This window comes from Methylobacterium sp. BI1, assembly GCF_056680125.1.
The window spans coordinates 4,819,090-4,929,420 of record NZ_CM155267.1 but is presented as its reverse complement, the minus strand read 5'-3'; the positions used below and the strand labels follow the sequence as shown (position 1 = coordinate 4,929,420).

109 protein-coding genes, 2 tRNA genes and 7 pseudogenes (2 of these 118 cut by a window edge) are annotated in these 110,331 nt (G+C 65.8%); 71 read left to right on the top strand and 47 right to left on the bottom strand.

Annotation, left to right across the window (positions count from 1 at the left end; all coding sequences use genetic code 11):
• Both AC1MGR_RS23355 and AC1MGR_RS23350 read right to left on the bottom strand, forming a co-directional pair.
• Positions 1-1,059, bottom strand: a protein-coding gene (locus AC1MGR_RS23355) for an IS3 family transposase (protein ID WP_463775996.1) whose coding sequence is annotated in 2 segments (ribosomal slippage) — positions 1-798 and positions 798-1,059 — 1,104 coding nt in all; it reaches 44 nt to the left of the window's first position. Because the reading frame shifts where the segments join, the coding sequence is not laid out codon by codon here.
• Positions 1,060-1,136: 77 nt separating this feature from the next.
• A pseudogene (locus AC1MGR_RS23350) lies at positions 1,137-2,029 on the bottom strand (IS3 family transposase); the annotation flags it as partial.
• A gap of 60 nt (positions 2,030-2,089) precedes the next feature.
• On the opposite strand from AC1MGR_RS23350, the gene AC1MGR_RS23345 reads away from it, so the two are divergent.
• Positions 2,090-3,133 (top strand): IS110 family RNA-guided transposase, encoded by a 1,044-nt coding sequence (locus AC1MGR_RS23345; protein WP_480233119.1) that lies wholly within the window; start codon positions 2,090-2,092, stop codon positions 3,131-3,133.
• 262 nt (positions 3,134-3,395) lie between these two features.
• Here AC1MGR_RS23345 and AC1MGR_RS23340 read toward each other — a convergent pair.
• The 3 genes and pseudogenes from AC1MGR_RS23340 to AC1MGR_RS23330 all read right to left on the bottom strand — a co-directional run.
• Positions 3,396-3,677: pseudogene (locus tag AC1MGR_RS23340) on the bottom strand (transposase); the annotation flags it as partial.
• 68 nt (positions 3,678-3,745) lie between these two features.
• Positions 3,746-4,751, bottom strand: a pseudogene (locus tag AC1MGR_RS23335) (IS481 family transposase).
• A gap of 73 nt (positions 4,752-4,824) precedes the next feature.
• Positions 4,825-5,064, bottom strand: coding sequence for a hypothetical protein (locus tag AC1MGR_RS23330; protein WP_480233118.1), 240 nt, complete (start codon positions 5,062-5,064; stop codon positions 4,825-4,827).
• A gap of 490 nt (positions 5,065-5,554) precedes the next feature.
• Here AC1MGR_RS23330 and AC1MGR_RS23325 point away from each other — a divergent pair, with 490 nt between their 5' ends.
• The 5 genes from AC1MGR_RS23325 to AC1MGR_RS23305 all read left to right on the top strand — a co-directional run bounded on the left by AC1MGR_RS23325 (position 5,555) and on the right by AC1MGR_RS23305 (position 12,249).
• Positions 5,555-6,724, top strand: coding sequence for an alpha/beta hydrolase (locus AC1MGR_RS23325; protein ID WP_480233117.1), 1,170 nt, complete (start codon positions 5,555-5,557; stop codon positions 6,722-6,724).
• A gap of 194 nt (positions 6,725-6,918) precedes the next feature.
• Positions 6,919-7,563: a class I SAM-dependent methyltransferase gene (locus AC1MGR_RS23320; protein ID WP_480233116.1), complete on the top strand. Its 645-nt coding sequence runs from the start codon at positions 6,919-6,921 to the stop codon at positions 7,561-7,563.
• 391 nt (positions 7,564-7,954) lie between these two features.
• The gene (locus tag AC1MGR_RS23315; protein ID WP_480233115.1) at positions 7,955-9,472 is read left to right on the top strand and encodes an FAD-dependent monooxygenase; all 1,518 of its coding nucleotides are present in this window, start codon (positions 7,955-7,957) and stop codon (positions 9,470-9,472) included.
• Between the two features lie 313 nt (positions 9,473-9,785).
• Positions 9,786-11,057, top strand: coding sequence for a hydantoinase/carbamoylase family amidase (locus AC1MGR_RS23310; protein ID WP_480233114.1), 1,272 nt, complete (start codon positions 9,786-9,788; stop codon positions 11,055-11,057).
• 226 nt (positions 11,058-11,283) lie between these two features.
• The gene (locus AC1MGR_RS23305) at positions 11,284-12,249 is read left to right on the top strand and encodes a molybdopterin-dependent oxidoreductase (protein ID WP_480233113.1); all 966 of its coding nucleotides are present in this window, start codon (positions 11,284-11,286) and stop codon (positions 12,247-12,249) included.
• Here AC1MGR_RS23305 and AC1MGR_RS23300 read toward each other — a convergent pair.
• Positions 12,239-13,008 (bottom strand): IS5 family transposase gene (locus AC1MGR_RS23300; protein ID WP_480233112.1). Its coding sequence is split into 2 segments (ribosomal slippage): positions 12,239-12,693 and positions 12,693-13,008, totalling 771 coding nucleotides; the frame shifts between segments, so codons are not numbered across the junction. The genes AC1MGR_RS23305 and AC1MGR_RS23300 overlap by 11 nt on opposite strands.
• Here AC1MGR_RS23300 and AC1MGR_RS23295 point away from each other — a divergent pair.
• The 8 genes from AC1MGR_RS23295 to AC1MGR_RS23260 all read left to right on the top strand — a co-directional run bounded on the left by AC1MGR_RS23295 (position 12,933) and on the right by AC1MGR_RS23260 (position 18,394).
• A complete protein-coding gene (locus tag AC1MGR_RS23295; protein ID WP_480233111.1) occupies positions 12,933-13,211 on the top strand; it encodes a hypothetical protein in 279 nt (92 codons plus the stop codon). The two genes, AC1MGR_RS23300 and AC1MGR_RS23295, sit on opposite strands and share 76 nt — an antisense overlap.
• 264 nt (positions 13,212-13,475) lie before the next feature.
• Positions 13,476-14,084: a recombinase family protein gene (locus tag AC1MGR_RS23290; protein ID WP_480233110.1), complete on the top strand. Its 609-nt coding sequence runs from the start codon at positions 13,476-13,478 to the stop codon at positions 14,082-14,084.
• On the top strand, positions 14,084-14,509 hold the full coding sequence (locus AC1MGR_RS23285; protein WP_480233109.1) for a hypothetical protein: 426 nt from the start codon (positions 14,084-14,086) through the stop codon (positions 14,507-14,509). The genes AC1MGR_RS23290 and AC1MGR_RS23285 overlap by 1 nt, the downstream gene beginning before the upstream one ends.
• Before the next feature lie 140 nt (positions 14,510-14,649).
• Positions 14,650-15,216 (top strand): PilZ domain-containing protein, encoded by a 567-nt coding sequence (locus AC1MGR_RS23280; RefSeq protein WP_480233108.1) that lies wholly within the window; start codon positions 14,650-14,652, stop codon positions 15,214-15,216.
• A 330-nt stretch (positions 15,217-15,546) separates the two neighbouring features.
• Complete coding sequence (locus AC1MGR_RS23275) at positions 15,547-16,821, top strand: alpha/beta hydrolase (protein WP_480233107.1); 1,275 nt, start codon at positions 15,547-15,549, stop codon at positions 16,819-16,821.
• A 114-nt stretch (positions 16,822-16,935) separates the two neighbouring features.
• Positions 16,936-17,649, top strand: a complete 714-nt coding sequence (locus AC1MGR_RS23270; RefSeq protein WP_480233106.1) for a glutathione S-transferase family protein — start codon at positions 16,936-16,938, stop codon at positions 17,647-17,649.
• A 158-nt stretch (positions 17,650-17,807) separates the two neighbouring features.
• The gene (locus AC1MGR_RS23265; protein ID WP_480233105.1) at positions 17,808-18,026 is read left to right on the top strand and encodes a hypothetical protein; all 219 of its coding nucleotides are present in this window, start codon (positions 17,808-17,810) and stop codon (positions 18,024-18,026) included.
• 149 nt (positions 18,027-18,175) lie between these two features.
• A complete protein-coding gene (locus tag AC1MGR_RS23260; RefSeq protein ID WP_480233104.1) occupies positions 18,176-18,394 on the top strand; it encodes a hypothetical protein in 219 nt (72 codons plus the stop codon).
• A gap of 16 nt (positions 18,395-18,410) precedes the next feature.
• Here AC1MGR_RS23260 and AC1MGR_RS23255 read toward each other — a convergent pair whose 3' ends face one another.
• Positions 18,411-18,602, bottom strand: a complete 192-nt coding sequence (locus tag AC1MGR_RS23255; RefSeq protein ID WP_108040837.1) for a hypothetical protein — start codon at positions 18,600-18,602, stop codon at positions 18,411-18,413.
• A gap of 340 nt (positions 18,603-18,942) precedes the next feature.
• Between AC1MGR_RS23255 and AC1MGR_RS23250 the strand changes: the two genes are divergently transcribed.
• The 9 genes from AC1MGR_RS23250 (at position 18,943) to AC1MGR_RS23210 (ending at position 23,944) form a co-directional block, all read left to right on the top strand.
• Positions 18,943-19,203 carry a hypothetical protein gene (locus AC1MGR_RS23250; protein ID WP_480233103.1) on the top strand — a complete coding sequence of 87 codons (261 nt, stop codon included), beginning with the start codon at positions 18,943-18,945 and terminating at the stop codon, positions 19,201-19,203.
• A 963-nt stretch (positions 19,204-20,166) separates the two neighbouring features.
• Entirely contained in the window at positions 20,167-20,451 is a 285-nt protein-coding gene (locus AC1MGR_RS23245) for a hypothetical protein (protein ID WP_480233102.1), read from the top strand.
• Positions 20,452-20,722: 271 nt separating this feature from the next.
• Positions 20,723-20,932: a hypothetical protein gene (locus tag AC1MGR_RS23240; protein WP_480233101.1), complete on the top strand. Its 210-nt coding sequence runs from the start codon at positions 20,723-20,725 to the stop codon at positions 20,930-20,932.
• A gap of 1 nt (position 20,933) precedes the next feature.
• On the top strand, positions 20,934-21,200 hold the full coding sequence (locus AC1MGR_RS23235; RefSeq protein WP_480233100.1) for a hypothetical protein: 267 nt from the start codon (positions 20,934-20,936) through the stop codon (positions 21,198-21,200).
• A 3-nt stretch (positions 21,201-21,203) separates the two neighbouring features.
• Complete coding sequence (locus AC1MGR_RS23230; RefSeq protein ID WP_480233099.1) at positions 21,204-21,860, top strand: SOS response-associated peptidase; 657 nt, start codon at positions 21,204-21,206, stop codon at positions 21,858-21,860.
• 167 nt (positions 21,861-22,027) lie between these two features.
• On the top strand, positions 22,028-22,480 hold the full coding sequence (locus tag AC1MGR_RS23225) for a BLUF domain-containing protein (RefSeq protein ID WP_108040845.1): 453 nt from the start codon (positions 22,028-22,030) through the stop codon (positions 22,478-22,480).
• A 369-nt stretch (positions 22,481-22,849) separates the two neighbouring features.
• A complete protein-coding gene (locus AC1MGR_RS23220; RefSeq protein ID WP_108040858.1) occupies positions 22,850-23,110 on the top strand; it encodes a hypothetical protein in 261 nt (86 codons plus the stop codon).
• Positions 23,111-23,161: 51 nt separating this feature from the next.
• Positions 23,162-23,722: a DUF2059 domain-containing protein gene (locus AC1MGR_RS23215; RefSeq protein ID WP_480233098.1), complete on the top strand. Its 561-nt coding sequence runs from the start codon at positions 23,162-23,164 to the stop codon at positions 23,720-23,722.
• A gap of 36 nt (positions 23,723-23,758) precedes the next feature.
• On the top strand, positions 23,759-23,944 hold the full coding sequence (locus AC1MGR_RS23210; protein WP_463773871.1) for a hypothetical protein: 186 nt from the start codon (positions 23,759-23,761) through the stop codon (positions 23,942-23,944).
• A gap of 59 nt (positions 23,945-24,003) precedes the next feature.
• Here the strand turns inward: AC1MGR_RS23210 and AC1MGR_RS23205 are convergent, their stop codons facing one another.
• Complete coding sequence (locus tag AC1MGR_RS23205) at positions 24,004-24,213, bottom strand: hypothetical protein (RefSeq protein ID WP_480233097.1); 210 nt, start codon at positions 24,211-24,213, stop codon at positions 24,004-24,006.
• A 194-nt stretch (positions 24,214-24,407) separates the two neighbouring features.
• The gene (locus AC1MGR_RS23200) at positions 24,408-25,280 is read right to left on the bottom strand and encodes an outer membrane protein (RefSeq protein ID WP_480233096.1); all 873 of its coding nucleotides are present in this window, start codon (positions 25,278-25,280) and stop codon (positions 24,408-24,410) included.
• A gap of 444 nt (positions 25,281-25,724) precedes the next feature.
• Here AC1MGR_RS23200 and AC1MGR_RS23195 point away from each other — a divergent pair, with 444 nt between their 5' ends.
• Positions 25,725-26,054, top strand: coding sequence for a GCG_CRPN prefix-to-repeats domain-containing protein (locus AC1MGR_RS23195; RefSeq protein WP_480233095.1), 330 nt, complete (start codon positions 25,725-25,727; stop codon positions 26,052-26,054).
• A 2-nt stretch (positions 26,055-26,056) separates the two neighbouring features.
• On the opposite strand, the gene AC1MGR_RS23190 is transcribed toward AC1MGR_RS23195, so the two are convergent.
• Positions 26,057-26,386, bottom strand: coding sequence for a hypothetical protein (locus AC1MGR_RS23190; protein ID WP_480233094.1), 330 nt, complete (start codon positions 26,384-26,386; stop codon positions 26,057-26,059).
• Positions 26,387-26,560: 174 nt separating this feature from the next.
• Between AC1MGR_RS23190 and AC1MGR_RS23185 the strand changes: the two genes are divergently transcribed.
• The 5 genes from AC1MGR_RS23185 to AC1MGR_RS23165 all read left to right on the top strand — a co-directional run bounded on the left by AC1MGR_RS23185 (position 26,561) and on the right by AC1MGR_RS23165 (position 29,826).
• Positions 26,561-26,830, top strand: a complete 270-nt coding sequence (locus AC1MGR_RS23185) for a hypothetical protein (protein ID WP_108040813.1) — start codon at positions 26,561-26,563, stop codon at positions 26,828-26,830.
• Between the two features lie 272 nt (positions 26,831-27,102).
• The gene (locus tag AC1MGR_RS23180; protein WP_480233093.1) at positions 27,103-27,570 is read left to right on the top strand and encodes a Ros/MucR family transcriptional regulator; all 468 of its coding nucleotides are present in this window, start codon (positions 27,103-27,105) and stop codon (positions 27,568-27,570) included.
• Positions 27,571-28,014: 444 nt separating this feature from the next.
• Complete coding sequence (gene ctrA, locus AC1MGR_RS23175) at positions 28,015-28,716, top strand: response regulator transcription factor CtrA (protein ID WP_480233092.1); 702 nt, start codon at positions 28,015-28,017, stop codon at positions 28,714-28,716.
• A gap of 415 nt (positions 28,717-29,131) precedes the next feature.
• Positions 29,132-29,365 carry a hypothetical protein gene (locus AC1MGR_RS23170; protein ID WP_480233091.1) on the top strand — a complete coding sequence of 78 codons (234 nt, stop codon included), beginning with the start codon at positions 29,132-29,134 and terminating at the stop codon, positions 29,363-29,365.
• Between the two features lie 110 nt (positions 29,366-29,475).
• Positions 29,476-29,826, top strand: coding sequence for a heme utilization protein (locus tag AC1MGR_RS23165; protein WP_480233090.1), 351 nt, complete (start codon positions 29,476-29,478; stop codon positions 29,824-29,826).
• 164 nt (positions 29,827-29,990) lie between these two features.
• Here AC1MGR_RS23165 and AC1MGR_RS23160 read toward each other — a convergent pair.
• Positions 29,991-30,086: pseudogene (locus AC1MGR_RS23160) on the bottom strand (IS6 family transposase); the annotation flags it as partial.
• Here AC1MGR_RS23160 and AC1MGR_RS23155 point away from each other — a divergent pair.
• A pseudogene (locus AC1MGR_RS23155) lies at positions 30,086-30,497 on the top strand (recombinase family protein); the annotation flags it as partial. The pseudogenes AC1MGR_RS23160 and AC1MGR_RS23155 sit on opposite strands and share 1 nt — an antisense overlap.
• Before the next feature lie 102 nt (positions 30,498-30,599).
• Here the strand turns inward: AC1MGR_RS23155 and AC1MGR_RS23150 are convergent.
• On the bottom strand, positions 30,600-31,382 hold the full coding sequence (locus tag AC1MGR_RS23150) for a trypsin-like peptidase domain-containing protein (RefSeq protein ID WP_480234879.1): 783 nt from the start codon (positions 31,380-31,382) through the stop codon (positions 30,600-30,602).
• A gap of 91 nt (positions 31,383-31,473) precedes the next feature.
• Positions 31,474-31,770 (bottom strand): hypothetical protein, encoded by a 297-nt coding sequence (locus AC1MGR_RS23145; protein ID WP_471770716.1) that lies wholly within the window; start codon positions 31,768-31,770, stop codon positions 31,474-31,476.
• Positions 31,771-32,156: 386 nt separating this feature from the next.
• Between AC1MGR_RS23145 and AC1MGR_RS23140 the strand changes: the two genes are divergently transcribed.
• The 14 genes from AC1MGR_RS23140 to AC1MGR_RS23075 all read left to right on the top strand — a co-directional run bounded on the left by AC1MGR_RS23140 (position 32,157) and on the right by AC1MGR_RS23075 (position 44,502).
• Positions 32,157-34,040: a methanol/ethanol family PQQ-dependent dehydrogenase gene (locus AC1MGR_RS23140; RefSeq protein WP_055954725.1), complete on the top strand. Its 1,884-nt coding sequence runs from the start codon at positions 32,157-32,159 to the stop codon at positions 34,038-34,040.
• Positions 34,041-34,258: 218 nt separating this feature from the next.
• Positions 34,259-35,107, top strand: a complete 849-nt coding sequence (moxJ, locus tag AC1MGR_RS23135) for a methanol oxidation system protein MoxJ (RefSeq protein ID WP_055954728.1) — start codon at positions 34,259-34,261, stop codon at positions 35,105-35,107.
• Between the two features lie 113 nt (positions 35,108-35,220).
• Positions 35,221-35,814, top strand: a complete 594-nt coding sequence (gene moxG / locus AC1MGR_RS23130) for a cytochrome c(L), periplasmic (RefSeq protein WP_108039691.1) — start codon at positions 35,221-35,223, stop codon at positions 35,812-35,814.
• A 94-nt stretch (positions 35,815-35,908) separates the two neighbouring features.
• Positions 35,909-36,199: a methanol dehydrogenase [cytochrome c] subunit gene (locus AC1MGR_RS23125; protein ID WP_108039693.1), complete on the top strand. Its 291-nt coding sequence runs from the start codon at positions 35,909-35,911 to the stop codon at positions 36,197-36,199.
• A gap of 157 nt (positions 36,200-36,356) precedes the next feature.
• Positions 36,357-37,388: an AAA family ATPase gene (locus AC1MGR_RS23120; protein ID WP_108039724.1), complete on the top strand. Its 1,032-nt coding sequence runs from the start codon at positions 36,357-36,359 to the stop codon at positions 37,386-37,388.
• Positions 37,385-38,239 carry a DUF58 domain-containing protein gene (locus AC1MGR_RS23115; protein ID WP_471770710.1) on the top strand — a complete coding sequence of 285 codons (855 nt, stop codon included), beginning with the start codon at positions 37,385-37,387 and terminating at the stop codon, positions 38,237-38,239. Before AC1MGR_RS23120 ends, AC1MGR_RS23115 begins: the two co-directional genes overlap by 4 nt.
• A gap of 8 nt (positions 38,240-38,247) precedes the next feature.
• Positions 38,248-39,171, top strand: coding sequence for a nonribosomal peptide synthetase MxaA (locus AC1MGR_RS23110; protein WP_480233089.1), 924 nt, complete (start codon positions 38,248-38,250; stop codon positions 39,169-39,171).
• Positions 39,168-40,223, top strand: a complete 1,056-nt coding sequence (locus AC1MGR_RS23105; protein WP_480233088.1) for a vWA domain-containing protein — start codon at positions 39,168-39,170, stop codon at positions 40,221-40,223. Before AC1MGR_RS23110 ends, AC1MGR_RS23105 begins: the two co-directional genes overlap by 4 nt.
• Complete coding sequence (locus AC1MGR_RS23100; RefSeq protein WP_480233087.1) at positions 40,220-40,864, top strand: MxaK protein; 645 nt, start codon at positions 40,220-40,222, stop codon at positions 40,862-40,864. Before AC1MGR_RS23105 ends, AC1MGR_RS23100 begins: the two co-directional genes overlap by 4 nt.
• A complete protein-coding gene (locus AC1MGR_RS23095; protein WP_480233086.1) occupies positions 40,861-41,850 on the top strand; it encodes a VWA domain-containing protein in 990 nt (329 codons plus the stop codon). Before AC1MGR_RS23100 ends, AC1MGR_RS23095 begins: the two co-directional genes overlap by 4 nt.
• A 3-nt stretch (positions 41,851-41,853) precedes the next feature.
• Entirely contained in the window at positions 41,854-42,387 is a 534-nt protein-coding gene (locus AC1MGR_RS23090; protein ID WP_480233085.1) for an SRPBCC family protein, read from the top strand.
• Positions 42,384-43,340 carry a YncE family protein gene (locus AC1MGR_RS23085; RefSeq protein WP_480233084.1) on the top strand — a complete coding sequence of 319 codons (957 nt, stop codon included), beginning with the start codon at positions 42,384-42,386 and terminating at the stop codon, positions 43,338-43,340. Before AC1MGR_RS23090 ends, AC1MGR_RS23085 begins: the two co-directional genes overlap by 4 nt.
• Positions 43,337-43,867: a hypothetical protein gene (locus AC1MGR_RS23080; protein ID WP_480233083.1), complete on the top strand. Its 531-nt coding sequence runs from the start codon at positions 43,337-43,339 to the stop codon at positions 43,865-43,867. Before AC1MGR_RS23085 ends, AC1MGR_RS23080 begins: the two co-directional genes overlap by 4 nt.
• The gene (locus tag AC1MGR_RS23075; RefSeq protein ID WP_480233082.1) at positions 43,864-44,502 is read left to right on the top strand and encodes a response regulator transcription factor; all 639 of its coding nucleotides are present in this window, start codon (positions 43,864-43,866) and stop codon (positions 44,500-44,502) included. The genes AC1MGR_RS23080 and AC1MGR_RS23075 overlap by 4 nt, the downstream gene beginning before the upstream one ends.
• 297 nt (positions 44,503-44,799) lie before the next feature.
• Here the strand turns inward: AC1MGR_RS23075 and AC1MGR_RS23070 are convergent.
• The 6 genes and pseudogenes from AC1MGR_RS23070 to AC1MGR_RS23045 all read right to left on the bottom strand — a co-directional run.
• Positions 44,800-45,027 (bottom strand): annotated as a pseudogene (locus AC1MGR_RS23070) (LLM class flavin-dependent oxidoreductase); the annotation flags it as partial.
• A gap of 467 nt (positions 45,028-45,494) precedes the next feature.
• Positions 45,495-46,523, bottom strand: coding sequence for an IS110 family RNA-guided transposase (locus AC1MGR_RS23065; protein WP_480233081.1), 1,029 nt, complete (start codon positions 46,521-46,523; stop codon positions 45,495-45,497).
• 825 nt (positions 46,524-47,348) lie between these two features.
• On the bottom strand, positions 47,349-48,053 hold the full coding sequence (locus AC1MGR_RS23060) for a GntR family transcriptional regulator (RefSeq protein ID WP_480234878.1): 705 nt from the start codon (positions 48,051-48,053) through the stop codon (positions 47,349-47,351).
• A gap of 225 nt (positions 48,054-48,278) precedes the next feature.
• A pseudogene (locus AC1MGR_RS23055) lies at positions 48,279-49,447 on the bottom strand (IS3 family transposase).
• Positions 49,448-49,663: 216 nt separating this feature from the next.
• Positions 49,664-49,831 carry a hypothetical protein gene (locus tag AC1MGR_RS23050; RefSeq protein ID WP_480233080.1) on the bottom strand — a complete coding sequence of 56 codons (168 nt, stop codon included), beginning with the start codon at positions 49,829-49,831 and terminating at the stop codon, positions 49,664-49,666.
• 187 nt (positions 49,832-50,018) lie between these two features.
• Positions 50,019-50,093: transfer RNA gene (locus AC1MGR_RS23045), tRNA-Gly, on the bottom strand.
• Positions 50,094-50,347: 254 nt separating this feature from the next.
• On the opposite strand from AC1MGR_RS23045, the gene AC1MGR_RS23040 reads away from it, so the two are divergent.
• The 6 genes from AC1MGR_RS23040 (at position 50,348) to AC1MGR_RS23015 (ending at position 54,064) form a co-directional block, all read left to right on the top strand.
• On the top strand, positions 50,348-50,998 hold the full coding sequence (locus AC1MGR_RS23040) for a Maf-like protein (RefSeq protein ID WP_181259610.1): 651 nt from the start codon (positions 50,348-50,350) through the stop codon (positions 50,996-50,998).
• A complete protein-coding gene (locus tag AC1MGR_RS23035) occupies positions 50,995-51,219 on the top strand; it encodes a DNA gyrase inhibitor YacG (RefSeq protein WP_480233079.1) in 225 nt (74 codons plus the stop codon). The genes AC1MGR_RS23040 and AC1MGR_RS23035 overlap by 4 nt, the downstream gene beginning before the upstream one ends.
• 120 nt (positions 51,220-51,339) lie before the next feature.
• Positions 51,340-51,415, top strand: a tRNA-Phe gene (locus tag AC1MGR_RS23030).
• Between the two features lie 283 nt (positions 51,416-51,698).
• The gene (locus tag AC1MGR_RS23025) at positions 51,699-52,067 is read left to right on the top strand and encodes a DUF4440 domain-containing protein (protein ID WP_480233078.1); all 369 of its coding nucleotides are present in this window, start codon (positions 51,699-51,701) and stop codon (positions 52,065-52,067) included.
• Between the two features lie 80 nt (positions 52,068-52,147).
• Entirely contained in the window at positions 52,148-52,312 is a 165-nt protein-coding gene (locus AC1MGR_RS23020; protein WP_480233077.1) for a hypothetical protein, read from the top strand.
• A 747-nt stretch (positions 52,313-53,059) separates the two neighbouring features.
• The gene (locus AC1MGR_RS23015) at positions 53,060-54,064 is read left to right on the top strand and encodes an SDR family oxidoreductase (protein WP_480233076.1); all 1,005 of its coding nucleotides are present in this window, start codon (positions 53,060-53,062) and stop codon (positions 54,062-54,064) included.
• Positions 54,065-54,085: 21 nt separating this feature from the next.
• Here the strand turns inward: AC1MGR_RS23015 and AC1MGR_RS23010 are convergent, their stop codons facing one another.
• From AC1MGR_RS23010 to AC1MGR_RS22975, 8 genes are all read right to left on the bottom strand, one after another.
• The gene (locus AC1MGR_RS23010) at positions 54,086-54,982 is read right to left on the bottom strand and encodes a 3'-5' exonuclease (RefSeq protein ID WP_480233075.1); all 897 of its coding nucleotides are present in this window, start codon (positions 54,980-54,982) and stop codon (positions 54,086-54,088) included.
• 183 nt (positions 54,983-55,165) lie between these two features.
• Positions 55,166-55,429: a hypothetical protein gene (locus tag AC1MGR_RS23005; RefSeq protein WP_480233074.1), complete on the bottom strand. Its 264-nt coding sequence runs from the start codon at positions 55,427-55,429 to the stop codon at positions 55,166-55,168.
• A gap of 149 nt (positions 55,430-55,578) precedes the next feature.
• Entirely contained in the window at positions 55,579-56,838 is a 1,260-nt protein-coding gene (locus AC1MGR_RS23000) for an MFS transporter (RefSeq protein ID WP_108035245.1), read from the bottom strand.
• Positions 56,839-56,977: 139 nt separating this feature from the next.
• A complete protein-coding gene (locus AC1MGR_RS22995; protein ID WP_480233073.1) occupies positions 56,978-58,135 on the bottom strand; it encodes a Gfo/Idh/MocA family protein in 1,158 nt (385 codons plus the stop codon).
• A 345-nt stretch (positions 58,136-58,480) separates the two neighbouring features.
• Positions 58,481-61,171: an MHYT domain-containing protein gene (locus AC1MGR_RS22990; protein WP_480233072.1), complete on the bottom strand. Its 2,691-nt coding sequence runs from the start codon at positions 61,169-61,171 to the stop codon at positions 58,481-58,483.
• Positions 61,172-61,412: 241 nt separating this feature from the next.
• On the bottom strand, positions 61,413-62,207 hold the full coding sequence (gene pcaD, locus AC1MGR_RS22985) for a 3-oxoadipate enol-lactonase (RefSeq protein WP_480233071.1): 795 nt from the start codon (positions 62,205-62,207) through the stop codon (positions 61,413-61,415).
• Positions 62,208-62,408: 201 nt separating this feature from the next.
• The gene (locus AC1MGR_RS22980) at positions 62,409-63,053 is read right to left on the bottom strand and encodes an NAD(P)-binding domain-containing protein (protein ID WP_108035249.1); all 645 of its coding nucleotides are present in this window, start codon (positions 63,051-63,053) and stop codon (positions 62,409-62,411) included.
• 139 nt (positions 63,054-63,192) lie between these two features.
• On the bottom strand, positions 63,193-63,639 hold the full coding sequence (locus tag AC1MGR_RS22975) for an Rrf2 family transcriptional regulator (protein ID WP_108035250.1): 447 nt from the start codon (positions 63,637-63,639) through the stop codon (positions 63,193-63,195).
• Between the two features lie 1,222 nt (positions 63,640-64,861).
• On the opposite strand from AC1MGR_RS22975, the gene AC1MGR_RS22970 reads away from it, so the two are divergent.
• Positions 64,862-65,524, top strand: coding sequence for a response regulator (locus AC1MGR_RS22970; protein WP_480233070.1), 663 nt, complete (start codon positions 64,862-64,864; stop codon positions 65,522-65,524).
• Positions 65,437-65,994, top strand: a complete 558-nt coding sequence (locus AC1MGR_RS22965) for an HD-GYP domain-containing protein (RefSeq protein WP_480233069.1) — start codon at positions 65,437-65,439, stop codon at positions 65,992-65,994. The genes AC1MGR_RS22970 and AC1MGR_RS22965 overlap by 88 nt, the downstream gene beginning before the upstream one ends.
• A 366-nt stretch (positions 65,995-66,360) precedes the next feature.
• Here AC1MGR_RS22965 and AC1MGR_RS22960 read toward each other — a convergent pair whose 3' ends face one another.
• Positions 66,361-67,053 carry a cupredoxin domain-containing protein gene (locus AC1MGR_RS22960; RefSeq protein ID WP_480233068.1) on the bottom strand — a complete coding sequence of 231 codons (693 nt, stop codon included), beginning with the start codon at positions 67,051-67,053 and terminating at the stop codon, positions 66,361-66,363.
• Here AC1MGR_RS22960 and AC1MGR_RS22955 point away from each other — a divergent pair.
• Positions 67,037-67,594, top strand: a complete 558-nt coding sequence (locus AC1MGR_RS22955) for a metallophosphoesterase family protein (RefSeq protein WP_108035353.1) — start codon at positions 67,037-67,039, stop codon at positions 67,592-67,594. The two genes, AC1MGR_RS22960 and AC1MGR_RS22955, sit on opposite strands and share 17 nt — an antisense overlap.
• A 373-nt stretch (positions 67,595-67,967) precedes the next feature.
• On the opposite strand, the gene AC1MGR_RS22950 is transcribed toward AC1MGR_RS22955, so the two are convergent.
• The 5 genes from AC1MGR_RS22950 to AC1MGR_RS22930 all read right to left on the bottom strand — a co-directional run bounded on the left by AC1MGR_RS22950 (position 67,968) and on the right by AC1MGR_RS22930 (position 72,617).
• Positions 67,968-68,510, bottom strand: a complete 543-nt coding sequence (locus tag AC1MGR_RS22950) for a hypothetical protein (protein WP_108035252.1) — start codon at positions 68,508-68,510, stop codon at positions 67,968-67,970.
• Between the two features lie 224 nt (positions 68,511-68,734).
• Positions 68,735-68,992, bottom strand: coding sequence for a PilZ domain-containing protein (locus tag AC1MGR_RS22945; protein WP_480234877.1), 258 nt, complete (start codon positions 68,990-68,992; stop codon positions 68,735-68,737).
• 734 nt (positions 68,993-69,726) lie between these two features.
• Positions 69,727-71,571, bottom strand: a complete 1,845-nt coding sequence (locus AC1MGR_RS22940; RefSeq protein ID WP_480233067.1) for a hypothetical protein — start codon at positions 71,569-71,571, stop codon at positions 69,727-69,729.
• 74 nt (positions 71,572-71,645) lie between these two features.
• Complete coding sequence (locus tag AC1MGR_RS22935) at positions 71,646-71,927, bottom strand: hypothetical protein (RefSeq protein WP_108035354.1); 282 nt, start codon at positions 71,925-71,927, stop codon at positions 71,646-71,648.
• Positions 71,928-72,209: 282 nt separating this feature from the next.
• Positions 72,210-72,617 (bottom strand): CBS domain-containing protein, encoded by a 408-nt coding sequence (locus tag AC1MGR_RS22930; RefSeq protein ID WP_480233066.1) that lies wholly within the window; start codon positions 72,615-72,617, stop codon positions 72,210-72,212.
• A gap of 730 nt (positions 72,618-73,347) precedes the next feature.
• Between AC1MGR_RS22930 and oxlT the strand changes: the two genes are divergently transcribed.
• From oxlT to AC1MGR_RS22915, 3 genes are all read left to right on the top strand, one after another.
• Positions 73,348-74,664 (top strand): oxalate/formate MFS antiporter, encoded by a 1,317-nt coding sequence (oxlT, locus tag AC1MGR_RS22925; protein ID WP_108035260.1) that lies wholly within the window; start codon positions 73,348-73,350, stop codon positions 74,662-74,664.
• Positions 74,665-74,771: 107 nt separating this feature from the next.
• A complete protein-coding gene (locus AC1MGR_RS22920; protein ID WP_480233065.1) occupies positions 74,772-75,077 on the top strand; it encodes a hypothetical protein in 306 nt (101 codons plus the stop codon).
• 108 nt (positions 75,078-75,185) lie between these two features.
• Entirely contained in the window at positions 75,186-75,530 is a 345-nt protein-coding gene (locus AC1MGR_RS22915; protein WP_480233064.1) for a hypothetical protein, read from the top strand.
• A gap of 325 nt (positions 75,531-75,855) precedes the next feature.
• Here the strand turns inward: AC1MGR_RS22915 and frc (AC1MGR_RS22910) are convergent, their stop codons facing one another.
• Together frc (AC1MGR_RS22910) and AC1MGR_RS22905 are read right to left on the bottom strand one after the other, a co-directional pair.
• Positions 75,856-77,106 (bottom strand): formyl-CoA transferase, encoded by a 1,251-nt coding sequence (frc, locus tag AC1MGR_RS22910; protein WP_056217950.1) that lies wholly within the window; start codon positions 77,104-77,106, stop codon positions 75,856-75,858.
• Between the two features lie 122 nt (positions 77,107-77,228).
• The gene (locus AC1MGR_RS22905; RefSeq protein WP_480233063.1) at positions 77,229-77,657 is read right to left on the bottom strand and encodes a PAS domain-containing protein; all 429 of its coding nucleotides are present in this window, start codon (positions 77,655-77,657) and stop codon (positions 77,229-77,231) included.
• A 334-nt stretch (positions 77,658-77,991) separates the two neighbouring features.
• Between AC1MGR_RS22905 and AC1MGR_RS22900 the strand changes: the two genes are divergently transcribed.
• From AC1MGR_RS22900 to AC1MGR_RS22885, 4 genes are all read left to right on the top strand, one after another.
• Positions 77,992-78,435: an OsmC family protein gene (locus AC1MGR_RS22900; RefSeq protein WP_480233062.1), complete on the top strand. Its 444-nt coding sequence runs from the start codon at positions 77,992-77,994 to the stop codon at positions 78,433-78,435.
• A gap of 31 nt (positions 78,436-78,466) precedes the next feature.
• The gene (locus AC1MGR_RS22895) at positions 78,467-78,862 is read left to right on the top strand and encodes a YybH family protein (RefSeq protein WP_480233061.1); all 396 of its coding nucleotides are present in this window, start codon (positions 78,467-78,469) and stop codon (positions 78,860-78,862) included.
• Between the two features lie 44 nt (positions 78,863-78,906).
• On the top strand, positions 78,907-79,590 hold the full coding sequence (locus AC1MGR_RS22890) for an alpha/beta hydrolase (protein WP_480233060.1): 684 nt from the start codon (positions 78,907-78,909) through the stop codon (positions 79,588-79,590).
• 395 nt (positions 79,591-79,985) lie between these two features.
• A complete protein-coding gene (locus AC1MGR_RS22885) occupies positions 79,986-80,354 on the top strand; it encodes a hypothetical protein (protein WP_480233059.1) in 369 nt (122 codons plus the stop codon).
• Between the two features lie 28 nt (positions 80,355-80,382).
• Here the strand turns inward: AC1MGR_RS22885 and AC1MGR_RS22880 are convergent.
• From AC1MGR_RS22880 to oxc, 3 genes are all read right to left on the bottom strand, one after another.
• A protein-coding gene (locus AC1MGR_RS22880) for an IS5 family transposase (RefSeq protein ID WP_480234876.1) occupies positions 80,383-81,196 on the bottom strand; the annotation gives its coding sequence in 2 pieces (ribosomal slippage) (positions 80,383-80,862 and positions 80,864-81,196; 813 coding nt in all).
• A gap of 91 nt (positions 81,197-81,287) precedes the next feature.
• Positions 81,288-82,562 carry a formyl-CoA transferase gene (gene frc, locus AC1MGR_RS22875; protein WP_480233058.1) on the bottom strand — a complete coding sequence of 425 codons (1,275 nt, stop codon included), beginning with the start codon at positions 82,560-82,562 and terminating at the stop codon, positions 81,288-81,290.
• Between the two features lie 194 nt (positions 82,563-82,756).
• The gene (gene oxc, locus AC1MGR_RS22870; RefSeq protein WP_480233057.1) at positions 82,757-84,538 is read right to left on the bottom strand and encodes an oxalyl-CoA decarboxylase; all 1,782 of its coding nucleotides are present in this window, start codon (positions 84,536-84,538) and stop codon (positions 82,757-82,759) included.
• Between the two features lie 633 nt (positions 84,539-85,171).
• Here oxc and AC1MGR_RS22865 point away from each other — a divergent pair.
• Entirely contained in the window at positions 85,172-85,864 is a 693-nt protein-coding gene (locus tag AC1MGR_RS22865) for a GntR family transcriptional regulator (RefSeq protein ID WP_108035240.1), read from the top strand.
• A gap of 35 nt (positions 85,865-85,899) precedes the next feature.
• Here the strand turns inward: AC1MGR_RS22865 and AC1MGR_RS22860 are convergent, their stop codons facing one another.
• Both AC1MGR_RS22860 and AC1MGR_RS22855 read right to left on the bottom strand, forming a co-directional pair.
• Positions 85,900-86,940, bottom strand: coding sequence for a sensor histidine kinase (locus AC1MGR_RS22860; RefSeq protein ID WP_480233056.1), 1,041 nt, complete (start codon positions 86,938-86,940; stop codon positions 85,900-85,902).
• Positions 86,927-88,474 (bottom strand): ATPase domain-containing protein, encoded by a 1,548-nt coding sequence (locus AC1MGR_RS22855; protein WP_480233055.1) that lies wholly within the window; start codon positions 88,472-88,474, stop codon positions 86,927-86,929. The genes AC1MGR_RS22860 and AC1MGR_RS22855 overlap by 14 nt, the downstream gene beginning before the upstream one ends.
• A 271-nt stretch (positions 88,475-88,745) precedes the next feature.
• Between AC1MGR_RS22855 and AC1MGR_RS22850 the strand changes: the two genes are divergently transcribed.
• The 5 genes from AC1MGR_RS22850 (at position 88,746) to AC1MGR_RS22830 (ending at position 93,851) form a co-directional block, all read left to right on the top strand.
• Complete coding sequence (locus tag AC1MGR_RS22850; protein ID WP_480233054.1) at positions 88,746-89,840, top strand: OpgC family protein; 1,095 nt, start codon at positions 88,746-88,748, stop codon at positions 89,838-89,840.
• Positions 89,804-90,763: an SGNH/GDSL hydrolase family protein gene (locus AC1MGR_RS22845; protein ID WP_480233053.1), complete on the top strand. Its 960-nt coding sequence runs from the start codon at positions 89,804-89,806 to the stop codon at positions 90,761-90,763. The genes AC1MGR_RS22850 and AC1MGR_RS22845 overlap by 37 nt, the downstream gene beginning before the upstream one ends.
• An 87-nt stretch (positions 90,764-90,850) precedes the next feature.
• Positions 90,851-92,203: a lipopolysaccharide biosynthesis protein gene (locus tag AC1MGR_RS22840; RefSeq protein ID WP_480234875.1), complete on the top strand. Its 1,353-nt coding sequence runs from the start codon at positions 90,851-90,853 to the stop codon at positions 92,201-92,203.
• Entirely contained in the window at positions 92,200-93,351 is a 1,152-nt protein-coding gene (locus AC1MGR_RS22835) for a GNAT family N-acetyltransferase (protein ID WP_480233052.1), read from the top strand. Before AC1MGR_RS22840 ends, AC1MGR_RS22835 begins: the two co-directional genes overlap by 4 nt.
• An 80-nt stretch (positions 93,352-93,431) precedes the next feature.
• Positions 93,432-93,851: an FKBP-type peptidyl-prolyl cis-trans isomerase gene (locus AC1MGR_RS22830; protein WP_480233051.1), complete on the top strand. Its 420-nt coding sequence runs from the start codon at positions 93,432-93,434 to the stop codon at positions 93,849-93,851.
• 51 nt (positions 93,852-93,902) lie between these two features.
• Here AC1MGR_RS22830 and AC1MGR_RS22825 read toward each other — a convergent pair whose 3' ends face one another.
• Positions 93,903-94,979, bottom strand: coding sequence for a PAS domain-containing protein (locus tag AC1MGR_RS22825; protein ID WP_181259609.1), 1,077 nt, complete (start codon positions 94,977-94,979; stop codon positions 93,903-93,905).
• A 1,120-nt stretch (positions 94,980-96,099) separates the two neighbouring features.
• On the opposite strand from AC1MGR_RS22825, the gene AC1MGR_RS22820 reads away from it, so the two are divergent.
• A complete protein-coding gene (locus AC1MGR_RS22820) occupies positions 96,100-100,965 on the top strand; it encodes an NAD-glutamate dehydrogenase (RefSeq protein ID WP_480233050.1) in 4,866 nt (1,621 codons plus the stop codon).
• Positions 100,966-100,988: 23 nt separating this feature from the next.
• On the opposite strand, the gene AC1MGR_RS22815 is transcribed toward AC1MGR_RS22820, so the two are convergent.
• On the bottom strand, positions 100,989-102,470 hold the full coding sequence (locus AC1MGR_RS22815) for a methyl-accepting chemotaxis protein (protein ID WP_480233049.1): 1,482 nt from the start codon (positions 102,468-102,470) through the stop codon (positions 100,989-100,991).
• Positions 102,471-103,037: 567 nt separating this feature from the next.
• Between AC1MGR_RS22815 and rpsU the strand changes: the two genes are divergently transcribed.
• Positions 103,038-103,352, top strand: a complete 315-nt coding sequence (gene rpsU, locus AC1MGR_RS22810; RefSeq protein WP_055957071.1) for a 30S ribosomal protein S21 — start codon at positions 103,038-103,040, stop codon at positions 103,350-103,352.
• A 122-nt stretch (positions 103,353-103,474) separates the two neighbouring features.
• Here the strand turns inward: rpsU and AC1MGR_RS22805 are convergent, their stop codons facing one another.
• The gene (locus AC1MGR_RS22805; protein ID WP_480233048.1) at positions 103,475-103,867 is read right to left on the bottom strand and encodes a response regulator; all 393 of its coding nucleotides are present in this window, start codon (positions 103,865-103,867) and stop codon (positions 103,475-103,477) included.
• A 471-nt stretch (positions 103,868-104,338) separates the two neighbouring features.
• Here AC1MGR_RS22805 and AC1MGR_RS22800 point away from each other — a divergent pair, with 471 nt between their 5' ends.
• Both AC1MGR_RS22800 and AC1MGR_RS22795 read left to right on the top strand, forming a co-directional pair.
• Positions 104,339-105,130, top strand: coding sequence for a class II glutamine amidotransferase (locus tag AC1MGR_RS22800; RefSeq protein ID WP_108035229.1), 792 nt, complete (start codon positions 104,339-104,341; stop codon positions 105,128-105,130).
• 196 nt (positions 105,131-105,326) lie between these two features.
• Positions 105,327-106,769, top strand: coding sequence for an NAD-dependent succinate-semialdehyde dehydrogenase (locus AC1MGR_RS22795; RefSeq protein WP_480233047.1), 1,443 nt, complete (start codon positions 105,327-105,329; stop codon positions 106,767-106,769).
• Positions 106,770-106,945: 176 nt separating this feature from the next.
• Here AC1MGR_RS22795 and AC1MGR_RS22790 read toward each other — a convergent pair whose 3' ends face one another.
• From AC1MGR_RS22790 to AC1MGR_RS22775, 4 genes are read right to left on the bottom strand one after another with little or no spacing between them, the layout of a single operon-like run.
• Positions 106,946-107,155 (bottom strand): SlyX family protein, encoded by a 210-nt coding sequence (locus tag AC1MGR_RS22790; RefSeq protein WP_108035228.1) that lies wholly within the window; start codon positions 107,153-107,155, stop codon positions 106,946-106,948.
• Positions 107,152-107,919, bottom strand: a complete 768-nt coding sequence (gene trhO / locus AC1MGR_RS22785) for an oxygen-dependent tRNA uridine(34) hydroxylase TrhO (RefSeq protein ID WP_480233046.1) — start codon at positions 107,917-107,919, stop codon at positions 107,152-107,154. The genes AC1MGR_RS22790 and trhO overlap by 4 nt, the downstream gene beginning before the upstream one ends.
• Positions 107,920-107,957: 38 nt before the next feature.
• Entirely contained in the window at positions 107,958-108,869 is a 912-nt protein-coding gene (locus AC1MGR_RS22780) for an AprI/Inh family metalloprotease inhibitor (protein ID WP_480233045.1), read from the bottom strand.
• The gene (locus AC1MGR_RS22775; RefSeq protein ID WP_480233044.1) at positions 108,866-109,831 is read right to left on the bottom strand and encodes a 2-hydroxyacid dehydrogenase; all 966 of its coding nucleotides are present in this window, start codon (positions 109,829-109,831) and stop codon (positions 108,866-108,868) included. The genes AC1MGR_RS22780 and AC1MGR_RS22775 overlap by 4 nt, the downstream gene beginning before the upstream one ends.
• Before the next feature lie 239 nt (positions 109,832-110,070).
• Between AC1MGR_RS22775 and leuC the strand changes: the two genes are divergently transcribed.
• Positions 110,071-110,331: the 5' end (the start) of a 3-isopropylmalate dehydratase large subunit gene (gene leuC / locus AC1MGR_RS22770; RefSeq protein WP_480233043.1), read on the top strand. Its footprint extends 1,155 nt past the window's final position; 261 of the gene's 1,416 nt are visible here — the first part of the coding sequence; it begins with the start codon at positions 110,071-110,073; its stop codon lies off the right edge, out of view.

Here is a 110,331-nt window from a genome sequence, read left to right as displayed (position 1 = left end):
GAGGCGTCAAGCCGCCCAGAGCCATATGGGGTCGATCTTCGTTGTAGTGGCACCTCCAGTCCTCGATGCGCTCACGGGCATCGGCCAGCGACAGGAACCACGAGGCGTTCAGGCATTCCGCTCGTAGACGGCCGTTGAACGACTCGATGTAAGCGTTGTCGGTCGGCTTGCCCGGTCGGGAGAAGTCGATCTCGACCCCGTTCAGGTAAGCCCACTGGTCGAGCATGCGCCCAGCGAACTCCGGTCCATTATCCACCCGCAGGCTCTTGGGCCGTCCCCTCAGATTGACCAAGGCGTCGAGCGCCTCGGTCACTTGGTAGGCGCGGAAGTTGGCTCTCGGCGTGAGCGAGAGCGCCTCTCGCGTGTGGCAATCGACGACCGTCAGGATCCGGAACGGACGCCCGTCGAAGATGCGGTCGGATACGAAGTCCATCGCCCAGACCTCGTTAGGTCCGCCGATCGCCGGTCGCCCCTGACGGTAGCGCCACGCCCGCTTGCGCTTGGGCAGCTTGGACCGGATCGACAGGCCCTCGTCGCGGTAGATCCGGTAAGTGCGCTTGTGGTTCACATTCCAGCCCTCCCGTCGCAACAGGATGTGCAGCCGCCGGTAGCCGTAGCGGACCCGTGCGGCAGCCAACTCCTTCAACCGCATCCGCAGCGCGACCTGCGGATCAGAGCGTTTGGTATAGCGCTGGGACGAACGGCCGAAGCCGGTGGCCTGGCAGGCCCGACGCTCACTGATGTCGTAAGCCACCTGCAAATGACCGGCGACCTCACGGCGAACGGCGGGCCTCACCACTTTCGTTTGAGCACGTCCTGCAGCATCGAGCGGTCCAGCGTCAGGTCAGCGACCAGCCGCTTGAGCTTACCATTCTCGTCCTCCAGCTGCTTGAGCCGTCGGATCTCCGGCACGCCCATGCCGACGAACTGCTTCTTCCAGCGATAAAAGGTCGGCTCGGACACGCCCATCTTCCGGCAAACTTCGTCCACCGAGGCGCCGTTCTCCGCCTGCCGCAGGGCGAAGGCGATCTGTTCATTCGTGAAGCGTTTGCGAGGCATGGCATCCACCCTCCTTCAGGGTTCAGGATGCCCGAAAAACTTGCGCTCAGCGCGGACCAGTTTGCTGGGTCAGGGTCAGGTCGCGTGACGATGGCGGGGTGAGCGAGCGGCCCTGAGCCGCTCGGTTCGGATGGCCAGATGACGACCTCGGGCGCAGGCGGCTGATAGCCGAGCGACGAGTGCGGCCGGATGCTGTTGTCGTGCCTCCGCCATTGCTCGATCACGACGCTGGCCTCCTTGAGGGTGTAGAACACCTCGCCGTTGAGGAGTTCATCGCGCAGCTTCGCGTTGAAGCTCTCGCAATAGCCGTTCTCCCACGGACTGCCCGGCTCGATGTAGCGGTTGTCGATCCCACCGCCGCGATCCAGTCCTGAACGGCCTTGGCGATGAACTCCGGCCCGTTGTCCGAGCGGATATGCCCCGGCACCCCGCGCAAACTGAACAGATCCGAGAGCACGTCGATCACGTCCAGCGCCTTCAGCTTACGGGCGACCCGGATCGCCAGGCACTCGCGGGTGAACTCATCGATGACGTTCAGCATCCGGTACTTGCGTCCGTTGTGCGTGCGGTGCTCGACGAAGTCGTAGGACCAGACGTGGTCAGGCCGCTCGGGCCGTAGTCGCAGGCAGGCGCCGTCATTGAGCCAGAGGCGTGCCCGTTTCGGCTGACGAGCGGGAACTTTGAGCCCCTCGCGCCGCCAGATCCGTTCGACGCGCTTCACGTTCCCCGTCCAGCCGTCACGCCGGAGCAAGGCCGTGATCCGACGGTAGCCGTAGCGCCCATACTGGACGGCCAATGCGATGATCGCGGCCGTCAGAGCAGCTTCGTCCTCGACCACCACGGCGGCCTTGCGTTGGGTCGAACGATGCTGGCCCAGGACACGGCAGGCGAAGCGTTCCGATACGCCATGCTCGGCAACGACGAAGTCGACACAGGCCCGGCGGCGAGCCGGGCTCAGATGGGGTATTCGGGGTGCGTCGCGCGGTGGAAGCGGCATGATGGTGCTCCGAACCAACCTCGGAGCCCTGCCATGGACCAGCAGCACCACGTCGGCCTCGATGTCTCCGTGAAGGAGACCGCGATCTGCATCGTCGATCCCCACGGCAAGGTCGTGCACCGCGCCACGGTCGAGAGCCATCCCGAGGTTATCAGCCGGCATCTCAGCGACCTCGGGCACAGCTACGGGCGTGTCGGCCTGGAGGCAGGGCCGCTCTCGCCTTGGCTCTACGCCGGCCTAGTCGAGGCAGGGCTCCCGGCGATCTGCGTTGAGACCCGTCACATGCACGCCGCCCTCTCGGCGCGCATCAACAAGACCGACCGCAACGACGCCATGGGCATTGCCCAGATGATGCGGGTCGGCCTGTTCAAGCCGGTTCACGTCAAGACGCCGGCCAGCCAGCAACGCCGCCTGCTCCTGACCTCGCGCAAGCTCCTGCAGCGCAAGGCCTACGACATCGAGAGCGACCTACGCGGCCAGTTGCGCAACTTCGGCCTCAAGGTCGGCGTCGTGGGGGCTGCCGGGTTCGAGCAGCGCGTGCGCAACCTCGTGCTTGATCTGCCGTTCGTCGCGGCCGTGGTCCTGCCGCTGCTGGAGGCACGCTCCGCGCTGCGGACCCAGCTCGCCAAGCTGCACAAGATGCTGCTGGACCAGGTCCGTACCGATCCGATCTGCCGGCGGCTGATGACCGCGCCCGGTGTCGGGCCGATCGTGGCGTTGACCTACCGCACCTGCGTCGACAATCCGGCTCGGTTCGGGCGCTCGCACTGCGTTGGGGCACATTACGGTCTGACGCCGCGGCTCTACCAGTCTGGCGAGACGATGCGGATCGGACGGATCTCGAAGTGCGGGGACACGATGATGCGTGCCGCGCTGTATGAGGCCGCGCTCGTGCTGCTGACCAGCCCGCGCGGCCGGTGGTCCTCGCTGAAGGTCTGGGGACTGGCGGTGGCCAAGCGGCGGGGCATGCAGAAGGCGCTCGTGGCCGTCGCCCGCAAGCTGGCGATTGTGCTGCACCGCATGTGGCGCGACGAGACGGACTTCCGCTGGTCGGTCGCGACCGCTACGGCGGCCTGAGGCCCGCACACCAGCATCACGCAACACCGAGCTCCTCCGGCGTGGAGGAGGTCCCTGTGGGGACGACGGGAGCGGGTGAGACCGAGGAAACTCAAGCGTCGGTTCTGCCGAGCGCGCGGCTTGAGAATCGCTCCACCCACTCCCTCTGATCCCATCATGAGGCGGCCCACGCCGACCTCGGAGAGAAGCAAGAGCTCCACAGGACCGTTCACGCGCCGAACTAGGATGCGCACGAAAGGGAGTTGACCGATGAACCCCGAATAGAGAATAAGTTTCCCGAGGCTGCCTCCTTCAGGATGAGCTTCTCCAGGGTCAGATCGGAGATTGCTCGACGAAGGCGCTGGTTCTCGGTCTCCAGGGACTTCAGCCGCTTGACCTGGTCACCCTTCAGACCGCCGTACTCGGAACGCCAGCGGTAGTACGTGACCTCGGTCACCTCGATGGACCGGATTGCTTCAGCAACTTTGCGGCCCTGCGGGACCAAGACATCAACTTGGCGCAACTTGGCGACGATCTCCTCACCCGTATGCTTCTTCCGTCCCAGGAACATCCGCCACATGGCGCGAAGCCATACCTCAGAAAGGACCACTCTCCAGGAGACAGGCCATGGCGCTAGATGTTTGGTCCCGGCATGTGGTGTGACGGATCGAGCCTGAAGCATTCTGGCTCTTTCGTCCAAGTGTGGCAGATGAATTCGTAGGGCGTGAGGCCGCGCAGGGTCTTGAGCCGACGACCGTAGTTGTAGGCATCTACGAAAAGCTGCAGGTGCTGCCGGAGCTCGTCATGGCTGGCGTAATGGTAGCGCTTGACCGTGGCGTCCTTGATGGTTCGGTTCATCCGCTCGACTTGACCATTCGTCCACGGGCAGCGCGGCTTGGTCAGGCGATGCTCGATCTTGGTCTGCACGCTGAGCCCAATCGAACGAGTGCCAGCGGTAGATGCGCGGCCGATCCTGGATCGCCCAGTAGGCGGCCGCCTTAGCTTCAGCCTCCTCGTCCACCGGATGATTGTCGGTGAACTGGATGCCATTGTCCGTCAGCACCGTGTGGATCGTGTACGGCACGGCGGCGACTAGATCGTGTAGAAAGGCTGCCGCAATGCGTTGCGTCGCCTTCTCGTGCAGTTGGACGAAGGCAAATTTACTCGTGCGGTCGATGGCCACGAACAGGTGCAGCTTGCCCTGTTCGGTGCTGACTTGTGCGATGTCGATGTGAAAGTAGCCGATCGGGTAGGCTTTGAAGCGCGAGCGCTTAGGTTTGTCGCCGTCGATATCCGGCAGGCGGCTGATGCCGTGACGCTGTAGGCAGCGATGCAGGGACGAGCGGGTCAGATGCGGCAGGCTCGACTGCAGCGCGTAGAGGCAGTCATCGAGCGGCAGCAGGGTATGCCGCCGGAAGGCCACGATCACCGCCTCGTCCTCCAAGCTAAGTACGCTGGATCGGGGCTCCTTCGGTCCCATCCGAGCATCGGTGCTGGTTTGGCGTGAGCGCCACTTCTGCACCGTCGTGGCGCTGATGCCGTAGCGCTTGGCAGCGGCCCTTACGCTCTCTTGACGAGCTTGGATTGCGCGACGGACCGTCTCAGTCGTCGTGGCGCTGCCGTGAAGAACCTGTCCCATAGCGCGTCCCTCCATGCGGCATCAGTCGTACCACCACACAGTGGGACCGAACATCTAGCTGGAATGTCCGTAGTCATTCGCCTCCACCATGATTCCGAATTGCACGTGGCTGGATCGCTGCGTGGATCAGATCACGAAGTAGATCTGGCGCCAACTCCGGGTCATCTTGCGGAAGCTCGGCCTCCCGCGAGGCGGCCTTCAGACACTTGGCACTCTCTGCGATGCGTGTTTCGATGTCGCCAACGTCGGTCGAAGCACTCTGAACGTTTGCGCTGATCCAGTCGCGAACGAAGTCGGAAGGATTCTCGACCATGGCGCTCCCTGTGTCAGGGGTAAACACCTCCCCGTCGAACTAAGTTCGAAAGGGCGACGAAAGCGACACGACAATTCCTGGCCTACTGCCCGCCGCTGTTCATAATGATTCGTAATTGTTCGTCCGTTGATATACTACAATCTTATCGATTTGTTCGGTGATTATTGTTATGATCTAAGTGTGATTGTTCAGCTGCGTGGCTACTAAAGTGCTTGGGCGACATAGGCGTAGAGGGCGAGGGGGCTCCTTCATTAAGGGCGACGTGGCCAGCTCAATGACAATCGCTCCGTCTCCGTGGCCCTCGCCGCTTAGGCGAGCAAGAGACGGTCAAGCTGCCGCTACTGGGAGAGGTAAGGACAAATTTCGTTGGTGGGTGGGGGCTCGAAACTGCGAGCGTGGTCGAGCTTCACGAGCCCCACGGATGGACATAAGGCACAGTCGCCATTGATACTCCTCAAAGGGCGCGCCAGACGTCCACGGGAGGACGTCGATGCCGAGGTTAGCGCTACTTGGGGCTTGCATCCTGTTCGGGCTCACTGTGACGGTCCAATCCGAGCCCGCTCCAGTGCCCCCCAATGTACCGGCAACCTTCAAGCCGGCCCAGCGTGAGGGCTACTTCTTCGTCGGCGGTCGCTACGAGACCGTTGCCGGAAAGGACCTCGCTACCGGGCAGATGTTCGTCCAGTTCCATGCCCCATCCGAGGTGACGCAGCCTTTCCCGGTTGTGATGGTACACGGCACCGCACAGACCGGGGTGAACTTCCTGGCCACACCTGATGGCCGGCGTGGGTGGGTAGATCACTTCGTCGACCGTGGTTTTGCCGTCTATGTCGTCGATCAGGTCGGCCGAGGTCGGTCAGGCGACAACCCGGAGGTCTACGGTCCCTACGCTCGCCTCGCACCCGGGGACCTGGAAAGCATCTTCACGGGTCAGGAAAGGTTCGACCTCTTCCCGCAGGCCAAGCTTCACACTCAATGGCCCGGCGGTCCCGGCGTGAAAGGCAATGCGGCCTTCGACCAATTTTATCTCTCGCAGGTGCCGTATATCGCCAGCGCGCTGAAGAGCGAGGAGCTAGTCAATCCGGCGCTTATCGCCCTTCTTGAGAAGATCGGCCCTTCGGTGGTCTTGACTCATTCGCAGGCTGGGGTGTTCGGCTGGGCCGTCTCCGATCAGCGGCCCGATCTCGTCAAAGCGCACGTTGCCGTCGAGCCGAACGGGCCGACCTTCTATGACATCAAGTTCAAGGGTGGAGAGGAATGGTACGAGCGCGTCGGTGAGGCTCGCGCCCGGCCCTACGGCATCACCCGTGTGCCGCTCCGCTTCGAGCCCCCTGTGAGCTCCCCGGCCGACTTGAAGGTGGTACAAGCCGGCCAGCCAACCCGACCGGGTCAGATTCGCTGCTGGCTCCAGGCTGAACCAGCTCGGCAGCTCCCGAACCTTGCCAAGGTACCGGCCGTCATCGTCACCGGCGAAGCCTCGTTCCGGGCAACGATGGATGACTGCACGAGTGCTTTCCTGGCTCAAGCAGGCGCAAAACCGGATCGTCTCGCCCTCGCCGAGCACGGCGTCCATGGCAACGGGCATATGATGATGCTGGAGATGAACAACGGCGCAATTGCCGATGCCATTATCGATTGGATCGCAATTAAGGCCCGTTGAGACCGCCAGGCACACTAGCCTCGTTCCTTGTCTTTCATCGTTCGCGCTTCCCCGACGACAGAGCGCGACGATCACCCCCAAGGGCAAAGCCGAGAATCGGGGCCAAATATTCAGGGGCGAGGAGCCCGATTGTGTTTCACCGTCGAACGATCTGTTTGTCGGTCGGACAGTGAGGCTGGCAAACAGGAATGGCGATGACCACCCTCCCCAAATTACCCCCTGAGGCATTTGCCAAGCAGGACCAGTCGCCGGATGCCTTGTTCTACGCGCAGCCGCGCTTCGTGACGCATATCGACGATCCGGCCATCGAAGCTGTCACCGACCTCTACCGCATGCTGCTGCCACCCGGCGGACGCATCCTCGATCTGATGTCCAGTTGGGTCAGCCATCTACCTGCGGAAGTCGCCTATTCCGCGGTAATCGGGCATGGTTTGAACATCTCGGAGCTTGTCGCCAACCCACGCCTGACAGAGCATTTCCTGAAAGATCTCAATACCGATCCGATGCTGCCGCTCGAGACGGCCAGCATCGACGCTGCCCTCATCTGCGTCGGAGTGCAGTACCTGCAGGATCCCGTAGCCGTGCTGCGCGAGGTTGCGCGTGTGCTGAGGCCCGGCGCACCTTTGATCATAACCTATTCGAACCGCTGCTTTCCAACCAAAGCTGTCGCCATTTGGCGCGCTGTCAGCGGAGCCGATCACGCTCGCCTCATCGACCTCTACCTGCGACATGCAGGATTCTCCGCTATCGAAGCCCGCGCTGTGCTGCCGGAAGACGGCTCGAGTGACCCGCTCTATGCCGTGGTCGGCCGTACATCACCGCCGGAGAGGGGCGCATGAGTCAGCCTGAAACCTGAGCGGGCTTCGGCCCACCGCGCGGCAGCGGACATTCAGTTTTAGCTAGGAGATCGCCCGGTATCGCACAAAATGCGGACGGAGAGGGATCGCGATGCGGCACCCGGAAGCAGTCTCTGCCAAGATCTCGATGCTTCAACCGCAGCAGCTTGACCGTTGTCTCTCGTTCACGGGTACGCTATCGTTTCTGTGTCGGAAAAGGCAGACTTGGTCTGGTAAGCCCAAGTCCTTCCGGTAACGGAAGCTCTGGTCTTTGGCCCAGTGCCTTTGATCCCCGCGGCGAACTGAAGGACGCGCCTGCGCGTCCGACCGTTCGTCCGCGCGGGTCTCGGTGTCGGGAAACGCTCCGGTCGAACAGCGACCCTGGAGCTCTGCTATGTCCGCTTCCACCCCGCTCTACGACACGATCATCGGCGGCGCAGGTCCCGTAGGCCTGCTCCTCGCCTGCGAGCTGTCGCTGGCTGGCTGCTCAGTACTCATCCTCGAACGGAGCGAGGATCCCTCCTCGCCGCTGAAGCGCGCGCCGTTCGGGCTACGCGGACTGTCCGTCCCAACGATCGAGAGCCTCGACCGCCGTGGCTTACTGGACGAGGTCGAGGCTTGCGCGGCCACCCGGACCACGCCGGGAACGGCGCATTTCCTGATGCAGGGCCGCCGACCGGGCGGGCACTTCGCCGGCATCCAGTTCTTCCATGATCGGATCGACACCGCACGCTGGCCATATCGCTTGTCCGGTGCTGTCGGCAGCATCGCCGCCGAGATGGCGAGCATCGAAGCCGTCCTGACCGCGCGTGCCGGGGCATCGGACGTCAGGATCATGCGGGGCATGGGCATCGAGGGCTTCACCCAGACCAATGAGTGCATCGTTGTCCAGGCGGGCGGCCAATCGTTCCGGGGGCGATGGCTCATAGGCTGCGACGGCGCCCGCAGCACGGTGCGCAAGGGGGCCGGTATCGCATTCACCGGCACCGAGCCGGAGTTCACCGGCTACTCCGTCCAGGCCGAACTCGCCGGTGCGGATGCGCTCAAGCCCGGCCGCCACTACACGACGGAGGGCATGTACCTGTTTATGCCGCCCGACACGCTTGCGATGGCCGATTTCGATGGCGGCGCCTTCCATCGCTCCGCACCGGTTACCCGCGAGCACGTAGAGGCGGTACTGCGGAGAATCTCGGGCACCGATGTCGCGGTGACGACACTCCACCTCACGACCACCTGGACCGACCGTGCCCATCAGGCGAGCGCGTATCGCGACGGCCGCGTGCTGCTGGCCGGGGACGCGGCGCACATCCATTCGCCGCTGGGTGGCCAGGGCCTCAACCTCGGGCTCGGCGATGCGATGAACCTCGGCTGGAAGCTTGCGGCCACGATCCGGAGAGATGCGCCGGCCGACCTCCTCGACAGCTACGAGCGCGAGCGGCATCCGGTCGGGGCCCGTGTCCTGGACTGGTCGCGGGCCCAGGTCGCGCTGATGCGGCCGAGCCCGAGTTCGCGCGCGCTCGAAGCCATCGTGCGCGACCTGATCGAGACGCCGGATGGTGCGGCCTACTTCGCCGAGCGCGTTTGGGGCATCTCGCTCCGCCACGATCTCGGCGACGGCCATCCGCTGGTCGGATGCAGCGTTCCCGATTTCAGCCTAGGAGACGGGAGGAAGGTCGCGGCCGTGATGCGCGACGGTAGGGGCCTGCTCCTCGACTTCGATCCTCGCGCGCCGCTGAGGCCCCTCGCGGACCGCCATGCCGCGAGGATCGGCTACGTCGCGGGTTCCGCGCACGACGGCCTGGGCCTGCAGGCCGCGCTCGTGCGGCCCGACGGGGTCGTCGCCTTCGCCAGCGACACGCCTCCCGACGAGTCGGCCCTCGGTTCGGCGATGACGCGATGGTTCGGTCGATGACGGGGCACGGAGGCTGCAAACCACCCGGGCGGCCAGTCGACAACCGGTTCGGCTTAGCGCCATCCCCACCGCACTCTCGCTCCTGACGGCGCCGAAGAGGGGCCGGGAGGCGCGATTGTTACAATCGGACAACATTTCGCATGAGCGTCGCAAAATTGGTCGCGTCAGATTCCCCCGCACTGGGTTTTGAGGCCGCCATTTCCTGCGACGGATGGGTCGCAGGCGGGCGTGGTCGGCCCGGGTCACGTCACGTCATGATCTGGAGGGCCGACATGCGAACCGAACTCGTCACCGTCGCAATCGGCGCATCGTCGTGAGCACGGCCGATACGGTCAACGACCGCATCGAACGCCTTGGCCAGGTCAGCGCCTATCCGTGGAATCTGACGCGGCGCGTCTTCAGTCCCCAGCAGGCGGAAGCCGAGGGGCTCGTCCTCGGTTGGATGGAGGAGGCTGGCCTGTCGGCCCGGCGCGATCCCGCCGGCAACCTCATCGGCCGACTCGAGGGGTCGATACCCGGAGGCCCGGCCGTCGTCATCGGGGGGCACGTCGACACCGCTTCGGACGCCAGCCGCTACGTCGGAACGCTCGGCGTGCTCATGGGCATCGCGGCCGTCGAACGTGTCGTCCAGCGTGGCTCTCCGCTGCGACATGCAATCGAGGTCGTCGCTTTCGTCGAGGACGCGGCAGGCCGGTTCGGCATACCCAGGCTCGGCAGCAAAGCCGTTGCGGGCCGGTTCGATCCGCATATGCTGGACATCGATGACGACTACGGCGTTACTCTGCGGCAAGCCATGGAGGCGCACGGCCTGAACCTCGAGGGGGCCACGTCCGCGCGGCGCATCATGGACGACGTCCTCGCCTATCTCGAAGTCGCGGCCGAGGCTGGTCCGGTGCTTGAGCAGTCAGGATCACCGGTCGGAGTCGTTCCGGCCTTGTCGGGGTCGATGATCCTGCGGGTCACGCTGAAGGGACACGCCGTCAGCGCTGCAACGGTCCCGACGAGGGACCGGCGCGATGCCCTGGCCGGGACGGCGGATTGCATCCTCGGAGCGGAGCGCATCGGATTGGCGCGGGAGGATGTTGCGGTCACCATCGTGCGCCTCGACGTCGAGCCTGTGCCGACGTCCGTGATCACAGGTTCGGTGACGTTCGGGGTCCTGGTCGAATCATCCGACGATGCCGGGCGACGCGCGGCCGCAGTGGAACTCGTCGCGGCGTTCAAAGGAATAGCCGCGCGCCGCCGACTAAAGATCATCATCGAGCACAGCGTCGATCCGGACGCCACTCGGTGCGATCCGGGGATCGTCCAGCTATTCGAGCGCGCCGTCGAGGCGTCCGGCCACCCTGTCAGGCGGCTGGCGCAGGGTATGGTGACCGATGCATCCAATATGGCTTTCATCGCACCGATGGGGTCGGTGCTGATCCGGAGCCGAGGCGGCGTGGGTTGGGGGCCGGCCGGGACCGTGGATCCCAACGATATTGACGCCGGCCTGGACGTGCTGACCTTCGTCATCGAAGATTTGGCCAACGGTTCGAACACACCGGAACGTGGGATGTCCGACGGCCCCCGCCACCCATCCTAACTGTCCGTGGCTGGAAGCGGCCGGTCAGATCCGGAGGAAACCTGGGGGAGAAAGGGACCGCCTTCTGTCGACGCATGCCAGCCGGGCAAACCACCTTCGTCGCTTCTCCGAAGCATCCGTTCGTCGTCCGTCTGGCAGCTTCGCCTCGGTAGTCTTCAGGGCATCGATTGAGCTTTACCGCTGTCGGCGCGTTCACTCCCGTGTCCTCATCCGAACGGGAGCCCCGATGTCGAGCCTATCCGAGCGAAAGGCTCGCCTGATCGTCCATGGCGATCGGCCCTACAATGCCGAACCGCCTCTGGGCCAACTGCGCGCCTCCTATCGGACACCGGTGGAAATCTTCTATGTCCGCTCGCACGGCGATCTACCAGACCTCGACCCGGAAACCTGGCGCCTTACCGTCGATGGCGGAGCCGGTGTCACGCTGGAGCTTTCACTGCATGACCTGCGCACCCGTTTCCGGGAAGCCATCGTCACGGCAACGATGCAGTGCGCCGGCAATCGTCGCGCCGACATGCGCGCGGTTGCCCCTGTATCCGGTGATCCGTGGGATGCCGGTGCTATTGGGACGGCCGCTTGGACTGGGGTCCGTCTCGGCGACATCCTGCGCGAGGTGGGTGTCGCGGATGCCGCAGATCTCCATGTGGCCTTCGAGAGCCACGACCGGGTGGATGGTCAGCCGTACGGCGCATCGATCCCGCTCGCCAAGGCAATGGCGCCCGAGACCCTGTTGGCCTACGCCATGAACGGGGAACCGCTGCTGCCCGAGCACGGCTTCCCGGTCCGCGCGGTGGTACCGGGCTTTGCGGGCGTGCGCAGCCCCAAATGGCTCCGGCGCCTTACCGTGCAGAACCATCCGTCCGACACCCCGATCCAGGCAGACGATTACAAGCTGTACCCGCCCGACGTGACCGCGGAGACGGCGGACCCGGGCCAAGGGCACACCATCGACACGATGCCGCTGAACGCCGCGATCTGTGAGCCGGAGCGCGGGGCTGCCCTCAGGGCCGGACGGAACAGCATTCGCGGCTACGCCGTGGCCGGCGACCGGGCCATCGTGCGCGTCGATGTCTCCGGGAATGGCGGCCGGAGCTGGAGGCAGGCTGATCTGGAGCACGAGCCGGATGCGCCGTTCGCCTGGACGTTCTGGAGCGTGGAACTCGATCTGCCTCTAGGGCCTGTCATCGCTTGAGCCAATCGAGGGCCGCGGCAAGACAGAGGACGCCCATGAAGCTGACGGTCGTCTTCTCGTAGCGTGTGGCGATGGCGCGCCACTCCTTGAGCCTGGCCCAGAGGCGCTCGACCTGGTTGCGGTTGCTGTAGATCCAGTCCGGGCAGGCGACGGGTGCTTCGTGGCGCTGAGGCGGGATCGCGGGCCGCGCGCCCATGTCCCAGATGTGCTCACGAAAGGCGTGGCTGGTGTAGCCCCGGTCCCCGACGACCCACTTGGGCACACCCGGAAGCTGGTCGAGCAGCGGAACCGCATGGGGCAGTTCATGGGCCTGACCGGGCGCCAACCGGAAGGCGATGGCGCGACCCCGTCCATCCGCGATCACGCAAGCCTTGGTGCCATAGCCGCCACGTGAGCGGCCAAGAGCTTCACGAGCATCTCGCTCGGGCCCAGATCCCCCCTTTTGGCAGCTCCCGCCGCCTTTTGGTGCGCTCGCATGTTCGTACCGTCGAGGAACACCATCCCGAGTTGGACGCCCCGCTCCTGCACGAGGCCAAGCAGTCGCTCCCAGACGCCGGCACGGGACCAGCGGATGAAGATCTGCGCAGCGCGCCACCAGGGACCCAGATCCTCCGGAATAGCCCGCCACTTGGCCCCGTTCTGATGCCGCCAGAGGATGGCTGTAAGCGTGCGCCGAAGATCCTGTGGGGGCGTCTTGGCCTTGGGCCGGCAGGCCTCCACCAGGGGCTCCAGTTCAGACCACTGCGCGTCGCTCAGCATCGTCCCTCCTGCATCAGAGAGACGAAAACGAAAGCCAAACCAATCCGTTCAGGCGACGACAGACCCTAGGTGAACATGAGCTGGCCGTTCGCGCTTGGGACGTGGCCGGCCAGACGCAGCCAGCGCTGCCGGACGACACTTGGAACCACAAAGGCTACCTCTGCACCTGCTGGCACCGGGTGCGAATCAGTGTGACCGAATAGAAATTGGTCATTTAATCCCCGTTTCGAACGGCCAAGGCGGCTCGTGAACGGGTGGGTACGCGACGTCCGCTCTGACGGCTCCATCGTACGGAACCGGACCGGAAGAGATCCACCCAAACAAGACATTCGTCCTATTTGCTACGTTGTCGGGTATCCGACCGTTTCCCGTCACTCCTGCGGGGGCTGGTCCGAGTGCCCTAAAACAGCATCGTTTCTGTCGGGAAAATATGAGCGGATTCAACGCGCCTGAATCACTATCCCGACATGCTCGTCGGATATGCCCGCGTATCCACCGTCGACCAGAACCTCGACCTGCAGCGTGACGCGCTGACACGAGCCGGGTGCGAGCGCCTGTTCGAGGAGAAGAAGTCCGGCAAGGCTGGGACCAAGCGTCCCGAGTTCGAGGCAGCGCTGGCCTACCTTCGACCCACCGACGTGCTCGTGGTCTGGAAGCTCGATCGCCTGGGCCGCTCCCTCGTCGAGATGATGCGGACGATCGACGCCCTGCGCGTGAAGGAGGTCCACCTCCGCTCCCTCACCGAGCAGTTCGATAGCGACACGGCGCACGGACGCTTTGCCCTGCGGACGCACGGCGCCATGGCCGAGTACTTCCTCGATCTCAACCGCGAGCGCACCATGGAGGGGCTGAAGGCGGCCCTGGCGCGAGGACGTAAAGGGGGACGACCCAAGAAGCTGACGCCAGCTGACATCGAGGTCGGTCGCGCCCTGCTGCACTCGGGCACTATCTCGATCGCGGCCATCGCCAAGCGCCTCGGGGTCAGCCGGGATACCTTCTACAGCTACTTCCCCCAGGCGCGCACGCGCAGCCAGGCCGACCTTGCCGCCGCGGCGACCCGACGGGCGTCCTCCTGATGCCGATCCGGCGTGAGCACCGCTTCTTCTATCCCATCGACTGGCCCCAGCTCTCGGCCGTGATCCGCTTCGAGCGAGCCAAGGGACGTTGCGAGGTCTGCGCCCGTCCGCATGGACAGCGCGTCTTTCATCTCGGCGATGGGCGCTGGTGGGATGGAGAGGCGGGCTCCTGGCGCGATGGGGCGGGGCGCTTCATCTGTCTGGCGATGGGGTCCGATGATGTTCTGGGAAGCGTGCGCACCACGCGCGTGGTTCTGGCCACCGGACACCGCGATCACGACACGGCGAACAACGGGCCCAAGAACCTCGCCGCTTTCTGCCAGCGCTGCCACATGAACCACGATCGGCCCGAACATCAGCGGCGGCGCTGGTATACCTTGTTCAAGCGCAAAGCTTTGGGCGATTTCTTCGGCGGGCCGTACTAAATTTTCGCCCGTCCAATGTCTAATCAAATGTTCCGCGTTGCCACAGAATTATTTTCTGGATTATTTTCATTTTTTGTTAACTCGGCAATCGGGATATTGGCCCAACGTTGATGTATTAATACAACAAGATGGTATAGCAAATGCTTGATCGGCGGCGCTTTACGCGACAACAGTGCAATCTCGAAGCAAGGATCTTCGCGCCGCTCTCCAGCAATCCCATTCCTTGCCTTATTACAGATATTTCCACGCACGGAAGCTTCGTTCGAACGCCAAAGAACGCGCCCATCCCGGCAAACTTCGATCTTGCGATCGGCATGAGTACTCTGCCCCGTGCGTGCCGCATCGCCCGGCGAGAAGCGGATGGCTACGGCATCGAATTTCTTGATCCTGTTCGCCATGAGGTCGAGGAGATCCTCATCGAGACCGCGTTCAAGGAGGACCTCGTCTTCGAAGCGCTCAATCCAGCCTTGGACAGCCAAGCTACGATGACCCGCGTGCGCCTTCGTCGAGCCGTCGATGCGGTCATGGATCTGATCGAGCGGCGCAACGCCATGGGCTGGGCGCACATCGCGCCCCTGCCGGATCCATTCGATCGACCGCGGGAAGGGCTTCCCAGCACCAGCGCCGCTCCGATACTCGCATCGCCTGCAAAGCTCCTGGCACCTCCATTCAGCAAGGGGCAAGGCCGTCGTTCGACGGCAATATGACCGGCGCACCGCGAGTGGTGTTTCTCGTTCGTTCCCCACGATCGTACGCCTGACCAAGAACGAGGCGTGCGCCCTGGAGATGTTTCGCTGGGACATTGGGCCCGGTGGAAAGCTGTACGAGCGCTGCGTGCCTGGCGCTCCTTGGAAGCATGTCAGGCTCTCGTGACTGCGGTGCCACATCCACTTCAGAACCACTGGATCGGACTGCCCGGCGCCGCAATCGCATCGTATCGTGCCCTGGTCTTGACGGCGCGTGAACCAGCGCCCGTCCAGGCTTCCAGTGAGATGGGCGTGGAGATGCGAGTGTTCGGAGCCTTTGGGTTCGGACGTATGACGGCTGGCAGTATGGTCGGCATGACGGCGCTCGCCCTGCTGACGGGCTGCGCCGGGCGTCCCAATGGCGTTCTCCTGCCCGTCGCGGGTGCCGAACAGGTCGCAGGCACCTCGCGGGTCGACATGCTCGTTGCCACGACCCGCAAGTCCGCCGTCGACCGCGGCGTGCTGTTCTCGGGCGAGCGTGGCGAGGCGGTGACCTACACCGATCTGGCGGTTTCGATCCCACCCGATGCCATCCGTCAGCCGGGCTCGGTCCAATGGCCGAAGTCGGTCCCCGGCAACCCAGCCACCGACTTCGTCGCCCTGCGCGCCGATCCGATCGAGCGCGAGAAGGTCCCCGCCTGGACGAACCGGGCCGTCCGGGGTTCGGCCAAGCGCCACGTCCTCGTCTTCGTGCACGGCTTCAACAACAAGTTCGAGGACGCCGTCTTCCGCTTCGCTCAGATCGTGCACGACTCCGGGGCCGAGGTCGCGCCCGTGCTGTTCACCTGGCCCTCGCGCGGCTCCGTCCTGGCCTACGGCTACGACCGGGAGAGCACGAACTTCTCCCGGAACGGACTCGAGACTCTGCTGCGCGACCTCGCGAAGGACCCGAACGTCGGCGAGGTGACGATCCTGGCCCACTCCATGGGCAATTGGCTGACCCTCGAGAGCCTGCGCCAGATGGCCATCCGGGATCGCCGGATCGCCCCGAAGATCCGCAACGTCATCCTGGCCGCCCCCGACGTCGATATGGACCTCGCCCGGGCCGCGTTCCACGACATGGGCCGTGACCGCCCCCGCCTGACCCTGATGGTCTCCGGCGACGACCAGGCCCTCGCCGTATCCCGCCTGGTCTGGGGCGACAGCGTCCGCCTCGGCGCCATCGATCCGACGGTCGAACCCTACCGGACGCAGCTGGAGCACGAGAACGTATCCGTGCTGAACCTGTCCGCAGTGAAGTCGACCGACGCCCTCAACCACGGCAAGTTCGCGAGCGGCGACGTCGTCGCTCTCCTGGGCAAGCGGCTCGCGGACGGACAGCCGATCTCGGACGGGCAGATCGGCATCGGCGACCGTCTGGTCAGCACGGCCGCCGGCGCGGCCTCTACGGTCGCCACCGGAGCTGCCCTGGCCGTTGCCGCCCCTGTAGCCCTGATCGATCCTCAGACCCGCGAGACCTACGGCGAGCATCTCTCGAACGTGGGATCCGGATTGCGCGACACTGTCGGATCAACGGTCGATCTCGCCGGCGCACCGGTGCGGGCGCTCGGAACCAGCGGGCGCTAGCTGTTCACACGGCTCGGGTGCGGAGAGGGATCGCCGAACAATCCACTTTGACCTAAGATCGAACGCGTGACGTTTCAGGACGTTCGATGCTCTGGCTCCGTTCGGAGCACAAGGATGTTGGAGGCAGCCCTGAACAAGCTCGTCATTTACACTTCACCCTCAGCCTTTCCAAACCCCCAGCGTGTCCGGCTTCTGGTTCACGAGAAGGGTATCGCAGACCAGCTCGAGGAGCGGGTGCTCGACATGGCGCCGGTCGGCGAACAGCGGGGTTGGCGCCACCTCGCGCGCAATCCGTGGGGTGAAACGCCGACCCTCGAACTCCCAGAAGGTGGCTACCTCGCGGAGAGCGTTGCCATCGCCCGCTACCTCGATGGGACATTCCCGGGTCGCAAGATCCTGGGGGAGACACCCTTGGAACAGGCCCAGGACACCATGTGGAACGACCGGGTCTGGGTGCAGATCCTCTATCGATTGACCACTCTGTTCCACGTCTCACACCAGGGCCTCGGACCGAAGCTCGAGCTGACCCACAATCCGCAATGGGGCGAGCATTGCCGCAAGGAGGCCATCGGCCATGCAGCTTTGGTCGAGCGTCACCTCGCCGACGGGCGGGACTGGCTGCTCGGTGGAGCCGATCCGACTTTCGCCGACATCACCCTTTGCACCGCCATCGCTTTCTCGAAGTTCGGGCCCGTGGCAACACCCCTGGATGAACGCTTCGAACAGCTCGACCGCTTCTGGCAACGTTGGAAGACGCGATCCAGCTTCCGGATAGCCTATGCGGATGGCGGCGGCTTGCAGGAGCTGGATGAGATGAAGACAGCCTGATGATGGCTGAGATCCGACGCCTCGCGCGTCGGATCGGCAGGAGGCCTTCTTGCAGCGCGAAGCCGAGCCGCGGCCGGGCGCCGCGCTAGCCGCGATGGTGCTGCCGGGCTCGCTGAGATAGACCCGCCACCCCAGCAGGAATGGGGTATGGGGACGGAATGAGCGATCAGCGCAGCACCGACTTCCTTGCCCTGGTCATCGAGAATGCGGAGCTCCGCCAGCAACTCGCGGATGTTCAGGACCAGTGCGTCGAGTTGGCGGTCGACGCGGGTGAACAGCACGCCGAGAACGAGGCTCTGCGTCTCCGACTGGCGCAGGCCGAGCGTGAGCGCGATACCTGGCGTGCAGAGGCCGAACAGGGTCGGCGCACGGGCTGAACGAGCGGGAGGCCGTATTATCCGACCAGCAGTCCGACGGATCCAGGCTCGCGAAAAACGGTCGGTCCAGGCCAAGCCAAAAGCCCTCCTGCACGTTCCATCCCGTGTCGACGGCAGCCAATGCCGGGACGGTTGAACGGAGGGGGGATATGGACGGATTGCCCGCGGAGACGGTCGACGTGCTCGATGACTTGATCGCCCAGAGTGAGGCGCATCGGGATGAGCATATCGCAACCCTTCACACCCTCGTCAGCCGGGGGGAGAGTTCGACGGCGATCCGAGAAATCCTGGGGCAGATCGAGGACACACGCGCCGCAATGCGGTCGCGTCGCGCTTATATGCACGCGCTACAGCCCCGCACCGGGTGACCCCCTGCCGCGCAGCTCACTCCCAATCGATCTCCAGGGAACGCTCGAACGCCCCATCGCCGAGTTCCTTGCCTTTGGGATCGACGACCACGACGTCCCGGAAGCCCCGGCGCCGTAGCTCCCAGGTCTTCTCCATCGCCTGTTCGTCCGTGCCGCAGGCAAAGCTCATGGCCCTCCCGCTCGGATCGATCCCCTTCACTGTGAACACGATATCTTCTCCGCTCTGGACCGAGATATAGGGTTGGCACGCGAGGGATCGTAGCCCGGACCGGATCTCGGATGGGCAACGGAGGCAAGTTTGATCCTCGGCCCGACATTCCAGACCATGACCGTATTTGGTATACCTACATCGATGGCAACGCTTTAGAAGGCGTCGTCCGATCTCGTACCAGATCAGCTGAGGTCAGATTTGTGGCGTCCGGCTTTAATCCAGCGCATGACGTGTCCCCTGACACGTCAAGAATGAAAACGGCTTCCCATATTAATTTCAGACAGAGAGAAACGGGCCAGACATTTGGTTCGTACTGTGAAGGAGCTAGTAAGCCACAATGAAGACCCGTATCGCCGCCCTCGCCACCGCCCTTGTCCTTGGCGTTGCTCCGATCTCGTCCGCCATGGCCTATGACAGCCCCTCCCGCTACACCTCGTTCGCGCCTTACGATGTCGAGACCACGGGCTTGGTCAACGATATGCGGCGTCCCCCGGCCTATCTCGGTTGCCCGATGAGCTCGGCCGCCGAGGGCAATGCGAACCAGCAGAACTTCCCCACCCAGCAGTACGGCCAGACCTCCGGCGGAAACCGCTGCTGATCGGACCCGCAACGGAGACCCCCATGCTGCTGAAAGGCTTCTCCTACGCCATGGTCGCCGCCTTCGCCGGCGGCCTCGTCTTCACGGTCTTTGGAACGGCCAACGCCTTCCTGAGTCTGTAAGGGCCCAGCCGTACGATCCCTGCTTTGAGACCCGCCCGGCGCTGTCTGCGGCGGGTCTTCTTCTGCGCCAGACGATCGCGCTACGAGGACGCTTCGCGTGAGGGTTAACGGCTCGTAAACGAATTGCGAGGCATGTCGTGATTCAGCGGCGCTGGTGCGCCTGAGCCACACCTCGACAGGACCTGAGATATGATCACGGTAACCTTCCTCGGCATGATGACGGCAGCCCTGACCGCTGCAGTCGCCGGCGCGATCAGCGACCCAGGAGCCCGATAGTCGGCCAACCACCAGGGCTCCAAAGTCCTGACGCTTCAACCAGGATCGCGCGGCCAACAATTTATGTGACCGCCACGCTACGGCAGGCTTTTCTCACGCACTCGGGCGCTACGAGCCCTCACATCGGCATAGTTGGTCGATCAGGAAGAGGCCGCACGCCCGCTCCTGGTCCCAGTTGATGTCACGCACCCGCTCCGTCTTACGCAAGCACCGCGAGGTCGCCGCCGTGGTGGCCACCTACGGGATGTTTCTCGGCGGCATTCTGGTGCTCGCCTGGGCGATGGCTTGACCGGCGGCTTCAGGCGGGAGAACGCCGAGGGGCGTTAATCGATCGGCTCACCACACAGATGAGCGGTTCGTGCCTCCCGTATATCAAGACCCGATCGCCTCCGGATCGAGGGAGGGCGAGCTTAAGAATGAGAGTAGACCCGGGGACGAAGACATGCGGGTAGCGCAAGCATTGACGGCAAAGTAAAACCCCCTCGCGACACGATGAGATTAGGCTGCAATGCGAGCTGTCAGAAGGCGTTCGGCGGGCGCTATTCGCTCTGACGATCTTCGCCCAATGGCTTGGTTTTCTGCCCAGGACTACGCCGTGATTAGGGACGTCATTTTAAGACAGGAGATGATGCCGGCTCGTTATGAGGATTGGCAAATAACATTTGAAACGAGGTTCTCGAAAGCCAAGCTCGACGGTAAACATCCCATCAAGGTTGAAGTCGAGCCCAACGATTACCTTAGCTGGTGCCACGCCAATGCGTTCAAGGTCAACCGCACATCTTTGGCAAGTTTCTGCCATCGGCGCATGAATGTCATGTTGGAAACGTCTGACACGCTGGCCGCAGATTGATCCGCGTCGCTCCATCAACGTTCTTCTGCACGCAGTAGTCCCTGCCGCCCGATCTGATGACGGATCAGCGGGTCCGCATCATCTATCTGACCTCGAGCCTGTGACTTGGCGAGCCCGCTCTGGACCGGACTGAATGTGAGCCCCAGCGTAACGCTAGCCCCTGGCAAGGAGTTTTTGCCGCCTATCCCCAGTCTGCACAGGTCATCCACAAAGCGTTTGACCCTGGGCTCGAGAGGATGTTCCTGCTTTGTACCAAAGCAGGACAAAGGTTATGACTGCAGCACAGATCGCCGAGCCGGCTTCCATGAGCGCGGCCGAAATGATCGCCCTGGCCTACGAGGAAGCGGCCGGCGGCGACGCGCGTCGTGCCCTGCTGCAAGCCATCGAGGACATCATCAGCCTGGAGGCAAGGCTGGCGACGGCCGAACGGCGGATCTCCTATGGCTACGTTCGTGGTGCCGTCTCCAGTCAGGGCACCTGACATGGAGCGCCTGTGCGATGTGCGCGCCGAACGCATCGTCATCGCGTGCAGTCCCTGCGGACGGCGCGGATCCTATGCCCTTGGGCGGCTGCGCCAGCGCTTCGGGGCGCATGCCTCGGTGCTGGACGTGTACCTGGCCCTGACGCAAACCTGCCGCTTCCAGCGCGAAGTTGGAAGCCGGACGCCCAATATCTACGGCATGACGTGCCGGGCCAAGCTCGATACCACGGGTGGCCCAACAACGACGGGGCTGCCGTCGAGGACCTGAGCCATGTGCAACCTCTACAGCCTGGTCACGCCGCAGGCCGAGATCCGTGCGTCCTTCGGAGTCTCGGTGGATCACGCCGGCAACCTGCCGCCGCTACCGGGCATCTTTCCCGATCAGCGCGCCCCCGTCGTGCGTGTGGCCGAGGACGGTGAGCGTGTCCTGGAGATGTTCCGTTGGGGCATCCCGGGCCCGAAGCAGTTCGGCGAGCATCCCGTCACCAACGTGCGCAACGTGAAGAGCCCGCACTGGCGGCCCTGGTTGAAGCCGGAGTACCGCTGCCTCGTGCCGGTCTCCTCGTTCAGCGAATACGCCGACACCAAGCCCAAGAAGACGCCAACCTGGTTTGCCCTGAACGAGGACCGGCCGTTGTTTGCCTTCGCGGGTATCTGGCGCCCCTGGACGGGCGTGCGCGGCACGAAGGCCGAGAACCCCGACCGTATTGAGGAAGAGCACCGCCTGTTCTCGTTCCTGACCTGTGAGGCCAACGGCATCGTCGGCCCGGTCCATCCGAAGGCCATGCCGGTGCTGCTGACAACGCCGGAGGAATGGAGCACCTGGCTCGCGGCCCCCACGGAGATCGCCCTGGAGCTTCAGCGTCCCCTGCCGGATGCGATGATGCGGATCGTGGCAACGGGCGCCCGGAAAGATCCGTCTGAATAGGTCTCCGGCAGATTCACGTCGTCAGGCCTTGTCGTTTGATTAACTCAGCCACCAAACAAGCATATTTGGCCAAAACAATCTGCAGTGGGCTGCGTTATCGAGCCACCCGGTCGTGAGGGGCAAAAATCTACTCACGCAACGCCTGATGGTAGAAACGAAACCCTGCGATGATCCACCAGCTTGTTTATTACAGCCGCAACGTCGTCCTCGGTAACGACCGGGCGATGCTGACGAATTTGCGAGAGATCGTCGCGGCCTCCCAGCGCAACAACAGCCGCGACGGGATCACCGGGTTCCTGATCTTCGACAAGACCTGGTTCATCCAGATCCTTGAGGGTGAGCAGGCACAGGTGAGCGCGACCTACACCCGTATTGCACGCGATCCGCGCCACACGACGGCAACCATCATGGATGCGCGCAACAGCCCGAGCCGATCCTTCCCCAACTGGACCATGGGCGGCGCCATGCGGACGCCTGAGGTCGAGGAGGTCTACCTGCAGCATGGCATCGGCAGCGCGATCGAACCCACACGCCTGAAAAGCGCGCAGATCATCAACCTCGCCCTGGATCTTCAGGCCTTCGATGCCGCCAAGCGTCAGGCGCAGCGCCTTGCCAGCTAGACGCTGACAGTCAACCGTCGCGACCGCAGTTCATGGAACATGCAAACGGCGCAGGGCCTGCAAGGCGCTGCGCCGCTCGTTGTGGTCGTCGAAGGGGGGCAAGACGACGACCGCACGTGTGATGCATCCGAATTCGGGGCGCGGATGTGCGGTTCAGCACGGTCGGTGGACGCGTTCACGCGGCCGGTAGATCGTCTCCTGGATCGCCGCACCGCTCTGGTCAGCCTCCGAGTTCGCACGACGATGCAGCGCCGCCTTCGCTTGGCATGGCGCGACCATCGGCGTCCCACGGCTCCCCGTTCGGCTCGGCGTCGACGTCGTCACGTCGATCGGGCTACGAATGACGCCGTCGATATGCAGGAGACCGGAATGGCAGGCGAAGCACCGCGCCCTCAATCGCGACTGGCCCTGGCCCTGACGGTGGCCTGCGGGATCCTCGTCGCTGGCTTCGGAACGATCGGCTGGCGCTGGTACAGCTACGTGACGTCCGGGGCCTCGCCCTACGACGAGGTGGGCATCGAGGTGAACCGTCGCCTGCCCGCATCCTTACGGTCCTGGGGCTGCGAGCGCATCAAGGATAGGTTTCCCCGCGCCGTCCCACCCTACGGGTGTCAGCCGGGACAGATCTGACCAGGAAGTGTGATAGCAGTTCGCCGTGGTCGCGTAGCATCGGAGCGCGCGATGCCCGTGATCGGAACAGCCATGCGCATCTCTCGACTCATCGCTTGCCTTTGCCTCGGGGTCGCTCTGCCGTGCGCAGCATTGGCTCAACCTGTGCCCTCACCAGCGGCACCCGCCACGACATCCGATCCGGCCACGCTGAAGGCGGTCCGCGAGGTGGTCATGCAGATGCAGGGCGATCGGACCGCACTCCTGAACGCGATCGCGACCCCCATGGTCGGGATGATGCAGCAGATCGGGATCAAGCAGCAGGATCAGGCGCAGACCCTCGTGCAGGAGGTCGTGATGCCGACCCTGACCGCGCATTACGATGAGCTTCTCGACATCCAGGCGCGCAGCTTCGCAGCGGCCCTCGGGAAGGACGACCTGCAGGCGATCGCGGCGTTCTACGCGACGCCGGCCGGTAAGCGCCTGGTCACGGCGCAGCCGCAACTCGCCCAGGCGCAACTGGCTGGAACGCAGCAGTGGATGCAGTCCGTGATGCCCGAGATGCAGGGCAAACTGGCCAAGGCGATCCAGGCACACGGTTGGACCACGAGCGGCCAGGGAAAGGCACGCTGATATCCCCGGTCATCGAGGTCGAAGAGGAACCGCACCATGACGAGCGATGACAGTGGCGCCCAGGATCGGCGTGAGACGAAGGCCGCCAAACATCTGGAACGAGCGCGCGCCGGAGGCGAGGCCCGAGCCGACTACGACGCGACCCAGCAGGCGACGGAGGACAAGACGGCGCGTCTCAAGGCCCTTCGGCTTGCCAAGGAAAAAGCGGACAAGGGCTCGTAGCGCTCCACGCGTTCATGATGCATCCCAGCGGCGAGCGCTCGCTCTGCATCGATAGGGCCTCAATGGCACCATGGCGCCGCCCCGCACCAGCGCATCGATCTCTGGTCGATCGAGCCAGTCGCTTCCGGCTCGCTCTGGTCTGATGCCGCGACGATCGGCTGGCCCGTTCGGTTCGCATCGACGAGCCGCGAGCCAACGAACCCGCCGGAAGCGAGAGCGAAGAGCCACAGGATCAGCCGGCCGGTCTTCTTCATCGAGCGCTTGGTCATACGGCCGAGCGTGGGACGATCGCGGTTAGGAGAACCTTAAAAGGGCTCCATGCGGCTCGCAGGCCACGTCGCGGGGCCCCAGGCAGAAGAAACGAAAGCGCCTCGAGGATGACTCCTCGAGGCGCGTTACGACGAAAGCGGCCAGGTGATCGGGGCTGGGGACGCTCAGGCCGAACCGAAAAGCCCCGTCGATCCTAGTAGGAGCCGAACTTGTAGTTCAGGCCGGCGCGGACGACGGCGAACTCGGTGTCGCGCACCTGACGGCCGCCGCTGACCAGGACGACGCCCGGGCTGGTGGTGGTGACGACGTTGCCGACGTTGTTGACCGCGAAGGCGCCGTTGTTGCGGTTGCCCTGGTCGAGGTTCACGTACAGACCTTCGATCTTCAGCGTGACGGCCGAGGACTTGAAGAAGTTCAGGAACGAGTCGGTGGGGAGCGCGTACTCGACGCCGCCGCCGGCAGCCCAGCCGGTCTGGAAGTCGTCGCGGCTGGAGTTGGTCAGACCGAAGTCGCGACCGCCGCCCGAACCGTAGGCGAAGCCGCCGGTGCCGTACACGAGGGTGCGGTCGAAGGCGTAGCCGAGGCGGCCGCGGACGGTGCCGAAGTAGTCGAGGCCCGAGACGCCGGCCGGGTTGAAGACCTGCTGGGCGGCCAGCGGGCCGGTCGAGGAGAAGCGGTTCCGGTCACGACCGAAGTCGACGTACTGGGCGTCGGCCTCGACACCGATCACGACACCGGAGCCCGGGGTGAACTGGTAGTTGTAGCCGATCTGACCACCGCCGACGAAGCCGTCGTTGCTGCGGCCGTTGCCGAAGGCGACGACAGCGGTCGAGCCCGGCAGGACGAGCGTGCTGGCGCCGTTCACGCCGATGACGGTCGCCTGGTTGTTGCTGGAGGCGTCGAAGCCGTAACCGGCGTTGAAACCAGCGTAGAAGCCGGTCCAGGTGAACACCGGCACCGGTACGAACACCGGCGGGGGAGCCTGACGACGCGGAAGGTCAGCGGCGGAGGCGGCGCCGGCGAGGAGGGCCGTAGCGGCGCTGGCGAGGATGAGCGTCTTGATCATGGTCGGTCTGCCGGGGAGATCTGATGCGCACTCTCGGTGCGGTGTGAAGTGACCTTACAGACAGGGTAGACCTGACCACTAGTGCAGATGCGCAACACTCAGATCAGATTGGTGAAGCCTGGATTGATCCAGCAATGCGTTAGGGTTTTACTTACCATATTGGTTGGGGGCGCATAACTCGCAGCCACGCTATTGGTTCCAAAATACGCGAGGGCCGCGAAGCCGTAGACGGCTCACCTGCCCTGAGGCGACGAACAGGACGCCGGTCATCGTGCGCGGGGCCTGATCCAGAGCCACGCCGGCAGTTTTCTTATGGATGCCGCCTACAGCAAAGCCTGAACGGTACGCCGTGGAAGGCGTCAGCCATGGTTCAGCCGCTAGGGCGCAGCTTTGATCTTGCCGGTCGGTTGAGCAGATGACCGGACGCCAAATGAGGTTCAGGTCATGGTGCGCGTGAAGGCCTTCGGGATCGCTACGGTGATGGCCGCCGGACTCGCTCTGGCAACGTCCGCCCATGCGGAATCCCTCTCATTCGATCCCTACGAAGGGGGCCGCGGTGAGCCCGCCATCGAATTCGTGGCCGGCGGCTGCGGACCCGGCTTCCATCCCAATCCCTGGGGCCGCTGCCGCCCGAATGACCGTGGCTACGGCTATGGGGGCTACGGTGGGCCTCGCCGGTTCTACGAGGGACGGCCCTTCGGGTACGCAGACGGGTATGGCCGTCGCGGTGGTTACGACTACGACCGTCCGCGTCGGTTCTACGACGGCTACTGAAATCATCGGGGCTGGCGATCCTCAGGCCGCCAGCCGTTCAAGCCGGCCCAGGCCTTGTCGATGATGCGCCTGCGCCGCTCGGCACGATCTTGGGCCGCCCCGGCGACGATGCGCAGCGCAGCCTCCATGGCGTCGGGGCCGCCGGCTGCCGCCGCTTCCTCGCCCTTTCGCCGGATCGCAGCCTGGAAGGCTTTCACCGCGGGGCCGGCTGTGGGACCACTCTCGACGGCGGCAACGAGGCTCAGCAGAGCTTCAGCGATCGGTACGATGGCCTCCTGCCAGGGGGGCGCAGGAGGCAGAGACGGATTTTGCGGCGCTGCGGCGGACAGCATAGTCGTTCGTGGTCGGATCAAAACGCCGTACTCCTGAAGTCGAAATGTCGGTGTGATACCTGAGTGCCAAACGGCACGGAATTCCAGCTGCGGCAAGCCTAGATCAAGGTCACTGAACAAGTCACGGCCCACCGCCATTTGACGGAGACCGCGCAAACCCAAGTGGATTGTGCCATGAACACTCGTTTTGCTTCCGCCGCTGCTGCCGTCGTCCTGGGCGTTAGCGCGTTGGCCACGCCCGCCCTGGCCCAGAGCTATACGGCTCCCGCCGGCATCTCTGCCGCTGCGGCGCCCGGTAGCCACGAAGCCCGCAGCTACGACGACATCACAACCGGCTCCATCGGCTACGGCCGGGACTACACCTCCGCTCAGCAGGGCAACGCCGAGCAGAACAACTTCCCAGTCTGGCAGTTCGGCCGTACCTCGGGCGGCACGGCCCGCTAGGCCCTCAACGCCTTGAGACGACCGGCGGCGGAGCGAAAGCTCCGCCGTTCTTGTTTCAGGAACTGGCTCTGAGCGACTTCGTCCGGACATTGCCCGAACGTCTGACATACGATGCCTCAAACCTCGAATCGCATCGGCGCAGTATGACGAATGCCTAAGAGGCTATAGGACATCTGATGTGTACGGGCGCTCAAAGCACGCTACGTTCCTCTTGAACATCAATCTTGTATCGATCATGCCTTTATCTGGGATAAACACAACCAGATGGTAGCATGACGGACAGCGCAGACAACCAAACCACCGATTTGATCGATCTCGCCGGTGACATCGTATCCGCCTATGTGGCGAACAATTCGATCCCGGCGGCCGAACTGCCGGGCTTGATCCAGAGTGTCCATGCGGCGCTCACGCGACTCGCCTCCGGCATGGCGGAGCCCGCTCCGGAGGAAGTCCATGAGAAGGCAACGCCCGCGCAGATCCGCAAGTCGGTAACACCCAGCGGCATCGTCAGCTTCCTCGACGGCCGGACGTACAAGACGCTCAAGCGTCACCTAACCGGCCATGGCCTCGATCCACACAGCTACCGCCAGCGCTACGGCCTTCCGGCGGACTACCCGATGGTCGCTCCGGACTACGCCGCCCAGCGCTCGGCCCTGGCGAAGTCGATCGGCCTCGGCCGAGTCGGGGACAACAGCGCGAACGCGCAGCCGAAGGCCAAGGGACGTGGCAAGGCCGCGTAAGCCCTATGGCCCGGGGTTTGATCGCCATGACCCGCGGCTCGAGCCGGAAGCGCGCGCTCGACGGCGCATTCCCGCATCGACACGCACGACGACACCCAGCTTTGATCCTTTTAGGTAACAGAAGGTCTGCATTCTGATTACGAGCCACGTTGCGTACCGGCTTGACTGTGAGTTGGACGATCCTCCCCGCCGGCCCGTGAGCAGATCGGGCGGCGGGGCAGCTTCATTGAACATTAACCATAATGACCCCATCTCAGGGTCATACCGATCGCGGCTCTACGGCTCGATCGGATGCGGCCACGATGCCGGGATCGGGTGACGCCGGATGTACGCGCACCTCGTTCCAGCGTCCGTGGCCGTTGCTATGTTTGGCCGCAGTGCAAACTTAACGGTTTGTTGCCGATGCGCGTTCAGGATGCCTCAACCTTCGGAGGATCCTTGCCCATGCGCGTGCTGCTGATTGAGGACGACACCTCCGTCGCACAGAGCATCGAGCTGATGCTCAAGTCCGAGAGCTTCAACACCTACACCACTGACCTCGGTGAGGAGGGGATCGATCTCGGCAAGCTCTACGACTACGACATCATCTTGCTGGATCTGACGCTGCCCGACATCTCCGGCTACGAGGTGCTACGCACGCTGCGGGCGTCGAAGATCAAGACGCCCATCCTGATCCTCTCGGGCATGGCCGGCATCGAGGACAAGGTGAAAGGCCTCGGCTTCGGCGCCGACGACTACCTGACCAAGCCCTTCCACAAGGACGAGCTCGTCGCCCGCATCCAGGCGATCGTGCGCCGCTCGAAGGGTCACGCCCAGTCGGTGATCACCACCGGCGATCTCATCGTGAACCTCGATGAGAAGACCGTCGCGATCGCGGATAGCTACGTCAAGCTCACAGGCAAGGAGTACCAGATCCTGGAGCTTCTAGCCCTTCGGAAGGGCACGACGCTGACCAAGGAGATGTTCCTCAACCATCTCTACGGCGGCATGGACGAGCCCGAGCTGAAGATCATCGACGTCTTCATCTGCAAGCTGCGCAAGAAGCTCGCCAACGCTTCGTCGGGCAAGAACTACATCGAGACCGTCTGGGGTCGCGGCTACGCCCTCAGGGAGGGCGTGCCGGAGGTGCGGGCCATTGCCAGCTGAAACGCTTTCCTCGCCTGCCGAGCGGTGAGGCGGTCGTGCCATATTTGACAGGTTGCTAGCGCTGCGCACCAAAGATGCACAGGTGTGAAGGAACCTTTTCGAACGTTTGGTAGCCTTTCCGTACCTTTTCGATTTGCCCGCAATTGTTCGGTAGGTCTTATCGAGGTCGAAGATTGGCACCGATTGCAGTTTTTGACGCTTCTTGAAAACCGCTGAAACTTCCCTGTGAGCCAGTACGTATTGCAGCCCGAAGCCCTCGCTTTAGGGGGGTAACGCGACGGTCCAGCTCCGACGCGCCCATTGTGCTGCCTATAGGGATGTTATCTAAGTTATTGTTTTAATTATTGAACTTTTCGTCGAAGATTTTGCTTCTCTCCAACAGGTTGGTGAAACAACCTGTCTCAGGAGATCCAAAATGAAGAAGACCCTCACGCTTGCCACTCTCACGATCCTCGGCGGTCTCGCACTTGGTGCAGGCGCTGCGTCTGCGGCTCCGATGGTCGTCAACGGCCTGCAGACGGATCAGTCGAGCGTCACGCAGGTTCGCATGGACCGCAGCGAGCGGATGATGATGAAGAAGCGCATGATGCGGAAGCAGATGATGAAGCGCCGCATGATGAAGAAGCGGATGATGAACCGCGGGATGTGATTCCAATCATCAAAATCCTTAGGGAAGCCCGAGCTCGGGCTTCCCGCCCCAGACGCGCACTGGAGCTTCGTGTGATCCCTACTCGCCTATCGGTTCTAGGAACCTGTCTGATGGTCGCTGCGCTTACTCCAGCGTATGCCGCCACGAAGAAGGTCCGCGTGCCGAACCAGCACGATGGCTCCTGGAGCATCGTGGCCTCGACGACCGATGGACCCTGCTCCCCTACAACGACCTATCAGGTGCGGATCAAGGACAGCGATGCGTCGATCCCCGGCGAAGACATCGATGTCAGCGGTGGGGTCTCGGCAGCTGGGGTCGTCCAGGCAACGATCGTACAGGGTCCGAACCATGTGCCGATCATGGGCACGCTCAGTTTGAAGGGCAGTGGTACGGGGACATGGCGCACGAGCGGCGGCCTTGTTGCGTGCAGCGGTAGCTGGAGTGCTAAGCGCGCAGGGTAAGTGACGGCTCGGGATCGTCGGCATCGCAGTCCTTCCCAGCACCGAGGGCACCCGCGAAGATCTCGCCCAGGTGCACAGGGGTTGTTGTAAGCCGTACTGTAGGCGAGCCTTTCGCAAGCCGTGCCGTAGGCCGCAGTGGACGCTGGATCTACCTGGTTTTCAGGTCTTGTAACCGCCGGAAGTCCGAAGCAGACGGCAAGGAGTTGGTTCTGCTCGCGGACGGTCCACGCACCGGCAAAGCCGAAGCCCTTGCGCAGCCACCCGCATCGATCGCCTAGCCCGCTCCATAGGAGACCTCCAGGACATCGTCCGGACGCTCAAAGCACGGGGCGCCATCCTGCAGGCGACCGAACAGCCGATCGACACCGGCACCGCTGCCGGCAAGGCCTTCCTCGAAATGCTCGGGCGTGTTCGCCGAGTTTGAGACCAACCTGCGCCGCGAGCGACAGATGGAGGGCATCGCCAAAGCCAAGGCCGCCGGCATCCACAAGGGGCGGTGCCCATCCATCGAAACGGCCCAGGTTCGTGCCCTCAAGGCCGAGGGCGTGGGGCCTGCCGGGATCGCGCGCCACCGCGGCATCGCCCGGGCTAGCGTCTACCGTGCCCTCGGGGTGAAAGACGAACCATCAGCCGGAAAGGCTGGTTTCGACCCAAATGCGCCTCAGCCGTGAGATCGATCGGTCCTTGAAAGCGGAAGTTCGTAGACGGGCATGGCCCCGGGTCCACAGGCCGTCGATGCCCCCGCCGCGATCGCCGTCCGCCGCGTCCGCCGCTCAGCGCACCGTCGGGTCGGCGGCGAGACGGGCGCGGATGGCCTCCGTGAGCCCGCCCTCGAAGAGCAGGGCCGAGCCGTAATGGTACTCGATGTCGAAGGGTCGGCGCGAGTTCATGGACAGCGAGGCGCTGTGGAGGGCGAGGAGGCGGCCCTCGGCGTCGAACAGGCCCGAGCCGGAGCCGCCGTAGCCGTTGTTGCAGTCGTGGCGGACGCGCCGGATCGCATCCTCGCTCGGTGGATCGATCCGGTGGATCGTGCAGGCTTCGCGGCTGCTCTGGCCGGGATAGTTCGCATGGCCGCCGGGGGAGACCATGACGACCGGGAGCGGCACGGATCCGGTCGGCAGATCGGGTGAGGCCGGCACCGGCTGCGGACGCACGCCCTCGGCCGGCTCCGCCAGGTCGACCAGCGCCCAATCGTCGGTGATGTGCAGCGACATCGCCCCCGGCACGGTGCCGAGGCGCAGAGTCTCGGGGGCGAAGGCGTAGTTCCGGCCGCCGATCTGGAAGAAGCAGTCGGCGATGTCGCGCGTGGGCTCCAGGTGCCGGCTGCGAAAGTTGTGGGCGTTCAGCACCACGAGGCGCGGGCTGCCGATCAGCCAGGCGGCGGCCGCCTTCCGGGGAATGCCGTCCGCCCGGCAGTAGAGGACGCCGGCGCCGGGATAGCGGGCGTAATCCGCCCCCTCCAGTTCGCGCCGGTCGTCCTGCGGATAGAGCGCCGCCCAGCGCTGCGGGCTCTCCGCCCGTCCCGCACCGCTCCAGCCGAGGCCGACGAGCCCCACCCCGGCGAGCGCGAGGCCCACCAGCGCTCCGCCCCCTCGGACGCGCGCCCGAATCGATCGCTTCCGTCCACCGCTGCCCTGGCCCAAGCGCCTACTCGTCGGCGGTCTGGTGGACGGAGACGCAGATCTTCACAGCCTGCTCCAGCTTGGTGTCGCGCGGATTGCCGATATTCGCCGTCTCCTCGAGGCAGCGGACGAAATAGTCCCGGTCGAGCTGCGGCGAGAGGCTCGAGAACGCCTTGCCCATCCGGGTGGCGAAATCGACCCGGTCCGCGGTCGGGGTGCGCGACCAGCTCGCGACCGGATCGTCCAGCGTCAGGCGTGCCGCCTCCGCGCGCGAAGCCGCGCCGACAGCACAGAATAAGAATACAGTAAGATTGCGAACCATATTCAAAAGACTTTCCCGCATCTCTCAAGCTGCACGATCGGACACACCATCCTTCCACGGGAGACATCCTGTCAATTGCCCGGCTGATATTCCTCGAATTGCCAGAGAAAAGGCCTCTATATTCCGGTTTTCACAGCATCGATTGCCGATTGATCCCGATAAAAAAGTGCCAACATCCCGCAGACAGCGCGAAAGACAAATGCTTGTATGAATAGCCAGCCGATCAGTAATAAAACATTCATAAGAAGCTCTATATCTCAAGATGCTCTTATGAATACGACGAGTTCCTGGGATCAATACAGGGACTTGTGCTGACCCGGCGAAATCAAAGGCTGCGCCCGACCGGATGGTCGACGGACGCGGCCATCAGGGTAGGAGACGTTGGGATGAACAGGTTTCTGGCTTCGGTCTCGGTGATGGCGCTCGGCGCCCTGGCGCCGTTGGGTCTGCCGAGCATGGCTGCGGCGAACGACAAGCTCGTCGAGATGGCGAAGGACGACGCCAACTGGGTGATGCCCGGCAAGAACTACGACTCGGACAATTACAGCCCGCTCAAGCAGATCAACACCAGCAACGTGAAGGACCTGAAGGTGTCCTGGACGTTCTCCACCGGCCTGCTCAACGGCCACGAGGGCGCCCCGGTGGTGGTGGACGGGAAGATGTACGTCCACACCTCCTTCCCCAACAACACCTTCGCGCTGGGCCTCGACGATCCGGGCAAGATCCTCTGGCAGGACAAGCCCAAGCAGAACCCGGCCGCCCGCGCGGTGGCCTGCTGCGATCTCGTGAACCGCGGCCTCGCCTACTGGCCCGGCGACGGCAAGACCCCGGCGCTCATCCTCAAGACGCTCCTCGACGGCAACGTCATGGCGCTCAACGCCGAGACCGGCGAGACCGTCTGGAAGGTCGAGAACTCCGACATCAAGGTCGGCTCGACGCTGACGATCGCGCCCTACGTGGTCAAGGACAAGGTCATCATCGGCTCCTCCGGCGCCGAACTCGGCGTGCGCGGCTACCTCACCGCCTACGACGTGAAGACCGGCGCCCAGGTCTGGCGCGCCTACGCCACCGGCCCGGACAAGGACCTGCTGCTGGCCGACGACTTCAACATCCGCAACGCCCATTACGGACAGAAGGGGCTCGGTACCTCCACCTGGGAGGGCGATGCCTGGAAGATCGGCGGCGGCACCAACTGGGGCTGGTACGCCTACGATCCCGGCACCAACCTGATCTACTTCGGCACCGGCAACCCGGCGCCGTGGAACGAGACCATGCGTCCGGGCGACAACAAGTGGACGATGACGATCTTCGGCCGCGACGTCGACACGGGCGAGGCCAAGTTCGGCTACCAGAAGACCCCGCACGACGAGTGGGATTACGCGGGCGTCAACGTGATGATGCTCTCGAACCAGAAGGACAAGGACGGCAAGGACCGCAAGCTCCTGACCCATCCGGACCGGAACGGCATCGTCTATACGCTGGACCGCACGGACGGCTCACTGGTCTCGGCCAACAAGATCGACGACACCGTCAACGTCTTCAAGTCCGTGGACCTGAAGACCGGCCAGCCGGTCCGCGACCCGGAATACGGCACCCGGATGGACCATCTCGGCAAGGACATCTGTCCCTCGGCGATGGGCTACCACAACCAGGGCCACGATTCCTACGATCCGGAGCGCAAGGCGTTCTTTATGGGCATCAACCACATCTGCATGGATTGGGAGCCCTTCATGCTGCCCTACCGCGCGGGTCAGTTCTTCGTCGGCGCGACACTGAACATGTATCCGGGTCCGAAGGGCGACCGGCAGAACTACGAGGGCCTCGGCCAGATCAAGAGCTACAACGCGATCACGGGCGCCTTCCAGTGGGAGAAGATGGAGCGCTTCGCGGTCTGGGGCGGCACGACGGCCACCGCCGGCGGGCTGGTGTTCTACGGAACCCTCGACGGCTACATCAAGGCGCGCAACTCGGACACCGGAGACCTCCTCTGGAAGTTCAAGATGCCCTCCGGCGCCATCGGCTACCCGATCACCTACACCCACAAGGGTGAGCAGTACGTGGCGATCTACTACGGCGTCGGCGGTTGGCCGGGCGTCGGCCTGGTCTTCGACCTGCAGGACCCGACCGCCGGCCTCGGCGCGGTGGGCGCCTTCAAGAAGCTCGCCAACTACACCCAGATGGGCGGCGGCGTGATGGTGTTCTCGCTGGGCGGCAAGGGCCCCTACGACGATCCGAACGTCGGCGAGTACCAGACGGCGGCGGCGAAGTAGGCAGCACGGCAAGGCAGCGCCCGCATCGTGAGCGCGTCCCCTTCCCCCCTGTGGGGAGGGGTCACGGGTGGGGGTGGCTCCGCTGGCCTTCGTCCGTCGAGGGTCACCCGACCACTCCCACCTCCAACGCCTCCCCACAGGGGGAGGAGGGCAGTGCCCGACGCGCCGCGGTTCGGTCCCAGAAGATTTCGACCAACAAGAACAACGGAAACGCTCCCATGTCCTTCGCTACAGCATGCCTGTCCGCCGCGGTTCTTCTCGCCCTCGGCGGGGGCGCCTTCGCGCAAGGCGATACGAAATCCGCCCCCGACGAAAAGACACTGCGGGTGTGCGCCGCCAACCAGCCGCCGCTCTCGCTCAAGGACGGCAGCGGGCTGGAGAACCGCATCGCCGCCGCCGTCGCCGAGGCGATGGGGCGCCAGGCCGCGTTCGTCTGGTCGGACAAGGCGGCGATCTACCTCGTGCGCGACAGCCTCGACAAGAAGCTCTGCGACGTGGTGGTCGGCCTCGACAGCGACGACCAGCGGGTGCTTACGACCAAGCCTTACTACCGCAGCGGCTACGTGTTCATCACCCGCGCCGACCGCGACCTCGACGTGAAGTCCTGGTCCGATCCGCGGCTCAAGACCGTCGACCACATGGTGGTCGGCTTCGGTACCCCCGGCGAGGTCATGCTGAAGGATATCGGCCGCTACGAGGAGGACATGGCCTACCTCTACTCGCTGGTGAACTTCCGCGCGGCCCGCAACACCTACACGCAGATCGATCCGGCCCGGATGGTCAGCGAGGTCGCCACCGGCAAGGCCGACGTGGCGGTCGCCTTCGGCCCGGACGTCGCCCGCTACGTCAAGGACTCCGCCCAGCCCCTGCGCATGACCCTGGTGCCCGACGACACCACCCGCAGCGACGGCCGGAAGATGCCGCAGAGCTTCGACCAATCCATGGGCGTGCGGCGGGACGATGCCGCCCTGAAGGCCGCCCTCGATGCGGCCATCGTCAAGGCGAAGCCGAAGATCGAGGCGATCCTGAAGCAGGACGGCGTGCCCCTCGTCCCCGTCACCAACTGACGCGGCGCCCGACGCGCTCGTCCCCGAGATCCGCTCCCTCGCCGGCGCCCCGACGGGCGTCCGGTCCAGCCCCGCCCGGCCGGTCAGCCGTCCGGCGTCATCAGGTCGAATTCATGCGTGATTCCCACGGCATCCTGGCCATCTGCCTCAGCCTCGCCGCGGTGCTGGGCGGCGTCGCGGCGCTGGCCCAGCCCGCCGCCGGCCCCCAAACCGGCTTCGTCTTCCGCAACACGGTCACGGGCGAGCAGCTCAACGTCGCCGAAGGCAAGGAGGGCGGCCGCGACACCCCGGCGGTGAAGGACTTCTTCCAGACCGGCAAGAACCCCTACATCGACGACAAGTCCTGCCTGCGCAACGGCGAGTCCCTCTTCGCCACCTCGTGTTCCGGCTGTCACGGCCACCTGGCCGAGGGCAAGCTCGGACCGGGGCTCAACGACAATTACTGGACCTATCCGGCCAACACCGAGGACACCGGCCTGTTCGCCACGATCTTCGGCGGCGCCAACGGCATGATGGGCCCGCACAACGAGAACCTGACCCCCGACGAGATGCTTCAAGTCATCGCCTGGATCCGGCACCTCTATACCGGTCCGGTCCAGGATGCGGTCTGGCTCAACGACGCGCAGAAGAAGAACTACACGCCCTACAAGCAGGGCGAGACCTTCCCCAAGGACGTCAAGGGTCAGTGTCCGCCGCTGGCGGAGTGACGTCCGAGGAAGTCACGGGCGCCATCCGTGAGCCACCACGGCGCAGAGCCGCAACATCCGATCACCCCAAACGCGATCGATCAAGGAGACGACCATGCGGACATTCATCACGGCCCTGGCCCTCGGTGCGGGCGCGCTGCTCGCGCTCCCGGCACTCGCCTATGACGGCACCAAGTGCAAGGCCGCCGGGAATTGCTGGGAGCCCAAGCCCGGCTTCCCCGAGAAGATCGCCGGCACGAAGTACGATCCGAAGCACGACCCGAAGGAGCTCAACAAGCAATCCGAGTCGATCAAGGCCATGGAAGAGCGCAACAAGAAGCGCATCGATGCCGCCAAGAAGACCGGCAAGTTCGAGTACGACGTCACCAAGTTGTCCTCGAACTGATCCCGGGATTCCTTTCGAGCCCTTCTGTTCGGGTCTTCGAGCGGGATCGACGGTCGTCCCTAACCCCGCGGGCGGCCGTCGCTTCGACCGCGATCCGGCCGGGCGACCTGCAGACGCGCCGTCCCGGGTCGCGGTCGTTCCTCCAAGGCGAACCATGATGAACCAGTTCCGCTCCGGCGACGCGATGCTCACCGATTGGCGCGAGGCGGCCGGCCGCTTCGAGACGACGGTGGGCGCGGCTGTGCTCGGACAGGCACGCGCGATCCGGCTCCTGACCATCGCGCTCTTCGCCCGCGGCCACGTCCTGCTGGAGGGCGATGTCGGCGTCGGCAAGACCACGCTGCTGCGCGCCGTGGCTCGGGCCGTCGGGGGCGCCTATGCCCGCGTCGAGGGCACCGTCGACATGATGCCCACCGACCTCGTCTACCACACCTACCTCGCCGAGGACGGCCGCCCCCGGGTCGAGCCGGGGCCGGTCCTGCGGCAATCCGAGGACCTGTCGATCTTCTTCTTCAACGAGATCAACCGGGCCCGGCCCCAGGTCCACGCGCTGCTCCTGCGCCTGATGGCCGAGCGCACGCTCACGGCTTTCAATCGGGAGTACCGGTTTCCCAACCTCCAGGTCTTCGCCGACCGCAACCGGGTCGAGCGCGAGGAGACCTTCGAGCTTCCCGCCGCCGCCCGCGACCGCTTCCTCATGGAGATCGGGCTCGAAGCGCCCCGGGATGCCGAAGCCCGCCGGGCCCTGGTCTTCGATCCGCGCTTCCACGACACCGACGCCCTGATCGCCGGCCTCGACGGCGACGTCCTCGACCATGCCGCCCTCGCGGGCATCGCCGCCGCGATCCAGCACGGCATCCAGGCGAGCCCCGCCATCGAGGCTTACGTGATCGGTCTCTGGGAGGCGCTGGTGCGGCCGGGGCAGGCCGGCATCCGCTTGCCCGGCCTCGACATGGAGGGCCTGGTCCAGGGCGGGGCCTCCCCCCGCGGCGTCGCCTTCCTGGTCCGCGCCGCCCGCGTCCGCGCCTGGCTGGAAGGCCGCGACTGGATGGTGCCGGAGGACGTCCGGGCGGTCTTCCCCGAGGTCATGGCCCACCGGGTCTTCCTGGAGCCGATCTACGAGCTGCGCCGGGCCGCGATCATGCCCGAGCTCTGCCGGGCCGTGTTCGAGATCGTGCCGGCGCCATGACGGAGACGGCGCAACCCGACATCGTCTACCGCCCCCGCGGGCGCCTGCCCGGCACCCGCCCCGGCGCCCATCGCGGTCGCGAGGCCGGCGGCCTCGGCACCTTTCGCGATCAGGTGCCGTTCCTGCGGATGCCGGATGCCCGCCGCATCGACGTTCGCGCGACCCTGCGCGACCCCTTCGAGGGCACCGTCGTGCGCCGCTTCGAGGCGCGCACCCCGGTGGAGGTCTGGGCACTCCTCGACCTCTCCGCCTCCATGCGCTTCACCGGCGAAGCAGACCGTATGGCCCTGGCTTCCGCCTTCTGCGTCGGCCTCGCCGCCTCGGCCACGCGGATCGGCGATGCCTTCGGTCTCATCGGCTGTGACGAGAGGGTGCGGGACGACGTGTTCCTGGCGCCCAGCCGCGCCCCGACCCGGGCCGCCGAGGTGGCGCGGCGCCTCGCGGACGCCGCCTGCACCGGCCACGGCGCCGCCGGCATGGTGGGGGCGACCCGCCGCCTCGCCGGCCGGCCGAAGATCGTGTTCCTGCTCTCCGACTTCCGGTGGCCGGAGGCGCTGATCACCGAGGTCTTCGCCGCCTTGGGCCGGCACGACCTGGTCCCGGTGCTTCTCGGCGACGCCGCCGAGGCGGAGGGCCTGCCGGACTGGGGCCTCCTCGAACTCGACGATCTCGAAGGCGCCGGGCGCCGGCTGGTCTTCATGCGACCCGCCCTGCGCCGGCGCTGGATCGCCCGCGAAGCCGCCCGGATCGAGACCCTGCGGCGCCTCGCGACGGCCCATGGCCGCCCGCCCTTCCGTCTCGCCGGCCGCTTCGATCCCGACGCGGTCAGTCGCCACCTCCTCGGCGCCTGAGGCGGACCATGCGTACCCGCTGCCTCGCCCTGATCCTCGCCCTGCTCCTGTCCGGCCCGGCCGGGGCCCAGGTCCGCTCCGTCGAGGTCCGCACGCCGCGCCCGTTCGGCTACTTCCTCGGGGACCTGGTCCGAGCCGAAGTCGACCTCGTGGTCGAGCCGGGCTTCCGGCTCCAGGCCGCGTCGCTGCCGAAGCCCGGGGCGCTCACCTACTGGCTCGACCTGCGCGACCTCGACGCGACCGCGTCGGTATACGGCGACGCCCAGCGCGTGCGCCTCGGCCTCACCTATCAGACCTTCTACGCCGCCCTCGATGCCCGCGCCCTGGAGATCCCGGGCTTCACCGTCACCTTCGTGAGCGAGAGCGATCACGGCGCCACCACCGTCAAGGCCGCGGTGCCGGCCTGGTCGTTCAACGTCTCGCCGCTGCGCGAAGTCCAGCCGCCCGCCCGGGACGACCCGCGCGACTACATGCGTCCCGACGGGACGGTCGGCCCCGGCGATCCGCGGCCCCTGCTCCTCGGCGCCGCCGGCTCCGCCACCCTTGCCCTCCTGGCCCTCGCGGGACTCGCCCGGGACCGGACCTGGTGGCCGTTCAGGGCCCGGCGCGACCGTCCATTCGCCCTCGCGGCCCGCCGGATCCGATCTCTGGCACGCCGGCCGGACCCGACACCCCATTACCGCGACGCCCTGCTGGCGCTCCATGTCGGCCTCGATACGGCAGCCGGCCGTCGGCTGCTCGCCGATGATCTCGACGATTTCCTGAAGACCCATCCGGCCTACGCGCCGGAGGGGCCGGACCTGGCCCGGTTCTTCGCGGCTTCCCGCCGGACCTTCTTCGGTCCCGGCCCGGAGCCGGAGCTCGGCGCGTTCGCCCTGGCCGATCTCGCCGCTCTCGCGCGGCGCCTCGCGCACGCGGAGCGCACCGCATGATCGATGCGCTCGCCCGCTTCTCCGCCGACCATCCGGCGCTGCTCTGGCTCCTACCTCTCGCCCTGCTGCCGCTCCTGACCTCGGCCCAGCGCCGGGTCCCCGTGGCCGCCCTGGCGGCAGTCCCGCCCGACGGCCCGTCGCGAGCGATCGGCGCCCTCCTGCGCGTGGCCGGAATCGTCGCTATCGCGGGCCTGATCCTCGCCCTGGCCGGTCCCTACCGCCGGGGCGAGACCCTCACGCGAACCGGGATCGGCGCCCAGGTCTCGATCCTGATCGACCGTTCGGGCAGCATGAACGAGACCTTTGCCGGACGGCAGCCCTCCGGCGCCGAGGAATCGAAGGCCGCCGCCTCGCGCCGACTGCTCGCTGCTTTCGTGGGCAGCCGAGCACACGACCAGTTCGCGGTCACGGCGTTCTCGACGGCGCCGATGCTGGTGATTCCCATGACCGACCGGCACGCGGCGGTCCGGGCGGCCATCGCGGCCATAGACCGGCCGGGCCTCGACTACACCAACATCGCCCGCGGCCTCGCCATGGCGCTGTCTCAGTTCGGGCCGGCCAGCCCCGCCACCTCCCGGGCGCTTCTGCTGGTCTCGGACGGAGCGGCCGTGATCGACCCGCGCGTGCAGGACACCCTGCGCGCCGCGTTCACCCGCTTGCGGCCGAACCTCTACTGGCTCTTCCTGCGCACGAAGGGCTCGCCCTCCATCTCCGATCGGCCGGCGGGCGAGGACACCCCGCAGGCGGCGCCCGAGCGCCACCTCGACCTGTTCTTCAAGAGTTTGCGGACGCCCTACCGTGCCTTCGAGGCCGAGGGTGCGGAGGCAGTGGCCGAGGCGATCGCCCAGATCGAGCGGCTGGAGCGCGACCCGATCCCCTACACCGAGCAGCGTCCCCGCCGAGATCTGGCAGGGTTCGCCTACGCCGCCAGCCTCGCCGGACTCGTGGTCCTCGTCGCGGCCAAGCTGGGCGAGGCGGACCTCCGTCGAACCCGCAGGTCGGCCGCCCCGGTCCTCGCCATCGCATCCGATCCCGCGAGGCACGCCGCATGACGATGACCGCGATCCTGCCGTGGCGCACAGCGCCACCCTCCCTCGGGCACCGCACCCGCACGCATCGCACGGACCTGCGCGAGGGCTGGCAGCGGTTGCGCCCGCGCTTCCTCGTCCTGCTGCCGATCCTGTTTGGTATAGCTGCGCTGGGCTGTAGCTACGACGCTCGGCGGATCGCGCGCGACAATGCCGCCATCCGGGCGCTCTCCGCCGGCCAGGACGTCGTGGTTCCGATCGGGTCCGCTCCGGCTCTTCTCCTGGCCCGTATCCAGCACCTCGCCCGACGCGGCGCCGTGGAGGCGATCGAGCCTCTCGTCGATGCCCTCGAGCGGCAGGGCGCTGTCGAGCGCGCCGCCCGTGCCCGCTTCGCCCTCGCCAATGCCCATCTGCGTCAGGCCTTCGACCACCTCGAGCGCGGCGACCTCGACCCCGCCGGACCCCGCATCACCCTGGCGCGCCAGGAATACCGGCGCGCCCTCCAGGCTCGGCCGGATTTCTGGGATGCGAAGTTCAACTTCGACGTCGCCTCGCGCCTCCTGCGCGACTTTCCGGAGTTCGATCGCAAGTCCGGGGACGAACTGAAGGCCGAACCGAAGAAGATCTGGACCGAAATTCCGGGCCAGCCGCGGGGCGAGCCGTGACCCTTCCCAGACTGATCCTGCGGAACCTGTCGGATGGACGCCTGCGCCTCCTCGCCGGAGCCCTCGTGCTGGTGGCCCTGGCCCTTTTCGCGCGTCCGGTTCCGTTCGCCCGCGACGGTGTCTCGGTCCTGGCGATCGTCGACATCACCGGCAGCATGAACGTCCGCGACTACGTCGGCGCCGACGGAGTTCCGACGAGTCGACTCGACACCGCGAAGGTGGCGCTGCGCGACCTCGTCGCCGGCCTGCCGTGCGGATCGCGGTTCGCCCTCGGCCTCTTCACCGAGCGCCGACCCTTTCTCCTGTTCACGCCCATCGAGACGTGCGCTGGTTTTGCGCCGATTGATGGAGCCCTCGCAGGGATCGACTGGCGCATGGCCTGGGAGGGCGACAGTCGGATCTCGGCGGGGCTGTTCCGCAGCATCGCCATGGCGGGGGAACTCGGCACTGACCTCGTTTTCATCACCGACGGGCAGGAGGCTCCGCCCCTGCCGAGCCGGGGTGGACCCGCTTTTGAGGGCCGACCCGGCGGCGTGCGTGGCCTCATCGTGGGGGCGGGTGCACCCGGTCTGTCACCGATCCCGCGCTATGATGACCGGGGCCGCGAGACCGGCTTCTACGGTGCCGGAGACGTCCAGCAGGAGAACCGTTTCGGCCCGCCGCCGGCCGATGCCGCGCAGCGCGAGGGCTACAATCCGCGCAATGCCCCCTTCGGCGCGGTCGCTGCCAGCGGCACCGAGCATCTGTCCTCGGTGCGGGAATCCTACATGCGCACCCTCGCCGGCGAGACCGGCCTCGTTTACGCGCCGCTCGACGGACCGCACGGCCTCAGCGCGCCGCTCAGGGGCGCCGCGACGCCACGCCCGGTTCCGGGCCGCTTCGACCCGCGCCCCGTTCTGGGAGCGGCTGCCCTGCTGCTGTTGCTCGCCGCCTTCCTCACACCCCTGCTCCGCGCCCGCGGATTCCCAACTTGGAAAAAGGCCTGATCGATGCGTCTCGGAGTTCTCGCTCTCGTCCTGATCTTCATCTCCGGGGCGGCCCTCGCCCACGGCCCGACGCCGCAGAAAGTCGACCAGAGCATCGTCATCGCTGCCAAGCCGGATGCCGTCTGGAAGGTGGTCGGCGAGTTCGCGGGCATTGGGTCCTGGCACCCGGATGTCGCCAGGAGCGAGGGCAGCGGCGGCAATGGATCCGGCGGCCAGCGGAAGGTCACGCTCAGGGCGGGTGGCATCCTGAACGAAGGGCTCGACGAGATGAGTGCCACCGGGCGGAGCTATTCCTACCGCCTGTCCGATCCTGATTTGAAGGCGCTTCCGGTCTCGTCCTACTCGGCCACCCTTACGGTGTCCCCCGAGGGCGACGGCTCCCGGGTCGAGTGGCTCGGCCGCTTCTATCGGGGCGATACCGGCAACGAGCCGCCGGAGGACCTCAGCGACGAGGCCGGCCGCACTGCCATGAACCGCTACTTCGCAGATGGTCTGAAGGGTTTGAAGGCGAAGGTCGAGGGGAACGCCACTCCATGATGGGGGCCCCGGTGATTGGACGAGGCATCTGGGTCGGCCTGATTCTCGGCCTCGCGCCCTGTATGGCCGGAGCACAGACCGTCTACGTCGCGAGCCAGGGCGCCGGAACCCTGGTCGCTCTGGCGCCTGGATCCACGTCGGGCGGCGCGCCCCTCGCGGTTGGGCGCGGCCCGGCCCAGATAGCGGCGGGTCCCGGGGGGCAACTCTACCTCACACATCCGGATACGGGCCAGGTCACGCTCGTCGATGAACCCGGCGGGTCGATCCGGCGGACCTATCCAGTGTCCGGACAGCCCTTCGGCATTGCGATCTCGGCCGATGGCGCGCAGCTCTACGTCGGTGACTGGGCCGGCAACCGGGTGATGCGGCTCTCTGCCGAAAGCGGCAAATTGGAGGGGACGGTGCCGGTCGGCCGCGAACCGGCCGCCCTCGTTCTCGACGGCCGAGGCACGCTGTATGTAGCCGACCGGGAAAGCCGGCAGGTCAGCGTCGTCGACACCACCGCAATGGCGCGCGTCGCGACGATTCCTGTGGGTGAGGCGCCGTTCGCGCTGACGCTGAGCCCGGCCGGCGACAGGCTCTACGTGGCCAACGTGCGTGGCGGCACCGTGAGCGTCATCGACACCGCCAACCGCCGGACCGTCGCGACCTTCGCGGTGGGCGGCATGCCATACGGGGTGGCCGTGAGCCCGGACGGCGCTCGGATCCTCGTCACCGACCAGCGGGCCGGAACCCTGGTCGTCGTCGATGCGGTCAGCGGCGCGTTGGTGGCCGCCGTGCCGGTCGGGCGCTACCCGGAGGGCGTGGCGGTAGCCGGCCACCGGGCCTACGTCGCCAACTGGTTCTCCGATTCCGTCTCCGTCATCGATCTGACGACGCTGCGCGAGACCCACCGGATCGCCGTACCCGAGGGTCCACGCAGCCTTGCGGTTCCCCCCGGAGCCGGCCGATGAGGCACGCTGCCGTTTCTGCGCCGGCCCTGCCCCTGCTCCTTGTGCTGGCCCTGGGCGTGGCCGCCTGCGACGGCGGCGAGCCCGCGCAGGAGGCGACGGTGGTGGCGACGAAGTCCGATGCTGAGGTACCGGCTTGGCTATCGCCCACCGACGGCATGGAGCCGGCGCTCTGGCTTGCCCGGCGCGAGCCCGGACAGCCGGCGGCCGGCGTACACGTCCGCAGCGACCACCTGCGTCACAGCCTGGCACGGGCCGCCGAGACCTTCATCGAAGATCCCCGCATGATCGCCAACCGCACGGTGCAACTCGGGCAGATGCTCGCCGAGGCCGACGCGCCGGAGACCTATGCCGACCTTCTCGACGGTCTCGAGGAGGCCGCGGCCCCGACCCACCGCAAGCAGCTCTACGGCGAGCTGTGCCAGCACTACTACAACCTTCGGCAGCAGGGATTGGACAGGGCACAGACCCTCGCGCGTCTGACCGAGCGCTACGCCGCGCAACCCGCCGCACCGGCGACCACGCCATGAGGGCGCAGCCGACGAGTATTCTCATCGCAGACGACCACCCCGTAATCCTGAGGGGCTTTCGCACCCTCATGGAGGATGTCGGCATCGACACGATCCACGAGGCGACCACCATCGTGGAGGCCTACCGGGCCTTCTACCGGCAACGTCCGGGCATGGTGATTGCGGACCTCACCTTCGGCGACCATGGCGTTTCGGGCCTGTCCCTGATCCGGCGCATCCGCGATCTGGAGCGTCGGACACGGATCCTCGCCTTCAGCATGCACGACGATCCCACCATCGTGGCACGCGCGTTGGAAAGCGGAGCGAGCGGCTATGTCCTCAAGGATGCGCCGGCTGCGGAATTCCTCAGGGCGTTCGACCAAGTGCGCAGCGGCGGAAGCTACCTCGATCACGACCTCGCCCTGCGAGTGGCCATGCTCAACGCCACCGCCCACCGCTCGACCGCCGTGAATCTCACGGAGCGCGAGCTGCAAGTCCTCACCCTGATCAAGGAGGGAAACTCCTACCAGACGATCGCCGACAAGCTGTCGATGAAGTACAAGACCGTCGTCAACATCATTTCGGCGATCCGCCGGAAATCTGGAACACACAGTTTCGCCGAGCTGATCAGCTTTTCGATAGGGGCCATTAGATAAATTAAGAGCTACTCGAACAATCGAGCTGCAAGATCGCGAGTAGATAAGACGCCATCATCTCGGCTCACACGACGCCCTGGCTCGTCACCTGCCTTGCTCGACCCTCGCGGCTGTCTTCGACCTTCCGTCGACCAGCCACTATCGGGAAGGCCTATTTAATAGCGGTAAGGCCTGTCGGGCCTTCGTCCCGAGCCTTCCTTGGCGGCCCCGTCAGTGGGGCGCTGCCGATAAGAGTCTTCGTCGCAGCCATGCTGGTGGCACTGCCGCCCACCAACGGCTCATGCCCGCGCCTGAACCTCAGCGCACCCAAGGCATGCCCTGCTCGGCGAAGCGCCGCATCTCGGCCTTGAACGGCTGAAATTGCAGCATGAAAAGCTCGATGCCGGCGGCATGGAAGGTGCGGATGCGGTCTGAGACAGTGTCGTAGCTGCCGACGAGGCCAGCCGCCGTGCCGCCGTTAATCCCGACGTGGCGGGAGGCCGCCGCGTCGGTCTTGGCAAACATCACGCTGGCCGCATCGGCGCGCGTGCTCGCGCTCCGCCTCGCGAGCTTGCTACGAAGAGGGCGCGCTGCGCGAAAAGCTGTTCCCGCGCAGCGCCCCGATCCTCAACGCGAGCCATCCCGGCGCGGGCTTCCGCCGAGACGTGGTGAAGAGCTCGGTCGCCATGTAATGACGAAGGCAGAAGGCTTCCGGCTCGTTGCCAGCCACCTCTCGATGTCTCCGAAGCAAGCGTCCTGTGTGGATGGCTCCCGCATTGCAAGGGGCGAATTGAGGTTCTGACGCGCTGGTCGGGTGCAGTCTTGTGTCCGGCCTATTGATGCAGTCGTTCATGTGACCGCTGGCCCTGATGGTATCCGCGAGCTGGGTCCCACTCTGCTTTGCGGGCTATGACGCCCTGGACGTTCGGCGGGGTGTCCCGGCTCCCGGTCTGACCGGTTCGCCATCAACTCTCATCGTCCTCGCAACCTGGAAAAATCTCCTTGCCGTGCTGTCAGGCGGCCGTGGCCGCTGGTGCGCGGTAGGTGCCGCCGCGGGTCATGATCGCCCAGGCGACCCGCGCCGTGCGATTGGCCGCCGCAACAGTCACCACGCGCACCGGCTTGCGCTGCAGCAGCGCCGGCAGCCGCGGGTCGACCGAAGTCGGCGTCGCCTTCGCGCGCCGGACCAGAGAGGTCATGCCGACCACGAGCAGGCGGCGCAGGTAGCGATCGCCCATGCGTGAGATACGGCCCAGGCGCTCCTTGCCGCCGCTGCAGTTCTGCAGCGGTGTCAGCCCCAACGAGGCGGCGAACTGTCGACCGTTGCGGAAGCGCTCGGGCTCGCTCACCGAAGCGGCCAGCGCGGTCGCCGAGACGATGCCGACACCCGGAATCGTCGCCAGGCGCTGCGACAGGTCGCTGTCCCGATGCCAAGCCAACAACGCCTTCTCCAGCCGGGTGAGCTGGATCTGCACGGCGCCGATCTGATCGGCCAGCCCGGTCACCACCCGCTGGGCCAGGGGTGGCACCTCGGCCGCGTCTCCGGCCGAGAGCCGGGCCGCCAGTTCGAGCGCATGGCGCAGGCCCCGCGCCATCTCGATCCCGAACTCGGCGAGCAGGCCGCGGATCATGTTCACCAACTGCGTGCGTTGCTTGACCAGCAGGTCGCGCGTCCGGTGCAGCGCCAGCGCCGCCTGCTGCTCGGTCGACTTCACCGGCACGAACTGCATGCTCGGGCGCGTCACCGCCTCGCAGATGGCGGCGGCATCGTTCGCATCGGTCTTACCGCGCTTCACATACGGCTTCACGTACGCGGGCGGCATCAGCCGCACGTCATGGCCGAGCCTGATGAGTTCCCGGGCCCAGTGGTGGGACGTTCCGCACGCCTCCATGCCGACCAGACAGGGCGGCAGCTTGGCGAAGAACGGCACAACCTGCGCCCGCCTCAGCGCCTTGCGAACGACGACCTGCCCAGCTGCATCGACGGCGTGAACCTGGAAGATGCTCTTGGCCAGATCGATGCCGACGGTGGTGATCTCCATGGGGATGGCTCCTACATCTGCGTAGCTGCTGCTTCGACAGCAACCACATCTTGGCACCGAGATGCCGTCAGTCGGAGCGGGAGCCATCCACCCCATCTGCTTTCTCAACTCGGCACCCGAAAGCAACCGGGCAACTATCTACCCAACCCAGACGCAGGCCCTTGACTCTTCGGCAGCCTGGAGACGTATTCTCAAGGATCCAAAATGGGTCGAGAGTTCGCATTCGCCGGTCGCGCTGGCCGCGCGCTCGGCGGTCATGTTAGCCTATCTGCGTGATGCACCTCAGCACGCTCCAGGACATTGCCTACGGGGCACTCGACCACAGTGTGACTCTGTGGGACTAGGCCTTGCACGACTCGATGCGAGGGCGCGGATTCCAGTCGCGCTTGTCCCGTTGGATCCATCGAGAGATGTGGGCGAAGTGAGTATTTCTGACCTCCCTCGGTGCGGTCACCCGCCTGATAGAGGGGTGGTTGGAAAGCTCGAGGCGGTCCCGGGCGGCGCAGCCTTCGCTCTCGCCGTTCTCGACGAGGCCATCGCGACGATCCGCGCTCAAGGTATCGCACAGCCCTAAGCATTTCACGCGGCGGCGTGCGACCGACTGACGGTCAAGGGCTCGCAGCTGACCTCCTCGATATACCGTGACCTCGCCAGCGGGCGGGAAGTCGAGAACATCGTCGGCGACCTCGTAGGGTGCGCGGAAACGGGCATCGGCATACCGCTGCCCACCGCCTCCAACGCCAGCCTCGGGGTCTGCTGAGGAAGCCTCCGCAGCGCCTGAGTGCTCTTCGACTGGCCCGCTTCATCAAGGCCATCCTCGCGACCCTAAAGGTGCTTGAGGCCGAAGCTTTCCAACAGCGGGAGTAGCTCGTTCCGCGTATGCGAACGATGGCGATATGCCTGTTCCTGCGCCGCCGCGGCATCGCCGGCGCGGATCGCCTCGATGATCTGCTGGTGTTCCGCCACCGACGCTCCCAGTTCGCGCCGGAGCTTGAGCGTCAACATACGGGCGCGGTGCGCCTGGTCGGTGATCGTCTGATTGATCCGGATCATGCGGCCGTTCCCCGCCCTTTCGACCAGCGTGCGATGAAAGCATTCGTCCGCATGGCCCCAGCCGGCAGGATCACCGGTTTCCGATGCGGCTGACATGGCTTCCGTGTGCGCGGCCAACTCCAACGCAGCCAACTCGCGTGCCGCCTCCGGCATCTGCGCAAGCAGGGCTGCCGCCCGTCCTTCGATGGCGATGACGACATCGTAGATCTCACGCATGTCCTCCGGCGCCAAGGCGCAGATCACGATGCCCTTCCGGGGCAGGATTCGCACGAGACCATCCTCCTGAAGACGGATGGCCGCCTCGTGTACGGGCGTCCGGCTCATGCCGAGTCGTAACGCGATCTCCTGCTCGGACGCCTGATACCCAGCCGGGAAGCGCGACTCCCGGATCTCCTCCTTCATCGCCGCATAGGCATCATCGACGAGGGACGGGCGCCGATCCGCGTCCGCGAGTTTCTCGGCACGTCCTCGAACCATCGCCACCTCCAGCGTTCCAATATCAGTACCATCTTCCATGGAAGCTACAATGGGAGGATTAACAGCAGTCTTCGTTCGCCTCTAACTAATGCCATCTTGCATGGAAGTTGGCGCTCAAGACTGATTCGATTGCGGGCCTTCCCTAGGAGGAAACGCTGGATCGGTCGCTCAAGCAGGCGACCATGCGCAGGTGGCCTGCCCCCATTCGGTGGCCCAGGTTCGAAGTCAGTGCATCGTCGGTCGCGTGACGATGGCGGGGTGAGCGAGCGGCCCTGAGCCGCTCGGTTCGGATGGCCAGACGACGACCTCGGGCGCAGGCGGCTGATAGCCGAGCGACGAGTGCGGCCGGATGCTGTTGTCGTGCCTCCGCCATTGCTCGATCACGACGCTGGCCTCTTTCAGGGTGTAGAACACCTCGCCGTTGAGGAGTTCATCGCGCAGCTTCGCGTTGAAGCTCTCGCAATACCCGTTCTCCCACGGACTGCCCGGCTCGATGTAGGCGGTTGTCGATCCCACCGCCGCGATCCAGTCCTGAACGGCCTTGGCGATGAACTCCGGCCCGTTGTCCGAGCGGATATGCCCCGGCACCCCGCGCAGACTGAACAAGTCCGAGAGCACGTCGATCACGTCCAATGCCTTCAGCTTACGAGACACGCGGATGGCCAGGCGCTCGCGGGTGAACTCGTCGATGACGTTCAGCATCCGGTACTTGCGTCCGTTGTGCGTGCGGTGCTCGACGAAGTCGTAGGACCAGACGTGGTCAGGCCGCTCGGGCCGTAGTCGCAGGCAGGCGCCGTCGTTGAGCCAAAGGCGTGCCCGCTTCGGCTGGCGAGCCGGGACCTTGAGCCCCTCGCGCCGCCAGATCCGTTCGACGCGCTTCACGTTCACCGTCCAGCCGTCACGTCGGAGCAGGGCCGTGATCCGACGGTAGCCGTAACGTCCATACTGCAGCGCCAGGGCGACGATGGCGCCCGTCAGAGCAGCTTCGTCCTCGACCACCACGGCGGATTTGCGCTGCGTCGACCGATGCTGGCCCAGAACACGGCAGGCGAAGCGTTCGGACACACCATGCTCGGCCACGACGAAGTCGACACAGGCCCGGCGGCGAGCCGGGCTCTGAAGTTTCCCGAGGCTGCCTCCTTCAGGATGAGCTTCTTCAAGGTCAGATCGGAGATTGCTCGACGAAGCCGCTGGTTCTCGGTCTCCAGAGACTTCAACCGCTTGACCTGATCCCCCTTCAGGCCACCGTACTCGGAACGCCAGCGGTAGTACGTGACCTCGGTCACCTCGATGGACCGGATTGCTTCGGCAACTTTGCGGCCCTGCGAGACCAAGACATCAACTTGGCGCAACTTGGCGACGATCTCCTCAGCCGTATGCTTCTTCCGTCCCAGGAACATCCGCCACATGGCGCGAAGCCATACCTCAGGGAGGACCACTCTCCAGGAGGCAGGCCACGACCAACCCACAACGACGCTGGAGGGCGCTGCAGCAAAAGCAATTCTTGTGGTCATGGACCTTTTGGATGCGAAAGAGCTGGTCTGCGAGATCTCAACCATCTTCTACGGCGAGCCAGGAGCTTTGATAGACGCCAGCGCGAAGCGGCATACCTAAACATGAGCAATGTTTTTCAGTTCCCTCCGAGCCGCCATGCAGCTGCGAGGCAGATCCCGCGCGAAGAGTTCGAGCGCTTGGCCGAACTTGCGCTCGATGTCGTCGACCGGATCGTCGCGCTTCTCGATGAGCCAGATGAGAAGCTTCAGTGTGCCGCAACCCACGAATCGCGTGTCGTATCACTGCGGGGACGGTCGCCTATCTCAAGCGAGCACGAGACGCAGCCTTAAGTCGGAGCGTGCGCTTTGGCGACACAGCCACCCGTGGCTACATGGTGGCGACACACTGGATCACCCGCTCGTTCAGAGCGGCGCCAACCTTTGAAAATTCCATAAGATGCAGTAGGTTAGTTGGAGCGGGCGATCGGGATCGAACCGACGACATTCAGCTTGGGAAGCTGACGTTCTACCACTGAACTACGCCCGCGCGACGCGGAAAGGAGGCCGCGGCGGTGGCCGTGAGGGCCACGAGCGGGACCATATCAGACCCGCACCCGTTGTCCACGGGTCGGCGGCCTCAGGGCGAGTCCGGGGGCGCGTTCACAAGGCTTGGGGTTTCCGTTAGGTTCCGGCCGCCTTCCCGACTTGGCCGGCCCGGGCGCCCATCGAGGTGTTGCATCGGCCGGTCGTTCTCCATCCGCCCCCATACAGGATGCCAACCCAGCGCATGATGGCCCGCACGTGACGACGATCGACGAAACTCCGGCCCCGAGCCGAAGTGCCCGCCTCATCCTAGCCTCCGCCTCGCCTCGGCGTCTCGCGCTCCTACAGCAGGTCGGTATAGAGCCCGATGCTTTGCTGGCAGCCGATATCGATGAGACCCCGCGAAAATCGGAGACGCCGCGTGAACTCGCACGCCGCCTCGCGCGTGAAAAGCTCGCGGCGGCCGGGGCCGCGGCACGGCGGCGGGACGATATGCGCGAGGCCTTCCTCCTCGCCGCGGACACGGTCGTGGCCGTCGGGCGTCGGGTGCTCCCCAAGGCTGAGTTGCCGGACGAGGCAGCCGATTGCCTGCGGCTGCTCTCTGGGCGCCAGCACCGCGTCTACACCGCCGTCTGCCTGCTCACGCCTCAGGATGTTCGCCGTGAACGGGTGGTCGAGACGAGGGTGCGCTTCAAGCGCTTGTCCTCCCGCGAGATCGAGGCTTACCTCGCGTCAGACGAGTGGCGCGGCAAAGCCGGCGGCTACGCCATCCAGGGCTTGGCCGGGGCTTTCGTGGTCAAGCTCGTGGGATCGCACAGCGCCGTGGTCGGTTTGCCGCTCTACGAGACCGTCAGTCTCCTGGACGGCGAGGGTTTTCCGGTCCGCAACGCTTGGGGAGGTCCCGCATGAGTGATCTGACCATCGGCCGCAGGCGCGCTGGACCCGCCAAGCCCGACCCGTGTCCCATTTGCAAGAAGCCGTCTGAGCTTGCTTTCGTGCCGTTCTGCTCCGCCCGCTGCGCCGACATCGATCTCGGCCGCTGGCTGACCGATCGCTACGCCATTCCGACCGCGGAGGACGAAAACGAGGACGCCGACGGCCTCGATCCGCGACCGGATCGCACCGTCTGACGGTCGCCTCCTGGACGCAAAAAGCCTCCGGTAAAATCTCTTCCGATCCAGGCTGGACAGGCCGCAATCCACCCCCTATACCCCCGCTCCAGCCGGTGCCGCTTACGCGAACCGGCCGAGGCCCAGGTAGCTCAGTTGGTAGAGCATGCGACTGAAAATCGCAGTGTCGGCGGTTCGATTCCGTCCCTGGGCACCATCTTCCTTCTGAACTGCATCAGACGTTTGGTTGTCCGTATCAGCCGCGCATGGGTATGGGCGACTTGACGGCATCACCAGCCTCATCGAGCGTTCCGTGTCTGCTGGATCGAGTGTCCGTCATCTCGGATCGACCTTGAACGCAATGCGCCGCCCTTCTGTCGGCTTCTACTTTCCGTTCGAACCATTGCTTCTCGGAGGCGGGTTACACCGCGTCCGACGAGGGAACGAACTGCGCGCAAGGGACGTCATCCTCCGACTCTGCCGAAGTTGAGGAGACTGCCATGGACGACGATCGCGTTTGGTCTTTCGAGAAAAGCTTATGGACCGGCGATGCGGACCGCTACCGGGAGCTGGTCGACGATGAGTGCCTGATGGTCTTGCCGACACCGCCCTTCGTGCTCAGCGGCGCACAGGCGATCGAGGCGGTCGCCGCGACGCCGCGCTGGTCCAACATCGAAATCACGAAGGGCCGGATCTCGCGTCCGCAGGAAGGTCTCATCGTCATCGCCTATCATGCCAAGGCATCGCGCGACGACGAGGCGTACGAAGCGAATTGTACGTCGACCTACCGGCGGATGTCCCATGAGGTGTGGCGGGTCGTTCAGCACCAGCAGACGCCGCCCCTTGCGATTCCCGCAGTGAACGACTGAATGTTCGCGTCTCGGCCCGCCGTCTTGTCGTGGTGGGGTGATGGACCGGACCCGATGTCGCTGTAAAAGGCAGCCAGCGAATGCACGATACCCTCGATCTCGGCCAGCCGGCGCCCAGTGCGCCAGGGCCGGAGGGCCTCCACTTCATCAACATGTCGAGCTTCGGCTCGCGCGCCCTAGCTCCACGCACCACCGACGCGAACATCGAATCGACGCCTTTCATCTGGGCGCCCCGGCATAAGTGATCGAAGGACGTCTGCCATTCGTCTTCCTGCAGCCGATCATGGCGTCGAGGCCCCCCGAAGGGCCGCCAACAGAGTGAGTTCGGCCAGGCGCCCCTGGGTGTGCAAATGGCTTGGACGCCCGGGCGAGGCGTGGACTCCGGCGTTCTCGCCGGCGCCTATCCCTCGATCGACACCAAAATCGTCATCCAGACCCCGGACCCAAGTCTACGCTAATCGACCAATCCAAAACGGTGACGGCTGGAGCCTAACGGGCAATTTTTCTGCGGCACCTTCTTCGACACGCGGTTGTTACGCAGGACCTGCTACCTAGACTTCATCGATCTCGACCTCACGGCCGCGAGACCTTTCACCCGGTGGGAGGTCTGGCCAGTCTCCTTCTGATCGGCCGATCTCTTGATGATCAATTCGGGCTATGCGCGCCAATGCCAAGTCGTCGTGGGCGCCCTCTTGGGCCACAGTTTCGGTCTCGCAAATTGCCAAGCTCACGTCACGCGCGACATCGTCCAGCGCAATTCCGTGAGCCTTGAAATCCGAGGGTGATTGTGTCCCACGGTGCCGATCTCCGACGCGAGGATCGACCGGAGCAAGCGTGTTTTACTCTGCGTGAATTTCCTGGACGAGACCATCGCACGGCGCGCCGTCCTGCGCGAAATGCACGCAAGCCGCCTCACGAGGCGCAACAGCCGGCTCCTTTGCGCGTAGTTTCCTCAGCCGGCGGTTCGCCCGGCTCGATGAGGAGTCGGGCGCATGAGACACAAACCCCTGCGGGACCAAGTCATCGTCATCACCGGGGCCTCCAGCGGCATCGGATTAACGACGGCGCGAACGGCGGCCCAACGGGGTGCTCGAGTCGTGTTGGCGGCACGCAGCACCGAAGTCCTTGCGCGCGTGGTCAGCGAGATCGAGGCCGAGGGTGGTCAGGCCGTCGCCGTGACAGCGGATGTTGGTCGGCGCGACGACGTGCAGGCGATCGCCGACGAGGCGCGGGCCAGCTTCGGCGGCTTCGACACCTGGGTCAACGTTGCCGGGCTGACCGTCTACGGCCCTCTGAGTGCGATCGACGACGCCGACCACGAACGCCTGATCCAAACCAATCTCTGGGGGACAGTGAACGGCTCACTCGTCGCGGTCGAGCACCTGCGTCGGCATGGCGGCGCGCTGATCAACATCGGAAGCGTCGCCTCCGACCTCGCATTCCCGTTCCAGGGCCTCTACGCAACCTCGAAGCACGCCGTGAAGGGGTTCACCGACACTCTGCGCATGGAACTGATCGCGGAGGGTGCGCCGGTTTCGGTCACCTTGGTTAAGCCTGCCTCCATCGACACGCCGCTTCCAAATCGGGCACGCAACTACATGGAGCGGGAGCCGACGCTGCCCCCGCCGATTTATCCACCCTCGGAGGTCGCCAATGCCATCCTCCATGCGGCCGTCCATCCGCAACGGGACATCTTCGTGGGTGGCGGTGGCAAGATGTTCGTGATGGGCAAGGAATTTGTCCCCGGTGCCTATGACGAACTCGCGTCCGCTATCATCGCCCTGCAGAAGCGTTCCGAGACACCCCGGAATCCAACCGGGGCGCTGCATGCCCCCACCCAGGCCGGCGCAGAGCGTGGTGATCCGCCAATCTACGTGATGCGCACAAGCGCTTACACCCGCGCCACTCTCCATTCGCTGACCACCCTGTCGATCGCCGCCGGCCTAGCGACGGCGACAGCCCTGATTCTCGGACGGCGTGCCAAGCATCCATTGTGAGGTCGTCGACCTCAGGGCAGGTCAGATCTCAGGATTGGTTCTGACGGAGAAGCGATCTCGGGCGGTGATCCGATCCGCCACGAGGTCGTGGACCTCGCGCTGGTAGATCTCCCGGCAGAGGAAAGCGCGCTCGAGGTCGAGACGGTCTTCCTCGATGTCGACGTACCAGCAGCGACGCCGCCCGCTCCAGCGGTAGCTTCGCCCTTTCAGAGCGTCCTTCGTGGCGATGGGCGAGCCGGCGGCCCAGACGCGCACTGTCGGCTTGCGCGCCGTGTCGAGCAGGCAGGCGAGAGCGAGGCGCCCGGAAGTCTTCAGGGGCGCCGCAAGGAGTGCCAGCAATGCGTGGCAATCATCGATCGCGCGATGGCCTTTGTGGAAGTAACCGTGGTCGGTGAGCAGGTAGCCAAGCTTGAGACCCTCGTGGCCCTCCGCGCGCCAGGGCACCTGATGGCAGGAGCAGGCCCAGTTTTTCTCGACAAAGACTGGCCAGCGGGTCTCGCACATCTGCCGGTCGAAGCTGGCGTTGTGGGCGATTACCACGGCGGCGTCGGCTGCCATTGCCGCCACGGCTTCGTCGTCGATACGCTGCCCCGCCACATCGGCGTCGCCGATGCCGGTGAGGCGGGTGATCTCGGGCGGGATAGGCCGGCCGGGGTCGTGGAGCTGATTGAGGGTGTCGAGGACGCGGTAGATGCGTCCGCTCGCGCCATACTCGAACTTGACCATGCCGAGTTCGATCACCGTGTCGCGGGTGTAATCGACGCCCGTTGTCTCCGTGTCTACGATCAGGCCGATGAACGTCGGCTCGATTGGCGGCGCCTCTGCGGCCGCGAAGGGCCTGATCTGCCGAAGGACGCGGTACGCGCCCGTCGTTTCCAGGGCCTCCGCGATCGCGTCGAGAGCATGCGTCGGTGCCACGTTGTCCAGGACCGGTAGGTCTCCGATCGCACGAACCCCTTGTCCGGGCGATCTAAGGCGGAGCCTAGGCGCAGATCTGCGCGGTCTGATAGTCGTGTCGGCACGGTATCCCCAGAAGACTCCCAGTGCTGGGGCGTCGGCACGTCCCGCCGTCGAGCATCGGTATGCCGGGAATGTAGTCCGCTAGCGTTGGCGGCTGTCGAGCCCCAGGTGACCATGCGCTTCGGCCGGCGTCATCCTTCGAATGGTTTCCTCCGAAAACCCGAGGGCATGCAGATCAGCTCTCTGACGATTGGTGATCATCAGAGAAACCGCAGGTGAGGTGCGAACTTTCTCATCATCCAGTGGCGCTGTCTCGGTCGCATTGGCAACGCGCTTGTTGAAGACCGCGTCCGCTGAGTCGCGATCGAGGAATCTCAGGAGATCGTCGTCGCCTTGCGCCATCATCCAGTTTGCTCATCCTGCCTGTCGAAAGGCAGCGTTTGCTAACGTGCCCCGTGGGTCGCTGTCGATCGAAACCCATGAAGCCCCGCCATCATACGGTTCACGCACGAAGTCGCCCGCGATCCCACACGGAGCCGGCGACGTGCCTGCCTTCACGGGCTGCCGACGGCCAGCCGTTGATCTGCGCGCTGCTCGATGAGGAACGAGATCGCCCAAATCGCCAGACCGCCCAGGGCCAGAGCAACACCGACCCAGCCGGTGGAGGGAAGGCCGAACCCTGCAGTGAGTGCGAACCCTGCAAGCCAGGGTCCGAGGGCGTTGGCGACGTTGAAGGCGGAGTGGTTGAGAGCGGCGGCAAGCGTCTGTGCATCCTCGGCTACATCCATCAGACGGGTCTGCAGGATGGTGGCGAGTCCACCGCCGCAGCCGATGAGGAAGACGACCGGCCCCAGGGTCCAGAGGCTTCCGGTTGCGTAGGGATAAAGCGCGAGTGCGCAGGCGCTCCAGACCAGGGTTGCGCCGGCCGCCGGCATCAGTGCCCGGTCCGCTGCCCAGGCACAGGCGAGGTTGCCGAACGTGAGGCCCAGTCCGAACAACGCCAGCACTGGCGGAATCGCGCCGGGCGACGCATGGGTGACCTCGAGCATCGTCGAGGCCAGATAGGTGTAGACGGAGAACAGGCCGCCGAAGCCGATGGCGCCGGTGGCGAGGGTCAGCCAGACCTGACCGCGCCGCAGAGCTCCGAGTTCCTGCAGCGCGCTGGCACCCCGGGCCGGTGCCCCGAGAGGAGCGTAGATTCGCACCAGAATCGCGGTCGTTGCGGCGAGTATAGTTACGAGACCGAAGCTCCAGCGCCAGCCCACGATTTGGCCGATACCGTTGGCCAGCGGCACGCCCACCACCGTCGCCACGGTGAGGCCGGCGATCACCCGCGAAACAGCCTGCGATCGCCGTTCGCGCGGGACGAGCGAGGCGGCGACAAGCGCCGCTACGCCGAAATAAGCACCATGCGGCAGTCCTGCGAGGAAACGGAAGGCCAGCATCCAGGGATAGCTCGGAGCCAAAGCCGACAACCCGTTCCCGAGAGCGAACAGCACCATCAGGGTGACGAGGAGGGTCCGCCGAGCGACGCGGGCTGCCAGCACGGCGATGACGGGCGCGCCCACCACGACGCCGAGAGCGTAGGCACTGATGACGTGGCCCGCCGTGGCGGCGTCGATCCCGAGGTCGGGGGCGAAGGCCGGCAGAAGGCTCATGGCGGCGAATTCAGTGGTGCCGATGGCAAAGCCCCCCGTCGCCAGGGCTACGAGGATCAAGGTCGGGTGCGACGCGGGCGCCGGGCGGTCCGGGACTCCGTCCGTCGCCGCGGCAGTATCGAGCGGGACGGTCTCCGGGAGATCGACGCGGCTCATTGTCGGCCTCTGGCAATGCGCGACGCATCGACGGCCGGCATGGGGGGGCTGCCCTGCATCGGGCCGCGCCCGGGGCTCGTGAATGCGATCATGTCTTTCCGGGTCCGGTGCGGGGTCGGCGTTCGAGGTCGGGCCGCGATCAGTTCTTCGGCACCTTGTCCTTGCCCTTGCCCGGGTTCGAGGTGTTGACGAGTTCGGGCGAGGCCTGCGCCCGCAGAGTCTCGCGCTGAGCCTCGGTGTTGATCCGCGTCGCGCGGATGAACGGTTCGAGGCGGACCGGCCCGCCGGTCTTCAGCGCCTCGACGATGCCCTCCAGCACCCGCACGTCGGCGAAGCCCTCCTCGCCGTCGGGCTCCGGGTCGCGGTCGTTCAGGATGCAGTCGGAGAAGTAGCGCAGCTCGCCGCCGAAATGGTCGGTGTTGCGGAAGCTCTCATGCGTCTTGCTCTCGCCGAGGGTGACGGTGTGTTCCAGGGACTTGCCGTACATGTAGCCGGGATTCACCTCGACGCTCCCCTTGGTGCCCACCACGGCGTAGGTGTCGAGGGTGTTGCCGACATAGGACAGCACGAACTGCGCCAGGCGGTTGCCAGGGAAGCGCAAGGTCACCGCGACCGTGTCATCGAAATCGCCGAGACCCGCCTCCGGGTGGCGCACGCCAACAGCCGAGACCACCTCGGTCGGCTCGTCGCCGAACACGTAGCGGGCGGCGTTCACCGGATAGGGACCCATGTCGAAGATCGGGCCGGCCTCGATGCCGGAGTGAGCCCGGTGGTTCTCCGGAGAGACCATCTGGGTGAAGGTCGAGGCGAAGGTGAGCAGGTCGCCAAGCTTGCCCGAGCGGATCAAGTCGATGGTTGCGAGGGTCGCGGGCTCGAAGTGCAGCCGATAGGCCACCATCAGCTTTGCCGATGACGTTTTCGCAACGTCGAGGATCTCGCGGCACTTCGCTGTCGAAACCTCCAGCGGCTTCTCCACCAGCACATGGATGCCCGCCTTCAGGGCTGGGACCGCGAACTCCGCGTGGCGCCAGTTGGGGGTGGCGAGGTAGATCGCGTCGATCTTGCCTGACGCGATCAGATCGCCGAACTGCGCGTATCCATAGGAATCCGTCACGTCATATTGCTTGCCGACGTCCTGCGCCTTTTCCGGGTCGCCAGTGACGAAAGCCACCACTTCGGAGTTTCCGGTGTGCGCCACACCCGGCAGCATCGCCTCCTGGGTAATGTCTCCGAGGGCAACGAAGGCGTAGCGGACCTTACGGCCCGAGGTGAGGCCGAGGACGGATGCGAGGCTCATGCGGGTCTCTGAATTCGAAGAGGTAGCGTGTCGGATCTCGCGAGCGCGGCTCGAGGCCACGCCGCGTTCTCCAAGGCGTGCTCCGTCAACTGTGCGCTGAAGCGGATGTTGCAAAGAAGTGCGGCCCTCTGCGGATGGATGCCTTGCACTGCGTGCAGGTGCCGTCGCAGGACTCCGACAGGTGATAGGGGGGGACGGCCTTCGAGATTACCGTGGCACGCTTGGCCCGAGCCTCGCTGTCGGCCGTATCCCAAACCTCCACCCCCGGAGAAATCGTTTCACCGAAGATTTGCGCAAAGGTGCCGTAGGCGCCGGGCTACCGGTTGAACCTCCTATCCCGTTCCCTCACGACTCGGCGCTCCGGTAGCCGGTCTGCTGGCTGACTCCGTGGGGTTCGACCGGTGCCATCTCTGGAATCTGACCGAGCCGTGCGACCTCGGCGGCCAACTCCTGCAGGCTGGCATCGCCCTTCCGCACCACGCGATCGACGCCGGCGAGCTCGCTTCGCTCGGCCGGAGAGATGTCCCGGGCGCTGAGCACAACCACCGGGATTTCGCTGCAGTCGGCGAGGGTCCGTAGTCGTAACAGGAACGAGAAGCCGTCCATGACCGGCATCGTGAGGTCGAGGAGGATCACGGCTGGGCGCATCTCGTGGACCCGCGCCAGGGCCTCGGCTCCATCACCGGCTTCCCGCACCGACCAGCCGTCGCGCTCCAGGACATGACGCAGACGCTCACGCATTCCCGCATCGTCGTCCACCACAAGCACCCCACCGCCCTCGGGGCCGAGCCGGCTCAGTACCGCTTTGAGCCGTCCCCAATCGACCGGCTTGGGGAGCGCATCGGCTGCTCCCAGCGAGGCACTGAGTGCCGCATCGGCCACGAAGCTGACCATCACGACCGGGATGTCGCGGGTGGAGGCATCGGCCTTCAGTGTCGCCAGGACTGTCCAGCCGTCGACCTCCGGCATCATCACGTCGAGCAGAATGACCCGTGGCGCCAGGGTCCGCGCCAAATCGAGGCCGGTTCGGCCGTCGCCTGCCGTTCGCACCGAAAATCCCTGTCGGATCAGGAAGCGCGCCATGAGGTCCCGCTGACTCGCCTCGTCGTCGACGACGAGCACGAGTCCGCGGTTGCCCCCGGCCTCGTGCTCGGACTGCGCGTCGGATTCCGCGGCGTCGGAAGCCACGATGGCGGGGAGAGCGACCGGCACGGTCAGGGTGAAGGTAGTGCCTCGTCCCTCGACACTCTCCAGCACGACATCCCCGCCCATCAGGCCGGCGAACGCCTTGGTCAGGGCCAAGCCAAGGCCAGTCCCGCCGTAATTGCGTGTCGTCGTCTCGTCCGCCTGGGCGAACCGTTGGAACAGCCCAGCCACCTGATCGGGCGACATGCCGATGCCTGTATCGGCGACGGCGAAGCTCAGCCGGTCCCCAGTCTCCGCAGTGTGACGTTGGACTCGGAGGGTGACAGTCCCACCGTCGGTGAATTTGGCGGCGTTGCCGAGGAGATTGAACAGGCACTGGCGCAGCTTCACCGCGTCGGTGCGCGCCTCGCCGAGGTCCGATGCAAGGACAAGGACAAGGCGATTGCCTTTCTTGGTCACCAGCGCCTCGACCGTCGCAGCGGCGTCGCGAGCGAAGGTTTCGACGACGATGTCCTCGGCATACACGTCCATCTTTTCGGCCTCGACCTTCGAGAGGTCGAGCACGTCGTTGATCAGGCCGAGCAGGTGCTGCGCATTTGTTCGGATCTTGCCGAGATCGGCAAGGAAGCTGTCCTGCCCGAGATCTTCGGCCTCCTCCTCGAGCATTTCGGCATAACCGATGACCGCCGAGAGCGGGGTTCGCAATTCGTGGCTCATGTTGGCGAGGAACCGGCTCTTCGCCCGGCTCGCTTCCTCGGCGGCATCGCGCGCTTCCCGCAGCGCCGCTTCGTAGGCATGCCGCTCGGTGATATCCACATGGACTCCAACCCACTCACGGATCGCATCGTCGGAATCGTGCACCGGGACTGCGCGCACAGCGTAGTGGCGCCAACTGCCGTCCGGGTGGCGGACGCGCTGGTCAACGACGTAGGGCGTGCCCGTTCGGACTGCCGATTCCCAGACGAGGCGGGCGTTCTCCGCGTCGTCTGGATGCAGGACGCGCGTCCACCCGCTACCACGATATTCTGCAAAGGTTTGCCCAGTGATCTGCTCCCAGCCGGGCTGCTCCTCCACGAGCTCGCCCGCCGCGTTGGTGTTCCACATGACCCCGTGGACTGCCCTGACGGCCGAGCGAAACCGTGCCTCACTGACGTGCAGGCGTCGCTGAGTCCGTCCCTGATCGAGGGAGCCTGCCATCATCGCGAGAAACAGGATAACGAACGTCACGCCTGCCACTGCGAGAGCGAGGTTCTGCGGACCGGCCGCCGGCATCGCCCGCTGCGCCGCGTGGGCGCCGGCCTCCGTGAGGGTAAAACTCGCCGCCGCCATGCCGGTGTAATGCATGCCGGCCACGGCGAGCCCCATGATGCAGGCGGCGGCCAACTTCTGCCAGAGCCGGTTGCGGCGGAAGGCGAGCCACAGGGCGGCAGTCGCCGCCGAGACTGCAATGGCGAGCGAGGCAGCCACGATCGCCGGATCGTAGGCCATATCGCCCGGGACCCGCATCGCTGCCATGCCGACATAATGCATGGCGGCAACGCCGAGGCCCATCAGCGGTCCAGCGACCAGGAGCGATCGAAGCGACGTTCCGCGGACCGCAACCCACCCGAAAGCTGCCGCCGTGGCGGTCATGGCAACGAGCAGCGACAGGGCCGTGATCCCGAGATCATAGGCGGCGGGAGCACCCATCTCGAAGGCGAGCATGCCGACGAAATGCATGGCCCAGATCCCGCCTCCCATCGCAACGGAGGCTGCGCCGACCCAGGCCCAGCGCAGGCCCGCCGTCGCGCCGCGGACCCGCGCAGCGAGGTCGAGCGCCGTGTAAGACGCGAAGACGGCGACCGCGATCGAGAGCGCCACGAGGGCGGGGTCGTAGCCGGTATGTACCATTTGAATTGCCCGTACGGTGGCTGCCCGCCTCCATCCGAGGACCCCCGGTGGCCTTGAGGACGATGGGCTTTTCACGGAGGCGACAGGGACCGTCTGTAGACCATGCACGGTCCAGTCGCGGCTTCACGAAGCCGTGCGGCGCCTGCTGCTCCGGGAGACAATTCTGACTCGGCCCAGGGGTCAGACTCAGCCGAGGTCCCCTGGACCCGCCGGAGACGCGGAGCGTGTCCGCATCAAAGAATCATCCAGCTACGAGCCGGTCGAGGAATCCCGACAGGTAGCTCGCGACCACGTCCGGCCGTTCGACGGCCAGCATATGGGCCGCCTGCGGCAGCACGACCAATTCCGCCTGTGGAATCCCCGCGCAGATGACCTCGGCCATGGCCGGCGGGGTCGAGGGATCGTCGCGTCCGGCGAGGATGAGCGTGGGCGCCATGATGCGATCGAGCAAGGGTCGGAGATCCATCCGGCCGATCGCTCCGCACGCGACCGCATAACCGACGGGGTCGCAGGCGACGAACGCCTCGCGGATCGTGCCCAGGATCGTGGGCGCGCGCGAAGCGAAGCCGGCCGTGAACCAACGCTCGAAGGTCGGCTTCACGATCGCCGCCATCCCATCGGTGCGCACGATCGCTGCCCGGTCGTTCCAGCCCGCCTCGCTCGGCAGGTGAGCGGAGGTTGCCATCAAGGTCAGGCTCAGGGCCCTCTGCGGCTGGGCAGCCGCGAATGCCTGTCCGATCATGCCGCCGAGGGAGAGGCCGACGATGTGTGCCCGATGGATGTCAAGGCCATCGAGCAGGCCGGTCAGGTCTCGGGCCAGGTCTGCGATCTCAACCGGTCCATCGCGGGTCGCTGAGCCACCATGACCGCGGATGTCGTAGCGCAGAACGCGGTAGCGCTCCCGCAAGCGGGTCACCACCCCGTCCCACATTCCGAGCGTTGCGCCGAGGGAATGCGAGAAGGCAACAACGGGTGCATCACTCGGCCCGGCCAGGTCATAGTTCAGGGCGAGGCCGCCGACGTGAGCCTGCGGCATGTCGAACTCCCATTCTTCCGCCGGTCCCCGGGCGGTGCAAGATTGCCGAATGTCGATCGATCCTGCGCGTCGGCAAGTGGGCGCCGCCGGCAAGATGCGACCTGCACCGTATCGCTTGCTGAACGATGCCTCGCCTGACTCCGCCGAAGCAGCCTGGCCCCTGGGGACAGCAGCCTGGCGCTCGGGGACGGGAAGAGGGTCCTACACCTTGATGAGGTTCAGCGTGGCGAGCGACCCGAAAGGCAGGCTCGCCAGGGGGCCGCCGAGGTCGAGGGGGCCGAGGTCGATCGGGAAGAAGCCGGCGGTTTCGATCAGGGCGCGAACGTCGCTTTTCGCTGCGGCGTCGTCGCCCGAGTAGAACAGAACACGCTTTCCCCCAGCCGTTTCCGGCTCCACGAGGACGCGGACGTCGAGGTGGTTGAACGCCTTGACCACCCGGGCGCCGGGAACGAACTCCCGGAAGACCGCACTTGAATGGCGGTTGCCGAGGTCGATGGCCTTGATGCCGTAGGCGGCGAGCGGATTGGTCGGATCGTTCGCGTCGGGAGAGTTCGGATCCAGAAACTCGACCGCGTTGGTGCCGTCCACGACAATCCGGCCGTTCCACGCCGGCAGGCCTCGGAGTGCATCGGCGATATGGACCCAGGGCACGGCCACGAGGACGACATCCGCGCTCGCGGCTTCTGCGATGGACCCGGCCGAAGCATTCGGTCCGAGTTCTTCGATCAGGTTCGCCAGCGAGGCTGGGCCACGACTGTTCGAAACGATAACGGAAAGCCCTTTTCGCGTGAACGCGCGGGCTGCGTTGGAACCGAGCGCGCCGGAACCGATGATGCCGATGGTCATGATGATACTCCTGGTGAAGGCCGGGTTGAGGAGGGGTGGGTCATCGGTGCCCGGGAAACCGAGACTCGACCAAAACCATCGGTCACGACGATACATCTAGCACTGTGTCGCCGATTCTATGACAGTTTTGGGGAAAGCTTTACCAGACGAGAGGGATCGAGAATTTGCCGAGCCGGGCAACCTCTGCGGCGATTTCAGCGACTGTCATACATGACAACTCGGCTTCCATCGCCGTCCTGGCGCGCTCCAATGTCGGACGAAGCGCCTCCTGGATGTTGCCGCCGACTGCGCAACTCGGACAGGGCGTTGTCCGGTGGAGCGTGAACAATTCCGTGTCCTCGACCGCCCGATAGACGTCGATGAGCCGAATATCGGCAGCGGCCTTCGCCAGAAGGGCTCCGCCGCCGGCGCCCAACTGAGACCTCGTCAGACCTGCCTCACTCAATCGCGAGAGGAGACCACGGATGACGACCGCTCCCGTATTCGCGGAATAGGCGAGATCCTCCGAACGCAAAGGCTTGCCATCGCTCACGGCGAGGGCGGCAAGGACGTGAACGGCGACGACGAAGCGTGAACTTGTGGGCATTGATCGAGACAACCGCTATGTGTGTAAGTGACGGTACGACACAAATGTATGGGCGTCAAGGGAGATTTTCCTGGAAATTGGAGCTGGTCCAATCGACTCCTCATCTTTGAGTGCCACGGCGAAAGGAGCGGCCCGGATCCGAAGGGCATCCAGAACACGATCAGATGGCACTTGCCTTCAAGAAAAATCTCGCGGCGTCCGCTGCGAAGGTGGTGGGCCCTCGCGAGCCCAGAACGCTGGTTTCCAGATCTCAGGGGCGTGAGGGGCGATGGTGTCCGCGCTTGGCAGCCACTGCGCTCGTCCGGTGAAAGGCACGAGAGACCCAGTAGACCCTCGTCTGCTCAGGACCCGCGCGCGGCCCCCGGGGGGCAAGGCACTTTGCGTCCCCTTTCACGTCGCTGAAAACAATCGGCCATATCAGCTCACTTCCTCAGGGATGGCACAGAATAGACCATTTACGAGGAGAAACTTCACATTATTAATTGGAATTACGCTCATTTATGAGAGAAAAATGTGTCCTTATGCCTGGTCCTTCAAGAATGCCTTCATGGTTTCGTGGTGTTGTTACTCCGTTCGAGGTAGCCATTTTAGGTGGCGCCATCGAGACCAATGAGGTCGATGATGCTTCCGAATTTGGCCTTTGTCCCAATGCGCGAGGCACTCGATGCTATGCATCATGCTATTAGACGCGAGTTTGATATTTGCTTGATCAGAATCTGCAGTAGAATGTTCTCGGAGTCGAGAACGGCATTGCGCGCGAGTACACCAGCACTCTCTGACGCAGGCGGACAATCCGTGGGAATTCGTCGGCGATCGGACGCGCGACGTCTGTCATGTATGGATCTTCGGTTTTCCAATGGCTTGGTTGAGAAGGCTGCAGGGACCGCAGACGTCCCTCTTAACCGGTAGTCCACAATTTGTGTCTCCGCCCGGCGCTGGCGGGACGGAAGTCCACCTTAGAAGCTGGGTTAGCGTGCCCCATCCGGTCTGCCAGGTGTACTGAAGCACGGTCGCCCGATCGCTTCTCAGTCCAATTTTGTCGAAAGCATGACAAGAACTTCTGATAAAGCCGGTCCTCTAAGAGAATCAAAAATCTATAATTAATAAATGACAAAACAGTAGAAATTTTGCGCGCGCGGATCTCTGCTTATGATGAGAAGATGATCTTCAAAAGACGATATCCGAAAATCGATCTCTAGAGACACCTAAGGAAAATTGAACCGTGGACGCTCTTCTCGTCGATGACAGCCAAACGATGCTTTTGCGACTGCAGCGATTGCTTAAGCAAGAGCACGGCGTGGGTGTCACGGCACGGACGAGCCCGAGTATCGCACTCATGGAGGCGCAGACACGAGCATTCGACCTCATTCTGGTCGATCACCACATGCCGGAGATGGATGGCACCACCTTCATCCAACGCATGCGCGCCATCCCACATTACGCGCAGGTCCCGATCATCATGGTCACCAGCGACGTGACCGATGCCGTCAGGCTCGCCGCCTTGGAGGCTGGCGCATCGGATTTTCTCGACAAGCGCCTGAAGGGCATCGAACTGAGTGTTCGCCTGCGGAATCAGATCAATCTCGCGGCGGCGATCCGTCGCCTCGACGATCAGGCTGCCTGGTTGGCGGGTGAAATCGAGACGGCGGTTCGCCACCTGCGCGAGCGTGAAGAGGAAATTATCTTCCGCCTCGCCCTTGCGGTGGAATACCGCGACAACGATACGGGCGACCATACGTGGCGGGTCGCACGCTACAGCCAGATCATCGCCGAAGCGCTCGGGCTGCCGCCCAGCCTGTGTCACCGCATCTATCTAGCCGCACCTCTGCACGATGTCGGCAAGGTCGCAGTGCCGGACGGCATCCTTCTGAAAAAAGAGCGCTGACGACCGAGGAATTCTCGGTTGTCCGCACCCACACCGAGATCGGTCGCCGGATCCTGGACGACAGTGCTTCCGAGCTGATCCGCCTCGCGGCCGAGATCGCCGAGGCGCACCACGAGAAGTGGGATGGAAGCGGCTATCCCAATGGGCTGGCAGGTCCGGCGATTCCACTTGCGGCACGCATCGTGGCCGTGGCCGACGTTTTCGATGCACTCACGACGGTCCGTCCCTACAAGGATGCCATGCCGGCGGAACAAGCTCTGCGGTGCCTCGAGGCCGAAAGCGCCAAGCACTTCGACCCAGAGTGCATCAAAGCCTTTGCTTCACGATGGTCGGACATCGTTGCCGTTCGAGCCCAAGCAGCGGACGCGCGCAAACTAACTTTCGGCCAAGCAACCGAGCCCTGGGCACGAGTGCCGGAGCTTCTTCGGGAGGTCTTGGACGGTCGTGAATCTGCGGAGGCCCTGAATTGAAGGCGTCTCCTTGTTTATGCGATTGAGCGCCAACCTGAAGCGAATGAAGGCACAGCAAACGGTGGGCCGCCATGATCGTTGCTGCAACCACTGATAATGTTCGCGCGATGGAGGATTTTTTAAGAAAGCAAGTGCTGCCTTTCCAGGCCGAAGTAGCAATGGTGGCGTGTCAGCGAGGAAGGGCGGACTTGAACTCGCCGATCTGATCAAAGTGAGGAGAAGCAGGCCGACGTCGAGACCGCTCGGCTTTCATCGAGCTCATCACTGCTCGAAGCAACCGGCATCCAACGACCGAGAAAGGGTGGACCGCGACGCTTTCAAAACCGCATCGAAGGCGGCGCACAGACACGCACCGTCAGAATGGGCTTAGCCCGCCGGCGGCGTCAGCACCAATTTCCCCTCGAAGGGCGCCTTCTGATTGCGGTTACTGGTGCAGGCGTAGGTTTCCTGGCCTGGTTTCAGGGTCCGAATGCGCAGCACGCCTTTCCCATGCTGCTTCACGAGATAACCCTTCTCACTCGCTACATGGACGAGATCGCCGTCAGCGTGCAGGACATTGGCGTTCTCGAACTGACCCGGTGCCGTAATCGTGACGGGATCCGCGGCTTCGCTCACGATGTGAAGTTCCACGTTCGTGTTGGCGGGCAATTTCAGTTCGGCCGGCGCACAGCGGGGCTTGTCGCCGTCCATCGTGATCGTCAATTCAACGGGTGGCATCACATCGCTCGACGCCGGAGGCAAGGGTTTGCTTTGCGCGAGGGCGCCGCTTGCGCATGCCGTGGCCGCCAGCACAGCAAGTCCGAGCAGTAGGTTTCGCATCAGGAACACCTCGACAGAGTAGGGTCGTGTCGAGGAATGGATGGCAGCAACCCAGAGTTCCTGCACGCGGCGGCGCGCCGCAAGGCTGGCCTGGAGAGCACTGTCGCTTGGATATGAGCGACATCGCGCCCGCTTGAGCCCCACAAAGATCGAGCCATCTCGACGAAAGGCAATGCGCCGGCTCTTCCCTTTTCCCTTGTGGCGCAGCCATCCGATTGGATGCATGGCAACATTCTTCACGGCCGACACCCATTTTGGTGATGCACCCCTCGTTCAGCGTCGACGTCAGATCTTCGGGTCCGTGGATGCCCATGACGAGGATTTGATCGCTCGCTGGAATACGGTCGTCGGCGTGGCTGACGAGGTCTGGCACCTCGGTGACTTCGCCGCTGGCGCCAGCCGCGCGCATTGTGCCGCCGTCTTTGCTCGCCTGAATGGCATCAAGCGCTTGGTGCGCGGCAATCATGACACCAACCGAGTCCTCGAACTGCCCTGGACGGAGCCGCCGGTGGAAAGCGCCCGTATCACCGTGAAGGATTCCGATGGCTCGGCGTGGCGGCTCTTTCTCTCCCACTATCCGCACCGGTCCTGGCCGGGCTTCTGGCGGGAAACGCGCCACCTGTACGGACATACCCATGCCTGCCTGCCGGATACGAGCCGTTCGTGTGACGTTGGGGCCGATGCCTGCGATTATCGCCCGGTCGATCTGACGACGCTCATCGCGCGTCAGCACGCGGCATTGCAGGCTCCCGAGGAGATGGCGGTGCGCGGCCTCCGTTGAACCGCTCCAGCGATTCGCCTCCTCCATCATCGCTCGACGTTGATCGAACTCCCTGAGTGCTACAGAGCCCGCGATCGCATCTCCCAGCGGGTGTGCCCTCGGATTCTTAAGCCGCGAAACGGGCGGTCCATGCGCCGATGTGGCTTACAGTAAGTCGAAGATGATCATTGCAGGCTCGCGACGATTGCAACATTCAATCCTACAATAACCGGTTTGGGAAGAGTTGCTTTTCGCCTGAATTTGCATCTGGGCAACTCCTCCGACGTTTGCGCGAGCCTCTTGTTGCGACTGCAGTAAGGCGGAGGGTCCCCGCGCCGTCCAGCACCGGTCCGATCCACGCCGCCCGCTCGCGACAGCGTCTGCCAAGTTTAGATCACACGGGGCGATCCCGATCCTTGGTTCGGCCCCAATCTCTGAGGGGCGGCGACGTCCCAAGACGCTCGGATTGGCGCGGCGCTTCACTGAACGTGCCAGGACGCGGAGCATTCGCGTTGCCGCGAACGATGTCCCCCTGGACGATCGCATGCCCGGAGGCGACCGCCAGGATGAGTTGCGTCGCGTAGGCGCGTGGGCCACTCCCCTTCAGGGACATCCCGGGGCCGCCGGGGCGGAGCTTGTTACCGATCAGGCCCCAAGGCGGTGGAACCGTAAGGCGCCGGATGCCGAGGCCCCGATCGAGCAGCGCTGCCGCGTCTTCGATCTGGCCGGCCAGCAGGAGAAGCCCGGGTCGCGTGATACGAAACGCGTAGTTGCTGTCATCATCCACCTCCACAAGTGAGACGAGCTTCAGGGACAGGGCCTGACAGGCAATATCCACATTGTCGCGCGTGAATTCCGCCTCAAGCGCGAGAGGTTGGGCAGATGTCCGGCAGGAAACCCGTTCCAGGAACAGGCGGCGTCTGAACGTTTGGGCCATGTCCCTCGCACACGGATCATCCACCCCGGATCGATCTTTCGGGGGCCAGCATGCCGTCGCGGAAGTTTCAGACTGGTTGCACCGAGGGGCCCGCAACTCGCTATGAAGAACGCCTCGAACGCCCGTCCCCAACTTCGGTGCGTTGGCGCGAGGGAGATGCCCTGGGTCCAACCGTCAAGAGCGATCGGTTTTCCTGGAGGACTGACCCGATGATCGTTCGGAGATCAATCTCCGTCGAAAGCGACGCCGATCTCGGCCGGGCTGCGCCAGGCCACCCGTGCCGGAAGTTGCTCAGATCCGATTTGCAGGACGAAACGATCGGGGATGCCCAGGACGCTAACCACCCTGAGCCGTGCTCCACTCTCCGAGCGGTCAACGAGGGCGCAACTTACAGGGTTGGCAAACTCGATGAGAATGCGCGCACTCCCAAATTGCCGGGTGCGTCGCTGAGATCGTCTGTCTTCCACCGCATGATGTCCCATCTGCAACCCGATCACAGCATCCCCACCTCTTGGTTCGTTACGCGTTGAAATTGTGTGCGATGGGCACGCGTTGCGTCCTGCCATCTACGCTTCCCCTCCCAGGCCAGCGCCGAATTCCATTTTGCGTCGGCGGTGATCTTGAAGACGAGGGCGGTGATCCGCTGTTGTTCTCCAGCGTCGTCCTCTGTGTGCGACGGGGATCATTCTAGAAGGTTGACCATGACGAAGCTGTTCATTGAAAGGATCCGATCCGCCGCCTGACCCGCAAGGATCACCCTCGTCAGCACGACTTTCACACGGCGACCTGCCGGGAGCGCAACAGGGGGCGAACGACTGATCGGCCGGCTCGAGCAGAACTGTCGCATTGCGACCCGTTGTGAGAAGTACGCTGCCAATTATCTCGCTCTGGTCATGCTCGGCATGAATATGTTCCAGCTCGCGTAAATTCACAAAGACGCACTAGGAAACTATTTAGTTTTTTGAAATTTCTAAATTTCTGATAGAATTATCAATAATAGATTCACAATCATTTACAGTGAAAACTTTGCAGTATAAATTAATTCTTATCTTAATACATTCGGTCTATCACGTTTGTAAATTTCAAGAAAAATATTTGAATGGTATAGTGTAGATAGCATGCAGATCGCTGGACCGATTTTTCGTAACCGTTTTCTGAGGAACACGATCCAGCGCCGAGTCTCTGAAGCTTTGAGGGCCACGCCACGAACTTATCTTCATCGACTGCCGGTGTGAGCTCCCGAGCCCCATGCACCAAGTGTCCGCGCCTCGTCCATGCGCAGTACCTCACAGGCATGGTCGACTTTCACGTCGGACGGGATCCCTCCGAGATTTGTCAGCACTCGGTGAACGATCGTGTCGGTTTCGGCCACTGTCGATGCGAGGCTCGTCACACGCCCGCGGTCGAGCCGTGCGAGTACGCGGCCTGTTGCGGGATCGGCAAAGCGAACGGTGGTCATCCGGCGCAGGCAATCTCGCAGGAAGCGCATCTCTCCGAGCGCATCAGAGGGCAGAGCGCCGAGGTAGACCGCCTCGGGATCGCGGGCCTGGATGTTGATGGTCTGATAGCGATCGATGTTGAGGAGCACCTGTACGTCCAGAATGTTCATCACGCCATTCGCACCGAAAGCGACGGTCCGGGGACGGCGGCCTTCAGGCACACTGTTGTCGAGGAACTCGAAATGAACGTCCTTGTCCGGTCGCAGCACCCAGGTGAAGAACAGGCGCGGCATGCCGGTGTACGCTTCGACATTGTGCGCCAGCAGGTCTTCCACCGCCTTGTAGCGCCCGAACTGCTGGCCGCGTTTCCAGGCCCGTTCGACCGTGGCGTCAGGCGGCGTGATCATGAACTGCATGTAGACTTGGCGTCCGAAGCGCGTGAGGAGCTGACTCCCGAGTTCGGTGCCGGGATTGACCGCAAAACTGTCGAAACGGAAACGGTCGATGAGGAGATGAGAGATCCGGCCGGCCTCGGCCTTCCGCGCCATATAACCGTCGAGCTTTCGGTCGATGATCTCGACCTCATGTCCGGTCAAGGGCCCGGCATAGCGCCGCGCCGATCCGAGGCTATCGTAATCCAGCAGGAACTTGCGCCAGACATCGGGCGTGATGAGGGCGAAATCATCCCAATCCAACCCCAGGGTTTCGACCAGGGAGCGCTGGTAGGGGCGGATGGTACTTTTCCCCGAGGCGGACGAACCCTTCACGTTCAGGATGACAGGAGCGTCCTGCGGCTTCAGGCGCACGTAGCCGCGCTTCGCGACCACGGCCTGCATCCAGGGCTCGATCAGCGCGCCAAGGGCAAGACTGCCATAGCCGTTCGACACGAGCGTGCCGGCGAGCCTCCCGAGCAAGGACGGGTCGCGGATCAGAAAGCCGCGGCGGCCGATCAGAGTAGCAACGACGCAACGCAGCGCGGCGCAGGCTGCTGCGGCCAAAGGATCGTCGGCTGCGACGGCTCTCGCCTGCCAGCTGTCGAGGTAATGCTCTACCTCACGTGTCGGGTCCAAGGTGCGGGGATCGGAACCGAAGGGCTTCCGGTTCTTCCGGCGCGTGCGATCCGACAAGAACCGGAGCCAGCCAGTGCCGCGCTGCTGCACATCCGCTGCTGGGTGACGGCACTCGCCGAACATCCCGGCAATCTCGGTATCGAGAAGTTCCGCAGCGGAGGCTTGGATCTCCGCATGGCGCGCGGCGATCGCTCCGGAATGTTCAGCGATGCCGTCGTTCAGGATGGCTGAGACGATCGCGCGAAAGTTTACGCCGAGATCGCCGTACGTTTCGCCGACCGGAACGGACAGGTCCGCCATGACGCGGATCAGCACCTCGTGGACCACCAACCGCTCAGGGCGGAAGCGGACGAGCGACGTCAGCGGCAGACCGCTGACGTCGCTCAGCTCGAAAGCTTCGGCGAGGGACGTCTCGACATTCGCGCCCCGGAAAACGGTGGCCAGAGGCAGGATCGCGCGCGGAAGACTCGACTCGATGCCAGGGTTCCAAGGCCCGTACCGATCCAAATCAGCGCCGTCAGCCGACCGCCCCACCAAGGCATGGATCGTCATGCCAACGGCCTTTGCTGTCCAGGATGTTCAGAATGCCCGAGATTCGGGCTCTGACTCTGATCTGTAGAGGATACTCAGGCTGCCTGCGGTTCCTCAATGACCTCGAGGCGAAGCTGGTACTGATCGCCCCAGAGTTCTCCGGCCTTCTGATACCACGCCGCATCGAAGTATTTCCGACAGCAAAATTCGCTCGTCCAGATACAGACGGCGATCAGACGACCATCGACCACCTTGACGTGTCGACTGATCAAACCACTCGTGATCCCGGTCGAAGGGCACATGTCGATGCTCGTCATTCCGTAGCTGTTCTCGCCACTGAAAATCACCGGGCAGTCGAGGATTGCCAGGAAACGCATGGGGATCACTCCTTCATCTTCCTCACCGGAGACGACGGCAGACTGCCGAGGCGCCGAACGGTGATGGGAGCCAGCATGCGGACGCTGGCTGTGCCTTACCCCACCCATCGAAGAGCGAGACTAAAAATTTGTATTCAAACGCACCAAACGTCAAGTTCAGAACATTACAAAAGGATCTTCGACCAATCCGCCTGTTATTGCAGCGCAAGAACTCGCTCCAACTGGTCGAACCCATGAACTTCCTCAATAGGATAGAGTTCCGAGCTCGTCTCGCTCCCGACATCAAGCCGCCGATGTGTGCGGAACGCCAGACACACAATCCCAGATGCTCTGGATTGAGTGAAAGCAAAGGCCGTCCATAATCGCGATGTGGTTCGTCTTATGCGCGCAGAACAACTGCAGCCGATCAGCGAGCGGAGTTCGAAGATCGGCGCAGACGAACTCCGGCGTGGTCAGCATCCAAACCAAGCTATCGAGCGTCTCCAAGCCGTGATCGGCGATGGCGCGAAAGATCTCATGCTCTGTCAGTATCCCGATAAAGGAGCCGGTCTTATCACAAGGACCATCGACAACAATCAGGGCGTCGACATCTAGAGCAGACAAAAGCCGCGTCGCCTCGCGGACAGACCGATCCATACGAATATAGCGCACGCGAGAAGCTTCACTGGCGGGCTTCTGACTCGCGCCCATGGCGCCATTCCTCCAACCCTATGAGTTTTTCTCTCCTGACCCTGGTATACACAATTTCAGCTGTCAACGAGTCGGCTGAAATATTTTGCCAGGACGCGAGACAAATCGGCGGCTTTGTCGTTCCGCCTGCATAGGCTCGGCGGCGAGGTTGCGTCCCACCCAGCCTGCGGCTCACAGTTTTTGCACAAGCTCACGCTGCAGCGCAGCATCTCGTATTCAGTCAACACCGAATTTCTGCAACTAAAACGTTTGCAATGATGTCTCTCAACGCGTTCAGGAAGCCCAATCCGCACGGATCGCAAGCGGTAGTATTGTGCGTAAAACAGGCGATCTAACTCTCGATGGCCGCTTGTCAATTCGGGCTTGGATCGATCGCCGGCTGGGATTGTCGGTTTGAGATGAAACCGACACGTTCCGGTATGACCAGCGGCTCGAAACGGATCGTGTTCCGATCGCCTTCGCGCCTGGATACCAAGCAGATCGCACGCCGGAAAACTCTACGAGCGGTGTTGCAGACGAGCTGGCCTTGGCAAGAGCTGAGTTTCTCGCTGCGATGCGGGATCGATTTCTTAGCAAACAACTCTTGACGATTGGTTCGTAGGGAGAGAGGCTGGTATTCCACATACCAAGCCGGCGGCACGTCCGGCGACCAACGGCCCCTACGCTTCAAAATCGGTCGAAGAACCGATCGCGTATCTCGTTTCACCAAGAGCCTACCGGAGGAAAAGCCATGTCGAGGGTGGAGACCACAACCGAGCGCGTATCCGACAGTTATCGATGGGGTCAGCTCGTCATCGGCGTTATCTGCATGGTGATGATCGCCAATCTGCAATACGGCTGGACATTCTTCGTCCCCGACATTCAGAAGAAATTTGGGTTCGATCGCGCCGCCATCCAGTGGGCGTTCACCCTGTTCGTGCTCTTCGAGACCTGGCTCGTTCCGGTCGAAGGCTGGTTCGTCGACAAGTACGGTCCGCGCGTGGTGGTACTATTCGGCGGTCTGCTCTGCGGGATCGGCTGGGTGATCAACTCCTATGCCGGCACCCTGAACATGTTCTACCTCGGCCAGGTCATCGCCGGTATCGGCGCGGGTGCCGTCTACGGAACCTGTGTCGGCAGCGCTCTGAAGTGGTTCCCAGACAAGCGTGGTCTCGCCGCGGGCATCATCGCCGCGGGCTTCGGTGCCGGCTCAGCGCTCACCGTCGCACCGATCCAGTGGATGATCGCCGATCACGGCTTCCAAGCCGCGTTCTTCAATTTCGGCATCGGCCAGGGCCTGGTCGTTGCTGTGCTGGCGTTCTTCTTCACCTCGCCCAAAAAGGGACAGGTTCCGGAGGCTGCCACCAACACAAATGTCATCCAGACCCGGCGCAACTACACGCCCGGCGAAGTAGCCAGACAGCCGATTTTCTGGCTGATGTACTTCATGTTCGTCATCGTCGGTGCCGGTGGCTTGATGATCACGGCCAACCTGAAGCCGATCGCCGCCGATATCGGCGTGGACAAGGTGCCCGTCACCATCATGGGCATCACGATGGTCGCCATCACTTTCGCGGCCACCATTGACCGCGTGCTCAACGGCCTGACCCGCCCGTTCTTCGGCTGGGTCTCCGATAAGATCGGTCGCGAGAACACCATGTTCGTCGCCTTCGCCATGGAAGGCTTCGGCATCTACATGCTCTACCTCTGGGGCCATGATCCCCTGTGGTTCGTGCTGCTCTCGGGCTTCGTGTTCTTCGCCTGGGGCGAGATCTATTCTCTCTTCCCTTCGACCTGCACGGATACCTTCGGTACCAAGTTCGCCGCCACCAACGCAGGCCTGCTCTACACCGCGAAGGGCACTGCCGCCCTCCTGGTCCCGGTCGCGAACTATCTGCAGCAGGCGACCAACAGCTGGGACGGCGTGTTCCTGGTGGCCGCCGGCGCCAACATCCTCGCCTCGCTTCTCGCCATCGCGGTACTGAAGCCCTGGCGCAAGCGGGTCGTCGCCCAGGCCCTTGCGGTTTCCGACGAGACCAAGCCGGCCGCCCGCATCGTCACGGCCTGACGGCCTAACCGAAGCAATCGAAGTAGACCCGCGGGGGCCGGACGAGCAGTCCAGGCCCCCGCGCCCGTTTCGCAGGCCCAATCTGATCCCGTCCGCAGGAGAGCCCAATGTCGCCGCTCGCCCCCTGGCGCCCCATGCACACGGCGCCTCAGACCATCGTGCGGATCTGGCTCAATCATCTGACCCTTGGGCCGATCCTGGCTGAAGGACGTCCGGGCCGCTGGTACGCCCCGAGTGCGGCTCGTCAGGTCTGGCGCTGGTACCGCTCGGCCGACGCGGACGCCCTGGAGCCCTTCCAGGGCTGGCTGCCCCACGAGCCAACGGAGCCGTTTCAATCGGCGATCGGCGCCAACGCGACCAATCTTGTGGCGGATTGCGTAACCAGCCGGGTGAAGGCGGTAGACCCTTCGTGACACGCTGAAGATCAGCGCCTCCGCGTCGCCGCGAATGGCGATGCCGAACTCGCGTCGTCCGATTCTCCTTTGCGTGAGCGTTTGAGGGAGCAGGATAAAATCACGGCTGTGACCGCCCGAGGCTTCGATGTTGGTCGCCGTCTCCCCTGCACGCTTTCTTCGGCCTATGGCCAATCTTGCCCTTCAGGATATCCGATCGATCGTCTTGCCGATCGCGATGGCATCGCCCCGGGCATCGCACCTCATCATGACAAGGCGATGCCGCTTCATACGGGCGGGCTTTCGTGTGCGCGGCATGATTTCCAACGGCTTCGATGTAATGGCGATCAGCAGGCGGAGCCGACACGGACGGAGTCAGGGACGCTCGGAATGAGGCTCGATTGCTTCTTTCTGCAGTTTAAAGATCCAGACCTGCTGATCGACGTCGAAAGAAATCGGCATTTCCATGTATGATCTGCATCTACCCGACAGCGTCTGCTGACGATCCAAGTATCTGACATTTCCACAATGCTGTTGAACGTTTCATATGCCTCCTGTCGAACCCGTACGCCGCTTCGTCATAACCCGTGATTTGAGGCGCTTGCGGCGAAAATTTCAGGATGCGGGTTCCAGATCCGTGAGCGAATAGCGCTTCAGTTTCGATGCAGCCGGCCTGGAGTTCGGGATTGGCGTCGCCGACGGATGCCAGGCACGCATGAAAACGGCGCGTCTCTCGACGCGCCGTCCGGTTGTCTGGTTGCGGCCGCCCGGTGGAGCGGCCGCGATCCGTCTCGACGCTTCAGACCGCGCGGGCCTGATGCAGTTGCTCGATCTGCTGCTGTGTGTAGCCGAGGTCGAGGAGGACCTCGTCGGTGTGCTCGCCAAGCAAGGGCGAGGCCTTCACCTCGACCTGCATGTCGGAGAACTTGATCGGGCTGCCGACCGTCAGGTACGAGCCAAGCTTCGGGTGCGGCACCTCGACCACAGTGCCGCTGGCGCGCAGCGACGGGTCGTTGGCGATTTCCTTCATCGATAGCACCGGCGAGCACGGAATGTCGAACTTACGGAGGATATCGACCGCCTCGAACTTGGTCTTGTCGGCGAGCCAAGCCTCGATCGTGCCGAAGATATCCATGATCTTGTCCTGGCGCGCCCGAGCGGTGTTGTAGGCCGGATCGTCGATCCACTCATCCTTGCCGATCGCCTTGCAGATCGGGGCCCAGGCATGCCCCTGGATCGTGAAGTAGATGTAGGCGTTCGGGTCGGTCTCCCAGCCCTTGCACTTCAGCACCCAGCCCGGCTGGCCACCGCCACCCGCGTTGCCACCGCGCGGCACCACATCCGAGAACTCGCCGTGCGGGTACTGCGGGTATTCCTCGAGGTAGCCGAGGGCATCGAGACGCTGCTGGTCGCGCAGCTTGACGCGGCAGAGGTTGAGCACCGAGTCCTGCATCGAGACGGCAACCTTCTGGCCCTTGCCGGTCTTGTTCTTCTGGTGAAGCGCCGTGAGGATGCCGATGGCGAGGTGCATACCGGTGTTCGAGTCACCAAGAGCCGCGGCACTGACGGTGGGCGGGCCGTCCCAGAAGCCGGTGGTCGAAGCCGCGCCGCCGGCGCACTGCGCCACGTTCTCATAGACCTTCAAGTCCTCGTAGTGATGGCCATCCGAAAAGCCCTTCACCGAGGCCAGGATCATGCCCGGGTTGAGTTCCTGGATGCGCGACCAAGAGAAGCCCATGCGATCGAGCGCACCAGGACCGAAGTTCTCGACCATGACATCGGACTGCTTGATCAGGTTCTCGAGGACTTCCTTCCCCTCGGGAGTCTTGGTGTCGAGCGTGAGAGAGCGCTTATTGGAGTTAAGCATGGTGAAGTAGAGCGCGTCGGCGTCTTCGACGTGGCGCAGCTGCGTGCGCGTCACATCACCCGCCCCAGGGCGCTCCACCTTAATCACGTCGGCGCCGAACCAGGCCAGCAGCTGCGTGCAGGCCGGGCCGGCCTGGACGTGGGTGAAATCGATGATCTTGATACCCTCGAGCGGCTTGCTCATCGTGGCGTTCTCCCTGTTGGCTTAGGCGATTGTCGAAGTTCGAGGCTTGCCCGGTCGATCCGGGTTCTGGGTTGGCCGGAGACCCGTGGCGGGATGTTCCGGCAGTCCGTCGCGCCCCGCCCTCAGGCGACGCGGGATTCGAGGTCCGCCAGGCGGCGGCGCATTTCACGCTCGTCGTTCCAACGCTGGGTCTCGTCGCGGATAATCGCGGCGATGCCCGTGACTGCGTTGTCGGCTCCGTGAACCAGCCCGACCGTGAAGGCGATGGAGAGCGTGTGGCCATCCTTGTGGATGGCCGGAACCCGCAGCACGTCGGCACCGTATTTGGTCACGCCGGTCTGCATGGTTTTGGCATAGCCCTCCCAGTGACGCCGGCGCTGCCGCTCCGGCGTGATGAGATCGAGAGACTGGCCGATCGCCTCTTCCGCCGCGTAGCCGAAGATGCGCGTCGCTGCGGGATTCCACACGGTGATCGCACCGCTCGGGTCCGACACCACGACGGCATCACCGGCTGCTGCCACCAGGGCGGCAAAATCGATCGGGCTCGTCATGCGCTGACCCTCATCTCCCTGTTCGTGCTGCGGATGTCGTCTCCGCTGCCCACCTCACCGATCGGGCGGGCTCGAACCTGGGGCGAGACGATGGTCATCCATGGGCATGAAACACTCCTCTCCTTCTCCGTCAGGCGCAAAACCGTCCGGTGGCGTCGCGAGGACTTCGTCTTCTCTCTGTGCTAACACTGTTGGTATTTGGTATGCCAACGACGGTATGGTGTCAACTCTTGGAGGCATCGGCGACGATCCGAGGGACCTTGCGCCACGGTGACGGCGTTCCCGAATGAAACCGGCACGCCGAGACAACGAGAACCGGCAGGGGAGAACCGCCATGGGTCCGGGCCCAAGCATCACCATCACCCAGGTCGAGGGCTACAAGTTCACGATCGATTTCGGTGGAGTCCTGCCCCACCTGCTGGTCGACGAGGCCATTCCCATCGGCAGCGGCGAAGGCCCGTTCCCCGAACAGCTCCTCGTCTCGTCGGTGACGAATTGCCTATGTGCCAGCCTCGTCTTTGCCCTCGGGAAGTACAAGCAGGAGGGTGGCGGCATCCGGGCCGAGGCATGCTGCGAGGTCACCCGCAATGCCGAGAACCGGCTGCGCATCACCGGCATCACGGTCTCGATCAATCTCGGGGCGACCGCCGAAAGCCTCCCTCGCATCGATCGGGTGCTGGAGCAGTTCCAGCGCTTCTGCACGGTTTCCGAAAGCGTACAGGCAGGCATCCCCGTTGCGGTCTCTGTCCGGGACGGGGCCGGCACTCTGCTCACCTGAGTTCTCCAGCTACTTCCAGGAAGGATTCGCCATGACGACCTCACCGAAAGCGCCGAACCAGAACGCGCCGATCGCCCATGAACCGGAAGACCTCGCCCGCCTCTTCAACGAACGCGCCAATGCAGGCGACGTGGACGGCCTCGTTGCTCTTTACGAACCCGAAGCGGTCCTGGCGGCCGGCAAAGTTGTGGCCACTGGACACGGCGAGATTCGACAGTTCTATGCCGATCTCCTGGCCCGCAAGTCCGAGTTTCCAGCCGCCGAAACCCTGCCGGCGATCCGGAACGGCAATCTCGCCATGACCTTCGCGCGAGTTCCCAATGGAACGATCTCTGCTGAAACAGCGCGGCGCCAAGCCGACGGCGGTTGGCGCTGGTTGATCGACCAGCTGAAGATCAAGCCCCTCCAGGCGGACAAGGCCAATTGACGGATGCCTCCCATTCGTTTGCTGCCGATACCCAGGGGTCTCGCATGATCGATCCTCGACTCGCCGGTCGGCTCGCCTTCGCGCACCGGCTTCCCACGAAGGATCCTTTTCCCGCCGGTCGCCATGCCCTGGGCCTGTTCGCCGAGCGAGATGCGATCCTTTCGGTACCGGCCGGCGTCGATCCACGCCGGCCGACGCCGCTCGTGGTGCTGTTCCATGGCGGCGGCGGTAGCGCAGAGAAGATTCTGCCGATGCTGGAGGCCCATGCCCAGGCGCGCGGCTTCCTACTGCTGGCGCCCCAGTCGATGTTCCCGACCTGGGATCTCGTGATCGGCGGCCATGGCCCCGATCGCGAACGCGTCGATGAGGCTCTGGCAGAGGTTAGCAGCCGCTACCTCCTCGATCCGACGCACCTGATTTTCGCAGGCCATTCCGATGGTGGCAGCTACACGCTCTCTCTCGGGCTTGCCAACGGGCACGTGGTCACGCATCTGCTCGTCTCCTCGGCGGGTTTCCTGTCCGTTCACCTGCAATCGGGCGCGCCGCAGATCTTCCTCTCCCATGGAACCCGCGATGAGCAGATTCCGATCGATCGCAGTGCGCGGGTCCATGTCGCCCAGTTGCGGGAGGCCGGCTACGCGGTCACGGCAGTCGAGTACGACGGGCCGCACGCCTACAATCCGGCGATCGTCGCCCAGGGCGTCGATTTCGTTCTTGCCGGGACTTGAATACCCAGGACCGCACCTTGCGCGAACTTTTGGTCCGTCGGAGGCGGTCCAGGCCCGATCTTCCACGCTTCAGCTGGGTTTGCAGAGGCACGACCTGATCTGGGTCCCGCACAATCGTTTTCGGGTTCGTCGCCCGCTATACCAATCCACCAAGGTATCCTGCCGACCGGGACACGGAAGGGCGACCGGCCGAACGCGTATCGCAACTCTACTCGGCAGACCCGGCGCGTTGGATCCTGCATGTCTGCGCACTCAGCTCACCACCGTGAGATATTCCCACAATTCACATTGGGCCCCCGCCTAGATCGACGATCAGGCTGCTTTTAATCGTCCCTTAACCAGAATAGGGCTCCCTAAAAATAGATAAAGACTACACGGAACTGGATGTGCACGTGATGGAAGCAGCCGAGAAGCTCGTCCTCGTGGACTCGCTCGATCAGGAAGCGGAGCGGATTCGGAACATTTTCAGCACTTCGTTCCCGCATTCGAGCGCCGATCTGAACCGGCTGATTCCCGAAAACTTCACGGATACGGTGTCGCGTAGGTCTGATCCGGCGCCGAAGGCGGAGACCGACGAGTTCGACTGGTCGATTACGCTTGCCAACATCGAAGCAATCGTCGATGCCAGCAACGCCAGCAGAAGCATGGTGGCAGACGCCGAGCGACGGGCCGAAATCGCCGAGGCTAAAGCCCGAGAGGCGATTCATTGGCTTCGCCTTCTTCACGAGGCCGTCTTGAAGGGTATGCCTCACCCTCAGGGCTAAGTGTATGGTCTAGGGCGTCTCTGCAAATTCATGCGGGCCAGAGCATGGTCATGCCGAATGTGACCATGGCGAGGTCGTTGGCTGCCCGCTTTTCGTAGCGCGTGGCGATCCGACGATACTGCTTGAGACGTCCGATCAACCGCTCGACTTTGTTGCGCTGTCGGTAGGCGGTTTTGTCGAAGTCGGGCTGACGCGGCTGATCCTTGCGGGTCGGGATGACCGGCTCGATCCGGCGCTGCCTGAGGCGGCGACGGGCGGGTGGACTGGAGTAGCCTCGGTCCCCGGCCGTTCGGCGTGGCCGCAGACGCGGGCGGCCTCGGCCAGAGCGTGGCACCGCCCCCTTGTCCATTAGCGCGTCCAGGGCGAATTGCTCGTGGCGCTCGCCGGCCGTCAGCACCGCCGCGATCGGTTTGCCGCCGCCTTCGGCGCGCAGATGCAGCTTGGTCGAGAACCCGCCCTGGCTGCGCCCGAGTGCTTCCCCGACGCCTTCGACCGTCGCCTCACCCCCCGATGGCGCCGGACCGGCGTGCACCAGCGGCGTGCTGGTGGGCGCGCACCACCGTGGCGTCCACGAAGTGCAGATCCCCGTCGAGGTCGCCCCGGGCATCGGCTTGCGCCTGCAGGCACCGCAGCACCCGGTCGAACACGCCAGCCTGCCGCCAGCGATAGAACCGGCTCGACACGGTCCCGACAGCACCATAGCGGACCGGCATATCCGCCCAGGGGGCGCCCGTGCGCAAGATCCAGAGCATGCCGTTCAGGAGTTGCCGGTGATCCACTTGCCGGTGATCCTCCGCTGGCCGGCCTGTGTGCGGCTTCTGCGGAGGCAGGAGCGGGGCGATCTGCTCCCACTACGCATCGGTCAGTTCGTAGCGTCGCATTCCGCCCACATGGGGGCGGTCACCCCACCTGTGAACCCTTTGCAGAGACGCCCTATTCCGCAGCTATCCTCGGGACAGTGCCGATAGCGCCCGACTCAGCGATTTTGAGACGCTCGGCTTCGGAGTAGCCGAGGACCTTGGTTAAAATTTCTTCGGTGTGCTCGCCCAGGAGGGGAGACCGTGTGATTTCGGTCTCGCTTGCCGAGAGACGGATTGGGTTGCCCACCGTAAGATACTTACCGCGGGTGGGATGTTCGACCTCCACGACGGTACCGGATTTGCGCAGGGACTCGTCCTCCGCGATCTCCTTCATCGAGAGGATCGGCCCGCACGGCACGTGCAGCGCATTGAGAATTTCCATCGCTTCGAACTTTGTCTTCGACATCGTCCAGGATTCGATGCGGGTGAAGATCTCGTTCAAGTGCGGTAGGCGGGCCTTCGGCGTGGCATAGTCGGGATGCGTTGCCCAGGCAGGCTCGCCGATGACGTCACAGATCTGTGGCCAAGCCGCTCCTTGGGTGATGAAGTAGATGTAGGCGTTCGGGTCGGTCTCCCACCCCTTGCACTTGAGGATCCGCCCCGGCTGACCACCCCCGGAATCATTGCCGGCGCGCGGCACCGAGTCCCCGAACGGAATACCCTCGCCGTACTGACTGTATTCCGGCAGAGGGCCACGCTCGAGGCGTTGCTGGTCCCGCAGTTTGACCCGGCAGAGGTTGAGCACGCCGTCCTGCATGGCGCAGTCGACCCGCTGACCGAGACCGGTTTGGGTGCGGTGGTACAGGGCGGTGACGATACCGAGAGCTAAATGGAGGCCGGTTCCGGAATCGCCGATTTGTGCCCCGGTGACCATCGGGATGTCGGTGCGGAAGCCCGTGGTCGAGGCTGCGCCACCGACGCACTGCGCCACGTTCTCATAGACTTTGCAGTTCTCATAGGCGCCGGGGCCGAACCCTTTCACCGAGGCGAGGATCATGCGCGGATTTGCGGCGTGGATCGCCTCCCAAGTCAGGCCCATTCGGGCGAGCGCTCCGGGCGCGAAGTTCTCGACCAGGACGTCGCACTCACCGATCAGGCGCCACAGCACCTCGATTCCCTTCGGATTCTTTGTGTCGAGCGTGATCGAGCGCTTGTTGTGATTCAGCATCGTAAAATAGAGGCTGTCCACATCCGGAATATCCTGAAGCTGCTGGCGCGTTGCGTCACCCACGCCAGGCCGCTCGACCTTGATCACGTCCGCACCGAACCAAGCCAGCAACTGCGTGCAGGTTGGACCCGATTGGACATGGGTGAAATCGAGGATTTTAACGCCTTCCAGGGCTTTCATGGCACAGGCTCACCTAACCGGGAGACTTCAGCGCGGGGATCCGTTCGGGCGACGAACGGCGGAGGAGGCTCTCCTGCCGCATGGCGCGATACCGCGATGTTCGGAGTACGCGCAGCGGCTTCTCCAGAAGCCGCCCGCGCGTGTCTTGGCACCGGAGACGGGGTCTATCTCCGGTGAGAGCGAGGTGAGGTGCCTCAGACAGTCTTTTTGCGGACGACCGTGCTCGTCGGATTCAGGCTGCCGATGTTGCCGCTCTCGGTGCCGGCAGCGGGATCGATCACGGCGTTGATCAGGGTGGGCTTGCCCGAATCCATCGCCGCATTGACCGCCTGGGACAGCTCGTCCGGCGTCGTGACATGGACGCCGACACCACCAAAGGCCTCCATCATCTTGTCGTAGCGTGAGTCCTTGACGAACACCGTGGTACCGGGATCGCGGCCCGTGGGGTCGGTGTCCGTGCCGCGATAAATGCCATTGTTGTTGAAGACCACGATACAGACGGGCAGGTCATATCGGCAGATCGTCTCGACCTCCATGCCGGAGAAGCCGAAGGCGCTGTCACCCTCCACTGCGAGTACCGGCTTGCCGGTCTCGACAGCAGCTGCCACGGCGAAGCCCATGCCGATGCCCATGATGCCCCAGGTGCCGACGTCCAGGCGCTTGCGCGGCTGATACATGTCGATGATCCCGCGAGCGAGATCGAGGGTGTTGGCGCCCTCGTTGACCAGGATCGCGTCGGGGCGCTCCTTGATGATGGTCCGAAGGGCGCCCAGCGCGCCGTGGAAGTCCATCGGAGCCGAGTTCTTCTTCAGCTTCGAGGCCATCTTGGCGAGGTTCTCCTCCTTTTTGGTCCGGATCGCGTCGGTCCAAGCCGATGGGGGCACCTGCCAGGTCTGGCCCATGCCGTCGAGAAGCGCGGTCACGCAGGAGCCAATATCGCCGACCACCGGGGCGACGATTTCGACGTTCGAGTCCATCTCCTTCGGCTCGATATCGACCTGAATGAACTTCTTCGAGCCCGGCGCGCCCCAGGTCTTACCCTTGCCGTGCGAGAGCAGCCAGTTCAGACGTGCGCCGACCAGGAGGACCACGTCGGCGTCCTTGAGGACAAGGGAGCGGGCCGCGCCGGCCGATTGCGGGTGGGTGTCAGGTAGAAGGCCCTTGGCCATGCTCATCGGCACGTAGGGGATGCCGCTGCGCTCGACGAGGTTGCGGATTTCCTCGTCGGCCTGGGCATAGGCTGCCCCCTTGCCGAGGACGATGAGTGGACGCTTGGCACCCTTCAGTACGTCGAGGGCGCGGGTGATGGCGCTCGGGGCGGGCAGCTGTGCGGGAGCCGCGTCGATCACCTTGACCAGGGACTTGGCGCCAGCCTCCGCGTCCATGACCTGGCTGAACAGCTTGGCGGGCAGATCGAGATAGACGCCACCTGGACGGCCGGAAACCGCGGCACGGATCGCGCGGGCAACCGCGATGCCGATGTCGCAGGCGTGCAGGACGCGGAAGGCGGCCTTGCACAGAGGTTTCGCGATGGCGAGTTGGTCCATCTCCTCGTAGTCGCCCTGCTGCAGGTCGACGATCTCGCGCTCGGAGGAGCCGGAGATCAGGATCATCGGGAAGCAGTTCGTGGTCGCGTTCGCCAGCGCTGTCAGGCCGTTGAGGAAGCCGGGCGCCGAAACCGTGAGGCAGATGCCGGGCTTCTTGGTGAGAAAGCCGGCGATCGCGGCGGCATTGCCGGCGTGCTGCTCGTGGCGGAAAGAGATGACGCGCATGCCGGCAGCCTGCGCGAGACGGCCGAGATCCGTGATCGGAATGCCGGGCACGCCGTAGATGTTGTTGATGCCGTTGAGCTTCAGCGCATCGATGACGAGGTGGAAGCCGTCGATCTGCTCGCCTGCATGATCGGACGTGACACCGACGCCGGTGGCGACGTCGTGGACGGCCTGCGTGGATTCGGAGCCAGCGGTTCTATCCATGGTGTTTCCTCCAGTTCGGGCGCTTCTTGTTAAATGGCGCGCCATTCTTTGTGGTAATCGAACGTATGAGCTTGATGTCGGACCGAATTTCGATCCAGAATGACTAAAGATTCCTGGCCGCGTAACGAATCTATCGCCGGACCCCCTGCGGCTTGCCGCCGAGATGCCTAGAAATTCACGAAGCCCGGGACGTTGGAAACCAGATTATATCAGTCATCGGCTGATCGATCACTTGGCGCTCGATGTGCGTTGCGCGATGATCCGGTCCGTGGATTGTGTTGCGTGCAGTGCTGTCAGTCGCGACCAACCAGTTGCCAGTCCGAGAATGGTGGCATACCAAATACCACGTGTCAAACCGGTCTGACTGAGCTTCCGGGGCCGGATCAGCCGCTCGCGGGTTGAGATTCTTCGGCAGGTGTTGGACGGATGAATCGTCGCTTCCGCGAACACGAGCAACCGCTCGTCGTCACGCCTTGGTGAGTCGACGTAGCTATGTTGTTGTTGCAGGGGGGATATTCAAATCTTGTCCCGGGTCAAACGCTCAGGTTTCCTTGTGTTCCGAGAGCGGGTTCGGCATGTTCCAGACCAAATTGACGGTGCCTCAGCGTCCTAGCGATCGTTCCAGGTGTAAGCATGGTTGAGTCCACGACCTTTCAGATCAAGCCTCTCGCGGCGACGTCGAGCTTGCGTGCGCTTGCCTACGATGCGCTGAAGGAAGCCATCACCAACATGAACATCTACAGCCAGCGCGATGAGGTGAGGCTCGACGAGCGCAAGCTTTCCCAGGATCTCGGCGTCAGCCGCACACCGGTCCGGGAAGCCCTCACGGTCCTGGAGCAGGAGGGATTCGTTCGGTTCGAGGCCCGTCGCGGTGTCTTCGTGATCAAGAAGTCGAAGAAGGAGATCGTGGCGATGATCCAGGCCTGGTCGGCCCTGGAGAGCATGGCTGCGCGGCTTGCCTGCCAGCACGCGACCGACGAGCAACTCGGCTGCCTGCGTATCCATTTCCCCGAATTTTACGAGGGACGTCCGACCGATCACATGGATGAGTACTCGGATGCGAACATCCGTTTCCATCAGAAGATCATTTCGCTCGGCGGCTGCGACGTCATCAAGGACATCACCAGCAATCTGTTGATGCATGTCCGCGGCATCCGAAACACCGCCCTGCGCCAGGGCGACCGGGCGGCGAACTCCATCAAGGAGCATGTCGAGATCATCCAGGCCCTGGAAGCGCGGGATGCGGAGCGTGCCGAACGCCTCGTGCGCGAGCATGGCCTTGGCCTCGCTCGCCACGTCGAAAAGTACGGCGACTACCTCGACTGAAGGCTTCGGGACGCTGATCTCGCAGCAGGTCGTTCTCAGTAGCTCGGGACCAGCCGCTCCTCCGGCAGCGGGGCTTCCATGTGGAAGCGCAGTCCGCTCTCCGCATAGTCAATGGCGACGGTGGCGTTGCACTGCTGGGCCAGAACCCGCTGAAGCAGGGTCGAGCCGAAGCCTTTGCGCTGGGGCGGCGTCACCAGCGGCCCTCCCGACTCCGTCCAGTCAAGGGTGAGGCGCCGCCCGGCGCCACCCGCTACGACATCCCATACGATCGTGATCCGGCCACCCGGTTCTGAGAGGGCTCCGTGCTTGGCTGCGTTCGTGGTCAGCTCGTGGAACGCCATGCCGGTCGGGACGGCGAGGTCGGCCGCCAGCTCGATCATCGGACCCTGGAGATGAATGCGCTGGCTCTTCGCGTCGTTGTAGGGGCTCAGCTCATTCTCGAGCAGCTCGTGCAGGGGGGCCGTCTGCCAATAATCCTCGGTGAGGAGCGTGTGGGTCTTGCCCAGGGAGACGATCCGGTTGGAGAACGACTGATAGAACGTCTCGACATCGTGGGTGGACCGTGCAGTCGCCCCGAGCAGCCCCTGCACCGTCGCGAGCGTGTTCTTCACGCGATGATGCAGCTCTCGAATCAGCAGGGCTTGGCGCTCATGAGTCTTCTGGCGCTCGTCCAGGTGGGCCGCCACCTCCCATTGCCGGCGTCGGGCGCGAAGGGCTGAACGCACCGCGTTGGCGAGCACCGCCGGATGGAACGGCCGTTCCAGCAGAGTTACATTGCCGAGCAGACCGTTCAGACGTTCGTCGGGTGAGGCGCCGCGATGGCTGAGCAGGATGAAGGGAAAATCGGACCAGGGAGGCTGCCGTTCCGACCATTCGGCAATCGCCCGTCGGTCCGAGCGCAGGAGCGCCTCTTCGGTGATCACAGCGCAGGCCGCGACATCGAGGTCGGCCACGAGATCCACCAGATTCGCCTTGATCCGCGAATCGATGCCGACCTCAGCCAAGATCGCGGCTGCGATGCGCGCGTCCCGTCCGCCCGGCGCCAGGATCAGCGCGATAGGATCAGGCTGCGCCATGGGAGCCGGTTTGATTGTCGGTGATCTGTGCCAACGACGCGGGCCGGTCATCGAGAAGATCGGCGTTTTTTCCCTCGAACGTTGGCACACCGGTGAGCACGCCGCGGAAATCCTTGAGTACGGCCCCCACCCGGAGGCCCTGGGAGTCGATCCGGAATTCTCGGATGGTGTCCTCGTGCGGGCCGGTGCGCTTCTTCAATACCGAGAGCGCTCGGCGCACATGGCCGCCGGCTTCGAAGAAGCGGAGCATCACCACCGTATCGCTGACATAGGTGAGGTCGACCGGTGCCTCCATCCGCCCCACCATGCCGTGCTGGGCCAGCACCAGGATCGTCACCACGCCCTGCTGGTTCAGGTAGGTCGTCATCTCGTGCATCTGCAGCACCAGATGCGGCTGGCCGCTCATGGCGCTCATGTAGCCCGTGAGACTGTCGATGACGACGACGCGCGCCCGATCGGTCTCGACCGCATCGCGAATACGCCCGGCAAAATCGCCCGCCGAGACATCGGCGGGGTCCATCTGCTCGATCCGCAAGCGGCCGGATTCGATGTGGGGACCGATCGCGAAACCGATCCCGTTGGCCCGCCGCTGGAGGATGCCTGCGGTCTCGTCGAAGCTGATGATCAGGCCGTGTTCGCCCTGATCGAGGGCTGCCATCAGGTAGCCGAGCGCCAGGGTCGATTTACCGGCGCCCGAAGGGCCGATGATGAGGTTCGTGGTGCCCCGATCCAGGCCGCCGCCGAGGACCGCGTCCAATTCCGGGACTCCGCAGGCGACCGTCCCGGGTTCGAACTTGGCGTGATGATCGGCAGCCACGAGGCGAGGAAAGATCCGAACCCCACCGCGCTTCAACACGAAGTCGTGGTAGCCGCTCTCATAGGGAGTACCGCGCATCTTGATGATGTGTAGCCGGCGGCGACCGGCGCCGTAGGTCGGCGTCACCTGCTCCAGACGTAGGACCGCGTGGCTGATCGAATGCAGGTTGAGGTCGTCGTCCTCGGAGCTGAGATCGTCGAGCATCAGCACCGTGGCGTTGTTCAGCAGGAAATAGCTCTTGAGCGCCAGCACCTGCCGCCGGTAGCGCAAGGAGCCCTGCGACAGCAGCCGGATCTCCGACAGGCTGTCGAACACCACCCGGACCGGGTTCACCCGCTCGATCTCGGCCAGAGCCATCCGAACCGTTTCACCCAGTTCGAGGTCGGACGAGTGGATAAGCGTCTGCTGCTGCTCCGAATCCAGGCTGAGCTCCGGCGGCACCAACTCGTAGATCTCGACGCCTTCAAGGGACCAGCCGTGGCGCTCAGCCACAGAGAGGAGCTCACGTCGGCTTTCCGAAAGGGTGATGTAGAGGCCCTTCTCGCCCCGGTTCAGACCGTCGAGGAGAAATTGCAGTCCGAGCGTGGTCTTGCCACTGCCGGGCCGCCCTTCGATGAGATGAGCCCGCTGGGCCGCGTAGCCGCCGTGGAGGATCTCGTCGAGGCCTGGCACTCCGGTCGGGATCGGCGCGGCGTCGCCGGCGACGGGGGTCTGCATGAATGAATCCGCAACGTGAAAACCGGCTCCACCATAGGGAGGGGACCCTTCGGCGTCGCCGGTATTTATGCCACACCGCCGGGGTATGCACCTCACCGGGCGTCGGCTTTGCCCGCAGGGCCGGGCGAGACCAGCCTCCGTCCATCTCCGCCAAAGGTTGCCCTTTGCAGAACCGCGAGGGCACCGTATCAGGGCCGGCCCTTGCCGCGCGGCCGCGAGATACAGCCCGCCTCGCATCTGTCCTCTCGAGCTACCGGAGTGCGGAGCCCCGATGCGCGAACCGAACGCGGTGGATTTCTGGCGGGGTTTGGCCCTCGTCACGATCTTCGTGAATCACATTCCCGGCAACACCTTCGAGCGGTACACCTATTCGCAGTATGGCATCTCCGATGCCGCCGAGCTGTTCGTCTTCCTGGCCGGCTGGTCGATCGGAATCGCCACCCGCAATCGTGACGGGAGCCCCGAGCCGCGGCTGAAGACCGTGCTGCGGCTGATGTCGCGCACCATCGAGGTTTATCGGGCTCAGATCACCACGATGGCGCTCGCCCTCGGCATGATTGCCGGGACGGCCCTGGTGCTCGACAACCCGTTGCTGCTCGAATGGCACAATGCGGGAGGCTTCTTCGCCGATCCGATCCAGACCATGGTCGGCTTCGTGCTGCTGACCCACCAGCTCGGCTTCTTCAACATTCTGCCGCTCTACGTCGTGCTCCTCGGAATCGCGCCCGTCTTCGTACTGATCGGGCGCGTGAGCCGGCTCGCGGCCCTGCTCCTGTCCTTCGCGCTCTATGCCTCTAGCCTCGTGTTCGAGTGGAACCTGCCCTCCTGGCCGGGCGAGGGCGATTGGTTCTTCGACCCGCTGTGCTGGCAGCTTCTCCTCGTTCTCGGCTTCACCATGCAGGACTGGAGCCGGACCTCGCCCTGGCTGAAGCGCTGGTCGCGTCGGCTCGTCCCGGTGGGAGTGGTCATCGTTCTCACCGGCATCGCCCTTTCGGTGCTCGACCTGCGCCCCGATCCGCTCCTTGTTCCTGATCCGCGCCTCGTCTTCACCTTCGACAAGACCTATCTGTCGCCTGCGCGGGTCATCCACTTCCTCGGCGTACTCCTCGCCTTCCAGACGCTCTACGGGTTCCTCGCCCCGCGCCTCGGATGGATCACGGCCTTCCTCGCCAGCCTGGGACGAAATTCGCTCGCAGTGTTCTCAATCGGCTCGCTGCTCAGCCTGGCCGCGCAGCTCGTGCGGTTCTGGACCGGCGGCGGTGTCGTTGTTGACGTTTTCGTCGTAGGGTCCGGCCTGTTCGCACTGGGTTTCACCGCATGGTTCGTCGAATGGCGCTCCCGAAAGCCGCGGGTCTCCTCGCCCTGAGCCTGGCTCTCCTCTGCCCCCTCGGCGGAGGCGGAGCCTGGGCGCAGGAGCCGGCGGCCCATCAAGACCCCGTGAAGGTGGGACCTCCACCGCCGACCGTGGTGTCGCCTCCGAGCGTCGCCGCCGGACAGGGGCCGGATGCGGAGGCTGTGGACGTGACCCTGTCGCCGGAATGTCGGGTGCCTGGCTCGAAGCTCTACACCCTGGCCCGCCTCGGCGCGGTGAAGGCAGCTCTCAAGGAAAAACGCCCGGTCCGCGTGCTCGCGATCGGCGCCTCGACCATGGGGCTCGGGTCGTCCGCCACCTATCCGGTCAAGCTTGAGACCGCCCTCGAGCGCTCCCTGCCGGATGTCGACGTGGTGGTGGAGAGCCGGGGGCTGCAAGGCGAGATCGCATCGGGAGCGGGCGAGCGCCTGCGCAGCATGGTTGCGGAGGTAGAGCCTGACCTCGTCATCTGGCAGGTCGGCTCCCACGACGCCCTTGCCCGGGTGGATCTCGATGCCTTCGGCACGGCCCTCGACGAGACCGTGCAATGGATCAAGGGGCATGAGATCGACGTCGTTCTCGTCAGCCCGGTCTACACCGCGAGCCTCGCCTCGGACGATTATTACACCAGTCTCGTGCGCAAGGTGCAGGAGGTCGCCCTGCGGGAGGGCGTACCCCTGGTCCAGCGCTACGAGGCGATGCGCTACCTCGCCCGCCGCAACGACAAGGGCGAAGGACATCTCCTGGGCAGCCAGTTCCGGCTGAACGATCTCGGGCTGCGCTGCATGGCCGAGCACGTCACCCGCGCGATCACCCTGTCGCTTCTGCAGCCGGATCCGGCCTCGACGGGTAGCGCCGGGCGTCCCACCCTGACCCTGGCGCCCCCGAAGGACTCAGCCGGGACTAAGCTGCCCGCCACGGCGCCCGCCGGGCCCTGAACCAAAGCCTTAACCGCTCGGCTTAACCGCGCCGCAATGGCGAAGGCCCTACACCGGTAGGGATCGGGCGGGGGCCATTCGGTGAGCATAGCGACGGACAGGATCGGAGCCGCCGGCGCGTGGAGCGCCCTGACGCGACTGCGCGGCGGTGCCGCCGGGGCGGCGATCCACGTCTTCGCGATCCGCATCGGCGCGGCCGGCTTCGCCTATGTCGGGCAGGTGCTGATGGCGCGCCTGATGGGCGGCACCGAGTACGGGATCTTCGCGGCGATCTGGGTCTGGATCGCCATCCTCGGTCATTCGGCCACCCTCGGCCTGTCGCAGGGTGCCTGCCGGTTCATCCCGGCGGATCAGGCCCGAAGCGATCTCGCGGCCGTCCGCGCCTACCTCATCGGCGGTGCGACCGTGACGCTGGCGAGCGCGCTCGCCGTCGCCTTCGGGGGGCTCGCCCTGGTCTGGGTCGAGGGCTCCCTGCTGGAGGGCCCCTATGCCGCCCCCCTCCTTGTGGCGGCGCTGGTGCTGCCGCTCTTCGCGCTCCAGGATTACTGCGAGGGCGTGGCCCGCGGTCAGAACTGGGCCGTGCTCGCCATCGCCCCCCCGTACCTGCTGCGGCAGGGCCTGATCATGGCCGCCATGGTCGCGGCCGTGGGGTTTGGCGCACCGGCGGAGGCGCGCGTCGCCGTCCTCTGTACCCTCGTGGCGACCGGGATCGCGGTCTCGATCCAGGCGGCCCTGCTGCTGCTGCGCCTTCGGGCGATCTTGCCCGCCGGACCGCGCCGCTATGCCTGGCGACGCTGGTTCCGCGCCTGCCTGCCGATCGCGGGCAGCGATCTCGCCACCTCCGCTGCCAGCTTCATTGACGTCGTCGTACTCAGCCTGCTCGTCCCGCCCGCCACGGTGGGGCTGTACTTCGCCGCGACCCGGATCCAGCAATTCGTGGTCTTCGTCCATTTCGCCGCCACCGCCGCCACGGCGCAGCGCTTCACCGCGGCCCATGCGGCCGGGGACCGGGTGGGGCTCGCCGATCTGGTCGCGCTGCAGGCGCGTCTCACCCTGGCGGCCACCGCGCTCATCGGGATCGCCGTCCTCGCGGTCGCGCCCCTCCTGCTGGGGCTGTTCGGCCCGGAGTTCCGGGACAGCCTGCCCATCCTCGCCGTCCTCGTCGCCGGCAGCGTCGCGGCCAGCGTCTTCGGCCCGGGTGAGGACCTGCTCAACATGCTCGGCGGAGAGCGTCTGGCCGCCAGCGTGGCCGTCGGCATGCTGGGTCTGGCCGGTGGCCTCTGCATCATCCTGGTCCCGGTGCTGGGGGTGATCGGGGCGGCCCTGGCCATGGCGCTCGCGACCGTGGTGCGCGCCGCCGCCATGGCCTGGGCTGCCTACACGGTGCATGGCCTGGTGACGCCGGTCCGGATCGGTCTGTTTGGGAGACGGGGCCGATGAGCGCCGCTCACGCCCGGCGGGTCGCGCCGGCCTATACCCACGCGATCACGACGCTCGCGTCCCTCGGGCGGGAGGCAGAGGCCTGGGACGACCTCTCGGCCCGCGCAGGACGCGCCCATCCCTTCTTCGGTCGGCACGTGATGCAGGCCCATTTGGCGAGCGGCCTGGCATCGTCGGACCTGCGGGTCGTCGTCGTGCACGGGCCGGAGCGCCTCGAAGCGGTGCTGCCGTTTCGCCGCTCCTACGATATCTGCGGGCTCGGGCGATCCGTCCTGCTGCCGTTCGCGTCGCCCTTCATCACCGCGTCCGCGCCATTGGTGGCGGAGGGCCCGGACAGGCCTGCGATCCTGGCGGCCCTGGTCGAGGGCCTTGCCGTCGCCTCCGGCGGACGGGCGTGGCGCTGGCCGCTGCTCTCGGTCGAGGCGGCTCCGGGCCGCGACCTGCTCGCCGCGATGGCGGAGGCCGGCTGGGATCTCGGAGAGGTTGCCCGGTTCGTCCGTCCGGTCCTCGACAGGCGCCCCGATCATGCCGCCTTCCTCGCCGGGCATCCGCATCCCTCGCGGCTCAAGGATCTGCGGCGCCGGCAGCGCCGCCTCGCCGAGGGCGGTGCGGTCAGTCTCCAGAGCGTGACGCAGGGACCGGCTCTCGCCCGGGCGGTGGAGGTCTTCCTCGAGCTCGAGGCCGCCGGCTGGAAGGGGAGCGCCGGCACCGCCATGGCCTGCCGTACGGCGCATGCCGCCTTCGCCCGCGCCCTGTTCCGGGCCGAGGGAGGCTCGATCGGCATCCGGGCCGACACCCTGACCCGGGATGGGACGACCCTGGCCGTCAGCCTCGCGCTGGTGGCGGGCGGAACCGCGTACCTCCTGAAGACCACTTACGACGAGACCGCCCGGGCCTTCGCGCCGGGCCTCGTCCTGGAGGCCGAGATCGTGCGGGCGCTGCATGCGGAGGGCTTCGCCGAACGCCTCGACTCCGCGACCCTGGCCGGGTCGGCCCTCGAAAGCCTCTACCGCGAGCGCGACACCGTCGCCGAGATCATCGCGGTTCCGGACGGCTCCCGCGGGCTGATCGGGCTGGAGCGGCGCCTTCGGCTCGCGCGCTTGGAGGAGACGGCCCGGGGCGAGGCGCGGCGGCTGCTCCGGCGCTGAGGGCGTGCGGCGAGCCGGATTGTGACGTCCTGGCGAGTCCGTGCTACTGCGCCGCCTCGGCATGCCAGACAGGACCTACCATGCGCCGTCCCCTCTATGCCCTCACCGGAGCCTTGATCCTCGCCATGACTGCATCCGCATCCGCCGAGACCATCACCACCCCCTCGGGCCTCCAGTACCGTGACGAGGTCGTGGGCACCGGCCCCGAGCCGAAGGCCGGCCAGAAGGTCAGCGTCCACTACACGGGCTGGCTCGACGACGGGGGCAAGCCGGGCAAGAAGTTCGATTCCTCGCGGGATCGCGGCACGCCCTTCAGCTTCACCCTCGGCGCCGGGCAGGTCATCGCCGGGTGGGATACGGGCGTCGCCACGATGAAGGTCGGCGGCAAGCGCACCCTGATCATTCCGCCGGACCAGGGCTACGGCCCGCGCGGCGCCGGCGGCGTGATCCCGCCCAACGCGACCCTGATCTTCGACGTCGAGCTCCTCGGCGCCCGCTAGTATACCACGCCGGTCGCGTCGAGGTCGCGCGACCGGCGGCCCCGTTCCGCCTCAGGCGGCGGTACCGGGTCGGGATTCCGGCGGCACCTCGGCCGCGACCGGCCGGTATACCAGCCCGACCTCGCCGGACAGGCGCGCGACGAACGTGATGCCGGCGGCTTCCAGGGCGTTCCGGATGGCGGCCCGCGTCCGCGGTCGCAGCACGGCACCGCCGCTCTCCTCGAATCGCTTGATGCTGGAGCCCGAGACCTCCGCGGCCGCCGCGAGGTCCGGGATCGACCAGTTGAGCATCGCCCGGGCGCTCCGGATCAGCGGCCCGGAAATGTCGACCAGGGCCGGGTCCCGGGGCTGGGTCATCACGCTGGCCGTACTGGTCATGTCGATGACGAGGCCGATCCATTCCCGGACCGAGCGGTCGGGGTTGAGCACCGGGACGGCCCGGCTGCTGACCCAGCGGTAATGCCCGTCGGCGCGGCGCAGGCGGTAATTGGCCTCGTAGGGTTCGTGCCGGCGGAAGGCCGTGGCCCAGGCGCTGGCCGCGCGCTCCCGGTCCTCGGGATGGATCGCCGAGGCCCAGCCGCCGGCATGCCACTCCTCGGGGGTCTGACCCGTGAGGGCGCACCAGCTCGGCGACGGCTGGTGGACCCCGTCCGGGCTCATCAGCCAGACCACGGCCGCGATCGCCTGCACCAGGCCTTCGTAGCGCGCCTGGTTGCGCAGGACCGATTGCGTGGTCTCGTGCCGGCTGGTGACGTCCAGGATCAGGCCGTCGGCCCGCACCGGGCGGGCATCCGCCCCGAGCACCACGTTCCCCTTGAACTCGACCCAGCGCACGGTCCGATCCGGACGGACGATCCGGAAGCCGCGATCGACCGGGATGCCGGTCCGCAGCGCGGCCGCGACCTCCTCGAAGATCAGGCCGTCCTCGGGATGGACGAGGGCGCGCAGGGCCTCCATCCGGGTGGTCTGCTGGGAAAGGCCCGTGAGGCGCCCGGCGCCGTCCGAGAGCGAGAGGACGCCGGACCGGAGGTCGATGGACCAGAGCCCGATCTGGGCCAATTCCTCGACCAGCCGCAGAATCTGCGCCAGCGAGGCGGGAACGGACGGACGCGGTTCCTCCTTCGGCACAGAAATTCCGGAACGGATCACATTCGCGGAAAACAAGGAATCATCTCTCATGACTACGTAAGTGCAGGCACGCATTGCCTGCCCCATGCCGGATTATGAGAGACCATTGTTCTAAGTCCAGTCAAAAGCCCGGGCGCTACATTAAAATCCATTCACAATAGCTCTGATATGCTTCCAGTCCTACGATGTGCTGCTGCGCCGGGAGGACGGGCCCGGGGCGAAGCGCGGCTCCGAAGCGACGCGCCGCGTGCGAGCCAAAGTCCCGCGCCTCCGGCGATCGGCCTTCTGTCTCAACGCGATAGGCGGGAGGGGCGCCCGTCGGACCCGTCCCGGATCCGCGTCCGCACGGGCGTGGAACCGGCGCCGGACCCGGTCATCGCAGGACCCGGTCTCCGCCCTCGATCGTCCTCGGAGACCCGGTTGCCATTCCGGCGCGGGGGCGAATCGCCCCGGAGACCGGCGGTGCGCGGGGCGGCGAAGCGGGCTCCTGATGGAGATGGCACGCCTTCTCTCCTCGCAGGGTCGCGGGCGTTTCGCGGGCCCCGACCGTCACGGACAGACGGTCGATGTCATTGCCCGAAACGATCCGTCTCTCAAGACTGAAAATCGCCGATAAAACCGTGAGTTGTCTTCAAGAATCCGTGATATTCGATGAATAGAGGGCCGGAATGGTGCGTATAGATAGGATGAAGCGCTGATCGCCATACGATCGTCCCATCGTTTCGCGGGATATCCGGCCCGATTGAGCCGGCTGACCGACCCTCGCCGCGCCCAGGGCGCCGTCGCCCCCCGCGCCGCGCGCCGCCTGGAAAGCCTGACATCGACCGCCGGTCGTAGCCGCTCGTGCCCGATCGGGGCGTCCGGCCCTGGAAAGACGGGAGGCCCGATGCTCAAGTGAGGGCGCGGCGGCCATCGCGAGCGAATCGCGGGCCGGCAGAGAGATCGGCGACCCAGCGATGCGCTCCAGCCACCGTCCGTCCGCCCCCCACCCCCTGACGGGCCGTCCCCTCCCGATCGCCGCCGCGCGCCGCCCGGATCGGGACTCCTCGAGTTCGCTCGTCCCGGTTTCGATCGCGCCGGGTCCGATCGCACCGATGCCCGCCGCAAGGACACGCTGACCATGGCACTGGAACGGAACGCCGCCCTGTCCAGCCCCGAGGCCCGGGGCGCCCGCACCGATCTTCTCGGCGCCGCCGCCGACCGGGTGGTGGCGCAGGGAGGCCCTGGCGGCTTCGTCACCGACCTGTTCGGACGGGTGCCGCCCGAAGACCTCGCGCCCTACACGCCGCAGGATCTCGCCGACCTCGCCCTGGCGGCGCGGGAGCACCTGGCCCAGCCCCGGCACCCGGGCGCGCCCGCCAACCTCTCCGTCAGCGACCGCGCCGTCCAGCGCGACGGCCGCAGCCGCGACCTGACCATCGTCGAGGTCGTGAACGACAACCGTCCATTCCTACTCGATTCCGCCCTGGCCGAGCTGACGGAGCAGGGGCTGGCCCCGCACCTCGTCGCCCACCCGATCCTCGGGGTCGAGCGCGACGGCAGCGGCGCCCTGGTCCGGGTGGTCGGGGAGACCACCGCCGACACGCAGGCGGGCTTCGCGCGGGAGAGCTTCATCCACATCCATCTCGACCGGCTCGATGCCGGGGAGGCCCGCACCCGCCTCGTCGAGGGGCTCGCCCGCGTGTTCCGCGACGTCGCCCTGGCCACCGACGACCAGGACGCCATGGCGACCCGCCTCGCCGGCCTCGCGGAGGCCTACGCCCACGCCCCGCCACCCCTGCCGCAGGGGGAGGTGGCGGAGGCGCGGGCCTTCCTCGCTTGGCTCGGCGCGGGGCACTTCACCCTGCTGGGCCTGCGCGAGCACAGCCTGTCCGGGTCCGAGCATGCCCTGGTGGAGGGCTCGGGCCTGGGGCTCCTGCGCGATCCGGCGGTGGCGGTGCTCCGGCGCGGCGGCGCCCTGGTGGACATGACGCCCGAGATCCGGGCCTTCCTCGAGGGCCCGCAGGCGCTCATCATCACCAAGGCCAGCGTGAAGTCCCGGGTCCACCGGGCGGCCCATCTCGACTACATCGCCTGCAAGCTGTTCGGCGCCGACGGCAGCCTGACCGGCGAGGTCGGGATCGTCGGCCTGTTCAACGCCAGCGCCTACACCCTGCCGACGCGGGAGATCCCCTACCTGCGGGAGAAGGTGGCGCAGGTTGCGATGCGCGCGGGCCTCGATCCCACGAGCCATGCGGGGCGCGGCCTCCTCGACGTGCTGGAGACCTACCCGCGCGACGACCTGTTCCAGATCGACGCCGACCGGCTCTACCGCTTCGCCCTCGCCATCGCCCACCTCGCGGACCGGCCGCGCCTGCGGGTGCTGTCGCGGCCCGACCGCTTCGGCCGCTTCGTCTCGCTCCTCGTCTACGTGCCGAAGGACCGCTACGATTCCACCGTGCGGGCACGGATCGGCGCCTACCTCGCCGGTGCGTACGGCGGCCGGGTCTCGGCCGCCTACCCGTACTTCCCCGAAGGGCCGCTCGCCCGCACCCACTTCATCATCGGCCTGCCGGAATCCGGCGCGCCCGAGCGCGACCCGGCGGCCCTGGAAGCCGGCATCGCCGCCCTGGTCCGCACCTGGGGCGACGAATTGCGGGCGGCGCTGGCCGAGACCCGGGACGGCCCGGAGGCGCGGATCCTGGCGGCCCGCTACGGCGAGGCCTTCTCGGCGGCCTATCGCGAAAGCTTCGCGCCCGCCGTCGCCATCGCCGACATCACGACCCTGGAGCGCCTCAGCCCGGAGCGCCCCCGGGCGGCCGATATCGGCCGGCGCGCCACCGACCCGGACGCGCAGATCCGCCTGAAGGTGTTTTCGCGGGGCGCCTCGCTCTCCCTGTCCGAGCGGGTGCCGGTGCTGGAGAATCTCGGCTTCCGGGTCATCAACGAGCGGACCTACCGCATCCTGCCCCCCGGCGCCGACGAGGCCGCCCGGGTCTGGCTGCACGACATGCTGCTGGAGCGCGCCACGGGGGCGGCCATCGACCTCGGCCGCCTCGAGACCCTGCTGGAGGAGGCGTTGCTGGCGCTGGGCACGGGGCTGGCCGAATCCGACGGCTACAACCGTCTCGTGCTGGAGGCCGAGCTGCCCTGGCGCGAGGTCGCGCTGCTGCGCGCGCTGGGCCGCTACCTGCGCCAGCTCCGCATCCGCTACGGCCAGGGCTACCTCGCCGCCACCCTGAGCGCCCATCCGGGCGTCGCCCGCGCTCTCGTCGCCCTGTTCCGGGCCCGGTTCGACCCGGCCGCCGAGGGCGACCGCGACGCGGCCCAGGCCGGGATCCGCGCCGGGATCGAGGCGGACCTCGCCGCCGTGACCAGCCTCGACGAGGACCGCATCCTGCGCCGCTTCGTCAACCTGATCGAGGCCGCCCTGCGGACCAACTTCTTCCAGGTCGCCCCGGGGGGCGGCCGCCGGGAGGCCATCGCCGTCAAGTTCGCCTGCGCCAAGGTCAGCGGCATGCCGCTGCCGCGCCCGTTCTTCGAGATCTTCGTCTATGCCCCCCGGGTGGAGGGCGTGCACCTGCGCTTCGGCTACGTCGCCCGCGGCGGCCTGCGCTGGTCCGACCGGCCGGAGGATTTCCGCACCGAGGTGCTCGGCCTGGTGAAGGCCCAGCAGGTGAAGAACGCCGTGATCGTGCCGGTGGGCGCCAAGGGCGGCTTCTTTCCCAAGCGCCTGCCCCCGGCCTCGGACCGGCAGGCCTGGATGGCCGAGGGCACCGAGAGCTACCGGATCTTCATCCGGACCCTGCTCGAACTCACCGACAACATCGTCGGCGACGCCATCGTGCCGCCGGCCGACACGGTGCGGCACGATCCCGACGACGCCTACCTGGTGGTGGCGGCCGACAAGGGCACCGCCACCTTCTCGGACATCGCCAACGCCCTCTCGGCGGAGCGCGGCCACTGGCTCGGCGACGCCTTCGCCTCGGGCGGCAGCCAGGGCTACGACCACAAGGGCATGGGCATCACCGCCCGCGGCGCCTGGGAGGCGGTGAAGCGCCACTTCCTCGAGATGGACATCGACACCCAGAGCGACCCGATCACGGTGGCGGGCGTGGGCGACATGTCCGGCGACGTCTTCGGCAACGGCATGCTGCTGTCGCGCTCCCTGCGCCTCGTGGCGGCCTTCGACCACCGCGACATCTTCCTCGACCCGAACCCCGACGCGGCCGCGAGCTTCGCCGAGCGCCGGCGCCTGTTCGATCTCGGCCGCTCCTCCTGGCGCGACTACGATGCCGGCCTGATCTCGCCGGGCGGCGGCGTCTACGCCCGCAGCCTGAAGACCATCCCGCTCTCTCCCGAGATCCAGGCGGCGCTCGGCCTCGCGCAGGACGCGGCGACCCCGGCGGAGCTGATGCAGGCGATCCTGAAGGCGCCGGTGGACCTGCTCTGGTTCGGCGGCATCGGCACCTATATCCGCGCCACCGCCGAATCCGACGAGGAGGCCGGCGACCGGGCCAACGACGCGGTGCGCATCACCGGGGCGATGGTCCGGGCCAGGGTCATCGGCGAGGGCGCCAATCTCGGGGCGACCCAGCGCGGGCGCATCGAGGCGGCCCGCAACGGGGTCCGCCTGAACACCGACGCCATCGACAATTCCGCCGGGGTGAACACCTCGGACGTCGAGGTGAACATCAAGATCGCGCTGATGATCCCGGAGCGCGACGGCCGCCTCGACGGGCCGGCCCGCAACGCCCTCCTGGTGGCGATGACCGACGAGGTCGCCGCCCTGGTGCTGCGCAACAACCAGCTCCAGACCCTGGCGCTCTCCCTGGCCCAGCACCGGGGCCTGCCCGAGACGGGCTTCGCCATGCGGACGATGCAGGCCCTGGAGGCGGAGGGGCGCCTGGACCGCACCGTGGAGCTGCTGCCCGACGACGCCGCCATCGCCGAGCGGATGCGCAAGGGGGAGGGGCTGACCCGGCCGGAATACGCGGTGCTCCTCGCCTACGCCAAGCTCGCCCTCTACGACGCCCTCCTGGCGAGCCCGGCCCCGAATGATCCGTATTTCGACCGGGAGCTGCAGCGCTACTTCCCCGCCGCCCTGCGCCAGCAATTCCCCGACGCGGTGAACGGCCACCGCCTGCGCCGGGAGATCATCAGCACGGCGCTCTCCAACATTATCGTCAACCGCGGCGGGCCCTCCCTGGTCACCCGCCTCGTGGAGGAGACCGGCGCCGATGCGAGCGCCATCGCCAAGGCCTACGCCATCACCCGCGACGCCTACGGCCTGATGGAGCTGAACCTCGCCATCGACGGGCTCGCCGGGTCCATCGGCGGCCAGGCGCAGATCGCCCTCTACGCCGAGGTGCAGGACCTGCTCGTGGGCCGGATCGTCTGGTTCCTGCGCAACCTCGACCTCTCGGGCAGCGTCGCGCCCCTCGTCGCCCGCTACCGCGAGGGCATCAGCGCCCTGCAGGCGGCCCTGCCGGAGGTCATGGGGGAGGCGGTGAACGGGCAGCGCGCGGCGCGCGAGGCCGAACTCGTCGGCCTCGGCATGGCGGAGTCGCCGGCCCGACGCCTCGCGGCGCTCACCGCCCTGACCTCGGCCCCCGACATCGTCCGGATCGCCGAGACCGGCGGCGGCGCGATCCCGGACATCGCCGCGACCCACTTCGCCCTCGACCGGGCGCTCCCGCTCTCCGAGCTCGCGGCGGCCGCCCGGGCGGTCGCCACCGGCGACACCTACGACCGCATCGCCCTGGAGCGGGCGGTCGCCGGCATCGCCACGGCGCACCGGCAGCTCACCGCCGACATCATCGGCACGGTGGGCGCCGGCCCCGAGGCGGTGACGGCCTGGAGCCGGAGCCGCGGCGCGGCCCTCGACCATGCCCGCGCCACCCTGGAGGCGATCACGGCCTCGGGGCTCACGGTCTCGAAGGCGACGGTGGCGGCGAGCCTGCTGGCGGACCTGGCGCGGCCCAAGGGGATGCCGGCCCAGGGGTAAGGGCCGGCCCGGGGCGGGGGGCCTTAGCGGGCGAGGACCCGGGCGGCGTCCTTGGTGGTCTCCACCGCGCGGGAGACCTGTCCGATCGATTGGCCGATCGCCTGGATGTTGCGCGAGATCGCCGCGACCGCGCTCGCGGCGTGCTGCATGTTGCCCGACATGTCCTGGGTGACGACGCTCTGCTCCTCCACCGCCGCCGCGGTGCTGATGGCGTATTCGCGCATCTGCGCCACCGAGGTCTGGATGGTGTGGAGGGACTCGCCAACCTGCTGGGAGACCGCCTGCACGTTGTCGATCTCGCCGGTGATCTGCTCGGTGGCCCGCGCCGCCTGGTTGGCGAGGTTCTTCACCTCCTGGGCCACCACCGCGAAGCCGCGGCCCGCCTCGCCGGCCCGGGCCGATTCGATCGTCGCGTTGAGCGCCAGCAGGTTGATCTGGCCGGCGATGGTCTGGATCAGGCCGACGATGCCGCTCATGGCGCCGGCGGCCTGGGTCAGCTTCCGGGTCGCCTCCGCGGCGGCGACCACCTGGCCCTGCGCCGCCTCGGTGGCGACCCGCGAATGGGCCATGCTCTGGGAGATCTCGGCGACGGAGGCGGCGAGCTCCTCGGAGGCCGCCGCCATGGTCTGGACGTTGCTGGAGGTGGTGCTGGCCGCGGCGTCCGCCTCCTGCGTCTGGGTGTTGGAGAGGAGCACCGCGCCGTCGATCTCGCCGAAGTTCTGGGCGATCAGCTGCCGCAGGTTGTTGAGGAGCGTCACCTGCGCGGTGATGTCCGTGGCGAACTTGACGACCTTGTAGGGTCGCCCGCCGGCATCGAGGATCGGGTTGTAGGAGGCCTCGATCCAGACCTCGCGCCCGCCCTTGGCCAGGCGCTTGTACTGGGCGGCCTGGTAGGTGCCCTGGCGCAGCCGGGCCCAGAATTCGGCATAGGCCGCGCTGTCGCGCTCCTCGGGCGCCACGAACATCCGGTGATGCCGGCCGACGATCTCCGGCAGGGTGTAGCCGATGGCGGAAAGGAAGTTCGCGTTGGCGTCGAGGACGGTGCCGTCGAGGGAGAAGGAGATCACCGCCTGGGCCTTGTGCAGGGCGGCGAGCTGCCCCTCCACGTCGGCGTCATGCATCTTCTGCTGCGTGATGTCGGTGGCGAACTTCACCACCTTGTAGGGTTTGCCGGAGGCGTCGAGGATCGGGTTGTAGGAGGCTTCGATCCAGACCTCGCTGCCGCCCTTGGCGATGCGCTTGTACTGGGCGGCCTCGTACGCGCCCCGGCGCAGCTTGGTCCAGAACTCGGCGTAGGCGGCGCTGTCGCGCTGGGCCGGCTCGACGAAGAGGCTGTGATGCTGCCCGCGGATCTCCGCCAGGGTGTAGCCGACGACGGCGAGGAAGTTCGCGTTGGCGGTGATCACCGTCCCGTCGAGGTCGAACTCGATGATGCCCTGCGACTTGTCGAGGGCGGCCAGTTTCGCGGCCGTCTCGATGGACGCCTTGTTCTTCAGACCCAGCATCGTTCGCCCCAAAGTCGGAACCCCGGAAGGGTTCTGGCCGCAGCTCAAGGTCATCCCCCCGGATGATGCCCCACGCCGCCCAGTGAAACTCGGTTACAAACCTTAAGGATCGGAAAATTCGCACGATCCGAGGGACGAATGGGCAACCATTCGTCCCTCGCGCAACATCGGCTTCGAGGGGAAAAGCTCCGGATCGGGCGCCGTATCTTCGCGGATGCCAGTCTTCGCCTCGTCGGACGGATGCGACCACTTCGGAATCCTTCTCGCTGGAATGCCTGCCACGCCGGAAGGGCGGTGCCCGTCCCGAAGGCGACAGCACCTGCGGTTTGTTCCCCCGGCGCCGCGATAATGCGCCCCGGCCGCGGCGAGGCGTGTTGGAACTCGCGGGCGGTTGGTGTATGAGCCTGCCCCAAGTGCAGTTTCTGCGCCGATTCGAGGCCGTCTGACGGACGTCCCGCCCGGGGGAAATCCCGGGTCCGGGACGTTTTGCAGTTCGCGTCGCGGGGCTCCGGGCGGGTCTCAGGGTCGGTGCCGCCCAACAAACATCGTTTCAGAGGATTGAAACCGTTGCAGGTACTCGTTCGCGACAACAACGTCGACCAAGCCCTCCGCGTCCTGAAGAAGAAGATGCAGCGCGAGGGCATCTTCCGCGAGATGAAGCAGCGCAAGGCCTACGAGAAGCCTTCCGTCCGCAAGGCTCGTGAGAAGGCCGAGGCCGTGCGCCGCGCCCGCAAGCAGGCCCGCAAGACCGCGATCCGCGAGGGCCTGATCGCCGCGCCGAAGCCGAAGCCCCGTTTCGGCGCCGGTGCGCCGCGTCGTCCGGGCGGTTCGCCGTTCGCGCCGACCGCTCCGACCGTGCTGCCGCCCGCCGGCAACGCCTGACGTCAGGCCTGCGCAATCGAGGCAGACGACGGCGGCGCAGCGTCGCCACCGTCGGTCTCGCTGTAAAGACGAAACAGCCCGGTCGCTCAGCGGCCGGGCTGTTTCGCGTTGGACTGGACCCCTCAGGCGGCCCGGGCCGCCGTGGTCGCGTGCTCGGCCTGGACCAGCACGTCGAGGGCACGCCAGGGCTTCTGCATGTAGACCGCCTGGGCCGGCAGGGCCGCGCCGCCGCGGGCGTCGCCGCCGGAGGTGAGGACGACGCGGACGTCCGGCCAGCGACGCTCGACGGCGCTCGCCAGGGCGATCCCGTCCATGCCGGCGCCGAGGCGGACGTCGGCGAAGAGCAGGGCGACGTTGCCGCCGGAGCGCTCGAGCACCGAGATCGCGGCCTCGGCCGTGTCGCAGGCGATGACGTCGAGGTCGCTTTCCTCCAGGACGGCAGTCGCGAGGTTGCGGACATCGGCGTCGTCCTCGACCACGAGGGCGATCGGGCAGGGGGCGTGTGAGCGATCCATGAAGTCTCCTCAGTCAGGCATCTGGCGTGGCGAACGCGTGGGAAGGACGGGCGGGACGCGATACGCGGGCACGGGGCAGCCGTCAGCGACCCGGCCTGATCCTTTTGGGGTACTGATTCTCTCGAGGTGATGCTGCGCCGCCACGGTGCAGGGGGCAAGAGTCCGAATCGATGTTCCGGCTATGCGGTTCCCGCATCAATGAACGGTTCCTTCGCCGCATTCCCGCCGGGCTCGCATGATGAGTGCCCCTCGGGCCGCCGCCCGCCGAGATCGTCCGGCGCCCGGACGGTGCGCCTCTTGCATAGCTGGCTCGGCATGAGGCTGGGACCGCGGGATCCGTTAACCACTCGTTCACCGCGGTAGCCTGAACGTTGCCGGGGTACGGATCGAAGAGGTTGCAGGAGACGGACGCCGCCCTAGGGCGGCGACCGGGTCGGTCGCGTCGTCAAGATCAGGGGGTGTTTGTCCGTCATGTGCCGCTTTCTCGCCTATTCCGGTGAGCCGGTCTTCCTGACCGACCTCGTCTGCGCACCGACGCACTCGCTGGTCCACCAGTCGCTCCACGCGGCCGAGGCGAAGACGGAAACCAACGGCGACGGTTTCGGCATCGGCTGGTACGGCGAGCGGGTCGCTCCGGGCCTGTACCGCGACGTCTGCCCGGCCTGGTCGGACGAGAACCTGGTCAACCTCTGCCAGCAGGTGCGGGCGCGGATGTTCTTCGCCCATGTGCGGGCCTCCACCGGCACCGCCACCACCCGGGCGAACTGCCACCCCTTCGCCCATGGCCGCCACCTCTTCATGCACAACGGCCAGATCGGCGGCTATCACCGCATCAAGCGGCGGATCGAGGCGCTGATCCCGGACGCCCTCTACGACGACCGCCGCGGCACCACCGATTCCGAGGCGATCTTCCTCCTCGCCCTGGCGAACGGCCTCGCCGAGGACCCCATCGGCGCCATGGCCCGGACCCTGTCCACCGTGCGCGACCTGATGCGGGCGGCCGAGGCCACCGAGCCCCTGCGCTTCACCGCCGTGGTCACCGACGGCGAGACCCTGACGGCCTATCGCTGGGCCTGCGACGGCTCGCCCCCGAGTCTCTACTACCGCCAGACCGAGACCGGCCTCGTCGTCGTCTCCGAGCCGATCGACGGCTGCCGCGACGGCTGGAAGGTCGTCCCCAAGGGCGGCACCCTCCAGGCCCGCCGCGGCGGCCCGGTCACCGTCACCGGCCCCGAGGCCGTGGCCGAGCGCATCGCCGCCTGAAGCGACCGTTGGCATCGCTCCGGTTCCAGACGATCGGGATGCGCCGGGGGCGGCTTAACCCGACGCGCGCCACCGTCCCGGCCGAACCGTGTGGCGACGCGCACCTGCGCCGGCGACCCGGCCATCCCCCGAAGTGGGTTGCGGCCCGCGCGCGAAGGGCGGACAACCCCGCTCGATTGCCATGCGGGAGCCGCCGATGACGTATCCGAACGTGACGCTGCACATCGCCGGGGCCTGGACCGACGGGTCCGGCTCGGAAACCCTGCCGGTGCTGAACCCGGCCACCGGCGAAACCCTCGGCACCCTGGCGGTGGCGACGCGCGCCGACCTGGACCGGGCGCTGGCGGCGGCCGAGCGGGGCTTCGCCGCCTGGCGAAAGGTCTCGGCCTACGAGCGCGCCAAGGTGCTGCGCCGGGCCGCCGACCTCCTGCGCGCGCGGGTGGAGGACATCGCCCGCCTCATGACCCTGGAGCAGGGCAAGCCGCTGGCCGAGGCGCGGGTGGAGATCCTGGCGGGGGCCGACGTCACCGACTGGTTCGCGGAAGAGGGGCGCCGGGCCTATGGCCGGATCATCCCGGCCCGCGCCGACGGCGTCGCTCAGATGGTGCTGCGCGAGCCCGTCGGTCCCGTGGCGGCGTTCACGCCCTGGAATTTCCCGATCAACCAGGCGGTGCGCAAGGTGGCGGCCGCCCTCTGCGCCGGCTGCTCGGTGATCCTGAAGGGCCCCGAGGACACCCCGGCGAGCTGCGCGGCGATGATCCGGGCCTTCCTCGATGCCGGCGTCCCGGGCGACGTGCTCTCCCTGGTCTACGGCGATCCGGCCGCGATCTCCGGCTACCTCATCCCGCACCCGGTGATCGCCAAGATGTCGTTCACGGGCTCGACCCCGGTGGGCAAGGAGCTCGCCGCGCTGGCAGGCCGGCACATGAAGCGGGCGACGATGGAGCTCGGCGGCCACGCGCCCGCGATCGTGTTCGGGGATGCCGATGTCGACACCGCCGTGGCGGTGCTCGGCGCCAACAAGTTCCGCAACGCCGGCCAGGTCTGCGTCGCCCCGACCCGGATGCTGGTGCACGACTCCGTGTACGACCGCTTCCGCGACGGCTTCGTGGCCTTCGCGGAGGGCCGCCGGGTCGGCGACGGGCTCGACCCCGAGACCACCATGGGTCCGCTCATCCACGCCCGGCGCCTGGAGGCGATGGAGACCCTCTGCGCCGACGCCGTGGCGCAGGGCGCCGAGCTGCGCACCGGCGGCAAGCGCATCGGCAACCGCGGCAATTTCTTCGAGCCGACGGTGCTCTGCGATGTGCCGCCCACCGCCCGGATCATGAACGAGGAGCCCTTCGGCCCGGTGGCGCTGATCCAGCGCTTCTCCGACGACGCGGACGCCTATGCCGAGGCCAACCGGCTCCCGTACGGCCTGGCCGCCTACGCCTATACCCGCTCGGCCTCCCGCGCCGTCGAGGTCGCGGCCCGGGTCCAGAGCGGCATGGTCGGCATCAACCACCACGGCCTCGCCTTCCCCGAGACGCCCTTCGGCGGCGTCAAGGATTCCGGCTACGGCAGCGAGGGCGGCTCGGAGGCCCTGGAGGCCTACCTGACCACGAAGTTCGTCAGCCAGGCGAGCGTCGCGGGGTAGGGGGCGAAAAGGCTGCCGGGATCGCGGTTCGACCCTCCCCCCTCTGCGGGGGAGGGTGCCTGCGGAGCAGGCGGGAGAGGGGTCGACCTCTCCGGAAGCGGCGCTCTCCTCTCCCGACCCGCTTCGCGGGCCACCCTCTCCCGCAGGGGGAGAGGGATCCCGCGGCGACCATCGCTTCAATAATGCGGCGGTGGCGGTTCCGGGGCACCCGAGGCCGGGCGGTTGGCGGCGGCCTCCACCTCCTCCACGAGCTTGGCCATCTGCCGGGTGAGGGCGTCGATCTGGCGCCACTGGGCCGTGATCGTGGCGTTGAGGTCGTCGATCACCACGTCCTGCTCGGTGAGGCGCATCTCCAGGGCGTCGATGCGGGCGGAGAGATCGGTCATCGCGGCATCTCGGACATCAGGGCCTCCGGCGGGTGGTCGGGCCGCTCCACCAGGGCGGGGCCCAGCGCGATGCGGCCGTCGAAGACGAAGCAGTCGCCCGCCCAGCGGTTCTCGGCCGCCGGCACCGTCTCCAGGTAGCGCAGGATGCCGCCCGCGAGGTGGCGCACGTCGGGAAAGCCCTTGGCGCGCATGTAGGCGCCGGCCTTCTCGCAGCGGATTCCGCCGGTGCAGAACATCGCCACGCGGGGATGCGCGGCCGGGTCGAGGCCGTCGACATAGGCCCGAAAGGCGCTGAACCGGGTGATCCCCGGATCGACCGCGCCGGGGAAGCTGCCCAGCGCTACCTCGAAGGCGTTGCGGGTGTCGATCAGGAGGAGACCCGGCGTGTCGAGGAGGGCGTTCCAGGCCTCAGGCGCCACGGGGGTGCCGGCGCCCGTGGCTGCGTCGGTGGCGCCGTCGTCGAAAGTGACGATCTCGCGCTTCACCCGGACCTTGAGCTGGCGGAACGGCGGCGCCTCGGCCCGCGACAGCTTGCAGTCGAGATGGGCGAGGCGACCGCCGAAGAGCGGGCCGCTGCGCAGGGCCGCCAGGAAGGCGTCGATGGCCGCGTCCGAGCCGGCCACCGTGCCGTTCACGCCCTCGGGCGCCAGCAGCAGGGTGCCGGTGATCCCGAGCTCCGTGCACAGGGCCGCGAGCGGCGCCTGCAGGGCGGCGACGTCCGGCAGGGCGACGAACTGGTAGAGGGCGGCGACGGTCTGCGGCATCGGGGGCGATCGGCGGGACAGGGCTCAGGGGACAGGGATCAGGGCGCGGCGGGATCGACCCGGCGCAGCACGAAGGTGGTGCCGACCTCCGGGTCGCGGCGCCAGCGCCCGTCCCCGGTGGCGACGAGGTTCACCACGTGGCCGCGACGGGCGTTGAGCGTGAGATGCCCGTTGGCGAAGCGCCAGGAGACCGGATCGAACACCGTCAGGCCGCCGTCGCGGCAATTGTCGAGGATGCGTACCGGCGCCGGTGCGCTGCCGGGCGTCAGCTCGATGCGGCAGACGTCCTGCTCGCGGTAGCGGTCGAGGGCGTAGGTGCCGGGGGCCGGGCCCTCGCCGGCGGGCGCGGCCTCGGGCGTCGGGGCGCTGCGTGCATCCGGGGCCGCCGAACCGGTCCCGGCATAGCCGGCCCCGGGGCTCGTCGGAACCGCGTCGGTCGGCGGCACCATCGCGACGATCTGGAGCGGCACCAGGCTGAAATGCTCGTCGCCCGCGGCGGCCACGAGGCTGCGGGCATCGACCCGGGCGCTGAATTGCAGCACCGGCCGGACGTCCTTGTCGACGAGGCGCAGGTTGCCGTCGGTGAAGAGCCAGCCGGCGACGTGGTTGAGGATCGGCAGGGCCCGGCGGCACCCGGCCGGGAAGGACAGGCGCCGCCCGGCGGGCCCGCTCGCGCCCGACAGGGTCAGGACGCAGCGCCGGGTGCTGCCGTCCCGCGACAGGTCCCAGGTGCCCGGCACCCCGGCGATGTCGCGGGGCAGGCTCTCGACGAAGGGCTGTTCGGGCGCGGCTTGCGCCGGCGCGGCGCTGGGCGCGGGCGCCTCCTGCGGCGGAGCCGTTTCCGGCGGCGTAGCCTTCTCCTGCGGGGGCGCGGTGTTCTGGGCCAGGGCCGCCGTCGCCGGCGCCAGCATCAGGGCCAGCGCGGTGGCGCAGATCGTGTCGCGGATCATGCCTGGGCCGTCCAGGGCGTCTCCGGCACCGGGGTGAGGGGGCCGCGTCCGTCGAACCAGGCGACGAGGTTGTCCACCACGAGCCGGCCCATGGCGGCGCGGGTCGCCACCGAGGCCGAGCCGACATGCGGCAGGAGCACCACGTGGTCCAGGGCCACGAGCGCGGGCGGCACGTGCGGCTCTTGGGCAAAGACATCGAGGCCGGCGCCCAGGATGGTGCCGGCCTGGAGCGCCCGGATCAGCGCCGCCTCGTCGATGAGGCTGCCGCGGGCGACGTTGACGAGGAGGCCCTGCGGTCCCAGCGCCTCCAGCACCGCCGCGTCGACGATCCCGTTGGTCTCCGGCCCGCCGGGGGCCACCACCATCAGGACGTCGGAGGCCTCGGCGAGGCCCAGCAGGGTGGGGTGGTAGGCGTAGGCCACGTCCGGCTGCGGCCGGCGGCCGTGATACGCGATGGCGACGCCGAAGCCCTCCAGGCGCCGGGCGATGGCCCGGCCGATCCGCCCGAGGCCGAGGATGCCCACCGTGCGCCCGCGCAGGGTCGGGGTCAGCGGGTAGGTCCGCTGCGGCCAGTGCCCGGCGCGAAGGTGGCGGTCGGCCTGGGGGATCTGGCGCACGGTGGCCAGCAGCAGGCCGAGGGCGAGGTCGGCGACCTCGTCGGTGAGGACGTCCGGCGTGTTGGTGACGACGACGCCCTGATCGGCCGCCGCCCGCGTGTCGATGGTGTCGTAGCCGACGCCGAAGCTCGCGATGATCTCGAGGCCCGGCAGGCGGGCCAGCAGGGCCCGGTCCACCGGCGCCTGGGCCCCCGTGGCGAGTCCGCGGATGCGCGGGCCGGTCTCGGCCAGGAAGGCTTGCGGATCGGGGACGATGTCGAGCCGGTGCAGGGTGAAGCGCTCGGCGACGGCGTCCATGACCTCGGGATGCATCGCCTTGAGCATCAGGATGTCGATGGGCGGCATGGGGGTCTCGGCGACGATCGGGATAGGGTCGAAGCCTCGGCGGCTCCGTGCCGACAGCTTTAGGCCGCGGGTCCGGACCGGTCCAGTGACCTTGCGGCGGCGCGCGAAGCCCCATGCGGGCGCCTCCGGGCTGCCATCCGCCCGGCGCAGTGAAGCCACCACTTTCGCTGCCCGCCTTGGAACACTACTAAAGGGACACGGACATCCGTTTCCCGACGAACAACCAGAACAGCCACGCCATGACCGCGCCGCGCACCCTCTACGACAAGATCTGGGACGACCACGTCGTCGATGTCGAGCCCGACGGCTCCACGCTCCTCTACATCGACCGCCACCTCGTCCACGAAGTCACCAGCCCCCAGGCCTTCGAGGGCCTGCGCGTGGCCGGGCGCCGGGTGCGCCACCCCGAGAAGACCCTCGCGGTGGTCGATCACAACGTGCAGACCTCCGACCGCCGCTTCGGCATCGAGGACCCGGAGAGCCGCATCCAGCTCGAGGCG

Excerpts from the sequence above, each read along its gene's own strand:
- AC1MGR_RS23345 (WP_480233119.1), top strand. The coding sequence starts at position 2,090 with ATGGACCAGCAGCACCACGTCGGCCTCGATGTCTCCGTGAAGGAGACC.
- AC1MGR_RS23330 (WP_480233118.1), bottom strand. The coding sequence starts at position 5,064 with ATGGTCGAGAATCCTTCCGACTTCGTTCGCGACTGGATCAGCGCAAAC.
- AC1MGR_RS23325 (WP_480233117.1), top strand. The coding sequence starts at position 5,555 with ATGCCGAGGTTAGCGCTACTTGGGGCTTGCATCCTGTTCGGGCTCACT.
- AC1MGR_RS23320 (WP_480233116.1), top strand. The coding sequence starts at position 6,919 with ATGACCACCCTCCCCAAATTACCCCCTGAGGCATTTGCCAAGCAGGAC.
- AC1MGR_RS23315 (WP_480233115.1), top strand. The coding sequence starts at position 7,955 with ATGTCCGCTTCCACCCCGCTCTACGACACGATCATCGGCGGCGCAGGT.
- AC1MGR_RS23305 (WP_480233113.1), top strand. The coding sequence starts at position 11,284 with ATGTCGAGCCTATCCGAGCGAAAGGCTCGCCTGATCGTCCATGGCGAT.
- AC1MGR_RS23290 (WP_480233110.1), top strand. The coding sequence starts at position 13,476 with ATGCTCGTCGGATATGCCCGCGTATCCACCGTCGACCAGAACCTCGAC.
- AC1MGR_RS23285 (WP_480233109.1), top strand. The coding sequence starts at position 14,084 with ATGCCGATCCGGCGTGAGCACCGCTTCTTCTATCCCATCGACTGGCCC.
- AC1MGR_RS23280 (WP_480233108.1), top strand. The coding sequence starts at position 14,650 with ATGCTTGATCGGCGGCGCTTTACGCGACAACAGTGCAATCTCGAAGCA.
- AC1MGR_RS23275 (WP_480233107.1), top strand. The coding sequence starts at position 15,547 with ATGACGGCTGGCAGTATGGTCGGCATGACGGCGCTCGCCCTGCTGACG.
- AC1MGR_RS23270 (WP_480233106.1), top strand. The coding sequence starts at position 16,936 with ATGTTGGAGGCAGCCCTGAACAAGCTCGTCATTTACACTTCACCCTCA.
- AC1MGR_RS23265 (WP_480233105.1), top strand. The coding sequence starts at position 17,808 with ATGAGCGATCAGCGCAGCACCGACTTCCTTGCCCTGGTCATCGAGAAT.
- AC1MGR_RS23260 (WP_480233104.1), top strand. The coding sequence starts at position 18,176 with ATGGACGGATTGCCCGCGGAGACGGTCGACGTGCTCGATGACTTGATC.
- AC1MGR_RS23250 (WP_480233103.1), top strand. The coding sequence starts at position 18,943 with ATGAAGACCCGTATCGCCGCCCTCGCCACCGCCCTTGTCCTTGGCGTT.
- AC1MGR_RS23245 (WP_480233102.1), top strand. The coding sequence starts at position 20,167 with ATGGCTTGGTTTTCTGCCCAGGACTACGCCGTGATTAGGGACGTCATT.
- AC1MGR_RS23240 (WP_480233101.1), top strand. The coding sequence starts at position 20,723 with ATGACTGCAGCACAGATCGCCGAGCCGGCTTCCATGAGCGCGGCCGAA.
- AC1MGR_RS23235 (WP_480233100.1), top strand. The coding sequence starts at position 20,934 with ATGGAGCGCCTGTGCGATGTGCGCGCCGAACGCATCGTCATCGCGTGC.
- AC1MGR_RS23230 (WP_480233099.1), top strand. The coding sequence starts at position 21,204 with ATGTGCAACCTCTACAGCCTGGTCACGCCGCAGGCCGAGATCCGTGCG.
- AC1MGR_RS23225 (WP_108040845.1), top strand. The coding sequence starts at position 22,028 with ATGATCCACCAGCTTGTTTATTACAGCCGCAACGTCGTCCTCGGTAAC.
- AC1MGR_RS23220 (WP_108040858.1), top strand. The coding sequence starts at position 22,850 with ATGGCAGGCGAAGCACCGCGCCCTCAATCGCGACTGGCCCTGGCCCTG.
- AC1MGR_RS23215 (WP_480233098.1), top strand. The coding sequence starts at position 23,162 with ATGCCCGTGATCGGAACAGCCATGCGCATCTCTCGACTCATCGCTTGC.
- AC1MGR_RS23210 (WP_463773871.1), top strand. The coding sequence starts at position 23,759 with ATGACGAGCGATGACAGTGGCGCCCAGGATCGGCGTGAGACGAAGGCC.
- AC1MGR_RS23205 (WP_480233097.1), bottom strand. The coding sequence starts at position 24,213 with ATGACCAAGCGCTCGATGAAGAAGACCGGCCGGCTGATCCTGTGGCTC.
- AC1MGR_RS23200 (WP_480233096.1), bottom strand. The coding sequence starts at position 25,280 with ATGATCAAGACGCTCATCCTCGCCAGCGCCGCTACGGCCCTCCTCGCC.
- AC1MGR_RS23195 (WP_480233095.1), top strand. The coding sequence starts at position 25,725 with ATGGTGCGCGTGAAGGCCTTCGGGATCGCTACGGTGATGGCCGCCGGA.
- AC1MGR_RS23190 (WP_480233094.1), bottom strand. The coding sequence starts at position 26,386 with ATGCTGTCCGCCGCAGCGCCGCAAAATCCGTCTCTGCCTCCTGCGCCC.
- AC1MGR_RS23185 (WP_108040813.1), top strand. The coding sequence starts at position 26,561 with ATGAACACTCGTTTTGCTTCCGCCGCTGCTGCCGTCGTCCTGGGCGTT.
- AC1MGR_RS23180 (WP_480233093.1), top strand. The coding sequence starts at position 27,103 with ATGACGGACAGCGCAGACAACCAAACCACCGATTTGATCGATCTCGCC.
- ctrA (WP_480233092.1), top strand. The coding sequence starts at position 28,015 with ATGCGCGTGCTGCTGATTGAGGACGACACCTCCGTCGCACAGAGCATC.
- AC1MGR_RS23170 (WP_480233091.1), top strand. The coding sequence starts at position 29,132 with ATGAAGAAGACCCTCACGCTTGCCACTCTCACGATCCTCGGCGGTCTC.
- AC1MGR_RS23165 (WP_480233090.1), top strand. The coding sequence starts at position 29,476 with ATGGTCGCTGCGCTTACTCCAGCGTATGCCGCCACGAAGAAGGTCCGC.
- AC1MGR_RS23145 (WP_471770716.1), bottom strand. The coding sequence starts at position 31,770 with ATGGTTCGCAATCTTACTGTATTCTTATTCTGTGCTGTCGGCGCGGCT.
- AC1MGR_RS23140 (WP_055954725.1), top strand. The coding sequence starts at position 32,157 with ATGAACAGGTTTCTGGCTTCGGTCTCGGTGATGGCGCTCGGCGCCCTG.
- moxJ (WP_055954728.1), top strand. The coding sequence starts at position 34,259 with ATGTCCTTCGCTACAGCATGCCTGTCCGCCGCGGTTCTTCTCGCCCTC.
- moxG (WP_108039691.1), top strand. The coding sequence starts at position 35,221 with ATGCGTGATTCCCACGGCATCCTGGCCATCTGCCTCAGCCTCGCCGCG.
- AC1MGR_RS23125 (WP_108039693.1), top strand. The coding sequence starts at position 35,909 with ATGCGGACATTCATCACGGCCCTGGCCCTCGGTGCGGGCGCGCTGCTC.
- AC1MGR_RS23120 (WP_108039724.1), top strand. The coding sequence starts at position 36,357 with ATGAACCAGTTCCGCTCCGGCGACGCGATGCTCACCGATTGGCGCGAG.
- AC1MGR_RS23115 (WP_471770710.1), top strand. The coding sequence starts at position 37,385 with ATGACGGAGACGGCGCAACCCGACATCGTCTACCGCCCCCGCGGGCGC.
- AC1MGR_RS23110 (WP_480233089.1), top strand. The coding sequence starts at position 38,248 with ATGCGTACCCGCTGCCTCGCCCTGATCCTCGCCCTGCTCCTGTCCGGC.
- AC1MGR_RS23105 (WP_480233088.1), top strand. The coding sequence starts at position 39,168 with ATGATCGATGCGCTCGCCCGCTTCTCCGCCGACCATCCGGCGCTGCTC.
- AC1MGR_RS23100 (WP_480233087.1), top strand. The coding sequence starts at position 40,220 with ATGACGATGACCGCGATCCTGCCGTGGCGCACAGCGCCACCCTCCCTC.
- AC1MGR_RS23090 (WP_480233085.1), top strand. The coding sequence starts at position 41,854 with ATGCGTCTCGGAGTTCTCGCTCTCGTCCTGATCTTCATCTCCGGGGCG.
- AC1MGR_RS23085 (WP_480233084.1), top strand. The coding sequence starts at position 42,384 with ATGATGGGGGCCCCGGTGATTGGACGAGGCATCTGGGTCGGCCTGATT.
- AC1MGR_RS23080 (WP_480233083.1), top strand. The coding sequence starts at position 43,337 with ATGAGGCACGCTGCCGTTTCTGCGCCGGCCCTGCCCCTGCTCCTTGTG.
- AC1MGR_RS23075 (WP_480233082.1), top strand. The coding sequence starts at position 43,864 with ATGAGGGCGCAGCCGACGAGTATTCTCATCGCAGACGACCACCCCGTA.
- AC1MGR_RS23065 (WP_480233081.1), bottom strand. The coding sequence starts at position 46,523 with ATGGAGATCACCACCGTCGGCATCGATCTGGCCAAGAGCATCTTCCAG.
- AC1MGR_RS23060 (WP_480234878.1), bottom strand. The coding sequence starts at position 48,053 with ATGGTTCGAGGACGTGCCGAGAAACTCGCGGACGCGGATCGGCGCCCG.
- AC1MGR_RS23035 (WP_480233079.1), top strand. The coding sequence starts at position 50,995 with ATGAGTGATCTGACCATCGGCCGCAGGCGCGCTGGACCCGCCAAGCCC.
- AC1MGR_RS23025 (WP_480233078.1), top strand. The coding sequence starts at position 51,699 with ATGGACGACGATCGCGTTTGGTCTTTCGAGAAAAGCTTATGGACCGGC.
- AC1MGR_RS23020 (WP_480233077.1), top strand. The coding sequence starts at position 52,148 with ATGCACGATACCCTCGATCTCGGCCAGCCGGCGCCCAGTGCGCCAGGG.
- AC1MGR_RS23015 (WP_480233076.1), top strand. The coding sequence starts at position 53,060 with ATGAGACACAAACCCCTGCGGGACCAAGTCATCGTCATCACCGGGGCC.
- AC1MGR_RS23005 (WP_480233074.1), bottom strand. The coding sequence starts at position 55,429 with ATGATGGCGCAAGGCGACGACGATCTCCTGAGATTCCTCGATCGCGAC.
- AC1MGR_RS23000 (WP_108035245.1), bottom strand. The coding sequence starts at position 56,838 with ATGAGCCGCGTCGATCTCCCGGAGACCGTCCCGCTCGATACTGCCGCG.
- AC1MGR_RS22995 (WP_480233073.1), bottom strand. The coding sequence starts at position 58,135 with ATGAGCCTCGCATCCGTCCTCGGCCTCACCTCGGGCCGTAAGGTCCGC.
- AC1MGR_RS22990 (WP_480233072.1), bottom strand. The coding sequence starts at position 61,171 with ATGGTACATACCGGCTACGACCCCGCCCTCGTGGCGCTCTCGATCGCG.
- pcaD (WP_480233071.1), bottom strand. The coding sequence starts at position 62,207 with ATGCCGCAGGCTCACGTCGGCGGCCTCGCCCTGAACTATGACCTGGCC.
- AC1MGR_RS22980 (WP_108035249.1), bottom strand. The coding sequence starts at position 63,053 with ATGACCATCGGCATCATCGGTTCCGGCGCGCTCGGTTCCAACGCAGCC.
- AC1MGR_RS22975 (WP_108035250.1), bottom strand. The coding sequence starts at position 63,639 with ATGCCCACAAGTTCACGCTTCGTCGTCGCCGTTCACGTCCTTGCCGCC.
- AC1MGR_RS22955 (WP_108035353.1), top strand. The coding sequence starts at position 67,037 with ATGGCAACATTCTTCACGGCCGACACCCATTTTGGTGATGCACCCCTC.
- AC1MGR_RS22950 (WP_108035252.1), bottom strand. The coding sequence starts at position 68,510 with ATGGCCCAAACGTTCAGACGCCGCCTGTTCCTGGAACGGGTTTCCTGC.
- AC1MGR_RS22945 (WP_480234877.1), bottom strand. The coding sequence starts at position 68,992 with ATGGGACATCATGCGGTGGAAGACAGACGATCTCAGCGACGCACCCGG.
- AC1MGR_RS22940 (WP_480233067.1), bottom strand. The coding sequence starts at position 71,571 with ATGACGATCCATGCCTTGGTGGGGCGGTCGGCTGACGGCGCTGATTTG.
- AC1MGR_RS22935 (WP_108035354.1), bottom strand. The coding sequence starts at position 71,927 with ATGCGTTTCCTGGCAATCCTCGACTGCCCGGTGATTTTCAGTGGCGAG.
- AC1MGR_RS22930 (WP_480233066.1), bottom strand. The coding sequence starts at position 72,617 with ATGGGCGCGAGTCAGAAGCCCGCCAGTGAAGCTTCTCGCGTGCGCTAT.
- oxlT (WP_108035260.1), top strand. The coding sequence starts at position 73,348 with ATGTCGAGGGTGGAGACCACAACCGAGCGCGTATCCGACAGTTATCGA.
- AC1MGR_RS22920 (WP_480233065.1), top strand. The coding sequence starts at position 74,772 with ATGTCGCCGCTCGCCCCCTGGCGCCCCATGCACACGGCGCCTCAGACC.
- frc (WP_056217950.1), bottom strand. The coding sequence starts at position 77,106 with ATGAGCAAGCCGCTCGAGGGTATCAAGATCATCGATTTCACCCACGTC.
- AC1MGR_RS22905 (WP_480233063.1), bottom strand. The coding sequence starts at position 77,657 with ATGACGAGCCCGATCGATTTTGCCGCCCTGGTGGCAGCAGCCGGTGAT.
- AC1MGR_RS22900 (WP_480233062.1), top strand. The coding sequence starts at position 77,992 with ATGGGTCCGGGCCCAAGCATCACCATCACCCAGGTCGAGGGCTACAAG.
- AC1MGR_RS22895 (WP_480233061.1), top strand. The coding sequence starts at position 78,467 with ATGACGACCTCACCGAAAGCGCCGAACCAGAACGCGCCGATCGCCCAT.
- AC1MGR_RS22890 (WP_480233060.1), top strand. The coding sequence starts at position 78,907 with ATGATCGATCCTCGACTCGCCGGTCGGCTCGCCTTCGCGCACCGGCTT.
- AC1MGR_RS22885 (WP_480233059.1), top strand. The coding sequence starts at position 79,986 with ATGGAAGCAGCCGAGAAGCTCGTCCTCGTGGACTCGCTCGATCAGGAA.
- frc (WP_480233058.1), bottom strand. The coding sequence starts at position 82,562 with ATGAAAGCCCTGGAAGGCGTTAAAATCCTCGATTTCACCCATGTCCAA.
- oxc (WP_480233057.1), bottom strand. The coding sequence starts at position 84,538 with ATGGATAGAACCGCTGGCTCCGAATCCACGCAGGCCGTCCACGACGTC.
- AC1MGR_RS22865 (WP_108035240.1), top strand. The coding sequence starts at position 85,172 with ATGGTTGAGTCCACGACCTTTCAGATCAAGCCTCTCGCGGCGACGTCG.
- AC1MGR_RS22860 (WP_480233056.1), bottom strand. The coding sequence starts at position 86,940 with ATGGCGCAGCCTGATCCTATCGCGCTGATCCTGGCGCCGGGCGGACGG.
- AC1MGR_RS22855 (WP_480233055.1), bottom strand. The coding sequence starts at position 88,474 with ATGCAGACCCCCGTCGCCGGCGACGCCGCGCCGATCCCGACCGGAGTG.
- AC1MGR_RS22850 (WP_480233054.1), top strand. The coding sequence starts at position 88,746 with ATGCGCGAACCGAACGCGGTGGATTTCTGGCGGGGTTTGGCCCTCGTC.
- AC1MGR_RS22845 (WP_480233053.1), top strand. The coding sequence starts at position 89,804 with ATGGCGCTCCCGAAAGCCGCGGGTCTCCTCGCCCTGAGCCTGGCTCTC.
- AC1MGR_RS22835 (WP_480233052.1), top strand. The coding sequence starts at position 92,200 with ATGAGCGCCGCTCACGCCCGGCGGGTCGCGCCGGCCTATACCCACGCG.
- AC1MGR_RS22830 (WP_480233051.1), top strand. The coding sequence starts at position 93,432 with ATGCGCCGTCCCCTCTATGCCCTCACCGGAGCCTTGATCCTCGCCATG.
- AC1MGR_RS22820 (WP_480233050.1), top strand. The coding sequence starts at position 96,100 with ATGGCACTGGAACGGAACGCCGCCCTGTCCAGCCCCGAGGCCCGGGGC.
- AC1MGR_RS22815 (WP_480233049.1), bottom strand. The coding sequence starts at position 102,470 with ATGCTGGGTCTGAAGAACAAGGCGTCCATCGAGACGGCCGCGAAACTG.
- AC1MGR_RS22805 (WP_480233048.1), bottom strand. The coding sequence starts at position 103,867 with ATGGATCGCTCACACGCCCCCTGCCCGATCGCCCTCGTGGTCGAGGAC.
- AC1MGR_RS22800 (WP_108035229.1), top strand. The coding sequence starts at position 104,339 with ATGTGCCGCTTTCTCGCCTATTCCGGTGAGCCGGTCTTCCTGACCGAC.
- AC1MGR_RS22795 (WP_480233047.1), top strand. The coding sequence starts at position 105,327 with ATGACGTATCCGAACGTGACGCTGCACATCGCCGGGGCCTGGACCGAC.
- AC1MGR_RS22790 (WP_108035228.1), bottom strand. The coding sequence starts at position 107,155 with ATGACCGATCTCTCCGCCCGCATCGACGCCCTGGAGATGCGCCTCACC.
- trhO (WP_480233046.1), bottom strand. The coding sequence starts at position 107,919 with ATGCCGCAGACCGTCGCCGCCCTCTACCAGTTCGTCGCCCTGCCGGAC.
- AC1MGR_RS22780 (WP_480233045.1), bottom strand. The coding sequence starts at position 108,869 with ATGATCCGCGACACGATCTGCGCCACCGCGCTGGCCCTGATGCTGGCG.
- AC1MGR_RS22775 (WP_480233044.1), bottom strand. The coding sequence starts at position 109,831 with ATGCCGCCCATCGACATCCTGATGCTCAAGGCGATGCATCCCGAGGTC.